Below are 115,343 nucleotides of genomic sequence, written 5' to 3' on the forward strand. Positions count from 1 at the left end.
GGGGAACGGGCGATCATGAAACGGGTGGGGGAATGGGCGGCGGATACGCCGGAAGAACACTTGAATTTGCTGGAGCTGTCCCAGGTCGCCGGGGTGTCACTGCGCCAATTGCAACACGCCTTCAAAACCTACACCGGCATGGCGCCGACCCAATGGCTGCGTTTGCGTCGCCTCAACAGTGCCCGTCGTGAATTGCTCAGCAGCACACCGACGCAAACCACCGTCGCCGAGGTGGCGATGCATTGGTCGTTCTGGCATTTGGGGCGGTTTTCCAGCAGCTACCGCGCGCTGTTCAAGGAGTTGCCGAGCGACACCTTGAAACGCGTGAGCGCCGCGCAACCAAATGGCCGCGGGCGCCGTTAGAAGGTCGGCGGGGTAATCACCCAGATCACGACGGCATCGACATCGCCGGGGTTGCCGTAACGATGCGGCTCCTGGCTGGAAAAGCTGAAACTGTCGCCTTCGTTGAGCTGAAAGTAACGCTCGCCCACCCACAATTCGAAACTCCCTGAAAGCAGGTACCCGGCTTCTTCGCCTTCGTGGCTGTAGCTTTGCTGGCTGTAGGTGCCGGGCGGGAAACGCGAATGGAGCATTTCCAGCTGCTGGTTGGGTTGTGGGGTCAGCAACTGGTCGATGATGCCGTCTTCGTAATGCACGCTAAGACGACTGTTCTTGCGCACGACAATGCCGTCGTCTTCGGGAGCGGTGACCGCTTCGCTGGCGAAGAACCACTGGATGGTCACGCCGAGGCTGCGGGCGATGTTGAACAGCGCCGGAATCGACGGATAGGCGAGGTTGCGCTCCAGTTGGCTGATGTAGCCGGCGGTGAGTTCGCTCTGTTGCGCCAGTTCCGCCAGGGTCATGCCCCGGCGTTTGCGCAGGCCGCGTATCCGCGTGCCGAGAAAGTGCGGTTCGGCGGCGCCGGTTTTGGGCTGTGTCTTGCTGTTGTTGCTCATGGTCAGTTCCAAACCGGTGGCTGCGCTAAACCCCTGTAGGAGCTGCCGAAGGCTGCGATCTTTTGACCTGTTTTTAAAAAATCAAAATCAAAAGATCGCAGCCTGCGGCAGCTCCTACAGGGGGGATGTGAAGGCCCGGAGTATAAACAGGCTTAAAGCTCCCACGCGACTTTCAGTCCTTCATAAATCGCTTCTTCAGCGGTGCGCGGTGCCAGGCAATCGCCAATGCGCCGAAATTCCACCAGACCTTGCAACTCAGCGCCCAGGGTATCCACCGGCTGATGCCCCTGACACAACACCAGCGTATCGATATTTTCCAGCAGCATCGGCTCGCCGCTGGCAGTGTGTTGCAGGTAGACCGTGTTGTCGTCGCAACCGTACAACCGCGCGTAAGGCGTGATCGCAATGGCGAGTTTGTGCAGCTCGCCAGCCAGTTGATCGCGCACGTACAGCGGCAGGTTTTCCCCGCAATGGGTGCCGTTGACCGCCAGTTGCACCTGATGCCCGGCGCGAGTCAGGCGTTCGGCGATACCGGGGCCGATCCAGTCGCAGCGCCAGTCGACCACCACCACTGAACGGCCGATCTGTACTTCATCGCGCAGGACTTGCCAGGCATCCACCACCTGCAATTCGCCACCGCGTTCGAAGTGCGGCCAGTAAGGTTCGGCACCCGTTGCGACGATCACCATGTCCGGTTTCTCCCGTTCGACCAGGGCGCGGTCGACTCGGGTATTGCGCACCACGCGCACGCCGGCCAATTCCATTTCCCGTTGCAGGTTGGTACTGGCGCCGCCGAATTCGCTACGGCGCGGCAGCAGTTGCGCCAGCTGCACCTGGCCGCCGAGTTGTGAGCTGGCTTCGTACAGCGTCACGTCGTGGCCACGTTGCGCGGCGACGGCAGCGGCTTTCATTCCCGCTGGGCCACCGCCGGCAATCATGATGCGCTTGCGATGGGTCGTCGGTTGACGCTCGCCGAAAGTCAGCTCACGACCGGTTTCCGGGTGCTGGATGCAGGAAATCGGCAAGCCTTTGTGGAAGTGCCCGATGCACGCCTGATTGCAGGCAATGCAGGCGCGCACGTCTTCGACTCGGCCGGTATCGGTCTTGTTGGGCATTTGCGGATCGCAGATCAAGGCGCGGGTCATGCCACACACATCGGCCTGACCTCGGGCGAGCATCAGTTCGGCTTCTTGCGGTTGGTTGATGCGTCCGGTGACAAACAATGGAATGTTCAAGCCGGCCTTGAAGGTGCCAGCCTCCTTGGCCAGATACGCCGCTTCGATCGCCATCGGCGGCACGATGTGCACGGCACCGCCGAGCGAGGCCGAGGTGCCGGCGACGATGTGCACGTAATCCAGGTGTGGTTGCAGCGATTGCACGGCGGCCAGGGACTCGTCTTCGGTCAGGCCTTCGGGATCGCGTTCATCGGCGGAAATGCGCAGGCCGATGATGAATTGCTCATCGGTCGCGTCCCGGATGGCGGCGATGATTTCACGCAGGAAACGCAAGCGCTGTTCCAGTTCGCCGTTGTAGCCATCGGTGCGGCGGTTGACCCTCGGATTGATGAATTGCGCCGGCAAGTAGCCGTGGCTGGCGACCACTTCGACGCCATCGATGCCGGCCTGATGCAAGCGTCGGGCGGCAGCGGCATAACCGCCAACGATCTCGTCGATCATCGCCTGATCCAGCGCGCGCGGCATCACCCGGAATCGCTCGTTGGGCACCGCCGACGCAGAGTAGGCCACCGCCAGCAGGCCATCGCTGGACTCCATGATTTCCCGCCCTGGATGGAACACTTGAGACAGCACGACGGTGCCGTGGGCATGACAGGTTTGCGCGATTTTACGGTAACCCTCGATGCAGGCGTCGTCGGTGGCCATCAGCACGTGGGAGGTATAACGCGCACTGTCATGCACGCCGGCCACTTGCAACACGATCAGCCCGACACCGCCTACGGCACGCGCCTGGTGATAGGCGATCAGTTGCTCGTTGACCAGGTTGTCGGTGGGCATCGAAGTGTCGTGACCGCTGGACATGATGCGGTTTTTCAGGCGCTTGCCACGGATCTGCAACGGTTCGAACAGGTGGGCAAAGGCTGGGGTCGGGCTCGGCATGGGACGGGTACTCCGGGCGGGCTGAAGCCGAAAGACCGGGTTTCGGCGTTGTTATTATTGTTCTATAGAAATTTACCTTCAGTAAAAAATCAACTTGTTTCTTTACTTCCGCTTGCGCTAGCGTGATTCGCTGGCTGGACGATTTGACGTGTCAGCCTTACTGTCTGCGCAGCCGATCAGCCTGGAGAATCACAACAATGAACGAGATCGCCACCCACCTGACTGCACGCAGCGCGGCAGAACAGCGTCTGCGTGAAGAACTGGCGGCCTGTTATCGCTTGATTGCGCATTTCCGTATGACCGATTTGATTTTTACCCACATCTCGGTGCGTATTCCGGGGCCGGAGCATCATTTCCTGATCAACCCTTACGGGCTGATGTTTGATGAAATAACCGCGTCCAATCTGGTCAAGATCGACCTCAATGGCCACGCCGTGGAGGCTTCACCATATCCGGTCAACCCGGCCGGTTTCGTGATTCACAGTGCTATTCACGGCGCCCGTGAAGACGCCCAATGCGTGTTGCACACCCACACCAAATCCGGTTGCGCGGTGGCGGCATTGAAGTGCGGGTTGTTGCCGGTGAATCAGATTTCCATGGAGTTCTACGGTCGGGTCGCTTACCACGACTATGAAGGCGTGGCGCTGGACATGAGCGAGCAACAGCGACTGGTCCGGGATTTGGGCGACAAACCGGTGCTGATGCTGCGCAATCATGGTTTGCTGACGGTTGGCGAAACCGTGAGCCAGGCGTTTTTGCGCATGTATTACCTGGAGAAGGCGTGTGAAATTCAACTGGCCGCGCAAGCTGCCGGGGAACTGGTGCTGCCATCGCATGAGGTGTGTGCGCATACCGAGCGCCAGTTCAACGATCCGGGGCGGCCGCTGGATGAGGGTGAGTTGAGCGACCCGGATGCCATGCAGTTGGCGTGGGCTGCGATGTTGCGATTGCTGGAGAGGGTGGCGCCGGGGTATCGGGACTGACTGTAGCCTTGCATTGAAGGGGCCGGCCCCATCGCTGGCAAGCCAGCTCCCACAAGGGGTGATGGGTGTACACAGACTCGGAGGACGACCGAAAATACTGTAGGAGCAAGCTTGCTCGCGATGGCGGTGTATCAGGCGCCAGGGATTTTGGATGTGACGACGCCATCGCTGGCAAGCCAGCTCCTACAGGGTTAGGTGGGTGTATGCGAGGTCTGCGAACGACCGAAAATACTGTAGGAGCAAGCTTGCTCGCGATGGCAGTGTGTCAGGCGACAGGGATGTTGGATGTGACGACGCCATCGCTGGCAAGCCAGCTCCTACAGGGTTAGGTGGGTGTATGCGAGGTCTGCGAACGACCGAAATACTGTAGGAGCTGGCTTGCTAGCGATAGCGGTGTATCAGGCGACAGGGATGTTGGATGTGACGACGCCATCGCTGGCAAGCCAGCTCCTACGGGGTTAGCGGATGTACGCGAATCCTGTGGGAGCGAGCCTGCTCGCGATGCAGGCGCCGCGGTTCTCAGGCTTACGCCTCGCCACGTTCTTGCTGTACAGTCGTTCAGCTCGCCGGCACAACGCGAGCCCCATGATCGAATCCAGGAGCGAGTCGCCGATGAATCAGGAAGCCCGTTTTTCCCGCATGGAACCGGAGTTGCGCAAGGCCAATCTGATCGAAGCGACGTTGGTGTGCCTCAAACGCCACGGTTTCCAGGGGGCGTCGATCCGCAAGATATCCGCCGAAGCCGGCGTTTCGGTGGGGCTGATCAGCCATCACTATTCCGGCAAGGACGAACTGGTCGCCGAGGCTTACATGGCAATCACCGGGCGGGTCATGACGCTGCTGCGCGACGCCATGGAACAAGCCGCACCGAACGCCCGGGAACGTCTTTCTGCGTTTTTCCGCGGTTCGTTCTCCGCCGAATTGCTCGATCCGCAACTGATCGATGCCTGGCTGGCGTTCTGGGGCGCGGTGAAAACTGCCGAGGCGATCAACCAGGCGCACGATCATTCCTATGGCGAGTACCGCGGCATCTTGCGCAAAGTGCTGACGGAACTGGCACAGGAGGAGGGCTGGGAAAACTTCGACGCCGATCTCGCCGCCATTAGCCTCAGCGCCTTGCTTGATGGTTTGTGGCTGGAGTCCGGACTCAACCCCGGCACATTCACTCCGGAACAGGGCATGCAGATTTGCGAGGCCTGGGTCGACGGTTTGCAGGCCGGTGGGCGGCAGCGCTTTTGCGTGCAGACGAGCAGCTGTTGATCACCCGTTCAACAGTGGCTACTCTCTGGCGCTGACGCAGCAAAACACTCTAATAAGAAATGCGCCTTCGGGCATTTGCAGGACTCCAAGTAATGACGCCTCGGGTACTGATCGTCGATGACGATCCGCTGATTCGTGAACTGTTGCAGGCCTATTTGTCCCAGGAAGGCTACGAGGTGCATTGTGCCGCCACGGCGGAACTGGCCGAAAGCTTCCTGGCGAGCCAGATTGTGGATCTGGTCATGCTCGATATCCGCTTGCCGGGCAAGGACGGCCTGACCCTTACTCGCGAACTGCGCGTTCGTTCCGAAGTCGGAATCATCCTGATCACCGGACGCAACGATGAAATCGACCGCATCGTCGGCCTCGAATGCGGCGCCGATGACTACGTGATCAAACCCCTCAACCCACGCGAACTGGTGTCCCGGGCGAAAAACCTGATCCGCCGGGTTCGTCACGCGCAGACACCGCAACCGGTCGCAGCTGTCTCCAAACCGGTCAAACAGTTTGCCGGTTGGGCGCTGGACACTGACCGTCGCCGCCTGATTGATCCCGACGGTAGCGAGACCCTGCTGACCCACGGCGAATACCAGTTGCTCAGCGTGTTCCTGCGCAACAGCGGCCACACCCTCAGTCGCGACCAGTTGATGGACCAGATCCGCAACCGCGAATGGGTGCCTAACGACCGCTCCATCGACGTCCTGGTGGGCCGCTTGCGCCGCAAGTTACACGACGACCCGGCCGAGCCGCAGTTGATCATCACCATTCACGGCGCCGGTTACCTGTTCACCGCCAGCCTGGCGGCGTGACGATTGTGGGGCGATGGCTCTGGCTGATGTTGGTGCTGCTGGCGGGCAGCACCTCGGCGGCAGAAAAGGTCCGCTATTGCGACTATCCGGTGTACCCACCGATATCCTGGAGCGACGGCAAGCAGGTGCGTGGCCTGGCGCCCAGTGTGGTGCAAAAACTGTTCGGCGAACTGGGCTACGACGTCGAGATCGTGGTGCTGGGCAACTGGAAGCGTTGCCTGCTTGACGCGGCCGAAGGTCGGGTCGATGTGGTGTTGGCCTACAGCAGCGCGCAACGGGAACAGAGCATGTTGTTTTCCACGGTGCCGGTCTTGCGCGAAGAGGTTGCGCTGTTCATCAATCGCCAGCATCCGGTGCAGTTCGAACGTCTTGAAGACCTGGCCAAGTACCGTGGTGGACTGCTGTTTGGGGAAAGCTATGGCGTGGAGTTCGATCGCATGGTCGCGCAACACAACAACATCGAATGGGTTTCCGACAGCCGCCAGAACTTCGGCAAGCTGATTCGCGGGCGCATCGATTTCATCACCCAGGAACGTCGCACAGGGCAGTTGTACATTGAAAGCCTGGCAGGCGCGCAAGACATCGTGGCGCTGCCCAAGGCATTGAGCGTGGACTATCTACGGGTGGCGGTGTCGCGCCTTTCGCCACTGGCCACCCGAATGCCGGAAATCAATGCGCAATTGCAGCGCATGGTCGATGCCGGCGACATCGAGCGCCTGCTCAATGAAAGCGAAGTCACCTACCGCGACATGATCAACCTGCCGGCGAACGCGCCATGATCCGCGCTCGCCCCGGTGGACTGTTGCGGCGTCTGCTGCTGTTCATTCTGTTGTTCAGCCTGTGCTTCACCGTGCTCGCCAGCACCGTGCAGTTGTACATCGAGTATCGTCGGGAAATGCGCGAGATCGATTCGCGCATGGAGCTGATCCGCGCCGGGTATCTGGCGAGCCTGGAGCGCAGTCTATGGGATCTGAACCAGGAGCAATTGAATGTTCAGTTGCGTGGTCTGGTGGATTTTTCCGACGTGGCGCGGGTGCACTTGACCAGCCCTGATTTTGACCTGCTGCAGGGTAATCCGGACCCGGTCGGCCCTTTACGCATCGAGCGATTCGCCTTGGACTACCAACCGCCGTCCGGTCCGTTGCGGCATCTGGGCGAGCTGGAAGTCAGCACCGATCTGGGCGCGGTGTATCAGCGCCTGTACACCACGGGGTTGACCAGCCTGCTGTGGATGAGCGTTTTCCTCTGTGGCCTGGCAGTGGCGCTCTCCGGGTTGTTTTACCGTTTGGTCACCCGTCACCTGCAAGTCATGGCCGACTTTGCCCGACGCATCGCCGCCGGTGAATGGCACGAGCCGTTGCGCCTGGAGAAGCGTCGTGGCGTCTTTCAGGACGAAATCGACACCGTGGCCCACGCCCTCGACGACATGCGTCGGGCGATCCTCAGCGATATCGACCGCCGGGAAACCGATCGCCTGGCCTTGCAGGACAACCGCGATGAATTGGTGCGCATGGTCGAGCGCCGCACCGCCAGCCTGATGCGCGCCAAGGATGAAGCGGAAGCGGCGAACCAGGCCAAGTCGCGGTTCTTGGCAACCATGAGCCATGAATTGCGCACGCCGCTCAATGGCATCCTCGGCATGGCCGAGTTATTGCGCGGTGCGAGCCTGGACCGACAAGACAGTAAACGCCTGGACGCCCTGCACAAGGCCGGCGAAGGCTTGCTCTCGATCCTCAATGAAGTGTTGTATTTCGCCAAACTGGAGGAGGGCGTCAGTCAGCCGGAGCCGGTTGATTTTTCGCTGCGTCAGTTGCTCGATGAGGTTCTCACGCTGCTGGAACCCAAGGCACTGGACAACGACACGATCCTGCTTTGTCGGGTCGATCAGCGAGTGGCCGGGCATCACCATGGCGCCGAGCAATTCTTGCGGCAGGTGTTGAGCAACCTATTGGCCAACGCGATCAAGTTCACCGAGGGCGGGGAAGTCAGCGTCGAAGTGGCACTGCTCACGCAGGAGGAAGTTCAGGACAGCCAATGTTTACGGGTGAGTATCACGGACAATGGCATCGGCATCGCGCCGGCCATGCAGGCAAAGATCTTCGAACGTTTTACCCAGGCCAGTGAAGAAGTCGCACAGCGCTTTGGCGGCACGGGTTTGGGTTTGGCGATCTGCAAGCATCTGGTGCAGAAGATGGGCGGCAGCATCGGCGTCAGCAGTGAAGTGGGGCGCGGCAGTTGTTTCTGGTTCGAACTGACGTTGCAGCCGGCCAGCGGCGCCGTTGAGGTGGCGCCGGTGCGTATGGCGGGGCCGGCGCTGGACATTCTGGTGGTTGAAGACGTGGCGCTCAATCGCGAAGTGGCCGAGGGCCTGCTACAACGGGACGGGCATCAGGTGTGGATGGTTGAAGACGCTGAACAAGCGTTGGCGCAATGCGCTGTGCGGGCCTTCGATCTGATTCTGCTGGATGTGCATTTGCCGGGCATGAGTGGCGTCGAGTTGTGCAAACACATCCGCAACCATGACGGGCCGAACCAGCAAACGCGGATCTTTGCCCTGACCGCCAGCGTGCAACCGGCGCTCGTGCGCGGGTATCTGGACGCGGGTATGGATGGCATCCTGGCCAAACCGCTGAAGCTGGAAAATCTGCGCCAAGTGCTGGCGGGGCAGGCGACTGCCGCCGAGTTGGAGCCGGGCGACGAAGCGGTGGACTGGCCGCTGCTGCAAACCCATCGCACCTTGCTTGGCGAGCAAAAAGTGCAGGGGCTGCTGGCGGTGTTGCGCGACTCGATCCTGCAACACCGTGACGCACTGAGCGAAGCCATTGAAGCCGACGATTACACTGAAGTCGCACAACTGGCGCATCGCTTGGCCGGCAGCAGCGATTCGCTGGGGTTTCGTGCATTGGCGTCGGTGTTGCGATCGGTGGAAGCGGCGGCGTTACTCAACGATGAATCGGCTATCCGCTCGTTGCTGCCGTCCGTTCAAGCGCAAATAAATCGCTCGCTGCACACCCTCAAAGGCCTGTTGCAGAGCTGACGTACAGTTTTGTTACGACTTTCTACAATTTCGATCTTTACGTACAACGTGACCTTACATGGCTTTCCAATAATCGACGCAACCGCCGCAACGCGGTCTTCGAAGCTTATTGGAGATAATAATAATGAATTGCCGTAAAGCTGATCCTTCCCTGCGCCGTGACGACCTGTCATGCGCTGCTCACCTCACCGACTGCTGAGGTGCCGACATGAGCGAAAACATCGACCGTAAAGGCATCCAACTGACCCGGGCCCTGAAGAGCCGGCACATTTTCATGCTGTCGCTGGGTGGGGTGATTGGTACTGGCCTGTTCATGGGCTCCGGCGTCACCATTAATCAGGGCGGTCCGGTGGGGGCGATTCTGGCCTATCTGGTGGCCGGGTTCCTGATGTACCTGGTAATGGTTTGCCTCGGCGAACTGTCGGTGCAAATGCCGGTGTCCGGTTCGTTCCAGACCCACGCCACCAAATTCATCGGCCCGGCCACTGGCTTCATGATTGGTTGGGTTTACTGGATGAGCTGGGCCACCACCGTGGGCCTGGAATTCACCGCCGCGGGCATGCTGATGACGCGTTGGTTTCCGGCGGTGCCAATCTGGTATTGGTCGGCGCTGTTCGTGGTGGTGCTGTTCGGCATCAACGCGATGGCGACCCGTGCTTTCGGTGAGGCGGAATACTGGTTTTCCGGGATCAAGGTTGCGGCGATTCTCGGGTTTATCGTGGTCGGTGTGCTGGTGATCTTCGGCGCAATCCCGCTGACCAGCGGCGCACCGGCGCCGATGATGACCAACCTGATCGGCGACTCGTTGTTCCCCAACGGCCTGTCCGCCGTGTTCGCGGTGATGATGACCGTGGTCTACGCCTTCCAGGGCTGCGAGATCATGGGCGTGGCGGCCGGCGAGACCGATCAACCGGAAAAAAGCATCCCGCGTGCCGTGCGCAACGTGGTGTTCCGCGTGCTGATTTTCTATGTGCTCGCGATCATCGTGCTGTCGGCCATCGTGCCGTGGCAGCAAGCGGGCCTGATGGAAAGTCCGTTCGTGCAGGTGTTCGACATGGTCGGCATCCCGTTTGCCGCTGACCTGATGAACTTTGTGATCCTCACGGCGATTCTGTCGGTGGGCAATTCCGGCCTGTACGCCTCGACCCGCATCCTCTGGGCGATGTCGAAAACCGGCATGGCGCCGAAGAGCCTTTCGCCACTGAGCAAGCGCGGCGTGCCGTTGCGCGCCTTGAGCATCACCTTGTGCTTCGCCTTGGTGTCGCTGATGACCAGTTTCGTCGCTGCGGACACCTTGTTCATGGTGCTGATGGCGGTGAGCGGCATGTCCGGCACGGTGACTTGGATTGTCATCGCATTGGCGCAGTACAAATTCCGCAAGGCCTACTTGCGCGATGGCGGCAAACTCAGCGATCTGAAATATCGCGCGCCGTGGTTCCCGGTGTTGCCGCTGATGTGCATCACCCTGTGCTGCTCGTTGTTCGTGTTCCTGGCGCTGGATGAAACCCAACGGCCATCGCTGTACTGGGGCTTCGGGTTTATTGCGCTGTGCTATGGCGCGTACTTCCTGTTCCATCGCAAGCGTGAGGTCGAGTTGGCGCCGAGCTTGCCGACTGCTTAAACGCCAATGCAAAGAGAAAACGCGGCAGGTGACTGTCGCGTTTTTTTATGCCTGCGAAAAATCGACAAGATCAAAAGATCGCAGCCTCTGTAGGAGCCGGCTTGCTGGCGATGGCGCCCGCGAGATCACTATCGCCAGCAAGCCGGCTCCTACGATTCGAATGTTGGCGTTTGTTCGAAGTTGTAACAGCCAATCCGTCGCCAAACCTAAATCAGTCAAATAATTCAATAAAACCAACGTGTTATCGAATTATGTAGCTTGTTACAGCTCATTTATTCCCCAATTGCCGCCTTACTGAACACTCGTTTAGTATGGCCGCAAGTCGCATCACCTCAAGACAACCAAAATAATTCGAGGACCCGCATGACTACTCACGATTCTCTGCTCAGCCAGGTCGAAGCAGGCGTTGCCTGGATCACCCTTAATCGCACCGCTCAGCGCAATGCGCTGGACATCCCGACGCTGAAAAATCTTCACGCCTTGCTCGACGCGTTCAACGCCGATCCTGCGGTGCGCGTGGTGGCGTTGACTGGCAGCGGCCGCAGCTTCTGCGCCGGTGCCGACCTGGCTGAATGGGCCGAAGCCGAAGCCCGTGGCGCACTGGAAACCTACGGCTGGACCGAAACCGCCCACGCCCTGATGACGCGCCTGCACGGCCTGGACAAACCGACCATCGCCGCCATCAACGGTACCGCTGTCGGCGCCGGGATGGACCTGACCCTGTGCTGCGACCTGCGCATCGCCGCGCAATCGGCGCGGTTCAAGGCCGGTTACACCAGCATGGCCTATTCGCCGGACGCCGGCGCCAGTTGGCATCTGCCACGGCTGATCGGCAGCGAACAAGCCAAGCGTCTGTTGTTCCTCGACGAATTGTGGGGCGCCGACCGCGCATTGGACGCCGGCCTGGTTGGCGACGTTTGCGCCGACGATCAATTGTTGAGTGTCGCCGGCGAACTCGCCGCACGCCTGGCCGCCGGCCCGACCTTTGCCTTTGCCCAGACCAAAAAACTCATGCGCGAAGGCGCAGACCGCAGCTTGCCCGAGCAACTGCAAGCGGAACTGGCCGCCGGCCTGTTGTGCGGTCGCAGCGAAGACGGCATCGAAGCCTTGCGCGCCGCCATGGAAAAACGCCCGGCACGTTTTATCGGTCGCTAAGCCCCGGCAAAACCTCTATCCGCACACGAACACAGGTAACACCCATGAATTTCCAACTGACCCAAGAACAAGAAATGTTGGTGGACTCGGTACGCAGCTTCGTCGAGAAGGAACTGCTGCCCTATGAAACCGAGGTCGATCGCGCCGACGAAGTCTCCCCGGAACTGGCCGCGCAGATTCGCGGCAAGGCAATTGCCGCCGGTTTCTATGCCTTCAACATGCCGGAAGAGGTGGGCGGTGGTGGCCTGGACTACTTGTCCCAGGCGCTGATCGAGCGTGAGTTGTCGAAAGTGTCATGGGCACTGCACGTGTTTGTCGCGCGGCCTTCGAAAATCCTCATGGCCTGCACCGGCGACCAGATCAACGACTACCTGTTGCCATGCATCCAGGGTGAAAAGATCGACTGCTTCGCGCTGACCGAACCGGGCGCCGGTTCCGATGCCAATGCGATCAAGACCCGCGCCGTACGTGAGGGCGATGACTTTGTGCTCAACGGCAGCAAGCACTTCATCAGCCACGCCGGTCACGCCGATTTCGCCATTGTCTTCGCCGTGACCGACACCTACGAACACAACGGCCGCAAACGTAACGCCGTGACTTCGTTCCTGGTCGACCGCAACACGCCGGGCATGACCATTCGCCGTGGGCCGAAGTGCGTGAGTAACCGTGGCTACCACACCTTCGAAATGTTTTTCGACGACTGCCGCGTCCCGGCCTCCAAAGTGCTCGGCGAAGTAGGCAAGGGTTGGGAAGTGGCCAACGCCTGGCTGACTGCCGGCCGAGTGATGGTCGCCGCCAACTGTGTCGGTCAGGCGCAACGCGCACTCGATTGCTCGCTGCAATGGGCGGCGGACCGCAAACAGTTTGGTCAGGCCATCGGCAACTTTCAGGGTGTGTCGTTCAAGCTCGCCGACATGGCCACGCAAATCCGCGCGGCGGAGCTGCTGACGCTGCACACCGCTTGGAAAATGGATCAGGGCACCATGACCGATGGCGAGGCCGGCATGGCCAAGCTGTTCGCCAGTGAAGTGTTGGGTAGAGCGGCGGACGAGGCCGTGCAGATCTTCGGCGGCATGGGCCTGATGGATGAAAGTCCGGTGGAACGCATCTGGCGTAACGCGCGGATCGAGCGGGTCTGGGAAGGCACCTCGGAAATCCAGCGTCACATCATTTCCCGTGAATTGCTGCGGCCGCTGTTGCGCTGATTGCCCGGAGAACTCCTATGTCGCAGTCGATTCGTGACAACCTCAAACGCATGCTCGCGCCACGCCACGTCGCGTTTGTCGGTGGCCGCAGCATGGCCCGCGCGCTCAAGCGCTGTGCCGAGGGCGGTTACCTTGGACAAATGTGGCTGGTCAATCCGCAGCACGACAGCCTTGAAGGCGTGCCCTGCGTACGCAGCATTGCCGAACTGCCGTGCGGGCCGGACGCGGTGTTCATCGCGACCAACCGTGACCTGACCCTGACCTGTGTCGCCGAACTCGCTGCCATCGGCACCGGCGGCGCCATTTGCTACGCCTCGGGGTTCGCTGAAACCGGCGCCGAAGGCCAGGCCCTGCAACAGCAACTGCTTGAAGTGGCCGGCGACATGGCGCTGCTCGGCCCCAACTGTTATGGCCTGCTCGACTACCTGCACAGCTCCGCGCTGTGGCCGGTGGCCCACGGCGGCAAAGCGGTGGAGAAGGGCGTCGCGGTGCTGACCCAGAGCGGCAACTTCGCCTACAACCTGTCCATGAGCGACCGCTCGCTGCCGGTGGCCTACATGGCTTCGGTGGGCAATCAGGCGCAACTGGGCGTGGCCGAATTGATGGACGTGTTGCTCGACGAGCCACGGGTTACCGCCATCGGCCTGCACCTTGAAGGCCTGAAAAATGTCCCGGGTTTCGCCCGAGCCGCACACAAGGCGCTGGAGAAGGGCATTCCGATCATTGCCCTGAAAACCGGCGTGTCGCAGATCGGCGCTGAACTGGCGTTGAGTCACACCAGCTCGCTGTCCGGTTCCGATGCGTTGTACGACGCGTTGTTTGATCGGCTCGGTGTAATTCGCGTCAGTGGCCCGGTGAGCTTTGTCGAAACCTTGAAAGCCGCGGCGTGTGGAAATCTTCCAGCCGGCAACAGCTTGATCGCACTGGCCTGTTCCGGTGGTGATGCCGGGTTGATTGCCGACTACGCCGAACGCAATGACTTGAGCCTGCCAAAGCTCGACGATGGACAAGTCGGCGAACTGGCCCAGGTGCTGCCGAGCTACGCCAACCTGGTCAATCCGCTGGATTTCACCACCGCGATTTGGGGCGACGCTGAAGCCTTGGACCGCATGCTCGACAGCGCCCTGCGCACTGAAGCCGATGCGGCGATGCTGGTACTCGATTACCCGGCGGAATTCACCGGCGAGCGCAAGGAATGCGACCTGCTGCTGGACCTGTACTGCAAGGCGCTGGAGCGTCATGGCAAGACCGGCTTCGTCACGTCAGCGTTCCCGGAACTGTTGCCGGCCCACGCCCGTGAGCGTCTGCATGCTCAAGGCGTGGCGGCCTTGCAAGGCGTCGAAGACGGTTTGGCGGCCTGGGGCCGCATTGCCGATTATCAGCGCAACCGTCAGGCCTTGTTGGCGCTGGGCGAATCGGCCTTGGTGCCGCTGTGCCCGCAAGCGCTCGAAGGTGAAGGTCAGTTGCTCAACGAATGGGATTCCAAGCAGGCCTTGCGTGCGTTTGGCCTGCCAACCCCCAACGGCAAACTGAGTACGCCGGACAACGCGCTGCAGGATGCTCAAGCACTGGGTTATCCGCTGGTCCTCAAAGCCGTCAGCGCGCAACTGCCACACAAGACTGAAGCGGGCGCCGTGGCCCTGAACCTCAAGAACGGCGCGGCACTCAGTGCTGCCCTGGAAAAAATGCGCACGAGCATTGCCGCGTATGCGCCCGACGTGTCTTTCGATCAATTGCTGCTGGAACCGATGGCCAAGCCACCGCTGGCCGAACTGATTGTCGGCATCAAGCGCGAAAACGATTTCGGCCTGGCCCTGGTGATTGGTGCGGGCGGCATTCTGGTCGAGTTGCTCAAGGACAGTCGCAGCCTGCTGCTGCCGACCACCGACGGCGCCATTCGCAACGCGCTGCTGAGCCTGCGCAGCGCTCCGTTATTGCAAGGTTTTCGCGGTCGCGAGGCGGCGGATCTGGATGCGTTGGTAGCGGCAATCCGCGCCGTGGCCGACTACGCCTGCGAAAACGCCGCGCAGTTGCTCGAACTCGATGTGAACCCATTGTTGGTCGGTGCCAATGGCACGACGGCGGTCGATGCGTTGATTCGCCTCGGCCATGAATGAGGAACTGAACATGCAAAGTAAACCCTTGACCGGTGGCCAGGCGCTGGTGCGCCTGCTGGCCAATTACGGCGTCGATACCGTGTTCGGCATTCCCGGCGTGCACACCCTTGAGTTGTATCGCGGCTTGCCCGGCAGCGGTATCCGCCACGTGCTGACCCGTCATGAGCAGGGCGCCAGTTTCATGGCCGACGGTTATGCGCGGGTCAGCGGCAAACCCGGCGTGTGCTTCGTCATCACCGGCCCCGGCGTGACCAACGCCGCCACGGGTATTGGCCAGGCTTACGCTGACTCGATTCCGATGCTGGTGATTTCCAGCGTCAACCACACGGCCAGCCTCGGCAAGGGTTGGGGCATCCTCCACGAGTGCCAGGATCAGCGCGCCATGACCGCGCCGATCACCGCGTTCTCGGCCGTGGCCCTGACCGCTGAAGACCTGCCGGAACTGATCGCCCGTGCCTACGCGGTGTTCGACAGTGAGCGCCCGCGCCCGGTGCACATCTCGGTGCCGCTGGACGTGCTGTCGGCACCGATCGCCCGCGACTGGAGCAACGACGTGGTGCGCCGGCCCGGTCGCGGCACGCCTGCTGTCAGCGAGTTGGATCAGGCAGTCGCCAAGCTGCACGGCGCCAAACGGCCAATGATCATTGCTGGCGGCGGCGCACTTAATGCCGCTTCAGAGCTGCAAGAACTCAGTACTCGACTCGCAGCGCCCCTGTTCACCAGCGTCGCCGGCAAAGGCTTGCTACCACCGGACGCACCGCTGAACGCCGGTTCGTCGCTATGCGTGGAGCCGGGCTGGAACCTGATCGCCGAAGCCGACGTGGTACTGGCGGTCGGCACCGAAATGGCCGACACCGATTTCTGGCGCGAGCGTTTGCCGCTCAACGCCGAGCTGCTACGGGTGGACATCGATCCGCGCAAGTTCAACGACTTCTACCCGTGCGCCGTGGCGTTGCACGGTGACGCGCAGCAGACGCTGGCGGCCTTGCTGGATCGCCTGTCATCGGATGTGCGTGACGCCAGCGCCGCCATCGGCAAAGTGGCCGCATTGCATGACGCCATTCAGTCGGGCCATGGTCCGTTGCAGTCGATTCATCAAGCGATTCTGCAACGCATCGCCGCCGAACTGCCGGCCGACGCATTCATCAGCACCGACATGACCCAACTGGCCTACACCGGCAACTATGCCTTCGCCAGCCAGGCCACCCGCAGCTGGTTGCACCCGACCGGCTACGGCACTTTGGGCTACGGCTTGCCGGCCGGGATCGGCGCCAAGTTCGGCGCGCCGCAACGGCCGGGCCTGGTGTTGGTGGGCGATGGCGGTTTCCTCTACACCGCGCAGGAACTGGCGACGGCGGTCGAGGAACTGGACAGTCCGCTGGTGGTGTTGCTGTGGAACAACGACGCCTTGGGGCAGATTCGCGACGACATGATCGGCCTGGATATAGAGCCCATTGGCGTGCTGCCGCGCAATCCGGATTTCGCTGCACTGGGTCGCGCCTTCGGTTGCACCGTGACGCAGCCACAGAACCTCGCGGAACTGCAAACCGACCTGCGCCACGGGTTCAATCGCAACGGCGTCACCCTGATCGAACTCAAGCATGCCTGCGTTCGCTGACGTTCAACCTTCATTACAGGGGATAGGGCCATGCGCTTTTCCGATCTGACTCAACGTATTGCCGGTGACGGCGCTGCCGCCTGGGATATTCACTACCGCGCGTTGGCCTTGCGCGAGCAGGGCCACGACATTTTGCTGCTGTCGGTGGGCGACCCGGACTTCGACACGCCGCAACCGATCATCCAGGGTGCCATCGACAGCCTGTTGAGCGGCAACACTCACTACGCCGAAGTGCGCGGCAAGCGTGCCCTGCGTGAAGCCATCGCCAAGCGCCACCGCCAACGCAGTGGTCAATTGGTTTCGGCCGATCAGGTCACGGTGCTGGCTGGTGCGCAATGCGCGCTGTTCAGCGTGGCGCAATGCGTGCTCAATCCGGGCGATGAAGTGATCGTCGCCGAACCGATGTACGTCACCTACGAAGCGGTATTCGGCGCGTGCGGCGCCAAAGTGGTGCCAGTGCCGGTGCGTTCGGAAAACGGCTTTCGCGTACTGCCCGAAGACGTGGCTGCGCGCATCACCCCGCGTACCCGCGCACTGGCACTGAACAGTCCGCACAACCCGTCGGGTGCGAGCCTGTCGCGCAGCACCTGGGAAGCCTTGGCCGAACTGTGCATCGCCCAGGACCTGTGGCTGATTTCCGACGAGGTCTACAGCGAACTGCTGTTTGACGGCGAACACGTCAGCCCGGCGAGTTTGCCGGGCATGGCTGAACGCACCGCGACGCTCAACAGCCTGTCGAAATCCCACGCCATGACCGGTTGGCGCGTCGGTTGGGTGGTGGCGCCGCCATCACTGTCCGCGCACCTGGAAAACCTCGCGCTGTGCATGTTGTACGGCTCGCCGGATTTTATTCAGGACGCCGCCGTGGTGGCGCTGGAAAGCAATTTGCCGGAACTGGAAGCCATGCGCGAAGCCTATCGCCAACGCCGAGACCTGGTGTGCGAGAGCCTGGCGGATATCCCCGGCGTACGTGCGTTGAAGCCCGATGGCGGCATGTTCGTGATGGTCGATATCCGCGAAACCGGGCTCAGCGCCCAGGCGTTTGCCGATCGGTTGCTTGATCGCCACGGCGTCTCGGTATTGGCCGGTGAGGCCTTTGGTCCGAGCGCGGCTGGGCACATTCGCCTCGGGTTGGTGGTGGGGGCTGCGCCGCTGCGTGACGCCTGCCAGCGCATCGCCCGTTGCGCCGAAGAATTGATGGAGGCTCAGGTACATGCTTAATCACACCGCACTGTTTATTGATGGCCGCTGGCAAGTCCCGTCGGGGAGGGGCATCGCTGAGGTGATCAACCCGGCCACCGAAGAAGTGGCCGGCAGCGTGCCGTTGGGCGATGAGCGCGATGTCGACAACGCGGTGGCCGCGGCGCGCAGGGCTTTTGCTTCATGGTCACGCACGCCATCCAGCGTGCGCGCCGGTTTCATCCGCGCGTTGGCCGAACAACTGAAATCCCGAGCCGATGAAATGGCCACCGTGATCACCACCGAACTGGGCATGCCGGTGCAGTGGTGCCGTTCGGTGCAAGTGGACGGGCCGATCATAGGCCTGGAGCAGTACGTCGAACTCGCCGGTTTGATGGACGAAGTGCGTGAAGTCGGCAACTCGCTGGTGATCCGCGAGGCCGTCGGTGTCTGTGCCTTCATCAACCCGTGGAACTACCCGTTGCATCAGTTGATCGGCAAACTCGCTCCAGCCTTGGCGGCGGGTTGCACGGTGGTGGTCAAGCCGAGTCAGGAAACGCCACTGCATGCGTTCCTGTTGGCCGAAATGATCGAAGCGATCGGCTTGCCGGCCGGGGTCTTCAACCTGGTCAGCGGGCCGGGCTCGAAGGTCGGCGAAGCGCTGGCCAGGCACCCGGACGTGGACATGGTGTCGTTCACCGGTTCCACCGGCGCCGGGGTGCGCGTCGCCCAAGCGGCGGCTCCGTCAGTGAAACGCGTGTGCCTGGAACTGGGCGGCAAGTCGCCGCTGCTGATTGCCGAAGACGCGGATCTGGCGGCCGCTGTGCGTTATGGCGTGCAGGACGTGATGATCAACTCCGGGCAGACCTGCACCGCGTTGACCCGCATGTTGCTGCCGGCCAGCCGTTATGCCGAAGCACTGGATATCGCACTGGAAGAAACCCTGAGCCTGCGCATGGGCGATCCGCTCGATCCGCAAAGCTTCCTTGGCCCGATGTGTTCGGTGGGGCAACGCCGCACGGTAGAGGATTACATTCGTGTGGGTCAGTCCGAAGGCGCACGCCTGCTGTGCGGCGGCGATTCGGCGCTGGCTTTCGAACGCGGCTTTTACGTCAGCCCGACGCTGTTCGCCGACGTCGACAACCGTATGCGCATCGCCCAGGAAGAAATCTTCGGCCCGGTGCTGTGCCTGATTCCCTATGACGATGAGGCGCAAGCGATCCAGATCGCCAATGACTCGCCATTCGGCCTGTCCAGCGGTGTCTGGGCCGGCAATTCCGAGCGCGCCTTGCAACTGGGGCGACAACTGCGCGCGGGCCAATGCTTCCTCAACGGCGCGGCGTTCAATTATCAGGCGCCGTTCGGCGGCTACAAACAATCCGGCAATGGACGTGAATGGGGGGAAGAGGGGCTCAGCGAATTCGTCGAAGTGAAGGCGATCCAGGTGTGACGGTTAACGCTTCAAAGGTTGTTCGCACCGGGCCATGGTCCGGTGTCTTGCGTGGTTTTGAACGGGTATTTCCTTAGGTTTTCACAGGGGCAATGCAATGAGCGATAACAAAAACAAAATTACTCAAGCGAACCATGAATTCAGCTTTCCGCGTCGCGACTTCTTGAAGTACAGCGCAGCGGCAGCAGCGGTGGCAGGCGCGTTTTCCATGGGCCTGCCCTTCGGCGCCATGGCTGCCGAAGCGACGCCGAAACCCGGCGGCGTGCTGCGTTTGGGCCTGGCCGGCGGCAGCACCACCGACTCGAAAGACCCCGGTTCCTGGGTCGATACCTTCACCTTCGTCGGCTTCTCGGCGATCTATAACACCCTGACCGAAATTGCCGTCGACGGCACGGCGATCCCCGAACTGGCTGAAAGCTGGACCTCGACCCCGGACGCGCGCGTCTGGACCTTCAAATTGCGCCAGGGCGTGACCTTCCACAACGGTAAGACCCTGACCGCCGACGATGTGGTCGCCTCGATCCAGCATCACCTTGGCGATAAATCCAGCTCGGCGGCCAAAACCGTATTGGGCGATGTGGCCAAGGTCAGCGCCAACGGCAGCGACAGCGTGGTGTTCGAGCTGAAATCGGGCAACGCCGATTTCACCTACGTGGTCGCCGATTATCATCTGGTGATCATGCCGAGCAAGGACGGCGTACCGGACTGGCAGGCTGGTGTCGGTACAGGCGGCTATCGCCTCAAGGACTTCGAGCCGGGTGTGCGCATGACCCTGGAACGCAGTCCGGATTACTGGAAAGCGGGGCGGGCGCACTTCGCCGGCGCCGAGCTGATCGCCATTGGCGACGGTGCTGCACGAATCAACGCGTTGGTCACCGGGCAGGTGGACGTGATCAACAAGGTCGACCTGAAAACCGTGGCACTGCTCAAGCGCAATCCAAACCTGGTCATCGAAGAAACCAAGGGCGCGCAGCACTACACCTTCCCGATGCTCACCGACAGCCAGGTGTTCCAGAACAACGACGTGCGCCTGGCAATGAAGCACGCGATCAACCGTGAAACCCTGTTGGCTTCGGTGCTATATGGCTATGGCCTGGTGGGTAACGATCATCCGATTCAGCCGGGCAGCCGTTTCATCAACACCGCCCTTGAACAACGTACCTACGATCCGGACAAGTCGCGCTTCCACCTGAAAAAGGCTGGCCTGGATTCGCTCAAGGTGCGCCTGCAAGCCTCCGATGCGGCGTACAGCGGCGCGGTGGATGCGTCGGTGCTGTTCAAGGAACAGGCGCGAGCGGCGGGGATCGACATCGATGTGGTGCGTGAACCGGCCGACGGTTTCTTCACCAACGTCTGGATGAAGCAACCCTTCACCACGTCGTTCTGGTACAGCAGCCTGACCGCCGACCGCATGTTCAGCATCGGCTACGCCAAAGGCGCCGCATGGAACGAAACCCACTGGGACAACCCGCGCTTCAATCAACTGCTCAACGCCGCCCGAGGTGAGATGAACGACCCGCTGCGCCGCGAGATGTACAACGAAATGCAGTCGCTGTGCCGCGATGACGGCGGGGCGATCGTGCCGTTGTTTGCCAGTTCGGTGGCGGCGCGTTCCAACAAGGTCGCTCACGGTGGGCAAACCGCGCCGTATGGCGAACTGGATGGATTGCGGGTGATTGAGCGGTGGTGGCAGGCCTGACACCGGGATCTATCAAACAATGAAGACCCACTGTAGGAGCGAGCCTGCTCGCGATGGCGGCGGCACAGTCAAAATTGATGTTGGCTGATCCACCGCCATCGCGAGCAGGCTCACTCCTACAGGAGTAGTACGCAGTCTTCAAAGGCGTGCCTAATTCAAGGAACTGCACGATGAGAAGTATTTTCAAGCTGTTGGGGCAGCGTCTGGCCCTGGGCCTGCTGTCCCTGTTCGCCGTTTCAGTGATCATCTTCCTCGCGGTCGGCCTGCTCCCGGGCGATATCGCCCAGGCCATGCTCGGCCAGTCCGCCACCCCGGAAACCGTGGCGGCCTATCGCGCTCAACTGGGCCTGGACTTGCCGCCGCTCACCCGTTTCGGGCACTGGATCTGGAACCTGCTGCAAGGCGACCTCGGTGTGTCGCTGGCCAACCAGCGGCCGATTTCCAATCTGGTCGGCGCGCGACTGGGCAACACCTTCAGCCTGGCGCTGCTGGCGGCACTGGTGTCGGTTCCTTTGGCATTGTTGCTGGGGATGCTCGCCGCGTTGTACCGCAATAGCTGGTTCGACCGCTTGCTCAACACCTCGGCGCTGAGTGCGGTGTCGTTCCCGGAGTTTTTCGTCGCCTACATCCTGATCCTGGTGTACGCGGTGAAGCTCAACTGGTTCCCGAGCATCTCCAATCTTTCACCGAACGCCACGCTGGGCGAGGTACTGGAACGCTCGGTGCTGCCGGTGGCGACCCTGAGCCTGGTGGTGATCGCGCAGATGATGCGCATGACTCGTGCCTCGCTGATCAACTTGCTGGCCAGCCCCTACATCGAAATGGCCCGGCTTAAAGGCATCAGCCAGTCGCGGATCATCTTCCGTCACGCCTTACCCAATGCGCTTGCACCGATCGTCAACGTGGTGGCGCTGAACCTCGCGTACCTGGTGGTGGGCGTGGTGGTGGTCGAAGTGGTGTTCGTCTATCCGGGCCTCGGTCAGTTGCTGGTGGACTCGGTGGCCAAGCGCGATATCCCGGTGGTGCAGGCTTGCAGCCTGATCTTCGCCGCGACCTACATCCTGCTCAATACCAGCGCCGATGTGCTGTCGATTGCCAGCAACCCACGCCTGATGCATCCAAAGGGGTAGACCATGAGCCTGCTTAAACAATTGCTCCGGGCACCGCTGAGTGCCAAGTTCGGATTGCTGGTGATCGTTGCGTACATTTTGGTGGCGCTGTTCGCCCCGGTGTTGGCACCGTTCGGCGAAACCCAAGTGGTGGGCGAGGGTTTCGCGCCGTGGGGCGGGCAGTTCCTGTTGGGCACCGATAACCTCGGGCGTGACATGTTCAGCCGTCTCGTTTACGGCGCGCGCAATACGCTGGGCATTGCCTTCCTGACCACGGTATTGGCATTTTTGCTTGGCGGACTGAGCGGTCTGGTCGCAGCGATCAAGGGCGGTTGGGTCGATCAGGGTTTGTCGCGGGTGGTGGACATCCTGATGGCGATTCCGCAATTGATCTTTGCCTTGCTGATTCTCAGCGTGGTCGGCACTACTGCCACTTCGCTGGTGTTGGTGATCGCGCTGTTGGACGCGACTCGGGTGTTTCGCCTGTCTCGGGCGGTGGCGATGAACGTCGTGGTGCAGGACTTCGTCGAAGCGGCGCGCCTGCGCGGTGAAGGCCTGTGGTGGCTGGTGACCCGCGAAGTGTTGCCGAATGCGGCAGCGCCGTTGATTGCCGAGTTCGGCCTGCGGTTCTGCTTCGTGTTCCTGTTCATCAGTGCGCTGTCGTTCCTCGGCCTGGGCATCCAGCCGCCCACCGCCGATTGGGGCAGCATGGTGCGCGATAACGCCGTACTGATCACCTTTGGCGACATCAGCCCGTTGCTGCCCGCGCTGGCCGTGGCGTTGATCACGGTCAGCGTCAACTTCGTCGTCGACTGGATGCTGCACAAATCCAGCGGCCTCAAGGAATGCTGAACATGACGACCTCCAAACCTTTACTTGAAATCCGTGATCTGCACATCGAAGGTCACTACGAAGACGCGTGGCATCCGCTGATCAAGGGCATCGACCTGACGCTGCAACGCGGTGAGGTGCTGGGGCTGATCGGTGAGTCCGGCGCGGGCAAATCGACCCTCGGTTTGTCCGCCATGGGCTACACCCGTGACGGCTGCAAAATCACCGGTGGCTCGGTGCATTTTGACGGGATCGACTTGCTGAACGCCAAACCTGAAGCCCTGCGCAAGTTGCGTGGCTTGCGAATTGCCTACGTGGCGCAAAGTGCGGCAGCTTCGTTCAACCCGGCCCATCGGCTGATCGATCAGCACGTGGAAACGGCAGTGAAAAACGGCGGCATGAGCCGCGCCCAGGCCATGGCCGAAGCGGTGGAGTTGTATCGCGTTTTGCGCCTGCCCAATCCCGAGCAGATCGGCCAGCGGTACCCGCACCAGGTCTCCGGTGGCCAGTTGCAACGGGTCATGACTGCCATGGCCATGGCCTGTCATCCGGACCTGATTATCTTCGACGAACCGACCACCGCCCTCGATGTCACCACCCAGATCGAAGTGCTGGCGGCGATTCGCGATGCGGTGAAGACCTACGGCAGCGCGGCGATCTACATCAGCCACGACCTGGCGGTGGTGGCGCAAATGGCCGACCGGATCATGGTGCTGCGCCACGGCAAACTGGTGGAAGAAGCCGAGACCCGCAAGATGCTCGGCGATCCGCAGGAGGAATACACCAAGTCGTTGTGGGCGGTGCGCAGTTTCCGCACCGAGCCCAAGGCATGTCCGCAGCAGGAACAGCCACTGCTTGAACTGCGCAAGAGCTGCGCCAGTTACGGTCAGCAACCGGTGCTGCATGACGTTTCGCTGAAGTTGTATCGCGGCCAGACCTTGGCGGTGATCGGCGAATCGGGGAGTGGCAAAAGCTCCACGGCGCGGCTGATCACCGGGTTGCTGCCGCCGACTTATGGTGAGGTGCTGTACGACGGCCAGCCACTGCCGGCGGACTTTCGTCAACGCAGCAAGGAGCAACTGCGGCGCATTCAGATGATCTACCAGATCCCCGACACGGCGCTGAACCCGCGCCAGCGCATCGTCGATATCATTGGTCGACCGCTAACGTTTTATCTGGGGCTCAAGGGCAAGGCCATGCGCGCGCGGGTGGCCGAATTGCTGGAGATGATCGAGCTCGACCCGGCGACGTTCATGGAGCGTCAGCCGCGGGAATTGTCCGGTGGGCAGAAACAGCGGGTTTGCATCGCGCGGGCGTTGGCCGCCGACCCGCAGTTGATCATCTGCGACGAAGTCACCTCGGCCCTCGATCAACTGGTGGCCGAAGGCGTGCTCAAGTTGCTCAACCGTATTCAGCAACAACTCGGCGTCGCCTACCTGTTCATTACACACGACGTTGCCACGGTGCGGGCGATCGCCGACGAAGTGTTGGTGATGCAACGGGGCAGGGTGGTCGACCATGGCTCGCGCAGCGCCATTTTCACCCCGCCGCACCAGGATTACACCGGACTGCTGTTCTCCTCCGAACCGCAAATGGACCCGGACTGGCTCGACCGCTTGCTGGCGAGCCGCGCCATCCCGAATTCAAACCCTACGCTGGAAAAAGTCTAAGGAATCACCATGAAAGTATTGATCGTCCACGCTCATCCAGAGCCACAATCCTTCACCGCTGCCTTGCGTGATCAGGCGATTGCGACGCTTGAAGCACAGGGTCACGAAGTCCAGGTCAGCGACCTGTACAAAATGAACTGGAACCCGGTGGCCAGCGCTGATGACTTCTCTTCGCGGGAAAACCCCGAGTATCTGGTCTATGCACTGGAACAACGTTTGGGTGTGAAAAGCCAGTCGCTGGCAGCGGATATCCAGACTGAACTGGACAAACTGCTGTGGGCCGACCTACTGATCCTCAACTTCCCGATCTTCTGGTTCTCGGCACCGGCGATGCTCAAGGGCTGGATTGATCGGGTGCTGGTGTCTGGAATCTGCTATGGCGGCAAGCGTTTCTATGATCAGGGTGGTTTGGCCGGCAAAAAGGCATTGGTGACCGTGACGTTGGGCGGGCGTGAACACATGTTTGGCGAGGGTGCGATTCATGGCCCGTTAGAGGACATGTTGCGGCCGATATTGCGTGGGACGTTGGCGTATGTTGGCTTCGACGTGCTGGAGCCGTTTGTGGCGTGGCATGTGCCGTATATCAGTGATGAAGCGCGCAAAGGGTTCCTGGAAGACTACCGCCAGCGCTTGCAACATCTGAGCGACGACCAGCCAATGGTTTTTCCAAAGCTGTCGCAGTTCGACGAACAACTCTATCCGCTGCCTACGTATGCCTGATTACTACCACAAAACCTGTAGGAGCAAGCTTGCTCGCGATGAGGCCAACACATTCAACATTGATGTTGCCTGACCAACCGCATTCGCGGGCAAGCCACGCTCCTACAGGGGATTGGGGCATACCCGCCAATAGCGAACCAGCACAAAAATCCTGTAGGAGCTGGCTTGCTAGCGATTCGGCCTGCACATTCAACATCAATGTTGCCTGATCCGACGCTATCGCGAGCAGGCTCGCTCCTACAGTTTGGACTCCAACACATTCGAATCCCCGCGACATTGTTCTGAATGCGCAAACACGGAAATCGCTGAGGGTAGAAAACTGTCTGGTGATGGAAGTGGACGAGTAGGGCTGATCTACACTCTTTCAGGGTGAACCACGCCCATCAGGAGGTCATCATGAAAAGGTTGTCGCCCATCGGGCTGTGCGTCGCATTGTCGGTTGTCAGTGTCCAGGGATGGGCGCAAACCGTGGTGCCGATGAAAGGCCAGACTTCGCAACAGACTCAACTCGACATCAACGAATGCAACAGCATCGCCGCCAGCAGTGCATCGACCAGCTCGACGCCGTCGGGCGGACGGGTGAAGGGCGCCGCCGTGGGTGCGGCTGCCGGTGCGGCCGGGGCCCAGGTGCGCGGGCGCCAGCACGACGAGTTTTACGATCGCGCCGACGAAGATAACAAACAGGACTACCGCCAGGACCGCGCCAAAGAAACCGCTGCGGTGGGCGTCGTGGTGGGCGGCTCGCGCCAGCGTCAGGATCGACGCGAACAGGAGAAAACCAACGCCTCGACCACTTCGACGGCGTATACCAGTTGCTTGCAGGGCAAGGGATATCAGGTCAATCCATAAACCCATCACGCAACCCTTTGTGGCGAGGGAGCTTGCTCCCGCTGGACTGCGCAGCAGTCCCTTTAAAGAAGGGGACCGCTTCGCGACCCAGCGGGAGCAAGCTCCCTCGCCACGGGTTATTCGGTGATCACAGTGGATCGTGCCGATTGCCGCTGCTCAAGGAGATAAACCATCAGGCAGGCATACAACGTCACTGCAATGAACAGCCCCATGCGTACCGCAAACGCGGTGTAGACGTCTTTGCCCGCCAGACTGTCCTGGACCGATTGGCCCAACAGGATAATCAGCGTGACCAGGGTGTTGAGCCAAAAACCAGGGCTGAACCGGCCTGGGCTCAGGCCATAGAGCTTGCGTGCAATGATCAGGGTAAACAGCAGCATCCACAGGAAGAACATCCACAGGTGCACAAACAACGTCAGGGCAGTCCAGAACAGGATCGCCAACAAACCGCCGAGCAAGGTCGAGCCAATCAACTCGCGGGCGGCATCACGCGCGTTAGTGGTGGAGCTCTGTTGGCCGAGGCTCACGGCTTTTAGCACGATGGGCATGTAGCTGGCCGGATCGATCAGTGCCAACAGAAACGTCGGCATCACGATCAGGGTTGCCCGTAGCGCCACCCGGTCGACGTTTTCCGCCGATAATGCCGGGGCGGGCGGAGGCGTCGGCGCATCGTCCGGCTCCGGGAACAGCCAGTGACTCAACCTGCCGATCAGGATTGCCAGCAGCAACCCGCTGGTCAACGCCTTGATCACCGTCGCCGCCAGACCGAAGTCGGCAACCCCGGCGGCCGGGATCATGGTCAGTCCGATCACCAGAAAGGTGACGACCAGGTTGTTGCCGCCACGCTGGCCGTATCGAAAAACCATCAGCAGGCAGAGGCCGATCAAGAGCACGCCGCTGAAAGCGTAGTAACGCAGAAACGGGATCAGCAGCAGGCCGATGCCAGTGGTGAGCATCGCGGTCAGTGCCAGCACCAGGGTGGCCTTGAATGGCAACGGACGATTTACGCTGATCAGCAACAACGCACCCAGCACCGGTGCCAAAAACGGGATCGGCATCCCCATCCCGAAACTGGCGGCCAGGCACAGCGCCGTGCCGCTGGCCAGACGCAGTGCGCGCTGTACCCTCGGCGAGCGCTTAGTAGGCATACGACAGCCAGCTCATCAGCCACAAAAATAGCCGGCCCAGCGGGTTCAGCACGTTGCCTTCGGAAGGGAAGGCCATGACTTCGGCCTGGCCACCGGAACGGATGGCGCGGTTATCCTTGAGGATGGACACGGACTCCGGCGAGAACTCGATGATTACCGGAAAGCGTTGCGCCGGACGCAGCCAGTCGCGGCTGTTCTGCACTGTAGGCAGGCTGCCGGGAGCGGCGGGTTGGCCGACGCTGACACCGTAGCCGACACTGCGCACGCGTCCTTGGAACACTTCGCCGGGCAGCGCATCGAGGGCAATGGACACCGGGGTTTCGGGTTTGACCAAGGCGAGGTTGTTCTCGGTCATGTCGGCGCTGATCCACACATCGTGGATCGCAATCAGGGTCATGACCGGGTTGCCGGCCGCGGCGAATTGGCCAACATCCGTACGCAAGTCGGTGATAAGACCGGCAGAGCGTGCGCGGACCTGCGTGTTGGAAAGATCCAGCTCGGCTTTCGACAACGCTGTGGCAGCGCTGCGCAGCAGGGCGTTGTCTTCCTCTTTGCCACCTTCCTGCTCCTTCGCACGCTGAACTTCGGCACGGGCTGCGGCGACCTGGCTGATGGCCGCATCGCGGCTGGCGCGGGAAACCTCCAGCAGGCGTACGGAAACGGTTCCAGGGTCTTCGCGGTACAAACCTTCAAGCCGCTGATTGTCCTGCCGCGCCTTGAGTTCGTTGGCTTGCGCCGCGCGTAAACTGGCTTGCGCCGATGCGATACCGGCGGTGCTGGCGCCGATCTGCCGGCGGGTGGACTCCAGGTCGGCTCGCGCCCGGTCAACCGCGATCTGGTAGGGCTGCGGGTCGACTTCGAAAATCACCTCGCCGGCCTTCACATCCTGGTTGTTGCGCACGTTGACGCGGATCACCCGGCCCGCCACTTCCGCGGCCACCGGAATCACAAACGCACCCACGCGTGCCTGTTGGGTGTACGGGGTAAAACGGTCAGCCAACAGGTACCAGGCCAGGCTGAACACAATCAACACTAAAACCCACGTGATGCCTTTTTTCGCTGGATCGGCGGCAGGCTGCGCTGGCTGAGGGGAGGGCGCGGCTTCAGTCATGGTTTTTTCACCTGATTGGGCAATGGGGAGGCGGGCTGCTCAGCGGTCGGGTCGTTGAGCAGGTCGCCCCAGTCAGTCCGTTGTTCCATCTGCTGGCGCGTGGCGGAATCAACCTTGGGCTGGGCGCTGTACCAACCGCCACCCAACGCCTTGTAAAGAGCAATCACATTGCTCACCGCGTCGCCACGGCTGAGCAGGTAACTGTCCTGAAGTTCGAGCAGCGCTCGCTGGGCATCCAGCACCCGCTGGAAGTCTGAATAACCTTCGCGGTAGAGCGTGTTGGCCAGCGCCAGCGAGCGTTTCGCGGCGTTTTCGGCCTCGCGCAGGATGCGTTCCCGTTGCAAGGAGCGGGTCAGGCCGTTGGCGGCGTCATCTGCCTCGCGTGCCGCTTGGCGCACTTTGTCCCGATAGGCTTCGATCAATTGCTGCAAGCGCGCGTCCTGCACGCGCACGTTGTTGCTGATGCGGCCATAGTCGAACACGTTCCAGCGCAGGCTCGGACCACCGATCAGGTCGAGGCTGCGGGAGGTTCCGCTCAAGGAATCGGTGGACCAGACAATGCTGCCCAGCAACGTCAACGCCGGGTAAAAATCGGTTTCGGCGACGCCGACCAATGCCCCCTGCGCCGCGACATTCAACTCCGCAGCACGAACATCCGGCCGGCGCAGCAAAAGATTGGCCGGAACATCCTGCAGCACGGCGCGATCCACCAGCGGGATCAATGCGGTGTTGTCGACCACCAGTGGCAGCGCACCGGGTGGCTGGCCGATCAACACGGCTATCGCATTGCGGGTGCGAGACAGCTGGTCTTCCAGGCCGGGGATGGTGCTCAACGTGCCCAGGTATTGAGTCTTGGCTTGTTGCAGGTCGAGTTCGGCGGTCTGGCCACTGTTGAACAGCTTCTCGGTGATCTCGTAGTTGCGATATTGCTGCTTGGCGTTTTCATTGGCGACGCGCAGACGCGCCTCGGTGGTGCGCAGGAAAAAATAGCTGTCGGCGACTTGGGCCCGCAGCAGCACCAGCACGTCGTCATAGTTGGCTTCAGAGGCGAAATAACTCGCATCGGCAGCCTCGATGGCACGGCTGAAACGGCCCCAGAAGTCCAGTTCCCAGCCGATATCGAACCCGGCGCTGTGTTGCCACAAATGGCTGTCCACCGGGTTGTCCCCGCCGGATTGATGGCGGTCGATGTACACACTGTCAGCGGCGATCTGTTGCAGCTGCGGGTAGCGCCCGCTCTCGGCGATGCCCAATTGCGCGCGGGCTTCCATGACGCGCAGGCCGGCGATCTTCAGGCTGGAGTTGTGCGCGTCCGACTCGGCGATTAACCGGTCGAGCACCGGGTCATTGAAGATTTGCCACCACTGGCGAATATCCGGGTACTGCGCTCGCTGACTGGCGTGTTCGAGAGCGGGGGTGTTCCAGTGGTCGATCCAGGGCTCAGCGGGCGGCTGAAAGTCCGGCCCGAGCCGTACACAACCGCCGAGGACCACTGCGCCGAGCAGCAGTATCCGGTTGCACCGCATCCGTGTGGATGTACCTGATTGCATTGGGCGCGTTCCAACCAAAAGGACATCACAGCAGCATAGCCGTCCGTATGCCTTCTGCATGGTCTGGCGTAGCAAAACGCAAAAACGCCGCGACTGTCGTAAAAACGACCTGTTTACGCTGAACACGCACCTTCATCAGTTTTCTGTTGAACGAGTGTTCAGCTTGGATTATGTTTCGTTCCACCTTCTCTCCCGGCTGGTTGCGGGCTTGCGTTTCTTCATTTCGAACGAGGCACTGGCATGCGGTTTTCACCCTTTGTTGAGCGGATCTCAGGTCAAGGCGTTGCGGCTTGGGATATTCACAATGCGGCGTTTGAAGCGAGGCGCGGTGGCGAGGATGTGATCATTCTCAGCGTTGGCGATCCGGATTTTCCAACGCCCGACTTCATCACCGACGCCGCCATCGAGGCGCTGCGCGAAGGGGATACCCACTACACCGAGATCGCCGGTCGTCTGGCACTGCGCGAAGCCATCGCCGCGCGCTACGCCAAATTGTTCGTTCGCCAGTTGCAAGCCTCCAATGTGATCACCGTTGCCGGCGCGCAGAACGCGCTGTTCGTCACTTCGATGTGCCTGCTCAGCGCGGGCGACGAAGTGATTGCCCTTGATCCGATGTACGTCACCTATGAGGCAACGCTAAAGGCCTCCGGCGCCACGCTGGTACGAGTGCCGTGCTCGGCGGACGATGATTTTCGCGTCGACGCAGCGGTGCTGGCGAAAGCTATTACCCCGCGCACCAAAGCGATTTTCCTCTCCAACCCCAACAATCCAACCGGCGTGGTGCTCAACCGTGAAGAGTTGCAAGCCATCGCCGACCTCGCCATCGCCCATGACCTGTGGGTGGTGGTGGACGAAGTCTATGAAAGCCTGGCGTTCGAACGCGAGCACCTGAGCCTGGCGGCATTGCCTGGCATGGCCGAGCGTTGCGTGGTGATCGGCAGTCTGTCGAAATCCCATGCCATGACCGGTTGGCGCATCGGCTGGATCGTCGCCGACCCGACGTTGGTAGCGCATGCCGAAACCCTGGTGCTGAGCATGCTTTACGGCTTGCCGGGGTTTGTCATGGAAGCCGCACTGAAAGCGGTGGAAGCCCACGACGAAGTCACCCACGGCATGCGCGATATTTATCGTCGTCGGCGTGATCTGGTGGTGGCGGGGCTGTCGGACTGTGCGGGGATTTCAGTGCTCAAACCCGACGCCGGCATGTTCGTGCTGGTGGACGTGCGCGGCACTGGCCTGACGTCGCTGGAGTTCGCCTGGCGGTTGTTGCGCGAAGCGCGGGTATCGGTGCTGGATGCCGCCGCATTCGGTGAACCGGCCCAGGGTTTTGTGCGGCTGTCGTTCACCCTCGGTGAAGAGCGGTTGGCCGAAGCGTGTCAGCGGATTCGCGATTTTGTTTTGGTGCTGAAAGGCGAAGCACCACGGCCTGTGATCAGCCGCGTCACCAGCGAAGCGACGGTTCAGCCGAATGCCGCCCGGACCATGATCGAAGTCGATCGCCTGCACAAACGCTTCGGCAATATAGAAGTGCTCAAAGGCGTGTCCCTGACCGCCCGCGAAGGCGAGGTGATCTCGCTGATCGGTGCCAGCGGCTCAGGTAAAAGTACGCTGCTGCGTTGCATCAACATGCTCGAAGTGCCGGACCAGGGGCGGATTCTGGTGGACGGCGAAAGCATCCACCTGAACCACACCCGACCCGGCGCGCCGCTGGTGTCCGATGCCAAGCAGCTGGTGCGCATCCGTTCGAGCCTGGGCATGGTGTTCCAGAACTTCAATCTCTGGCCCCATCGCACGGTGCTGGAAAACCTCATCGAAGCGCCGACCCAGGTCCTGCGCGAGAGCAAAGCGGAGGCCACTGAACGGGCCGAAGCGTTGCTCGAACGCGTAGGGCTGGCGGCCAAGCGCAACGAATACCCGGCGTTTCTTTCCGGGGGACAGCAACAACGGGTGGCCATCGCCCGGGCTTTGGCCATGCGGCCCAAAGTCATGCTGTTCGATGAACCCACCTCGGCACTCGACCCGGAACTGGTCGGGGAAGTGCTGCGGGTGATCCGCTCTCTCGCCGAAGAAGGCCGGACCATGATCCTGGTGACCCATGAAATGGCTTTCGCACGTGATGTCTCTTCCAAAGTCGCCTTCCTGCATCAAGGCCTGATCGAGGAAACCGGTTCGCCGGACGAAGTGTTCGTACACCCACGCAGCGAGCGTTGCCGGCAATTCGTCAACGCTCATCAAACTCGCTAACACCAATAAAAAGACGGGAAAACAACATGGGAAATCGACGTTTTGCACACTGGTTGACTGGCGCCGCTTGCGTATTGCTGGCTGGCATGAGCGCGGCACAAGCGCAGCCAATCCGTTTCGCGGTCGCCGCGGAACCCTATCCGCCGTATACCGAGAAACAGGCCGACGGTGAGTGGAAGGGTTTTGAAGTCGACCTGATCCACAAGCTGTGCAGCGAAATGAAAGCCGAATGCGAGATCAAGGAAGTGGCGTGGGACGGGATCATTCCGTCGTTGCTGGCGAAGAAGATCGACGTGATTTTTTCCTCGATGTCGGTGACTGAAGAACGGGAAAAACAGATCGCCTTCAGCAAGGCTTACTACGATTCGGTGATTGCGATTGTCGGCCCCAAAGGCACTTCCGTGACCAAATATCCGGATGATCTCAAGGGCAAAACCATCGGCGTGCAGAACTCGACGGTGAGCGCAAGCTACCTGAAGACCTACTACGAGAAAATTGCCGACGTTAAGTATTACGACACCCAGGACTCGGCCAACGCCGACCTGATTGCCGGCCGTATCGACCTGATGATGGCGGATGGCACGGCCATGGCGGCCTTCGTCAAAACCCCGGATGCTACCAACAGCAACCTGGAATACCTCGGCGCCGTGCCGTACGACCCGATCTTCGGCAAGGGTGTGGGCGCGGGCATGCGCAAGGGCGACACCGAACTCAAGGCCAAACTCGACAAGGCGATCCAGGAACTGCTGGCGAGCAAGGACTATGACGACCTCTCCCAGAGCTATTTCGGAACCAGCGTGAAACCGGCGTTCTGAGTAGGAGCCAGCTCCTACAAGGTGAGACGGTGTTTTCACAAAATGTAGGAGCCGGCTTGCTGGCGATGGCCACGACGCGGTGCGTCTGACACACCGCGATCGCTAGCAAGCCAGCGCCTACAGGGGATCGCGTTTGCCAACCGGAGATTCAAATGCCAGCAATGTTCGATTTGATCAATTTCAGCGAACAAGGGTGGGGCGGGGCGCTGTTGAAAGGGCTCTTGATGACCCTGCAGATATCGGCCGGGGCCTTTGTGGTCGGGTTGGCCATTGGATTGGTGGTGGCCTGTCTCAAACTGAGTGCACCGAAACCGATTGCGGCCGTGGCCCGTGGTTACACCACACTGTTTCGCGCCGTACCGGAGCTGCTGCTGATCCTGCTGCTTTATTACGTCGGCTCCATGCTGCTCAACTCGTTCATGGCCTGGCTCGGTTACGACACGATCAATGTCAGCGGCCCACTGGCGGCGATCGTGGTGCTCGGCCTGGTGCAGGGCGCCTACGCCTCGGAGATTTTCCGCGCGGCGATCCAGGCGATTCCCTACGGCCAGATCGAAGCGGCCAAGGCTTTCGGCCTGCACGGTTTCGGCCTGTTTCGCCGCGTTACGCTGCCGATCATGGCGCCTTACGCGATCGCGGGGATGGCCAACCTGTGGATCAACCTGATCAAGGACAGTGCGTTGATCAGTGTGGTCGGCACCAACGAGCTGTTGTACACCGCCAAGCAAGGCGCGGGTTCGACGCGTCATTATCTGTTGTTCTACCTCACGGCCGCCGCGCTGTATTACGCGGTGACGTTGGCGTCGAACTATCTGTCGGGACGGCTTGAGCGACGCATTCGTCGCTGGATGCCTTTGGCTGAGTGAACGAAATGATTCCAGCGTGGATAGTTGAATATGCGTCGCTGTTGGGCCGAGGGTTGCAGACCACCGTCGTCATTCTGTTGATTTCCAGCGTCTTCGGTTTTGCATTGGCGGTGTTGGTGGCGTTGGCGCGTATCTCCAAGAACAAGGTGATCGCCAAGGTCAGCCTGTTCTACACCAGCGTGACCCGTGGCACGCCGCTGCTGATCCAGATCTACATTTTCTACTACGGCCTCGGCAGCCTGTTTGCGCAGTTCCCGCTGATCCGTGGCAGTTTCCTCTGGCCGTATCTGCGCGACGGTTATTGGTACATCGTCTTCGCCCTGGTGGTGTCTGTGGGCGCCTATGTCGGCGAAGTGATTCGCGGTGGCCTGCTGGCGGTGCCCAAAGGTGAAATGGAAGCGGCCTCGGCGTTCGGCATGACTGCGCGCCAATCACTGTTGCGAGTGAGATTGCCCCGGGCGTTGCGATTGCTGCTACCGACCTTGGCCGGGGAGACCGTAATGCTGCTCAAGTCCACGGCACTGGCTTCGACCATCGCCGTGATCGACTTGCTGGGCGCGGCCAACGTCGTTCGGGCCCAGACCCTGCAAGTCTATGAGCCGTTGCTGCTGGTGGCGGGTGTGTATGTGTGTCTGACATTCCTGATCGAGGCGCTGTTTGCCTTCTTCGAACGGCGCGGCACGCCTGTGCGCAGGTCGGCGTAATGAGCACGCCACGGACGGTTGACCGCTCGTTGCAAGGCATTGGTCTGTGCACTTTGGGATACGCGTTCCTGTCTTTGCAGGACGCGGGGATCAAGTGGCTGGTGGCGGATTATTCGGTTTTCACCATCCTGTTCTGGCGCGCGCTCGTGGTGGTGGTCGTGTGTTTGCTGGTGGGACGTTTGCAACTGGTGCAGCGCGCCTGGCGTTCGTCCAGTCGGCGTTTGTTGGTAGTGCGCGGCTTGCTGTCGATTGCCGCGTGGCTGCTGTACTACACCGCGGCCCGGGACCTGACCTTGGCGGAAATGACGACGCTTTATTTCTCAGCGCCGATCATGGTCACGGTGTTGGCGACGGTCATTCTCAAGGAACAGGTCAGCGGTTGGCAGTGGTTGGCCTTGATCATCGGTTTTGTCGGCGTGGTGATTGCCTGCCGGCCCGACAACATGAGCGATCCGCTGCCGATTGCGCTGACGCTGTTAGCCGCGATGTGCTGGGCGTTCACCTACATCCAGTTGCGCCAGGTCGATAACCAGACCTCGGTGCTGGAGCAAATGCTGATTAGCAACGTGGTGTTTGTCATCTGCATGATGGTGGCGCTGCCCTGGACCCACACGCCGGCACCCACGCCTGCCTGGCTGGGGATGCTCGTCGCCGGGCTGATGGGCGGCGCTGGTCAGTTCCTGTTGTTCGCCAGTTTCCAGCGCGCCACGGCCACGGTGCTGGCGCCGTTCGAATACACGGGATTGATCTGGGCGTTCCTGCTGTCGAGCCTGATCTGGGGCACGCTGATGGATGTGTCGTTGATGATCGGTGCCGGTTTGATCGCGGTCAGCGGCACCCTGGCGATGATCTTCGGTCGGCATCCGTCACAGGACGTCGTGGGTGCTGAATGCTCCGTGTCGCAATCCCTTTACCCAGCAACGGCAGATATGGAGCCCGTTGGCGGGGCTGAAGGTCTCGGGGTTGAGGCACCACTCGATCCAGAGTCCGTCGAGCATCGCCGATAAGCCGATGGCGGCGAGCCGGGTGTCGTGGATCACGAAGTCTTCGCTGGCCGCCAGGTCATCGAGTAACTGACGCAGCAGATCGAGGTAGGCGCCGTAGCTTTTTTCATGGGACTGGCTGACGTGTTCGGAATGGCGGATCAGGCTCCAGAACACCACCCAGGCACCGAGCAATTGCGGATCCATGACCCGCGGCGAAAAAGAACCAACCAGAAATGCATCCATTTTTTCCGCTGGTGTGCCGACCTGCTGGATTTCGTGGAGGAGGGCAGTGGTGAGTTCGCTGGCGAGCTTTTGGTACGTGTCGGCGATCAAGGCATCGATGCTGCCGAAATGATGATTGAGCAGGCCTACCGAAACCCCGGCTTCGGTGGCGATGCGCCGCACGGAAATACCGGCATGGCCGTCACGGACCAGGCAACGCAGCGTCGCGGCAACCAGCAGTTCGCGGCGCTCATCCGGTTCGGCGCGGCGGTTTTTCGGGGCGGTGGTGGTCACAAAGAATTCCTTGGCGGTGGTCCACGTTGGCGAGCTTAGTTGAACGTGTGTTCAATCTCCACATCGGCGCTTCGGTTATTTACGTTCATGACGGAAGGACAATGGTATGGCGCAGGATATTTCGTTCGACGTTCGCAACAACAATGGCGATGCAGTGCAGGTGAGCGCCTGGCGTTTCGAAGGCACCAGCGGGGGGCCGAAGGTGCACCTGCAGGCCGGGGTGCATGCCGATGAAATTGCCGGGATGCTGGTCCTGCATTTATTGATGCAACGTCTTGCGGTGGCCGAGGCTGAGGGCCGGCTGAACGGCAGCGTGACTGTGGTGCCACAGGCCAACCCGTTGGGCATCGGCCAGTTTCGCCAAGGCCGGATTCTGGGACGCTTCCACGATGCCACCGGCCATAACTTCAATCGGGGCTTTGATCAGTCGGCGGCGATGGAACAGCCGTCCACCAATGTCCAGGAATGGCAAAAGAAATTGGTGCAACTGGCCGCACCGGCAGACGTCATGCTCGACCTGCACACCGATGACGAAGCGCTTCCTTATATGTACGTACACCGTAGCTTCTGGCCCCAAGGCCACGAACTGGCGGGGGCAATGAAGATGGACGTGGCGATCATCTGGGACGATGGCGGCGATGGCTCATTCGAGGAAACCATCATCGCGCCGTGGTTGCGCGACGGCACCACGCAGGGCCGCATGGCTGCAACCCTGGAACTGCGAGGGCAGGGCGACGTCAACGACCGTTACGCCACGCAAGATGCAGAAGGACTGTATGCCTGGCTGTGTGGTTTCGGGATCATCGATGAGGCGGCCTCACGCAGCGAGTGGCCTGTCGAGGTCAAGGACATGGCGCAGATGGAGACCATTCTCGCGCCGCAACCTGGTGTGCTGATCTTTGAGAAAGAATTGGGTGATGTCGTGGAGCAAGGCCAGCGTTTTGCGCGAATTCTGCGCCGTGCGGGCGATCCGTCTTCGGAAGTGGTGCTGGTGGCCGAACAAACCGGGCGCATGGTCACGCGTTATCGCGATCGATTGATCTCGCAGGGCGTAGTGGTGGCGAAATTCACCGGCAGCAATGTGTCGCGTCACTGGAGTGGTGGGTTGCTGGACCCAAATTGATGTTTGAGTGCTCTTTGAATGTTGGTTGGCTGGCGACGGCGAAACGCTGTCGTCAGCATTGCCCGAGGTTTTTTTAAATCTGGGGGCGTTGCCCACCGACCCTCAGTTTAGTAACAAAGCGGTCGCCATTCGGTTGGGAATCCAGTACTGCATAAGGCAGATTTTCTGGTTTTCGCGGCGTCGATATCGTTACGTCCTGACCTTGTGAGTGTTCAAGCTTGACGTCGGTGACACCTTGCTGGAGAAGATGGAACTCGATTTCACTAAACCTATCCAGACGGTGTTTTTCCCCTTGCTGTTGAATGTGTTGCCATTCCGTTGCCCTGCGGTTTTTTTGCTCTCGATAGGCGGACTTGGTATGGATTTGCTCCAGCAACTCACTGGCTTTAACGTCGACGTACAGGGCTTTTTGATCATCCATGAACACCACAGCGTTTTTCATATCCAGCCTGTTGTTGGGGCTCATGCCGATGTTGTCTTGGTTATTTATGTTCACCTTTCCGTAAGGAGGCATGCCGGTAATCTGCTCCAGCGTTTGTAGTTCATCAGGGAATTTTTCGATGGCGTTGTCTTCATGCCGGACTTTTCCCAAGGGAGAGTGCCCATTCCCTCCATCCATAAATTGATCTGGAAAAAGTATTGAAAGATTTTGTCCGCCCATTCCCAATAATATTTTTTGGCTACCCGGGTTACTCTCCAGCAAGCTTTTGGCAAACAATTCAAGCGTCTGCCTCAATACACTGGTTTTGACCGCTTCTTGATTAATGGCCAACGTTCCGAGCAGGATGTTGCCTTCTACATCTTTCCACGCATTGACATGCCCCACGTAATGCGCGGCGCGGGTGATCTTGCAAGAAATACCGTCGGCTGACAGATACTCCGCTAAAGGATAATTGCCACCGAACCCGCCAATGAAATCACAATGCCGGGTCTCACAACTCAGCAAGAAAGGTAAGCCGCTCTTGTAGTCTGATGGGGTCAACGGCTCAATTTGCATGTCATGAAAGCTGACCGCGGGCACCGAAAAACTTACCGATTTCTCGGCCAGGTGATCGTTGAGTATGGACATGAGTGCATTGGTTTTTACGGGATCGACCGTATAAGTGATGTCGGTCCTCAGATCGGTAAATTTATATTCCCCGCGTTGTAACGTCTCAACGTTGCAGCAGGCACTGATTGTGGTGAGGTCGCTGACTTGATTGTGCAGAGACCGTGTTTCTTTGCTGAGCAATGTTTCAAGCGAGGGTTTTGTTGTGGTGATGTTGTTGGCGTGCAGGGTTTCGATCAGATTCTTGATGTTCGTTATTGATTCAGCGTTGTGATTGATTGCTGATTGTGGCTCTGGACGTAGGTCAAATGAAGAGGAGGGCAAGGATGTGCGGTTTATATCCATATATTATTGGCCTTTGTATTGATATCTGCGTCGATGGCAAGAATGCAAAATCAGATCGGTTCAGAACCTGATCTCCCTGCGCTGGCAATGAGCAAGTGTCTTGCTCATGCCGATACATGCTTGGTCATCCGCAAACAGCAAACTTTCACAAACCGCTCAAATACACGCGCCCGACTTGGCTTGTTGCAAGTAAAGCGCGTTTGGAATACACGCGAAAATAGTTAATGATCAACGAAAACACGAATCGCTGACTGATGGGATGAAGGACGTCCAGAACCTGTATTTGGCGAATAAATTATAACTACGCTAAATGCCTGTTTAGTCGAGTTATTCGCCAAACGTCGGCTAACAGTAGCGAAATGCAATCTAAATACAAAAAAAGAAGATTGCATGAACAGGACAACACCAGAAGCTACTGAGCAATTAATCGCCACACTTTATCGGGTCCCACACCAGGAAGGCGGATACTACTGCCGAACGTTTCAGTCCGATGATCAATCCATGCTGATCACCGCGGCCGGCCCACGATTCCGCGTGACGTCTATTTATTACTTGCTGACCAGGATTCGCCCACAGGACATTTCCACCTCAATAAATCAGACATCGTGCATCACGACTAGGTGATGCGATCGAATACACGCTGATTTTTCCAGACGGCACATTGAAAACGATTGTGATGGGCAGCGATGTCATCGCCGTAAAAAGTCTGCAGCTGCACGTACCGGGCGGTATCTGGAAAGCATCACGGCTGATGACGGGGGCTGCGGGATTCGGCGTAATCAGCGAAGCGGTTTGATTTTGCGGATATGGAAATGGGGAACCGACAGAAACTCAGTGAACAGTTTCCAGAGTATTTGAGATTCATTGATGAGCTGACAGAACGATGAGGTTTCAGAGAGGTGGTTTGAGCCTTCAAATCTGTGTGCAACGAGCCTGATCCTGTAATACCACGATACGCATAATGTATATTATGTTAAACGAAGTGTGTAAAAGCTGTTTAGCTGTTCTTGTGCGACTCTCGTGCGCGTTTCGAGCTGCTGAGATTTTTTGCCAGGTGCGTTCTCGTCAATGTCCATGCTGACTCCCCAATCGTTTCGATCCTGCTAACGATCGTTATCTACGGCAATCTCACTGCATCTAGACCTGCGCAGCGGGATTCGCCTACGTGGCATCAAAGGACCCTATGGATATCCGAAACTACCTGCATCGTGGCGTCTTCGATCGTTCCTTCATTACGACATAAAACCCAGCCGTTATCTGAAATCGCTTGTTCGAACGCCTGGGTACACGCGACATGTTCCTCCAGCTTATGCATCACCGTGCTGCTCAGCCCACGCCGTCGTGCCGCTGCCCTCGCCCATGAAATTTCAGGGGCGGTAACAACCCCGACATGCAGGTCTGGCACGCGCACGTTTCGATCAATGTTCAATTGTAGAATTTCTGCAAACGGGACTATCCGGCGAAACGCGGCATCAGACGGGTACCAGCGATCTATCAGGATGATGCTGCCCGGTGGCTGTTTAGGCAGCGCGTGCCGGGAAATCCAGCTACGGCTATCAGCGAGGCGCTGACAAACGGCCCACTCCAGATCCCGGGTGGGATTTCTGACGAGTTTGTTTACGAGGCTCATTGTTTCACCCCGATAGGGATCGCTTTTTCTCTCGCAAAGCCGGATTACCATGTTGTTGTCGGCCCTTAGCGCTTTGGTAATGGCCTCCAACAGTGTGGTTTTGCCGGCGCCCTTGGGCCCATCCAGAGAAACAAACAGCGGACGATTCATTTTTCACATAACGATAGATATACGGTTGTTTTTGCCCGGATCGTTCGCTGAAACCGCTTGGCGCAACTCCGCGAATCGAGTGGCGGGAGCTTATGAGCAGACATTGATGACCACTTTAACCCGCTTTCTGGCTCACGGGTCTCAACACTACACCGTCGTTGGTCGGCGTCCCGCAATGGCAAGCCGCGATCTATACCTGTCACAAATCCGCCAATCCCTGACAAAAAAGAGCCTTTTGCTAACCTTTCAACGATCCCGCCAATCCCTGAGGCGCGCTGGTCTTCGATCAGGCGCGCAATTGAGCAGCGATCTACGCTTGAATCAGAATTTATGATTTAACTAGGTAGTTAGCTATCTATATAATGCGCAAATCATTTCAACGGGACATTTAACGTGAAGCAGAGTCAACGCCTCTCGGGCATATCAAAATTCATTCTGGTCGGGTTGGGCGTGATCATCACCCTCCTCGGCTTGGCACTTGCTGCTGGGGGCATGAAATTGGTCAGCCTGGGAGGGTCCTGGTACTTCCTGGTGGGTGGGCTGGTGATGGCCGTTTCCGGTCTGCTGATCGCGCGCTTCAAAACGGCCGGTGCCTGGTTGTTCGCTGCGTTTCTGGTGGGCACGGCGATCTGGGCTGTGAGCGATGCCGGGCTGGTTTTCTGGCCGGTATTCTCGCGCCTGTTCATGTTCAGCGCCGTTGGCCTGGCGGTCACGCTGGTCTACCCGCTGCTCAAGCGTGCCAATGGTGGCGTCCCGGGTCGCGGTGCCTATGGCATCGCTGCGGTGTTGGCGATTGCGCTGGCGGTGGCCGTTGGCAACATGTTTGTTGCGCACCCGACTGTCGCCGCCACGGGCACTGGCCCGGGTCTAACGCCCGTCGAGCCAGCCAACGCGCAAAAGGACTGGGCTCACTATGGTAATACCGAGGGCGGTAGCCGTTTTGCTGCGCTGGATCAGATCAACCGCAATAACGTCGACAAATTGAAGGTCGCGTGGACGTATCACACCGGTGACGTCGCCGAGAGCGATGGCAATGGCGCCGAAGACCAGCTCACCCCGCTGCAGATCGGCAACAAGGTGTTCATCTGCACGCCGCACAACAACCTGATCGCACTGGATGCGGACACCGGTAAGGAACTCTGGAAAAACGCGATCAATGCGAAGTCGAAAGTCTGGCAGCGTTGCCGTGGCATGGCTTATTTCGATGCAACAAAGACCATCGCTCAGCCAAGCAACTCGAGCATCATCGAAGCCACACCTGCCCCGGCAGCCAATTGCCAGCGCCGTTTGCTGACCAACACCATTGATGCCCGCCTGATTGCGGTCGATGCCGACACCGGCGAGTTCTGCCAGGGCTTCGGCAACAACGGTCAGGTTGATCTGAAGGCAGGCCTGGGTGATGTTCCGGACAGCTATTATCAGTTGTCTTCCGCACCGCTGATGGCGGGCACCACCGTGGTGGTTGGCGCTCGCGTGGCCGATAACGTGCAAACCGACATGCCGGGTGGCGTGATCCGTGGCTTTGACGTGATCACCGGCGCCATGCGTTGGGCATTCGACCCGGGCAACCCGCAGGATCGCAACGCGCCGGCCGACGGCAGTACTTATGTGCGCAGCACGCCGAACAGCTGGGCGCCGATGTCCTACGACCCGGCGACCAACACCGTGTTCCTGCCGATGGGCAGTTCCTCCACCGACATCTATGGTGTCGAGCGCAGCAAACTTGATCACACCTACGGCGCCTCGATCCTGGCGCTGGACGCCACCAGCGGTGAAGAACGCTGGGTTTTCCAGACCGTTCACAACGACCTCTGGGACTTCGACCTGCCGATGCAGCCGAGCCTGATCGACTTCACCAAGGACGGCAAAACCGTACCGGCGCTGGTCATCGGCACCAAGGCCGGGCAGATCTACGTGCTCGATCGTGCCACCGGCAAGCCGCTGACCGACGTTAAAGAAGTGCCGGTCAAAGCCGCAAACATCCCCAACGAACCGTACTCGCCAACCCAGCCGAAATCGGTGGGCATGCCGCAGATCGGTGCTCAGCACCTGACCGAAGCCGACATGTGGGGCGCGACGCCGTACGATCAGTTGCTCTGCCGTATCGACTTCAAGAGCATGCGTTACGACGGCTTGTACACTGCGCCGGGCCTGGACAAATCGCTGAGTTTCCCAGGTTCGCTGGGCGGCATGAACTGGGGCAGCATCTCCACTGACCCGGTGCACGGTTTCATCTTCGTCAACGACATGCGTCTGGGTCTGTGGATTCAGATGATCCCGTCGCAGAACAAAGGTCAGGCCACTTCCGGTGGCGAAGCGTTGAACACTGGCATGGGCGCCGTTCCACTCAAAGGCACGCCTTACGCAGTGAACAAGAACCGCTTCCTGTCGGTGGCCGGCATTCCTTGCCAGGCGCCACCGTTCGGCACGCTGACTGCCATCGATATGAAGACGCAAAAAGTCGCCTGGCAAGTTCCGGTCGGCACCGTTGAAGACACCGGTCCACTGGGCATCCGCATGCACCTGCCGATCAAGATCGGTCTGCCGACCCTCGGCGGCACCCTGTCGACTCAAGGTGGCTTGATCTTTATCGCCGGCACTCAGGACTTCTACCTGCGCGCGTTCAACAGCGGCAACGGTGAGGAAGTGTGGAAATCGCGTCTGCCGGTCGGTAGCCAAGGTGGCCCGATGACCTACGTTTCGCCGAAAACCGGCAAGCAATACATCGTCATCACCGCCGGTGGTGCGCGCCAGTCGACCGATCGCGGCGACTACGTGATGGCTTACGCCCTGCCGTAAGCCGCAGTGCCCGCCTCACTGGCGGGCAATCTCTCTGAGCGCGGCACCTGCGGGTGCCGCGCCGCTTTGCGAAATCATTCAAGATTCCCCCAGGAAGATTCACATGTTTTTGGCTGTCCGCTTTTCTCATGCAGGCTGGCTCAACGGCTTGCTACTGGGCCTGACCTGCAGCGCCACCCTTCCCGCCTTCGCCGATACCGATTCGAACCTTTTGACCCGCAACACCCTGACCGGTGATTGGGGTGGTCTGCGCCAGCAGATGGATCAGGACGGCATCAAATTCACCGGCGATTACAGCGGCGAAACCGCTTACAACGCCGATGGCGGCCTGCACCGTTCGGCCCGTTACTCGCAGAACATCAAGCTCGGCGCGCAGTTCGACCTGAGCAAACTGTATGGCGTGGATAACGTCGGCAAGATCCAGCTGACCATCAACGACCGACGCGGCAATAGCGCCTCCGAGGATCTGGTCGGCAACCGTCTGCCCATCCAGGAAAACTACGGCGGTCTCTACACGCGCCTGACTGAACTGAGTTATGAGCGCAGCCTGTTCACCCCGGCGCTCAACGTGAAGCTCGGTTACATGGCCATGGGCAACGATCTCGGTGGCCTGGACAGTGGCATTCTCTGCAACTTTATGAACGCTGGTTTCTGCGGCCATCCGCTGAACATGTCTGGCGGTAGTGGCTGGACCAACTACCCCAACGCCCACTTGGGCGTGCGCGTGAAGTACGACCTGTCGTCGTCCTGGCAGCTGCGTGTGGCAGCCTTTAATGTCGATCCTGAAAGCAACGGCAATTCCAGTCGTGCCTGGCATCTGGGCCCGAAACATACGACCGGCACCGTGGTGCCGATCGAACTGGTGTACAAGCACGCGGGTGAGTTGCCCGGCGAGTACAAGGTTGGCTACTACTACGACAGTTCTGACGTGACACGCATCGGCAGCGATAAAGAAGTGTCCGGCCGCAGCGGTCATTACCTGCTGATTGATCAGGCCGTGTGGAGCTCGCAAACGTCCGAGGGCCGCAGTCTGCACGCCTTCGGCCAATACTCGGCAGCCAGCGAAGCGGCTTCACCGTTCAGCAAGTGGTACGGCACCGGCGTGGTTCTGTACAAACCGTTCGAAGGTCGCCCGCGCGACACCGTCGCTCTGGGCTATGGCCGTGCGGTGCCCAATCCACGCAGCCGCGATGTGCAGCAGGACGCCTCGCTCGCCAATGGCACAACGTACCCGAATCTGGACAGTGCCGAACAACTGATCGAGCTTGGCTATGGCTACCAAGCCACTCCTTGGCTGACGCTGCGCCCGAATGTGCAATACATCATCGAACCGGGCGCGTTTTCCGGGCAAGACATTGACAATGCGCTGGTGCTCGGTTTGCAGGTCAAAGCTACGCTCTGAGCTCTCGATCAGGTGAGTTTCAAAGAAACAGGAAAACCGGCGCAAGGCCGGTTTTTTTGTCGTTCGATTAGTTGTGTTGCTCGCGAAGAATGTCATGTATGCGCTTATGTGGCGGCCAAAGTCTTTCATTCATGAACGTTCAACTACTCACGGTTTCGTTCGCTAATCGCACGACATCGCGTGTCGGGACACCCTCCTTCACTCATTGTTTGGCACGCTATGCACTACGCAATAACCGCGATTCATGCGGTTTGCAGTCGGATCATTCTGTTCGGCCAAATAAAAACAGGAGTACGCCTTGATCAACAAAACATTCGAATCCGTCGCTGCTGCACTGGACGGCATCGCCGATGGTTCGGTCATTATGGTCGGTGGCTTCGGCACCGCCGGGATGCCGTCGGAATTGGTAGATGGCGTCATAGCGTCGGGCGCTCGCGAGCTGACCATCATCAGCAACAATGCCGGCAATGGTGAAATCGGCCTGGCCGCATTGCTCAAAGCCGGGCGCGTTGCCAAGGTCATCTGCTCGTTTCCACGCCAATCCGATTCCTATGTCTTCGACGAACTCTACCTGGCAGGAAAGGTGCAGCTTGAGGTCGTGCCACAAGGCAACCTGGCCGAACGTATCCGCGCGGCAGGCTCTGGAATCGGTGCGTTTTATTCGCCGACCGGATATGGCACGTTGCTCGCCGAAGGCAAGGAAACCCGGGTGATTGACGGTCGCAACTATGTGCTGGAAATGCCGTTGCACGCCGATGTCGCTCTGATCAAGGCCGAGAAAGGCGATCGCTGGGGCAATCTCACCTATCGCAAAGCCGCGCGTAACTTTGGACCGATCATGGCAATGGCCGCGAAAACCACAATCGCCCAGGTCAAGCGGATCGTCGAGTTGGGAGAGCTGGACCCCGAACACATCATCACGCCGGGGATCTTCGTTCAGCGCGTGGTCGCCGTGCCGCAAGCCCCTATCTCGAAAGCCAACGTCAACTGAGGCCTGCCATGACTGTTATGAAAAAACTCTCGCGTAGCGAAATGGCCCAACGCGTGGCCGACGATATTCTCGAAGGCTCCTACGTGAACCTGGGCATTGGCGTGCCCACGCTGGTGGCCAACTACCTGGGTGACAAGGAAGTGTTCCTGCACAGCGAAAACGGTGTTCTGGGCATGGGCCCGAGTCCTGCGCCGGGTGAGGAAGACGATGACCTGATCAACGCGGGCAAACAGCATGTGACGCTGCTGTCTGGTGGTGCCTATTTTCACCACGCCGATTCGTTCTCGATGATGCGCGGCGGCCACATCGATATTGCCGTGCTGGGCGCCTTCCAGGTCGCAGTCAACGGCGACCTCGCCAACTGGCACACCGGCGCCGAAGGTTCCATTCCGGCGGTGGGTGGCGCGATGGACCTCGCGACAGGCGCACGTCAGGTGTTTGTCATGATGGATCACCTGACCAAGACGGGCGAAAGCAAATTGGTGCCGCAATGCACTTACCCGCTGACCGGCATTGGCTGCGTGACTCGGATTTATACCGACCTGGCTATTCTGGACGTTACTGCGGATGGCTTGAAGGTCCGGGAGATTGTCGCTGATATCAGTTTTGAGGACTTGCAAACGCTCAGTGGCGTGCCGTTGATTCGATAACGGATCGAGTTAGCGTGGTCACACCGCAATGTGCCGGACGGTTTCAAGCCTGTCCGGCAACGGATATTCACGGCTCCAGGGCTCAAGCTAAAGCGCGGGTTCGAGCCATTGGCCACCGGATCCACACCAAAGAAAGTGCCGCAGTTATCAGTGACGGTCTTGTCCCATTCCTGCAAATAAAACCCCTCGGCAACGAAGTTCTCTGACAGGTTCTGCGCGAGGTAAATCATGTCGTTGAAGACCTGCTCACGGCCTGCCAGATCCCGTGAAGGCGCCCGCTAGTTAACCCGCCCTCCTCCAAACGACCACTCCTCGCTGGCCGTAGTGGTGATCACCACCATGACATCCTCTGTTTGCTTGAGCTGAACGACAGCACTTTCCAGACCCTGCGTGAAAGCCAGGCCGCGGGGACCATGCGCCTCGGCCTTCAAGAGGACTTTGGGGTGCACTTCCTGAGTAAAATTCTGCGACTGGAATCGAACAGTGGATCCTTTGTCGAGGAATAACCGTCAACGACCGATAATCGAACGCTTTATTTATAGCCATAACTGATTGATATTAAACGATTAAAACTATTAAACAGAAAACTCAACGGTAAATAATCAATTAACGCACTTTTCAATGGATCCATAAATTGATTGACTGGCACTGCACGGTGTCAGGTACAGCACCTGCCCGCTCATAAAAATAACAAGGGTGTCAGGATGAATGAGTTCTCAATCGGGTTCGAGCTTCGGCTTGCACCCAGCTTCGTATGCCTTCCTCGCTTTGCCGCTATGCAGCCTCTTCTCGAGGGGCAGCCATGAGTGTCGATCTGAAGAGCGTGGTAGATGAGCGTGCCATGGCGCGCTTCCAATGGCTGGCCGTGGGCATCTGCATTGTCCTGAACATGATCGATGGCTTCGACGTGCTGGTGATGGCCTTCACGGCTTCCTCGGTGTCTGCCGAATGGGGCTTGAATGGCGCGCAGATCGGATTGCTGTTGAGTGCCGGATTGTTTGGCATGGCGGCAGGCTCGCTGTTCATTGCGCCGTGGGCGGATCGTTATGGACGTCGGCCATTGATCCTGTTTTGCCTGCTGCTTTCGGGGATCGGCATGCTGTTGTCGGCCCTGAGTCAGACGCCGCTCCAACTGGCGCTGCTGCGTGGCTTTACCGGCCTGGGTATCGGCGGAATCCTGGCCAGCAGCAACGTGATTGCCAGCGAGTATGCCAACAAGCGCTGGCGCGGGCTGGCGGTGAGCCTGCAGTCCACCGGTTATGCCTTGGGCGCGACCCTTGGCGGGCTATTGTCGGTGTGGCTGCTGACGCACTTTGGCTGGCGTTCGGTGTTCATCTTCGGCGGCGCCGTGACCCTGGCGGTGATTCCCCTGGTGTTGCTGTACCTGCCTGAATCGCTGGACTTCCTGATCGCCCGTCGTCCCGCAAATGCCTTGGCACGCATCAATCGCCTGGCCGCACGTCTTGGCCAGCCGGAACTGCGTGAACTGCCCGTCGCCACATCAGCGCCGATTTCAGGCCGTGGCCGCCTGGCGCAGTTGCTCTCGCCGGATTCGCGACGCACCACCCTGCTGATCTGGCTGCTGTTTTTCCTGGTGATGTTCGGCTTCTACTTCGTGATGAGCTGGACGCCGAAGCTGCTGGTCTCGGCCGGGCTATCGGCACAGCAAGGCATCAGCGGCGGCGTGCTGCTGAGCGTCGGCGGCATCTTCGGCGCCGCGCTGATTGGCGGCCTGGCCTCGCGCTGGCGCCTGACCCGGGTGCTGTCGCTGTTCATGCTGATTACCGCGGGCCTGCTGGTGCTGTTCGTCGGCTCTGCATCATCGGTGTCGATGGCACTCGGCCTGGGCCTGCTGATCGGCTTGTTCGCCAACGGTTGCGTGGCTGGCTTGTACGCGCTGTCGCCGATTGTCTATGACGCTTCAGTGCGCACAACAGGGGTCGGTTGGGGCATCGGTATCGGGCGCATCGGCGCGATCCTGTCGCCCACCGTTGCCGGTCTGTTGCTCGACAGCGGTTGGCAGCCACTGCACCTGTATGGGGTGTTCGCCGTGGTCTTCGTGATTGCCGCTGCCGTGTTGCTGCAACTGCGGCCCAAGGCCCAAACACAACCAGGTGCCGAGCCTATCCAGGCCTGAGCCGCGCAAACAGTAGCGAGGTCCCGCCCTCGCTACTGACAACATCCTCCAGGAAAACAACAATAATGACTTACTTTCCTCTCCCTCCCCGAGCCCTGCTCGGCGGTGCCATAGCGCTTGCCCTGATGCCTTCGGCGCACGCTGAAAGCAACGGTTTTTTCGAAGATTCCAAGACCAGCCTGACCCTGCGAAACTACTATTTCAATCGTGACTTCAACGATCCCGGCGCCAGCAAGAGCAAGATAGAAGAATGGGCTCAGGGCGCGATCCTCAAGTTCAGCAGCGGTTATACCCCGGGCGTTGTCGGCTTCGGCCTTGACGGTATCGCGATGCTGGGCGTCAAGCTCGACAGCGGCCCGCAACGCAGCGGTTCGGAGCTGCTGCCGGTGCACGACGATGGTCGCGCCGCCGACGACTACGGACGCGCGGGGCTGGCGGCAAAAATGCGTATTTCCGACACCGAGATGATGCTCGGCGAGCTCATGCCGGATATTCCGCTGCTGCGCTACGACGACGGACGCCTGCTGCCGCAGACCTTCCAGGGCGCCATGCTGGTGTCCCGGGAGCTTCCCGGCCTGAGCCTGCAGGGCGGTCAATACACCTCGGTGAGCCTGCGCAACTCCTCGGACATGCAAGACCTCTCGGCCTGGGCTGCGCCCACCGTCATGTCGGACGGCTTCAACTATGCGGGTGCCGAATACCGCTTCAACGAGCAACAAACCCTGATCGGCGCCTGGCACTCGCAGCTCGAAGACATCTATCAGCAAAGCTATCTGAACCTGCTGCATAAACAGAAAGTCGGTGACTGGACCCTGGGCGCAAACCTGGGCTACTTCATCGACAAGGATGACGGCAGCGCCCTGATCGGCAACGTGCAAAGCCATACCGCCTACGGGCTGTTCTCGGCCAACCTGGGTGGCCATACCCTGTACCTGGGGCTGCAAAAGGTCAGCGGCGATACCGGCTGGATGTCGGTGTATGGCAGCAGCGGGCGGACCCTGGGCAACGACATGTTCAACGGCAACTTCAGCAACGCCGACGAGCGTTCCTGGCAGGCGCGTTATGACTACAACTTCGTCGCCGTCGGCATTCCCGGCCTGCTGCTGATGACCCGCTACGGTCACGGCGAAAACGCAACCACCAAGGCCGGCAGCAACGGCAAGGAATGGGAACGTGACACCGAGGTCAGCTACACCCTGCAAAGCGGCCCACTAAAAAACCTCAGCGTGCGGGTCAACAACGCCACCAACCGTCGTAGCTTCAACAGCGACTTCGATCAGACCCGGGTGATCGTCAGCTACCCACTGTCACTCTGATCCTCCCCGCCAGGGGCGCTTGTCGCCCCTGCATCTCCTCACTCCTTGCGGTACTATGGCGCCCTCCCCTCTGGAAGTCGCCTGCATGAGCAAACCGGGTCAAATGGTGCTGGTCGCACTGCGCAAAATGATTGCCTCGGGCGAACTGGCGGCCGGCGAACGACTGATGGAGATTCCGACGGCGGAACGCTTCGGCGTCTCGCGCATGCCGGTGCGCATGGCCTTCCTCACCCTGGAACAGGAAGGTTTGCTGGTGCGCCATGGTGGCCGGGGCTATCAGGTGCGCTCGGTGAGTGCCGACGATATCGCTGGCGCCGTGGAGGTACGCGGGGTGCTGGAGGGTCTGGCGGCGCGGCAGAGCGCCGAACGCGGCTTGAGTGAGCAGGCGCAGGCGGCGCTGCGCGAATGCCTGGTGCAAGGCGATGCACTGTTCGACAAAGGCTACGTGACGGAAGAAGACCTCGAGGCGTTCCATGACCTCAACATGCGCTTTCATCAGGTGATCGTCGAAAGCAGCGCCAATCCGGCGATTGCCGAAGCCCTGGCGCGCAACGACCATCGCCCCTTCGCTTCCGTCTCGGCACTCGCGATCGATCGCCAGGACATGGCCCGCGAATACCGGCGCTTTAACTTCGCTCACATGCAACACCACTCGGTCTTCGACGCGCTGGTCAGCCGCCAGGGCGCACGCGCTGAAGCCATCATGCGTGAACACGCCAATGCGACACTGCGCTACGCCGAAGTCTTCGGTGCGATCAGCAACAGCGACCGGATGAAAGTGATCGCACGCGGCGAGTGACCGACGGGTTCAGAGGTCCAGCACCAACAGCTTGGACTTGGCCCTTGAGCAGCAAGGCGTGAACTGGTCATTGGCCGCTTGCTCTTCTTCAGTGAGGAACAGGTCACGGTGCTCCGGCACCCCTTCCAGCACACGGGTCAGGCACGTGCCGCAGATGCCCTGCTCACAGGAAAGCGCAATCTCGACGCCGTGGCTTTCCAGCACCTGGACCACCGTCTTGTCGGCCGGTATGTCGAACACCTGCCCGCTGCTGCCCAGCTTGACCTGGAACGACCCGTCGGCACTGGTATCCACCGGCGCCGCGGCGAAGTATTCACGGTGCAAGTACTCGTCGCTCCAGCCCTGGGCCTTGGCGCTGTCGAGCACATGCTGCATGAAACCTGAAGGACCGCAGACATACAGGTGCACGTCAGGCTGCGGATTGGCCAGGACCTCGGCGGCATCCAGGCGCGAATCGGTCTCTTCATCGAAATGCAGGTGCACGCGATCGGCAAAGGATGCCCCTTTGAGTCGCTCGACAAACGCTGCGCGCTCACTGGAACGAGCGCAGTAGTGCAGCTCGAAATCGGCTCCATTGTGGGCCAGGTGCTCGGCCATGCACAGGATCGGGGTGATGCCGATGCCACCGGCGAACAACAGGCTGCGCCGCCCCTCGGCCACCAGCGGGAACAGGTTGCGCGGCTCACTGATGAACAGCCGATCGCCGCTGTTGATCTGCTCATGCAGGCTCTGGGAACCACCGCGCGAGGCGACATCCTTGAGTACGCCGATCAGGTAACGATGGCGTTCTTGCGGGTGATTGCACAGCGAGTACTGGCGGATCAGCCCGCCGGGCAGGTGCACGTCGATATGGGCACCGGCACTGAAGCCGGGCAACTCCCCTCCTTGTGCACAGGCCAACTCGTAGCTGCAAATATCCAACGCTTCGTTGTTGCGGGATGTCACGACGACTTCAATCATGGCGCACCTTCAAGACCGGCCACCGCAGTGGCCGGGAACAGTATCAATGGGAGTGGATGGCGTAGCGCTCGAGCTAGTTTGCCGTGGCGATCAGCTCGACAGCCGGCGCGCGCTCACGGGCGATGATTCGCTCCAGCACGCGCCTGGACTGCACACCACCAGCATCGATATTGAGCTTGAGCAAGTTGCGCTCGGGATTGGCCAGCAGGTTTTTCTGCTGCTGTTCGAGCATGTCGAGGTCTTCGCTGAAGATCTTGCCCTGGCCCTCGCGGATGCTGGCGGTGAGTTCTTCGTCGTGGGGATTGAAATTGCGCGCCATGCCCCAGAAGTACCAGATCGATGTTTCGGTCTCCGGGGTAATGAAGTCGACCACGATGCTCGCGGCCTTGTGTTGCGGCTCGGCGTCGTAACCGCCCTTGCCAGCGTGGGCCACGCCCACCTCGATCAACACGTGGCTGGGCGGACTGAAGCGGCAGATCTGCCAGCGGTCTACCGGCACGTCGTCGGCCAGGTTGTTGCCACGCAGGGCCATGCGCCAGAACGGTGGCGCCATGATGTTTTCCATGTGTCGCGCGGTGACCACCTCGTCACCCTCGACGGTGGTGACCGGCGCCGCTTCATCGATCTCTTTCTGGCCGATGCTCGAGGCGTGCACGTAGGTTTCGTGGGTGAGGTCCATCAGGTTATCGATCATCAATCGATAGTCGCAGTTGATGTGGAACAGCCCCCCGCCATACGCCCACTCATCGCTGACCGCCCACTCCAGATGATGGATCAGTGCAGGGTCAGCCTTGTCCTGCTCCCCGGGCCAGACCCAGATGAAACCGTAACGCTCTTCAACGGCGTAAGTCTTGTTGCACGGAAAGCCCCGTACGCGCTGACCGGGCATTTCGACGGTCTTGCCGTCACAGCCCATGACCAGGCCGTGGTAGCCGCAGACCAGGTTGCCGTTTTCAACATAACCCAGTGAAAGGGGGGCACCGCGGTGTGGGCAAAAATCTTCGACGGCGGCAACGCGCCCTTCTTGTCCACGATAGAAAACGATTTTCTCACCGCATATCTGCCGCCCCAGTGGCTTGGAAGCAATCTCGTCAGGGGTGCAGGCGACATACCAGGTGTTTTTCGGATACATAGGATTCTCCGGACAGGCTTGTTTTTATGGATCCAGTAAATCGGATCAACCCAATACAAGTCAAGTTTTCTCCGAAATAATAAGATTAATGGATCCATTAAAGCCTAAACAGTGACTCCAACATTTTGAACACCTGATGCATGCATAGTCAGTCCTGACTAACTCGATAAAACTTTTAAAGCGAGCCGCTTCAGCGCCTGCCTCGATAATTAGTAGCTTACTGACGAACTGTCGAGGTCAAGCCTGACGAGCAAAACTACGGATTAAGTCAGCCCGAAACACTGAGAAGAGTGATAGTGGCCGCCGGCGGAAACCTTTGGGCGCAGCGAATCAGCGACAGGGAATCGGTGCCGTGACCCCGATCGCAGCGCTGCCCTGGATGACGCGCAGGCGCAGGGCAAAGGTGCAGGCGTGAGCGCTGCGGCGTGTAGCACCAGCTGCCTGCGGTGAATGGCGGACAATCTGCGCGCCTGCTCCCGGTCCGATAAGGGAGAAATCATACGGAGATCTGATTACCGAGATGCCAAGCGTGCTGCACTCACCAAGCCGTCCAGCCAGTCCTGGTGGCCGTTGATCATCGGATTGGGCTTGGCCTTGGCCAGATCCTCAGCAGGCTTACCCTTTTGTGTTTCCTGAGTGAGGATGCGAACGCGTCCTCCGGATAGATCTTCAATCAGCCAGGCATGGTGAACATCCAGCCGCGTATCAGCCTCACCCGCCCATCCATGCCATGCAATTCGGCCCGGGGAGGTGGGGGTTGGAGGCACGTACTCATTGCATCGGGCCTCGACCGGAAAGCCGAAGGTTTCGAAGTAAAAACACACGCCGTCTTGCAGATCCGGCCCGCTGTAATCATGAAATTGAATGTTTGCCGAGTTGGCGTAGTACGTGGGCCACTTGTGCGCCTGACTCAGCAGCGGCCAGATCTGCGCTGCACTCAAACCCGCGATAATGACTTCGTTAGAGACAAAGTTTTCGGTAAACCCTGGCAGGTAGCCTTGGGGCCAAATGATCTCGTTCATGGAAAATTCAACGCTCGATTGATGGGTTGGCGCCATGATGGGTGTAGGCTTGAAATAAGACCAATCGCCATATTTTATCTAGAGCATCATGAATCCTGATATCCGAAAACTCGATCTCAACCTGCTCAAGGCACTGGATGCATTGCTTGATGAGCGCAGTGTGACGCGAGCCGCGGATCGCCTGTCGCTCACGCAACCTGCCGTGAGCGGCATGCTCAACAGGCTCCGAGAAAGCTTCGATGATCCTCTTTTCGTGCGCGCCCAGCGGGGTATCGTGCCGACCTTGCGCGCCGAACAACTTGCAACGCCGGTCAAGCAATTGCTGGCCGATATAGAAGGCATGCTTCAACCGCAAAACTTTGATCCGCTGACGGCAAGCATGACGATCAGAATTGCTTCGACCGACTATGCACTGCGCGCCGTAGTCGTGCCCTTCCTGAGCGCCTTAAGGAAGAAAGCGCCAAACATTCGCGTTAGCGTCCAACCCGTCGACCATCAAGAACTTCAGAGTCAGCTGGATCGAGGTGAAATCGACCTCGCGTTGGTTACCCCTGAAGCCATAACACCAGGACTGCATTCGATAGCACTTTTTGATGAAAGCTATGTGTGCGTGATGCGTGCTGATCATCCAGATGCCCTGGATAACACCCTTTCACTGGATCGATTCTGCGCATTGGATCACGCTTTAGTCTCGCCCTCCGGAGGCGGGTTTCACGGGGTGACGGATGAGGCACTGGAAAAGCTTGGGAGATTACGGCGGGTCACGGTATCGGTGAGCAGCTTTCTGGTACTCCCTGAGATTTTGTTGTACAGCGATCTGATTGCTGTCGTCCCGCGCCGATTGGCCATACACAACGTTGGGCTGACGACGCTGGAGCCGCCTGTGGAAATACCAGGATTCAGGAAAACCTTGACCTGGCACGAACGGACGCATCGTGATGCTGCTCATCGCTGGGTGCGTTCGCTCATGGTTGAAACCGTTCGGACGGGCGGCGTATTCCGGTCAGGAATACGCCCATGAAAATCATGAATTTTATTTATCGCTGTGGATCTCGTAGCGTGCCTCCTTCTGCATAAGGAGATGACCCGGTGAATAGTTCCCGCCTGCGCTTGTACGTTGACTCTCAATTTTCCAGCCCCTATGCCATGTCGGCTTTCGTGGTACTGCGCGAAAAGGGCATCGAATTTGAAATGATCCCGCTAGACCTCGACGCATCCGAAAACCAGTCAGAGGTCTATGCCAGCCTCTCGCAGACCCAGCGGGTACCCACGCTTGTGCACGGCGACTTCGCCTTATCAGAATCGTCGGCGATCACTGAGTACCTGGAAGACGTTTTCCCCCAGGCGCCGGTTTACCCACGAGACCTGATGCAGCATGCAAAGGCACGACAAGTCCAGGCATGGGTGCGAAGTGACCTGCTGCCCATTCGGCAGGAACGATCCACATTGGTTGTGTTTTATGGACTCAAATCAAACCCCTTGTCGCCAACTGCCGAGTCGGCAGCGCACAAGCTGTTCGGTGCCGCACTAACGCTACTGGCCGACAGCCCCGAGTACCTGTTCGGCCAATGGTCGATCGCCGATGTGGATCTGGCCTTGATGCTCAACCGGCTGATATTCAATGGTGACTTCGTACCACCCGCGCTGGTGGAGTACGCGCAGCGCCAATGGCAACGACCAACCGTACAGGAGTGGGTCAAATTGCAACGTCCTCCGCTGTAGTCGGCACACGTATCATTTTATGGAGAGCGGCTTATTTTTAGAGAGAGGGTTTCGGGCTCGTTTCAGAAACCAGGCCTGGGACCCATTCTCGATGGCCGGATGTAACGCAGGCAGCTTCGGGAATAGGTAAAGGGTACCCATCGAAAAACGCTTTCGATCAGCGGCGGCGATTGTAATCGGAGTGGACATCGCGTTTCTGAGTAAACTCCAAGTTCGCCGACTGACCGACGGCTGGCCATCGTTCCTTTGGTTGCAGCATTCAGCGCCCGTTACCCGAACATCGTCGTCGACCTCACCCTCGGCGACGAAGTGGTCGACATTCTCGGCGGGCAGGCCGACGTCGCAGTCCGCTTTGGCTATCTTCCCGACAGCCCGCTGACCGCGCGCAGGATCGGCGACACCGGCCAGGTAGTGGTGGCATCGCCCGAGTATCTGCAGCGCCACGGCATCCCCCAGGAACCAGAAGACCTGCTACGGCACAACTGCCTGCGTGCCGAACCCAACTGGCCGTTCATCCGCGATGGAAAAGAGTTTTCCCTGAAGGTCAGCGGCAACATCGAATGCATTGGAACACCACAGGATGTAAGCGGTGGCGTGACTTGATCCTTGCGGGTGCTCGTGGTGGTGTTTGCGTCAAGCGAGTTGGCTGGGATCCGTCTGCGAGCGTTTAACACTGTCGTTGCGAGCAGCCCATCGACTGCTCAAGGTCGCGCGCCTGTTGGCGGACCTTGAACAAGCCGACGGGATCAGACGCGAACTTTTTGCCGAGGCGCCGCACTATCGGCAGACCATGCTCCAGCCGGTGTCACCCCTTGGTCAGATCAACCAACGGCGTCTGCCGCACCTCAGTCTTCCGCCCATCCTGAATCTCGCTCACCTGCTTCAAGGCCTTATCCACCGCCGCCTTATCCGCCAACAAGCTGTAGCTGATGCGGAACTGCTTGTGTTCCTGTGGCCCAATTGTCGGTACCAGGTTCAGTGGTCGCTGATAACGGCGGTTGTAGGAAAAACTTGTCCCCGGCTCCAGCCCCGTGACATAGCCCTGACCTTGGGTATCGGTGTTTTTCCACAGGGAAAACACAGGCAGTGTCTGGGTATTGAAGCCGACCGAAACGCCCAGGCTGCCGGCCTTGTTATGCAACACGGTCAACGTATCGCCCTTGGCATCGGCGTACGGCACCACGTTGTAAACCGTTTCGTCGTAGTCCCTGGTCGGTGCGCGGTAGGTTTGCCAGTCGGGCAGATCGCCCCTGGCCTTGTCGTTGAACGGCGACACCTGTTTCACCGGCGCGGCGAAACGAGCGCCCTCCTCCAAGAACGGGGTACTGAAGTTACTGTGATACAGCGCCTGGTATTCCTTCGGATAGTCGCCGTTGTTGGTCAGGGTATCGTTTAGGGCGAACTCTACGCTGCCGGGTTCGGTGACCAGTTCGGTCGCGACGGAGAAGTCGACCTTCTTGAATGCCTGCTCTTTCAGTTCGCCGCGCAGGGTGATGGCGTACGGTGGTTTTTCATCGATGTGCAGGGTGACTTTGTTCGCAGGAATGTTGGCGGCCCGACCGTGCAGGGTCAGCAGTTCGCCGTTGTCGACGCCGGGGTGGCCGACCCATTCGTATCCGCAGCGGGTGACCAGTTCATTGAAACCTTCCAACCAACCCAGACCACCGCGGCCATTGAGTTCGATGAAGGACGGATTGACCACTTCCTTGACCGGCGAATCCCAGCCCATGCGCACATTGCCGACCGAGGCCTGCAAGACGTTCATTCCGCGAGTCGGCACTACCGAGAGTTTCATCGTGCCGTTATCGATGTCGACGATGCTGACCCCCTCCTGCCGACCGCCGTGCAAAGTGCGCAGGGCAACGCTGAAGGGTTTGTCGGTTTTTATGCCGAGTTGCTGGCTGGTGACCTGCCAGTTCTGGGCGGCTTTGTCGGTGTCGAGCAGAACGTAATCCCAGGCCATGGCGTGGGAGGCAGCGGACAGTGCGCTGAGAGTCACAAAGAGTTTGAGCGGGGTCATGGCAACAGCCTTTCTTGGAGTTGTGCGATTTTTATAAACTCGATGAAACGTTTCAGCAAGCTAAAAAAGCCGAACAACGCAGGTAAATGCCAAGAAAGATTTGGGACAAATCAAAAATAGAGTCGATGCCATCGGGGTAGCTGTCGTTGGCTGCCATTTCCCATCCAGTGCTCCCAGACAGAACCTGACCCAGCTATTTCAACGGGGCATAACTGATCAACGTCTTCGGTTCCAGATACGCGCTCATCCCCCACCTGCCCATTTCGCGCCCAAGACCTGAATGCTTGAATCCACCAAAGGGGGCACGCGGTTCGTGGGCCAGGGTGTTGATGAGCACGCGTCCGGAATCGATCTGACGAGCGACGTTCATACAACGTTCGGCGCTTTTTCCCAGCACCAGGGCGCTCAGCCCGTAGTCCGTATCGTTGGCAATGCTGATCGCATCGGCATCATCCTCGTAGGGAATGATCGTCAGCACGGGGCCGAAAATTTCCTCACGCGCGATGCGCATCCGGTTGTTGGCATCCGTGAAGATCGTGGGCTTCACGAACCATCCGGCGTGCAAGCCTTCCGGACGACCTTCGCCACCCGCCAGCAGCCTCGCGCCCTCCTCCTGGCCGATACGGATATCGCGCTGCACCCGTTCCCATTGTTTCAGGCTCACCATCGGGCCGATATCGGTGTCGGCGTTGCGTGGATCGCCCGATTGAATCCGTGATACCCCCTCCTTCGCAATCCGCTCGAACTCTGCCAGCCGGCTGCGCGGTACGAGGATACGAGTGCCCGCGATGCAAGCCTGGCCGCTGTTGAGAAATCCGGCCTGCAGCACCAACGGCATGACCGCCTGGAAATCAGCATCCTCAAGCACCACGGTGGGCGACTTGCCGCCCAGTTCGAGCGTCACGCGCTTCATCGTGTCGGCACCGGTTCTTACCAGATGCTGACCGACAGCGGACGAACCCGTGAACGAGATCTTGGCAACGTCGGGATGACGGGCGATCTCCTCGCCAACCACCTCGCCCCGTCCGTTGACGACATTGAATACACCCGGTGGCAGACCCGCCTCGTGCAACGCCCTGACCACGACCTGCGTCTGCAACGCGCTCATCTCGCTGGGCTTGATGACGGCGGTGCAGCCTGTCGCCAGCGCGGTGGCCAGCTTGTTGCAGATGAAGCCCGCATTGCTGTTCCAGGGCGTGATCAGACCAGTCACGCCTACGGGCGTCAGAATGACCCTGGCCATGCCGACCTGTTCCTCGAATTCGAACGCCTCCAGTGCATCGATTGCTTGCGCAATCACATCGACCGGATAAGTCGCCATCCAGCGCCCGCGAACCGCAGGCGCGCCGTATTCCACGAGAATGGCTTCCAGCAGCTCCTCCTCCCTTGCCGCCATGGCCCGGTGCATGCGTTGCAGTGCCGCAATGCGCTCCTCTCGGCTAGTGCGAGCCCACGCCGGGAACGCAACCTTCGCGGCTGCAATCGCACGCTGTGCGTCCAGTGCATCGCCCAGCCGAACCTGACCGATGACTTCCTCGGTGCTCGGGTTATGAAGGTCGAACCATTCCAGGCCGTGTGGAATGACGAACTCGCCGTTGATGTAGATATGTTCAATGCGTTGCATGGCGACTCCTCGCTCAAATGACTCGCCTGAATCGAGCCTCTGTGATGAAGTCTAAGAAAGGTTCATTATTCCGATAAGCCATCCTTTGGCTTATGACGCATCCTTGTATTCAGGACAATCCATGCACAGAACAGGAATGACCGAGCTGGAAGTGGTTCTGGCCGTTGCGCGCCGCAGCAGTTTTCGCGGCGCAGCACAGGAGTTGGGCATGTCCACTACCGCCGTAAGCAGCGCGGTGGCCGGCCTGGAAGCACGCCTGAAAGTGCGCCTGTTCAATCGTTCCACGCGCAGCGTTGCCCTCACTGATATCGGGCAACGCTATGTGGCACGCATCGCACCTGCGTTGGCACAGATCAAAAGTGCCGGCGAAGAAGCTAGCGTCGGCCCCGATGAACCCAGCGGCACATTGCGCATCAATGCACCGCATGGCGCGGCCTACCTGCTGCTCGATCCGCTATTGAAGCAGTACGCTCAACGCTATCCAGAAGTACGCATCGACATCGTTAGCGAATCAAGCATGGTCGACATCATCGCCAGTGGCTTCGACGCCGGGATTCGCCTGGCAGAGTCTGTACCGCAAGACATGATTGCCGTGGCACTGTCAGGTGACATCCGGATGCTCGTGGTAGCAACGCCCGAGTACCTCGAACGCCACGGCGTGCCTGAGCATCCGCGAGATCTACTCACCCACCGGAGCATCGGCATGCGCATGGCCCATGGTGGCCTCTACCACTGGGAGTTGGAACGCGATGGCCAAAAGCTGCAGATGGATCTGCCGGTAAGCTTCGCCTCCAACGAGTTGCTGGCCATCAAACAGGCCGTGTTGTTGGGCCTTGGCATTGGTTTCATTTCGGAGTGGTTCATCCTGGAAGAACTGGCAAGCGGCACCCTGGTGCCGGTGTTGATGCCGTGGTGCCCGTCGTTTGGCGGGTTGAGGCTCTACTACTCGGGCCATCGCTTCGTGCCGGCGCGATTGCGTGCCCTGATTGAATTGGCGCAAGAGTTGCGGCCCGCTGTGGTTTGATGTTTCGCCGTTTTTTGATCGTCCAATGGAATACCCCATGAAAACCCGCCACCCGCATCGCTTGCGGGGGCAGTACCGTTGCAGCGTTCATTCGACCCGATTTTATGGTTGTCATGCACAGGGCGCTTTCGAAACTGCCGGTCTACTCGCGTACTGGTCTATAAACCACGTTGGTATGAAATCCAGGATCAGTGGCCACAGTCTCGATGACAGCTTCGGGTCAGCTGCTTACCAGTCCTCGACAAAGCGCACGCGTTCAACGGTCAACCCAAACCTGCGACAATGCTGCCTCTTCGGGCTTCGTAACTTGCGTGGCAAACGTTCAGATATTCGAATAACAAATTCGCGGGGAGCAGCCACATTGGAATTGAGACAACTGCGCTATTTCGTAAAAATCATCGAGCTTGGCAGCCTGGGGCGTGCGGCACTTGAATTGGACGTTGGTGTGTCAGCCCTCAGTCAGCAAATCTCCAAGCTGGAAAGCGAACTGTGCACCCGCCTCCTGAATCGAACCTCCACCGGCGTGACGCCCACTAGCGCCGGATTTGCGTTTTTACACCATGCCCAACTGACGCTACGCCAGGCGGAAAACGCAATCATGGCCGCCCATCGCGGGCGAATGAGCGGTTATGTCAGCGTCGGCTTACCACCGACTACCGCGACGGTGCTCGCGTTGCCGTTGATCAACGCAATGCGTGCGCGTTATCCGGACATACAACTGCATTTGGTGGAAATGCTTTCCGGCCACTTGGCGGGGCAGCTCAACGCACGGCAAATTGACCTGGCCATCCTGTTCCAGCTCGAAGGGGGTAAACGCTGGAGCGTGACTCCGCTGCTGGATGAAAAGCTGTTTGTCATTGCCTCGCCCAGCCTGCCTCAAGCGCCTTCTGGTGACAGCGTGCAGTTAGCCGACCTCGGCGGCCTGCCGTTGGTGATGCCCAGCGCACAACATGGATTGCGCTCGGCATTGATGAGCGCGTTCGAGCGGGTCGGGCTAACACCCAATGTCATTATGGAAGTCGACGGTCTCGCTGTTTTGATGAACGCCGTTCGGGCCGGTCATGCGGCAACGATACAACCCGGGGCCGCCGCTGCATTGAAAGACGGGTCCGGACTTTCACTGATCAGGATTGCCGATCCCCATGTGGGCCGGCGTAATCTTTTGGCGACGCTGGCTGACGACGAACTCTCTCCTGCGGCTCTGGCAACGCGGTTGGTCATCGTCGATGTGGCGCGACAGCTGGTCGTCGACAAACAGTGGCCTGGAGCTACGTGGATAGAAGGAGTAGAAGCGTAATCTTCCTTCAACCCCGGACACTAAGTCTCTCCTGACGACCAGGCCTTTAGAAAAACTAAACACCCCGCGTCAAAAGCAGCCTTTCGGCCACTCCTTCCCCGCCCTATCGTTCTCCCCACTCGCAAGGAGCACTTCGTTCCCGCTTCCTTGCAAATTGAGGAGCGATAATGATCGATGTCTTAATCATAGGGGGTGGCAACGCTGCCTTGTGCGCCGCTCTGATGGCGCGAGAAGCGGGCGCCAGCGTGATGCTGCTGGAAGCCTCTGCGAAAATCTGGCGCGGTGGCAACTCCCAACACACCCGAAACCTGCGGTGCATGCACGACGAACCGCAGGACGTGCTGATCGATGCCTATCCGGAAGAAGAATACTGGCAAGACCTATTGAAGGTCACCGGTGGCCTCACGGATGAAAAGCTTGCACGCATTGCCATTCGGGCATCGTCTTCGTGCCGCGACTGGATGCGTTCACACGGCGTGCATTTTCAGCCACCGCTGTCCGGCGCGCTGCATGTGGCGCGGACCAATGCGTTTTTTATGGGCGGCGGCAAAGCGCTGGTCAATGCGTATTTCCGCAGCGCCGAGCGCCTGGGTGTAAAAGTTCGCTACAACACGCAAGTGACCGACATCGAGTTGGATGAGGGGAAATTCGTCGCCGCCCATGTGGGCGAACATGAGGTCGATGGTCAGCGTTTCGCCGCCGAGCGCATCGAAGCCCGGGCCTGCGTTTTGGCGGCCGGCGGCTTCGAATCCAACCGTGAATGGCTGCGCGAAGCCTGGGGTCAGAACGAACGCGGTGAATGGCCATCGGACAATTTCCTGATCCGGGGCACCCGATTCAACACCGGCATTTTGCTACGGCGCATGCTCGACCTTGGCGCAGATGTGATCGGCGATCCGACGCAAGCACACATGGTCGCGATTGATGCCCGTGCGCCACTCTACGACGGCGGCATCTGCACCCGAATCGACTGCGTATCGCTGGGTGTGGTGGTCAATCGTGATGGCGAACGCTTCTACGACGAAGGTGAGGATTTCTGGCCAAAACGTTATGCGATCTGGGGGCGTCTGGTGGCCGGACAACCCGGTCAGCAGGCCTATTCGATCATCGATCAACAAGCCATCGGCCGCTTCATGCCGCCGGTCTTTCCCGGCACCACCGCCAATACCCTGCAAGACCTTGCCCGCCAGTTGAAGCTGCCTCAGGAAAAATTCGTCAAGACGGTCGAGGACTACAACAGCGCCTGCCGCGTTGGCACGTTCGATCACACGGCGTTGGACGACTGCCACACCCAAGGACTGATGCCCGCCAAAACCCATTGGGCGCGGCCATTGGTGAAACCACCTTTCTACGCCTACCCGCTTAAACCGGGTGTCACGTTCACCTACCTCGGCCTCGCCACCGACGAAACCGCTGCCGTGCATTTCAACGGCAAAGCGAGCCCCAACCTGTTCGTCGCTGGAGAAATGATGGCCGGCAATGTGCTGGGCAAGGGCTACACCGCCGGCATCGGCATGGCCATCGGTACCGCGTTTGGTCGCATCGCCGGTGTGCAGGCGGCCGCTTCGGTGGGCTTTGGCGTTTCATCTGCAAACACGGAGTCTCGACATGCAACTGTTTGATCCCCAAGCGTCGGGCGGGTTGATCCCGGTGTTGAATCTTGATGAAAGTGAAGTCCAGCGGCAGATGACCATCTGCAATGCCTGCCGTTATTGCGAAGGCTTTTGCGCGGTATTTCCGGCGATGACCCGGCGCTTGGAATTCACTCAGGCCGACATCCATTACCTGGCGAACTTGTGCCATAACTGCGGCGCGTGCCTGCACGCCTGTCAGTACGCCGCGCCACACGAATTCGACGTCAACATACCCAAAGCCATGGCCAAAGTGCGCCTGGATACTTACGCCGAATACGCCTGGCCGCAAGTGATGGGCAGGTTGTATCAGCGCAACGGACTGACCCTGGCACTGGCCTCCGGTGGGGGACTGGCGTTGTTTTTATGCCTGACCCTGATGCTCATGGGCAACCTGTTCACGGCCATTCCCGGGGGCAACTTCTACAGGATTTTCCCGCATAACACCCTGGCGTTGATGTTCGGATCAGTGTTCGGCTTTGCGGTACTTGCCCTGACCATGGGTGTACGACGCTTCTGGCACAACGTTTCACCGGTCGCAGCGCCACTGCCGCTGAAAACGTCCGCTGCACTGGAGGCTACGGCCAACGTCGCGAAGCTCAAATACCTGGACGGCGGCCATGGCGAAGGCTGCAACAACGCCGACGATCAATTCACCTTGTGGCGACGTCGATTCCACCACCTCACCTTCTACGGCTTCATGCTGTGCTTCGCCGCCACCGGTGTCGCCACGCTCTTTCACTATCTGCTGAAGTGGTCGGCGCCTTATCCGATCTTCAGCTTGCCGGTGATGTTGGGTATTGCCGGTGGCATCGGCCTGCTGATCGGCCCGGCGGGTCTTCTTTGGCTGAACCTGCGTCGCAACCCTGCGCACGGCGATGAGAACCAAAAACCCATGGATCGCGGCTTCATCGCGCTTCTGTTTCTGGTCAGCGCAAGCGGCCTGGCACTACTGGCTTTGCGTGAAACCAGCGCCCTGGGCTTGATGTTGGCGATTCATCTCGGCCTGGTCATGGCGTTTTTCTTGACCATGCCCTACAGCAAATTCGCCCATGGAATATTCCGTAGCGCAGCGCTGCTCAAACACGCCATCGAGAAGCGTCAACCCAACCCGATCAACGCCGGCAGCGACTGACGGCTAAAGCACTCATTCCAAAAACAATAGTGAGCATAACGGTAGCCATGATGAAAACAAAAACGGCAACAACCCGAGCCAAGGGGTCCAAATTGGGCGCCATTTTGCGGGTCACCAGCGGTAACTTTCTCGAGCAGTTCGACTTCTTTCTGTTCGGGTTCTATGCGACCTACATCTCCCAGACCTTCTTTCCAGCCACCAGCGAGTTTGCCTCGCTGATGATGACCTTCGCGGTTTTCGGCTCCGGATTCCTGATGCGTCCGTTAGGCGCCATTGTGCTGGGGGCGTACATCGACAAGGTGGGCCGTCGCAAGGGGCTGATCGTGACGCTGTCGATCATGGCCGCCGGTACCGTATTGATCGCCCTGGTGCCGGGCTATGCCACCATCGGCGTGGCGGCACCGATTCTGGTGTTGTTGGGCAGGCTGCTCCAGGGCTTCTCCGCCGGCGCGGAAATGGGTGGTGTTTCCGTGTATCTGGCGGAAATTTCCACCCCCGGTCACACCGGTTTCTACACCAGTTGGCAATCGGCCAGCCAACAGGTGGCGATCGTCGTCGCGGCCGCGTTGGGCTACACGATCAATGCCACGATGCAAGCCGCTGAAATCGCCGATTGGGGCTGGCGTATTCCGTTCTTCATTGGCTGCGTGATCATCCCGTTCATTTTCATTATTCGCCGCTCACTGGAAGAAACCGCTGCCTTCACTGCTCGCAGCCATCGCCCAACCACTCGCGAAGTTTTTCGCTCGATGCGTGACAACTGGCGCACCGTCCTGGCGGGCGGCTTGCTGGCGTCCATGACCACCACCACGTTCTACCTGATTACGGTCTACACACCGACGTTTGGCAGGACAGTACTGAACCTGAGCACCACCGACAGTCTGGCAGTCACACTGCTGGTCGGCATCAGCAACTTTATCTGGTTGCCTATCGGCGGCGCCCTCTCCGACCGCATTGGCCGTCGGCCACTGTTGCTGGCGATATCGTTGCTGTGCATCTTCACCGCCTATCCCGCCATGCACTGGCTGGCAGAGGCGGCGAGTTTCGAACGACTGCTCGCTGTTCTGCTGTACTTCTCGTTCTTCTTTGGCATTTACAACGGCGCCATGGTCGCGGCACTGACCGAAGTCATGCCACAGAACGTGCGGGTAGTCGGGTTTTCACTGGCCTTCAGTTTGGCCACCGCGGTGTTTGGCGGGTTTACCCCGGCAATCTCGACGCTGCTTGTCCAGGCCACGGGTGACAAGGCATCACCTGCCTACTGGCTGATGTTCGCGGCGGTGTGCGGGTTCACGGCGACGACGATTCTGTATCGTCGGCAAAAATCTTTGGCAGTCAGAACCGTTTAGTTCCTCGATCGCCGCTTACCACGCGTCAATCCACGGCGGGAACCGAATTAGAGTGGCATGAGGTCGATTACAGTCTTTCGTCAGGGCAGTAATCGGCCTAAAGAGCCCATTCAATGGGCATAGACAGATTTTTCGAATGATTTCTCAATACGTGGCCCACGATTCCACTCGATCAAGGGCCGGAAGCAGGGATGCGGCTTTTCCAAAAGCGCAAGAGACGGTCGATTTAACATCATCGTAGTACGAGATCTAACTTGCGCTTATTCGTATGGCCCACGACCGGCTGCTATTAAAGTCTGTCGGGGACATGCCAAGCTATTGGTTAAAAATAGTTTTCCAATGCTCCGACACTTAGGTTGTGCACATCAACCCTGTGCAAGTTGCTCAGCCGAGCAGCCGAGAATTGGGCCTGGGAGGACGCGAAACAAAACACGTCCCTGGCTCTGGTTTCGCTGATGAGCCTACCTTCAGGCTGCCACGCTGAGAGTCCGGGGCCGTAATACAGCCAACAGAACAACACACGATGACCACTACACAGATTCCCGGCGCGCCGAAAATCAGAAAGCCCAAAATAGTGGTTACGCAGCCATTGTCGGTTAATATTTTCTGAGTGTTCGGCGCGTATTTTAAGAAAATCTTGGCTCGGTTAAAAAAATCTAGCCAACGACAGGGGGAAAAATGGGAAATCTAGTGGGTTACGCCCATTTGATCAATGCGATGGGGCTGAAGGCTATCGGGGTAAAGACGCCGGCACTCGTTCAACCCGTCACCCGCATTGAGCGGATCAACGGCGCGCTTGCAGTGCCGCAAGCGGTTGCACCGGAGGCTGGGGATTTTCTCGCCCACATCATCTTTGCGCTCAAACATGAGGGCGTCAATCTCTCTATTTTGGCGCAGGCTCTGCCTCGCATTGAAGGTCAACTCCTTGTCGAGGCCATAACCCAATCTCCCAGCAGTGGCTATATGCGCAAAGTCTGCTTCCTCTGGGAAGTCTACTCCGGCGCTTTACTGGACTACACGGACAAGCCTCGGGGCCCCGGCGTCCTCCTTTTTGATCCAGAGCGGTACATCACTGGCCCATCGGTGCGAAACAACCGCTGGCGCGTGGACTTCAATGGGCTGGGGACACTCCAGTATTGCGCGACGGTAGAGCGCACGCCTGAGGTCCAAGCCCTGCTTGAATACGACATTCTAGGGCGTTCGAAAGAGTTCATTGCTTCCTTGCCTAAGGAAATGATGGATCGCGCCATCAACTGGGCGTACCTGAGCGAGACAGATTCCTCATTTGCGATTGAAAAGGAAGCACCAAGCCAGCAGAAGTCAGAGCGTTTCGTTCAGTTGCTGCGCCAGGCACATGACCGCCAGCCGCTTACCGAAGACTACTTGGTCTCTCTGCAAAACAATGCAATTTCCCAACCGCTTGAATGGGCGGTGGCCTTCCGGCATGAACAAAACCACCTGACCAACTCCTTTCGAGGAGCGGCAGGGGTCACCTATATCCCCCCACCTCCAGACCTTTGCCGGGATCTGATGTTCGAACTCATGGCCTTCGCAAACCGTGCACCGTTGGAGCTTGACCCGCTGGTGGCCGCCGGCATTGCCTCATTCGGGTTCGTGTTCTTGCATCCCTTCATGGATGGGAATGGCCGACTGTCGCGCTTCTTGATACACCAGGCATTGTGCTGCAGCGGTGCGCTGGAGAACGGTTTGTTACTCCCTGTCTCCGTTGCCATGAAGCGAGAGGAGCAACGCTACCTTGAAGCTCTGCAGACCTTCTCGAAACCTGCCCGGCAATTCTGGGACGTTCGTTGGATCGATGCCGACAACATGTCGCTTAACTTCACCGGCGACCCAAGTCTCTATCGCTACTGGGATGCGACTGAATGTGTGGCCTTCACGCTGGAAATGGCCAAGCGGGCATTGGAAATTGAACTGAGGGAAGAAACCGAGTATCTGCAACGATACGACACGTTGCTCAAGGTGGTTAATGACAACTACGACGTGCGCGGCAGCCTCTTGAGCAAGCTGATAATGCAGTGCTTAGACCAGAATGGGGTCGTATCAAAGGGCCGGCGGAAGCAATACAACGGGTATATCCAAGAGGAGGTTTTCGACTTCCTAGAAGGTCACGCCCAGGCCCTTCTGGCAGAAGCCTACGCAGAGCCCGACGACTAATAGTCTAGCGACCGGGGCGGTTGAATGACCGGTGGCAGATCCCTTGGGTGAAGCCATGTCCATCTCAGTCCCGCCATCTCCACTAGCTATCAGGCGGCCCAACCTTTCAAGCTCCTCAGCTTTGAAAGGGCCCAAAGCGTGCGGTCGTTCACCCACGTGGCCATCACTGGAATACCTCAAGTCTGTAACAGGCGCTGATCAAAGCAATCAGCAGCCTGCGACAGACTCCATTTATTCCCGACAGACTTTATTTCATAGCTCAAGCAGGCTAGGCAGGAGATCTACTTTTTCAACAGAATCGGCCGATTTCTGCCTGTCGCAAAGGGCTGCAAACGACCCAAACTGCTTGGTCATTGACTGGTGAAAACGCCTTTTTTGCACGCTGCTTAAGGCGCAAACCGGCCCGCCATCGCCCATGGTGCCGGGAATGCGAACCTCGATGATTGCCTCAGCCGTAGTGGCGGCAGCTTCGACGATTGAGTGCGGAATGGAGGCCAGTTTCAGCTTTGCACGACGTGACCAGCAGGACTCGGTTTGGCCTGCAAGGGTGCCTGAGTTGACGTAGACGAAGCGATCCGAGGGCGAGCCCTGCGCAAACTCACCAAGTAAATTGGGACCTTCCGGTAGAGGTGATCCCAAGCGAAGCGAGAAGTCGAATTGAATAGCATCGACATGCTCAGCGGACGGTTCAAGTAGCTCCGACCTACCTCGTTGAACAGCGAATCGGACGCCAGGTGGCGGCGCGACAACAATGACCCTCATGCGAACGGCCTGAGTTGGCTTGTCTTTGCTCAAGATGGACCTCTGTTGGGTAACTATTATTAGGTGACATTGCTGTCGCATAACATCCCGAAGGGTGTCGGATACCCATTCAGCTGACCTTGCTGCGATACCAGACGGCAGTACGTTCATTATCAGCTTGGGATTTTCGTATTTCGAACTGTCGTGAATCGTTTAGCACATGCCTCCAGCTGCGGCTGGGGAAGGGTTATCTATCGCAGCGGCAAACAGGACGGCGATCGCAAGAACGCCTTGGGCAACACCCCCAAGTACAACTACGACCTGACCGCCTTTCAGGTCGGCACCGACCTCTACCGTAAAGTCAGGGCCGATGGCAGTCATGAGCAGGCCGGTGTGTCGCTATCGGCCGGCACCATCGGCGCTGGCGTCAGCCACTACACCCGCCGTCCCGCCGGTGAGGACACCTTGCGCGCTTACGGTGTGGGCGCGTACTGGACGCACTTCGGCCCTTCCGGCTGGTATCTGGACGGCGTGCTGCAGGTCAACCGCTTCGATATCGAGGCCAAGCCCAACGACCTGGCCAAACTGAAAACCCGCGGTTGGGGCTACACCGCCTCTCTGGAAAACGGCTACCCCTACGAGTTCGACAAGGACTGGTACGTCGAACCTCAGTTGCAGGCCATCTACAGCTACGTCGACCTGGACAGCAGTGACGACGTCGGCGCCAACATTCGTTTCAAGGATGTGGAATCGCTGATCGGACGGCTCGGCGTGCGCATCGCCAAAGACTGGGAAACCGAGGGCGTCGACAAGAGCGAACGGCGCACCAACGCATGGGTTCGTCCCAGTGTCTGGCATGAGTTCAAAGGGCAACCGAAGACCGAGTTTTCCTCTGAGTCGGGTTACGTCCCGTTTGAAGCCGACATCCAGGGCACCTGGGGCGAGGTGAATGTTGGGGTGGATTACCAGGCCAACCGTCGCACCACGTTTACCGCTTCGGCGGGTTATCGCCAGGGGTTCGACGGGGATAGCCATGGGTACGACGCGATGCTGGGCTTCAAAATCAACTTTTAGAGGCCGTGCATTCGGGTGTTGATGCAATAGCTTGATCAGCAGAGTCAGCTCTTGGCCAAAGGGGGCATCTCGGATGTCCTCTTTTGGCGGTGGATTCAACCGGTCGGCGGCAAACGATCAACCCGCAACGCATCAACTACCAGCGAAAACGCCTGGGAGGGTTGTCGGCGGCTGGGGTAATACAGATGAAAACCGCCGAAGGGTTCACACCAGTCCTCCAGTACCCGGATAAGCCGCCCGTCGGCGAGTTCCGGGGCAAACTCGTCCTCGGGCAGATACGCGATGCCCAGGCCACCGACCGCAGCATCGGCGATATGGGTGGTGGAGTTGAATACCAACTGGCCGTCTACACGAACTTTAACCTTCTTGCCCAGACGTTCGAATTCCCAGGCATCCACGCCGTCATAGGTGGGAAAACGGATATCGATACAGCGGTGTGCTGCCAGATCGCGAGGGTGTTCCGGGGCGGGGTTTTTCGCGAAATAGCCTGGCGCAGCAACGACGGCCATTCGTATAGGCGGGCCAATGGGCACGGCGATCATGTCCTGGGCGACCGTGTCGCTGAAGCGAACGCCGGCATCGAAGCGGTCGGCGACGATATCGCGAAAGCCATAGTTGATATCGAATTCCAGCTTGATATCCGGGTACATCTGCAACAGCGGTGTCAACTTGGGCAGTAGCGTTGTCTTGATGACATTGTCGCCGCAGGTGATGCGTACCGTCCCGGCCGGTTTATCGCGCAGCTCGGTCAACGCTTCCACTTCGGCCTCGATTTCATCGAAGCGACGGCCCACCGCTTCCAGCAATCGCTCGCCCGCCGCCGTCAGCGATACGCTGCGCGTGGTGCGGGTGAGCAAGCGAATTTTCAAACGAGCTTCCAGCGCGGACACCACCTGGCTGACTGCCGATTGCGTCACCCCAAGCTGTACCGCCGCGCGGGTAAAGCTGCCCACCCGCGCCACGGTCACGAAAGCCAGCAAATCATTGAAATTGGGTTTGGCCATAGCGAGCACGCTCGATTGATTGATTAGCTAGGGTTATATCCGCATTAAGCATTCATTAGCTAATCAAAATCTCGTTATTGCGTAACACTACCCCGCATCCCAGTCTCTCGCCATGAAGAGAGACGATCTTCGCGCTAACTGCCTGCGTCACCTCTAGCTTTCCCAAAACAGGACGCCCCATGAAAAAACTTCTAGTAATGCTCGGATTTCTATTCAGTTCATTCACCGTGTCAGGCGCCGATATGTCGAACGGTGCAGGCCATGTCGATTTGTACGATCGCGTCGACCTGATTCCTTTCGCCAAGCTGACCCGGTTCTTTCAGGAACACCTGCAATGACCGCTGAAATCCACCTGCGAGCCAGCGCCTTGAGCGAGACAGCTACGCCTACCGGTCATTGGGGAGGTGTTTATGCGATGACCCTTTGCGTATTCGCGCTGATTGCCTCGGAGTTCATGCCAGTCAGCCTGCTGACTCCATTGGCAAACGACCTGCAGGTCAGCCAAGGCATGGCGGGCCAGGGCCTGGCCATATCTGGCGCATTTGCGGTGTTGGCCAGCCTGTCGATCAGCTGGATCGCCGGCACCCTGGACAGAAAAACCCTGTTGCTGGCCCTGACCGGTTTGATGGCCGTATCGGGCACCATTGTGGCGCTTGCCCCGAACTACCTGATCTACATGGCTGGGCGGGCTCTGATCGGCGTAGTGATTGGCGGATTTTGGTCGATGTCGGCAGCCACAGCGATGCGCCTGGTACCTGCTGCACAGGTGCCAAGGGCGCTGGCCGTTTTTAACGGCGGCAACGCCCTGGCGACGGTGGTGGCAGCGCCGCTGGGCAGTTATCTGGGCTCAGTTGTGGGGTGGCGCGGTGCGTTCCTGTGCCTGGTTCCGGTGGCGCTAATTGCGCTGGTTTGGCAATGGATTACCTTGCCAAGCATGGCAACGCAGAAGCGTTCGCCGGGTGCTGGCAATGTTTTCAAACTGCTGAAAAATCGCACAGTGGCGCTAGGCATGGCCGCCGCTGGCTTGTTTTTCATGGGCCAATTTGCGCTGTTTACCTACCTGCGCCCGTTCCTGGAAACCGTCACCCAGGTCAACGTGCCGATTCTTTCCCTGCTGCTATTGGTCATAGGCGTAGCTGGCTTTTGCGGCACAACGCTGATCGGTTTAGTCCTCAAGCGCAGCCTCTACGGCACCTTGAGTACCATCTCGCTGCTGATGGCGGTTATTGCGTTAGCGCTGATTCCTGCTGGCACATGGGTTATCCCTGTCGCGGTATTACTCGGACTATGGGGCTTTATTGCGACCGCAGCGCCCGTGGGCTGGTGGAGTTGGATTGCACACGCCTTGCCGGATCACGCCGAGGCAGGCGGCGGCCTGATGGTGGCGATTGTTCAATTGGCTATCGCAGTGGGCTCCACCGTCGGTGGCGTACTGTTTGACGCTCTCGGCTACCAGAGCACCTTTATCGCCAGCGCCGCGATGCTGATGCTCGCCGCTCTGCTGACCTTTCTGACCTCACGTTCGTCGGTGCCGCACTCCCAGTGAACCCCGCTATTCCAAGGAGCAATGCGATGGTTATTGATCATTCCCCAGGATGGAAGGGCCTCTGGTTAGCGGCCTGGATGCCATTTGCCCTACCGGCTGTCCACCTCGCCGATGCGACTGATGTGACGTTTTCAGCGGACGGGTTACGTGCTCACGTATCGAGTGCCAGTACCACACACAATTCGGAGACAACGAGAGTGACTGAACAAACCCTGACTGCAAAACAACTGACTGTCGCCCCTATCGGCGCCAGCATGGCGACCGGCGATATGCCCCGTTTGCGCGATGCGCTCAATCGCGGTCTCGATGCCGGTCTGACGATTAGTGAGTGCAAGGAAATCCTCGTTCAGCTCTATGCGTATGCCGGCTTCCCGCGCAGCCTCAATGCACTTGCGCTACTGATGAGCGTGTTGCAAGAGCGCGAAGCACGCGGCGCTCACGACGAACCGGGACGCGAACCCGGCCCTGTGCCGTCGGGCCATGCTTTGCTCGAGCTGGGCACCGACAATCAAACCCGTCTGGTGGGTGCGCCGGTCTCAGGGCCGCTGTTTGAGTTCGCCCCTGCGATTGACCAGTTTCTGAAGGTTCATCTGTTCGGCGATATCTTCGCCCGAGACAACCTCGATTGGGCTGCTCGTGAATTGGCCACCGTTGGGGCACTTGCCGCGATGCCAGGGTTAGCGCCGCAGCTGGAGTCGCACCTGAAGATCAGCATGAATGTTGGTCTCACGGCGCAGCAGTTGAACCAAGTGGCCAGCGAATTCAAACACCGTGGTGACCAAGAGGCGGCTGAGCGCATTGTTTCGGCCTTGGAAAAAATCAGAGGCTGACCAGCCAACGGTGGCGACGGGATATCGACGAGTTCAGATAAAAACGGGCTGAGACCATTAACCAACGCTCAGTTATCGAAACGTTTGAGCGAGGTGTACGGATCAAAGGGAACATAGCGTGATTGCCGGTCACGCATGACTTTGACCATGGCGATGTCCGGGTCCAGGGAAAAGAACAAGCGCCCACGCATCGCCACCAGATGATCGAGCAGGCGCTCCTTGTCCCCGGCCACGCATTCGGGATTGCGATCATAGGCGCTGTTGACGTTCAAGCTCAGCCAGTGCGTTCCCGGGATCAGGTCGCCGACAAACACCACAGGCCCGCCGGGCAGCAGGATTTCCGGCAACAGTTGCCCCGGTGTATAGCCGTCGCTGAAATGAAAATGCCAGCCGTTTCCGAGACGGTCGCAGCTATGGCCATCGATCAGGATCAGGCGCCCGCTGTTTTCCAGGCGATGCAAAAGGGGCGAGATGAACAGCTCTCGATCACTTGGGTGCGGGTGGCGTGCTCGCACCCAGTGACGTTCGCCCACCAGGTAATGCGCTTTGCGAAACAGTAGCCGTGGCATCTCCCCTTCCCTGACCCGTTCAAGCAACTCCTCGGACAGCGGTGCATGCAGATGGGTCAGCACCACCGCATCGATATCGTCTTCGCCCAAGCCATGCTGTGCCATGCTGTGCCAGGCTTTCCAGCAACCCTGAAACGGATGGCTGGCAGCGGCAGGCACGGGGTATCGGCGCCAGCAGCGCATCGGCACCGGCCAGCACGAGGATGTTTTTTCCATCCTGTTGCACCAGCAATGCCCGTGACGCAATGTCGACCCGGTTGTCCAGGTCCGGCGTCATCCACGCCGCCGTCCAGTTTGCGGCGGGTTCCTGCCAGAGTGGAAATGGTACGACTCACGACGCTTAACCCCTTGCTCCTGACGGCCCCGCACACTGTGCACGAGGCCTCGAATCAGGGTTTCAGGTTAAGCCATGGCCACCCGTCATTAACCCACCCGCGTGGAGTGGGCCGGATCATCCACGTTTCGGAGTTGCAATGACAACAATCGATGTGAAATCCCGATTCGAAGCAAAGCTTCTCCGTCCGGCAAAGCCTGGTAATGATACGTCCTGGGCGTTCCTGGTACTGCCAGGAGACGCGAGTGAACGGCTTCCGAGGCGAGGCAGGACGACCGTTGAAGGCACAATCAATGCGCATCACTTCCAGGCAACCCTTGAGCCGGATGGTCAGCTGAGCCACTGGCTGCGGGTCAGCAGAGAGATGCTCGAAGCCGCAGGCGCGGCTGTTGGCGACATCGTTACACTGGAGCTAGCCCCTGTGAAGAAGGAACCCGAGCCTGAAATCCCGGCAGATTTTCAGGAGGCACTGGCAGCCACTCCTGAGGCACGTAAAGTCTGGAACAATACGACGACCATCGCACGAATAGACTGGATTCACTGGATTACTTCAGCCAAGCAACTCGAGACCCGCGCAAAACGCATCGGTGATGCCTGCCAGATGCTCGCATCCGGCAAGAAGCACGTTTGCTGTTTCGACCAGTCCGGTTACTACAGTAAGGCCTTCCGTGCGCCCGAGACGGATAACTCTTAGATAGTGCATCAGGTTCAAATCGTTCGGCTCGTTCACCCGGACCCACCAAGCCGGCCTTTTAACTTGATTGTTCGAGGCGTAAAAAAGCCCGCGTTGCGCGGGCATCGGAAATCATCCGAACTCATTCAGGCACCTGATTCAGGGTCACTCGCGGGCATCCCGCGAGCCTCCTTATCGTTTTCGTCCTGGTCGTTCATCTGTGGGTCGTTGTCCGGGTTATCGACGTGGCTGTTCGTACCAGTTTTTGGATGCTCACTCGATACCGAATCAGTAGCAGCCACATCAGCCATATCTTCATCGACAGGCGCTTCATCGTCGGTCGGTAACGGAACTTCGTACTGGTTCCAGCTCGGGTCGTGGCCAGTTTCGTTGTCCGTGGTGCGTGTTTCGCGCTGCTGCGACTTATTGCCTGGTGCGTTCTCGTCAATTTCCATGGTGGCTCTCCGATCTAATGCGCGGGTTTTCCGTGCTTAAACATGAGAAACGGTCGTGCGCTGCAAGTGCCTGCCATTGGACAAACGGCGGACACAAAAAACCCGGCTTGCTGGCCGGGCTTTCTCTCCTATCGCATATCGTCTGATAGCGGCGTTATTTCATCTGCCTCTGGTGTAGTCCTCTCACCCGGTTCTTTCCAGTCTTCTGGACGATCATCGCTTGGGTTTTTCAACGGATCGTATTTATTCGGATCGTCTGGATCCAGCGTCGGCTCATCTGAATCAGGCTCAGGCTTGGATGGAACAGAACCTTGTGTTTGGTCTTGAAAACTCGAATCGGTAGACATACCCACCTCACCAATGAGGTCCAGCTTTTCTGGGCCGTATCAGTTTGAAATTGGCAGGTGAAAAGTGTGCGACCGAGCAGATGAGCGGGCGGTAAATAGCGAACGCTCGGACCAAGTCTGCATCCTGTCAGAGCCCGAAACTCGTCAACCTGGCTCGCAGTCATCAGGAGGTTGGTAAGGATTGTTTTTTGTAACGCAAAGCATCCACCAGCAACGCAAACGCGGGCGACGCCTGGCGCCGACTCGGGTAGTAAAGATGAAAACCGGAAAACCAGGGCGACCAGTCTTCCAGCACTTGAATCAGGCGTCCGGCTTTGAGGTGAGGCTCGACAAGGTCATGGGGCACGTAGCTCAACCCGAAACCGTCCAGTGCCGCTTCTAATAACTGATACACGCCGTTATAGGTGACTTGGCCAGTCACGCGAACCTTGAGACGTTCGCCATCCTTGGCGAACTCCCAGGCGTACAAACCACCATTCGTTGGCAACCGCAGGTTGTTGCACAAGTGAGCCGTGAGCGCCCGAGGGGTCGCGGGTATTTCACGTTCGGCAAAGTAGCCAGGAGATCCAACCACTGCCATTCGCATATCCGGCCCGATGCGCGTGGCAATCATGCCCTCCCCCACGTCCTCGCCTAACCTGACCCCGGCATCAAAGCCCTGTGCGGCGATGTCGACGAAGCTGTAGTCGCAACAGACTTCCACCGAGATGTCGGGATATTTGGGAAGGAAGTCTTTGAGCACGGGCCGAATGATCTGATCCAGCACATGGTCCATCGCGTTGATACGAATATTGCCAGCGGGGGTATCGCGCAGATCACTCAGGCCAGCCAGCTCTATTTCGATTTCTTCGAAGTGGGGGCCCACTCGTCTCATCAGGCGCTCGCCTGCCTCGGTGGGCGAAACGCTGCGCGTTGTACGCGTCAACAAACGCAGTCCAAGCCGCGCTTCCAAGCCTCGAATCGTATGGCTCAGCGCTGATTGGGACACCCCGAGTCTGGCGGCGGCCTTGGTAAAGCTTCGCTCCTTGGCGACGGCGAGGAAGGCAAGCAGATCACTGGCATTTTCCCTAAGCATTAATGAATTCCCCACATATGTATTTTCTGATTCTAGCGCCTAATCATATTAATGAGGAGCTGATAGATTTCAGATCTCGCTTCCCGCGAGTCATCTTTTCGCTCCACCATTAATCGATTTCAAGTCGTCAGAGACGGCTATTGCCCTGAGGGAACCGTCATGAAAAATCTCGCGTGCGCAGCGTTGTCGCTGTCATTGCTCGCTTTTGATGCAACCGCAGAGGGGGACAAATCCATGCTCGTCATTAACCCGAACGGCTCGCAACCCTCTGCCAAGGGACCAGCCGATTACTTCACTGGCACTGCTCGTGTCGACGCGCCCTTCAAGGGGACAAAAGAGGCTCGTGTCAGCGGTGCCACCGTGACCTTTGAACCGGGTGCTCGCACGGCCTGGCATACCCATCCGCTAGGTCAGACCTTGATCGTCACGGCAGGATCCGGCCTGGTACAAGAGCTGGGGCAACCGGTTCGTTCAATCAAACCGGGGGACACCGTATGGATCCCACCTAATGTCAAACACTGGCATGGCGCAACCGCCACCACTGCTATGACTCATATCGCCATTGCCGAAGTGCTGGACGGCAAAGTGGTCGACTGGATGGAACAGGTCAGCGACGAACAATACGCCCCAGGGTTTTAATCGAGTTCAAACGAGGTCTTCATGCAAAGCACCAGCAAAGTCACGGTCGTCATAGGGGCGGGTTCAATTGGTCAGGCGATTGCCCGCCGTGTCAGCGCGGGTAAGCATGTCGTGCTGGCCGACCTGCGCCAGGAGAACGCCAATTCAGCGGCCAAGGTGCTGCTCGACGCAGGCTTCGAAGTCACCACAGCCGTGGTCGACGTTTCTTCGCGCGAATCGGTATAGCGTGACGGATGGCATTGGCGTGCGCCTGTCCGGCGCGCCGATGGCCTACACGGTATGGATGTGCGCCCTGTGGGGGATCTTGATGCCGTTGGTGTATGTCGGCGTGCGCGACGCGAAGAGTTTATTCACCTTCCGGCCCGGGTTCATGACGGCCTGCATCGGCGGGCTGGTTTCACTCCTGGCCTATGGCATCGTCATCTATGCCATGTCCGCCGCGCCCATGGGCGCGGTATCGGCATTGCGCGAAACCAGCGTGTTGTTCGCCGCATTGATCGGATACTTCTTCCTGGGCGAGACACTGACTGTCCGAAAGGTACTGGCATGCGCGGTGATTGCCATCGGTACGATCATCATTGGTTGACGGCAGGAGCGCAAAGCCGATGGTCAGGGCCAATGAATCATGCGCCGAGCCGCGGCACCTGCAGGCAACCGGGTATATCAGGTGCGGGTCGGGTAATCGGTGTATCCCGCCGCGCCTCCACCGTAAAAGGTATTGCGGTCCGGTTCCGTGAGCCGCGCATCGAGCTTCAGCCGCTCCACCAGATCCGGATTACTGATGAAGGGGCGCCCGAAAGCCACCATGTCGGCGTGGCCTGAGGCAACGGCGTCGAGGGCCATCTGCCGGTCGTAGCTGTTGTTGGCGATGTAGCGACCGCCATAAGCCGCATGCAGCGCTTTGAAGTCAAAGGCGTCGGCCTCATTGTCGCTTTGAGTCTGACCTTCCACGCAATGCAGATACGCCAGCCCCAGTCGCCCGACCTGCTTGGCAAAGTAGCCATAAGTCCCCTGCGGATCACTGTCCAGTGGCGTATCGCCGACCGCGCGGGTGATGGGCGACAGTCTCACGCCAACTCGATCTGCACCCCAGATCTCCGATACCGCCTGCACCACTTCCAGCGGGAAACGAATGCGGTTTTCCACCGAACCGCCGTACTGGTCGGTACGCAAGTTGGTGCTGTCGCGAATGAACTGCTCCAGCAGGTAGCAGTTGGCCGAATGCACCTCGACGCCATCGAATCCGGCCTCCAGGGCACAGCGAGCGGCGCGTTTGTAATCCTCCAGAATCAACGGGATTTCCTCGGTGCCCAGTGCACGGGGCATCGAAGGCGCATCCAGGGTTTGCGATTCGAGAAAAACCACTTCCCCGGCCTGGATGGCCGAGGGCGCCACAGGCGCGCCGCCGTTCTCTTGCAGGCTCACATGAGACATCCGGCCGACGTGCCACAGTTGACACACGATCTTGCCGCCCGCCTCGTGCACCGCATCGGTGACTTGACGCCAGGCTGCCACGTGCTCCGGTGTGTAGATGCTCGGCGTAAAGGCATAGCCGCGGCCCTGCCGTGAGATATTGGTGGCCTCCGAGATGATGAGCCCCGCACTCGCCCGCTGCCGGTAGTACTCGACTGCCAGCGGCGTGTGCACGCCATCCATGTTCGCGCGAGAACGTGTCAACGGGGCCATGGCAATGCGGTTGGCGACTTTGATTGCGCCGATCGTGAGTGGCGCGAACAGATCGGATCGTTGGTTATCGGACATGGTTTTGACTCCAGGTAATCGGGTATCGATGGCGTCGGGAAGCCGGTTTCACAACTGTTTGGGTGTAGTGGAAATCGACTTCAACAGCCAGTTCGAGGGGATAAAACCGGATCAATGGCGTGGCTGTTTGTGCTGTGCAGGAGCTGTCGAGTGCAACGAGGTTGCGATCTTTTAAAGGCAGATCAAAAGATCGCAGCCTGCGGCAGCTCCTACGTTGGATGGGGACGCCCTGGAATACATCAAAAAATCCAGATGTCAGCCTAAGAACATATGAATTTTCTTTGATGTTTGGCCGATTTAAGCTCCTGCCGTCTTCTTTCCTGAAGGAATTTGAGCACTGACTATCTCGCTGGCCGTTGAATGGGCGCGCTACGACGCGTTTAAAAGACGCTCATTCAAAGGCCTGGGTTGTTGCACGTCAATTATTAGCCTCTTTAGATAGCGCAAATGTACGCTCATGGTTGTTTCACGACTTGTGCAAAACCTTTTTTCCCCATAGATCTTCACGGAGTAATCGCCACCTTCATCACCCCATCCCGTTGGTGTGCAAACAGTTCATACGCCGCTTCGATGTCATCGAGCTTGTAGCGATGAGTGACCAGCGGCGACAGGTCGACCCTGCCACTTGCCACCACCGCCATCAAACGTCGCATGCGTTCTTTGCCACCGGGACACAAGGTCGTGATGATGCTGTAATCCCCAAGGCCAGCAGCGAAAGCATCGAGCGGGATTCGCAGGTCACTGGAGTAAACCCCCAGGCTGGAAAGTCGACCGCCCGGACGCAGAACCCGCAGCGCCGATTCAAAGGTCCCCTGAGTGCCCAATGCTTCAATGGACACATCGACACCACGCCCATCAGTCAGGGCCATGATCTGCTCAACCACATCGCCGTGCTTGAAATTGACTACATGGGTTGCGCCCAGTTGTTTGGCGACGCTCATGCGTTCGGCGACTGCATCGACGCCGATAATCGTGGTGGCGCCTTTAAGCCGTGCACCGGCCACCGCGCAAAGCCCGATCGGCCCCAGGGCAAACACCACGACGGTATCGCCAATCTCCACCGCGCCTCGCTCCGCCCCTGAGAATCCAGTGGACATGATGTCCGGGCACATCAGCACCTGTTCGTCGCTGAGACCATCCGGTATCGGACACAGGTTAGCCAGCGCATCGGGCACCAATACGTATTCGGCCTGGCAACCATCAATGATATTGCCGAACTTCCAGCCACCGGTGGCGCGAAAGCCGTGCCGGGTATCCGGGCCATCCTGTGAACCGCAGCCGCACAGGCAAGCGTAACTTTGCCCACTGGGGGTAATCGCGCCCGCGATCACCCGTTCGCCTTCGACAAAACCGCGCACCTGCGAGCCGAGCCGCTCGATGATGCCAACCGGTTCATGACCGACTGTCAGGCCCTTGGCCACAGGGTATTCGCCACGCAGAATATGCACGTCGGTGCCGCAGATCGTAGTGGTCGTGATGCGAACCAGGGCATCGAGTGGCCCGACTTCGGGGATGGGTTTGTCGTCGAGCACAATCCGGTTTTTTTCGACGAATATTGCGGCTTTCATGGTGGCCATGGTGATCCCTCCTGATCAGTGCTGCGATTGAGTTCAGCACGAAATCAGGACACTGCCGGATGGCCTGATCAAAGGTTGCTGGCACGAATGCCTTCAGGTTCACCGCGTTATCGTTCATCGCTGGCAAGCCAGCTCCCACAGAAATCGATGGCGAACACAATCTTCGTGCATGCCATACCCCCCTGTAGGAGCTGGCTTGCCAGCGATGGCGTCGGTACATTCAGCAATGCAATATCAGCTGTCATGCCACAACAGCGTCTCCTGCGCGGGCGCTCGGGTGGTGTGGAAGCCATTGGCAGGTGAGTCGGGGTCGGCATGGCCAAAGGAAGCACCGCATACCACGAGGCGATCCTCGTCGATTCCGAAATGTCGATGGACAAACGCAGCGTGGCTGGCCAGTGCGGCCTGGGCAATGATCCCCAGGCCAAGTGCCTCGGCTGCCAGCAGCAAGTTGGCAACGTAGCCGCCGCAGTCGACCGCACCATAGGTGCCTAGCGTGCGATCACTGGTAATAATCGCGACATGCGGCGCGTCAAAAAGTGAAAAATTGCGCAGGGTTTGCTGCTGGCTGGCGATGCGGTCTCCCGGTGCGATGCCGATGCTTTCGTACAGTTGTCGTGCACATTCACGGCGACGCTGCTGATACACGCCCCGGTATTCACCGGGGAACGGCAAGTCAGGCGCCGGCGACCCGTTCTGCAGCTCGTTGATGTACGCGGCGCGGAAGCGCTCGGTGGCGGCGCCACGGGTCACGATCACCTGCCAGGGCTGCGTGTTGCACCATGACGCAGTACGTTGCGCCAGGGCGAACAGGCGAGTGATCAGTGCGGGGTCAACAGGTTGCGCAAGAAATGCGCGGCAGCTGCGGCGCCGCTGCAGCAACCGTTCAAGCGCCTCAAATTCGGTCGGATTCAAGATCCGGTCTCCGTTGATGAAAGCAGATACCAGGCAACGTTCTGAAACCTGATGTTTTCATCTTTCGCCTGCGGTGATACCCCCCATGGCTGGTGGTATAGAGGGGGTATTAGCTATCGCGCCTGAACAACCTTAACGACCGGCCAGCGCAGTCGCCAACAACATCTCCAACCCCATCGGCTTGGCAAAGTAATAACCTTGAGCCTGCCCGGCGCCCATTTCTCGCAGCAACACCAACGTCGCTTCATCCTCGACGCCTTCAGCCACCACGCTCAGGTCCAGCGATTCCGCCATGCGCACAATCGCGCGGACGATCGCGCGACTGCGAGCGCTGGTGGTCAGTTCGAAGATGAACGACTTGTCGATCTTCAAGCCGCTGAAACGGTACTGATGCACATAACTTAGGGACGAAAATCCGGCACCGAAGTCATCGAGCACCACCGACATACCGTTGTCGGCCAGTTGCTGCATGGTCTGACGAGCAATCGCCGGCTCGGCCACCAGTGCACCTTCGGTCAACTCCAGGCAGATCCGCGACGGGGCGACGCCGTGCTGGGCCAACAGTGCCAGCACATCAGTGGCGAAATCCGGGCGCGTCATGCTGTAGCTGGAGCAATTGACGTGCACCGGCGGCCAATTGGCGTGCTGGGGTTGGGCGAGGATCACGGCAATGCTGTTCAGCATGTACAGGTCCAGCCGACCGATCAGGCGCAAACCCTCGACATCCGGCAAGAACTCGCCCGGCGCGATGATCCGACCGCCCGGCTGATGCCAGCGGATCAGCGCTTCAAGGGCCAACAATTCACCGGTTTCGACGCTGACAATCGGCTGGAAATACGGCAGCAGTTCGTCAGTACGTTTGAGCGCGTTGCGCAACGCCCCTTCTCGCTCAACCTGGTCCGAGACTTCACGGCGCACTTCCTGGTTGAACACCGCGTAGCTGTCACGCCCGGCGCTCTTTACCCGGTACATCGCCGCATCGGCATCGCGCAACAAGTCGGCTGGTTCGTGATGGAACTGACTGTCGGCGCTGACAATGCCGATACTGCAGGACGAAAACACTTCATAGCCATTGATGAAAAACGGCAGGTCAAACGCCACCAGGATCCGTTCGGCGATTTCGATCACCACGTCCAGCGGCGCCTCGGGCGCGAGCACCGAGAATTCATCGCCGCCCAGGCGCGCCAGCATGTCGGTCTCGCGCAGGCAACCGCGCAAACGGTGTGCGGCCTGCATCAACAGCAGGTCGCCAAAATGGTGGCCGAGGCTGTCGTTGACCATCTTGAAACGGTCGAGGTCGATGAACATCACCGCCAAGTGCCCTCCTACGCTGCCGAACTGCGACCACGCCAGGTTCAGGCGCTGTTGCAGGTAGGTACGATTCGGCAGCCCGGTCAGCGCATCGTGGGAGTTTTCGTGTTGCAACTTGGCGTTGGCGTGGTCGAGTTCGCGGGTGCGGTTTTGCACCCGGGCTTCCAGTTTTAGGTTGGCGGCGTGGATCGCTTCAGCGGCCGTGCGACGGGACAACGCGGTGTCGATGTGTCGCGACACAAACGTCAACAGTTCCTGGTCACGCTGGGTATAACGCACCTGTGAGGTATAGCTTTGCACCGCCAGCACGCCACGCACCACATCGCCATCGAACAATGGAATGCCCAGCCAGGAGTAGGATCGGACAGACTCATTGGCCAGTTCGATTTCACCGTGCGCAGCCAATCGCTCAGCCTCGCCAACGTCAATCAGGCAAGGCCCGCGCTGACGAATAACGTACTCGGTCAAGCCCCGGCACCCACGCCTGGCCGGCGGGCAAATCGTCTGCCGCTCATCGACATAATAAGGAAAGGTCACTTCACTGGTCGCGTCGTCGAACAGCGCAATGTAGAAGTTCTGCGCAAACAGCAGATCACCGACAATGCCATGCAAGGTCTGAAACAGCTCAGACATGTCGCCGGGTCGGCTCGACAATTCGGCAATCTGGAACAAAGCGCTCTGTAGATGTTCGGCGCGTTGTCGCTCTGCCACTTCCTGCCTCAATGCGTCGTTGAGTGCAGAAAGCTCCAGGGTGCGACGCATCACCGTCGCTTCCAGATCCTCCCGGTGCAGAATCCGGTCCAGGGCCATGGCCACGTGGCGAGCCACCACCAGAAACAGCGCGCGATCTTCGGCGCTGTAGGTTCGGGAAACCTCGTAGACCTGCATGGCCAGCATGCCAAACACTTCATCCGAAGCGTTTTTCAGCGGAGCGCCCATCCAGAACTCTGGACGATCACCCACGCAGTAGAAACGGTCTTCGGCCTGCGCCGCGAGAATGCCGGCGGCGTCGATCAGCAACGGCTGGCCGGTGGTCAACACCTGGCCGGTCAACGACAGGTGCGATGGGTCAAGGTATTCGTAGTGCGACGACTCCACGGCATCCACGTCGATGATGTCGACGTAATACGGGTAGTCGATCTTGCCCGTGTGCGGGTCATACAGCGCGAGATAGAAGTTCTCGGCGTCGATCAGGCTGGCCAGCAGTTGGTGAACCCCCACCAGAAACACCGAGCGGTCGCGGGTCGAACTGGCGAGATAGGTAATTTCATACAGCACGCGCTGCGTAATTTGCGCACGGGCAAGCGTATCGGCCTGTATTTGAATGCCCAGGCGCTGGGCGAAGTCGGCCAGCGCCGGCTCCGTGGCATCACTGGCTGGCGCGAGTAACCATCCGAGCACACTTTCGCCTTTGCCGGTCGGCCAGCGTTGCAAACGCCGGGTCAGGCAAAAGGCTTCAAACTCATCATTGGCGATACTTGACGGCCACTGCACCCGAGGATCGCCCTGCCCGACCCGATGCAGTTGCTCACCGGCACGGTAAACCACCCACGCGGTTGAATGACTCCAGTTGCGCGCAGTGGCCAGTAATTGCTCGATCGTATCCGCGTTGCTTGCGTAGGCCATGCCGACAGCACCCGAATTCCCTTTTGGTTGAGATGCGACGACGTCGCAGTCGTTCGATTGCTGCGGGGAGTCGATCAATGGACGAATACGCATCACCTCTCCCTGGGTCAAAACTGCCGGTCTCACTTACTGATTACTAGCAATGTGCCATTTAGCAACCCGTTTAAAGCTTATGAGAATTTTTTTCAATCGTTTTATTCGCTTTAGTGCCAACAAAAGGACAGACAAGGAGTTAAACGCGAGTTCTTCAACAAGACAACCGTTTCCACGCTGCTACGCTTGAAACAGTAGCTTTAGTGCTTTCCAGCCAACCGGCGCACGTGCCTTCTGCGGGCTGATGGAACAGTCGAATCAACAGATCCTGTGCCCAGGCGAGTCAGACGTCGTTGAGCAAAGGAGTAGACATGTCCCCCCACAAAAACAGGCCTGCCAACAACATAGCAGGGCAAAAGAAAGACAACGGGGACGAGCCAGTCTTTCACTCGCGCAAGGAACGACTGTACGAAGGTGAGCGATTACGCGAACGTCTTCCGCACGCGCTTCACGCTGAATGGAAACCGACCGGCAAGCACCGTGACTCGATCAAACTGCTTGAGGAGTCCAACCGCTATCGACTGCCCGAACTGGTGCCTGTTCGCTACGGCCGCATGTTGCGCACACCGTTCACGTTCCTGCGGGGCTCTGCCGGGTTAATGGCTCATGACCTGGCGACAACCCCGACCACCGGCATTCAGGTGCAGGCCTGTGGGGATTGTCACCTGATGAACTTCGGGTTGTTCGCGACACCTGAGCGCAATCTGATATTCGACATAAACGATTTCGACGAAACGCTCCCGGCGTCCTGGGAGTGGGATGTAAAACGTCTGGCGATCAGTTTTGCCGTGGCCGCGCGTGATAATCGCCTCAGCGATAAATGGGCGCGGGCCGCCGCGGCCGAATGCGTCCGTGCTTATCGCGAACGCCTGCGCAAGTTTTCCAAAATGAGCCCGATGGAGGTCTGGTATGACCGCCTCGATGCCCAGGCGATCATCGACATGGCACCCAACGCCGAGATCAAGAAAATCCGCGAACAATTGGTCGCAAAGGCCAGGATGCGTGTAGGCGATTATCTGTTTCCCAAGATCAGCGGCGAAGTCGGAGGGCGCCGTCGCCTGATCGATCAACCCCCGATACTGTTTCATGTGTACGAAAAGAGCTTCGTGAAGAACGTCCAGTTGGCTTTGCAAGATTATCGATTGTCACTGCCCCACGAGCGGCGCGTATTGTTCGATCGCTACCGTCTTGAAGACATTGCCGTCAAAGCGGTCGGGATCGGCAGCGTCGGTACCTATTGTTTTGTCGGCCTGTTCTTTTCCGCAGAAAATCACCCGCTGCTTCTGCAATTCAAGGAAGCCACTCCCTCAGTGCTGGCGCCCTATGCAGGCAAGAGCAATTACGAAAACCAGGGGCAGCGTGTCGTCACGGGGCAGCGTCTGATGCAGTCGTCCAGCGACATCTTTTTGGGCTGGACACGCAGCCAGAACGGCCGGCACTTCTTTGTCCGTCAGTTGCGCGACATGAAAATGTCAGCGCCCATCGAAGGCATATCCGGCCCTCGATTGAAGATGTACGCCGAATGGTGCGGTCTTACCCTGGCGCGTGCCCATGCCAAATCGGGGGATGCGGCGCTCATCAGTGGCTACCTGGGCAAGACCGACTCCTTCGACCAGGCCATCGGAAAATTCGCCATTGCCTATGCCGATCAAAATGCAAAAGACCATGGTGCGCTGGTGGAGGCAGAAAAATCCGGGCGGATCATTGCGTTGAGAGAGGATGAGTGACCCTCAAGCCAGGAACGCGACTATTGGGCAATACCCGCTAATCTCCCATGACAGACAATCAATATGGGAGATGTGCAATGACGTTCCGAGACTCAGTTGCAGCTCTATTGGTCACCGCGAGCCTGTTCGGTTGTAGCACTACATCTGAACACGGGGTGACCATGCCTTTGACCGCCACCCGACACAATGCCGGGCAGATCGCCAATGCCACGTTGACCAGCTGGGACAAACAAATCACCGGATTCAGTTTCTTCATCAGTGGTGTTCCAACCGGAAGCTCACTGCCTTTGCGTGTCTACACCTTCATCTACAAAGGCAGCTGTCAGCAACCCGGGCCGGTCGCCTACGAAATGAATGATCAAGTCACCACCGAGCGTGTCGCCACCAGCGGTTGGACATTTGAGAGAAGCGCTCCGGTCGCAATGTCCATTCTTCTATCTGGCGGGTACTCGATCGTCGTGCGATCTGTACCCGAAGATGGCAACGCCGATCTTTTTTGTGGGGACATCAAGGCACAAGAACCAACGAAGTAGACAAGAACACCGCGCCCATATGGACTAAAACTGGATATTCGGCAGGGAAGCCCGCCGATCATCCATTAGCCAGTGGGTGAGATAAGGCTTAGTCTCTGACCAAATCCCTTTGAACCGCCGACTGATGACCCACGCAGATTTTTCACTCGATATCGAAGCCGTCCGCAACATTGAGGCTGTGCCGGTCATCCTGAGCATGGTCAGGCACCTTACCGGTATGCGATTTGCCGCGGTGGCGAGAGTCACCGAACAAAACTGGGTGGCCTGCGCGGTGGACGACGCCATCGATTTCGGATTGAAACCGGGTGGTGAGTTGGTTCTCGAGTCGACCATCTGCCATGAAATCCGCCAACACCGACAACCGGTGATTTTCGGCCATGCCAGTTCACACCCTGTTTTTTCGATCCACCACACGCCTCGCACGTACGGTCTGGAGAGCTATATCTCCATCCCTATCATCAAAGCCAATGGTGAGTTTTTCGGCACGTTGTGCGCGATCGATTCCGTACCGGCGAATCTTGACGAGCCAGCCATCGCCAAGACACTCACCCTCTTCGCCCAACTGATCGCCATGAGCCTCGACACTCAGAACCACCTGGAAAAAACCAAAGCGGCCCTGTTGGATGCCAATGAAAGTGGCCGTCTTCGCGAGCAATTCATTGCCGTGCTGGGCCATGATTTGCGCACGCCGCTCAGTGCCATTCGGATGAGCGCCGATCTGCTGGAAACCAAAACCGAGGACAAACGCTCTCTCAACCTGATTTCCGCCATCCGCAACAGCTCCACTCGTATGGGTCATCTGATTGAAAACGTTCTGGACTTTGCGCGGGGGCGATTGGGCAGTGGGATTCCGATCAAGCGTCAACTGGTCGATGACCTGGGGCGAGTACTGCGTTTGACTGTGGACGAGGTGCAGGCCTCGCATCCACGCGTGTCCCTCGAACATGCGCTGGCGTTGCCGACCGGCGTCTATTGCGACCCGCTACGTCTCAGCCAATTGTTGTCCAACCTGCTGGGAAATGCTGTCACGCACGGATCAAAAGAGGCCTGCATCAGCGTCCGGGCCTACACCGAAGCAGATGAAATTGTCATATCGGTCACGAATCAAGGTGCCCCGATTCCGGCTGAACTGATGCCCTTGCTGTTCCAGCCGTTCACCCGATCGGAAGCCGGGCAGCGCGGCGAAGGTCTTGGGTTGGGGCTTTACATCGCTTCGCAGATCACCGCCGCCCATAACGGGGCGTTGAGCGTTACTTCGACGCTGGAATCAGGCACCTGTTTTGTCGCCAGGTTTCCCGCCCGATTCAAGTGGGTTTGAATGGGAGCAATTTCTCAACTTGGGATATCGGGCGTAAAGAAGTAGGCCAGTCCGAGGATCAGATACACAGCAAGTAACTGAACGCCTTTGAGCCAGTCCGATCGCCCGTCACCGGCTACCTGGCCGGTAATAAGAACCGCCAACAACACGGTTAGAACCAGGCCGCCAGAGAACGCCAGGTCCATCGCTGCCGAGCCAATGGCATAACTGGCCAATACCAGAACGGGCGCCACGAAGAGCGCAACTTGCACACTTGAACCAATCGCAATAGAGAGCGAAAGGTCCATTCGATTTTTCATCGCAGCGGAAATCGCTGAGGAATGCTCAGCCGCGTTGCCCAGTATCGCGACAATGAAAACGCCGACAAATAGATTGCTCAAACCGAGTTGGTGGGCGCTGGGTTCAATGGCGGCCACCAGAATTTCGCTGATCCAGGCGATCATCAGTGTCGCCACGGCCAGCACCAACACAGCCTTGCGAGTCGGCCAAATTGCCGTCGGGTGTGCCTCGCGCGCCAGGTTGGGGTCCCCTGCAAACAGGCTCTTGTGGGTGATCAGCGAATACACCAGAAACAATGCGTAGACCACCAGCAATACCAGCGAGATATACAAGCTCAGCACCTGAAGGCCATGGGGTGCACGCGGCGAGACAACGGCGTTATAGGCTGCGGGCAGGATCAGTGCGATGGTCGCCAGCGTCAGTAACGTGGCCTGAGAACGTGCGGCCGAAGCGTTGTAATGCTGTTCCTTCTGACGCAGCCCCCCGGCCAGCATGGATGCGCCCAGCACCAGCAGGATATTGCCGACGATTGAGCCAACCAGGGAGGCTTTGACCACATCGTGCAGACCGGCACGCAAAGCGCTCAGGGCGATGATCAGTTCAGTGGCATTGCCGAAGGTGGCATTGAGAAATCCGCCGACGCCCTCCCCGGACCTCTCCGCCAGTTGTTCCGTGGCACGCCCCAACCACCCCGCCAATGGCACGATAGCCAATGCGGCGGCCAGGAAAATAAGCAAGTGCTGCTGGGGGACCATGAACTCCAGAACGATGGCGATTGGAACGAAGACCAGCATCCATAAGAGCATGACTGTACCCGCACAAAAGCATTGATGAAGTAACACTCGGAAATTGCGCTAAGAATGGCCCACATTCCCAACTTCGTCGAACAACGGTCTTCAATAACACTACGTGTCAGTCGCTATTTGCATGCACTAGCAAATTCAATGAATTCGTCGAACGACTGGGTACCTATAAAATCGCGGAAAAAAAGTTCATTAAAATTTTCAACGGCTAAAAAATGATCTATACCCAAAAGGGCAATCAGTACGGACCTCGGAAACAAGCCTGTTTACAGGCGTTTGTCCGGTAACTCAACGTCAAGAACGACTGAGAGACTCTGGTTATGAATGTTTTGAAAGTCGCCGCAAGCGATGCCGTTCGTGACTGTTTCCACACTTCCCGCCCGATTGTTGCCCTTGATCAGACTGACTTTACCGATGTCGCCGTTGCGGTGCTGACGGTTGACGATGTCATGGGCGGCGTACTGGATTCCATTCAACGAACAGGCTTCGACATCCCGCTTTTCCTGGTAGTACCGCGTGGCGGTGCCGGCAATCGTGCACTGGATATCTACAAGCGTTTGCACGAAGTGATTCTGCTGGTCAACGGGGTGTTCGACCTCGCCACCAACAACGCCGAGTACTACGGCAACCAATTGGAGACAGCCGCCAAGGCCTATGAAGAAGGTCTGCTGCCGCCCTTCTTTGACGCGCTCAAGCATTACACCGAAGCCGCCAATGCTACGTTCGCCTGCCCCGGTCACCAGGGTGGTCAATTCTTTCGCAAGCACCCTGCCGGTCGCCAGTTCTTCGATTTCTTCGGCGAAACCCTGTTCCGCGCCGACATGTGCAACGCCGACGTCAAACTCGGCGACTTGCTGATCCACGAAGGCCCGGCCCTGCTAGCGCAAAAGCATGCCGCCCAGGTGTTCAACGCCGACAAGACTTACTTCGTGCTCAATGGCACATCGGCTTCGAACAAGGTGGTCACCAACGCGCTGCTGACGCCTGGCGACCTGGTGCTCTTCGACCGCAACAACCATAAATCCAATCATCAGGGTGCATTGCTCCAGGCCGGCGCCACGCCGGTGTACCTGGAAACTGCGCGCAACCCATACGGCTTCATCGGCGGCATCGACGCCCATTGTTTTGAAGAAGACTACCTGCGTGAGCTGATCAAGGAAGTCGCCCCGGACAAGGCTGAGTTACCACGCCCATTTCGCCTGGCGATCATCCAGTTGGGCACTTATGACGGCACCATCTACAACGCTCGCCAGGTGGTCGACCGCATCGGCAAGCTGTGCGACTACATTCTGTTCGACTCGGCGTGGGTCGGTTACGAGCAGTTCATCCCGATGATGAAGGATTGCTCGCCGATGTTGCTCGACCTGGGTGAAAACGACCCCGGAATTTTCGTCACCCAATCGGTGCACAAACAACAGGCCGGCTTCTCCCAGGCCTCGCAGATCCACAAGAAAGACCGCCACATCAAGGGCCAGCCGCGTTATTGCAATCACGCGCGGTTGAACAACGCCTTCATGGCCCAGGCCTCCACCAGCCCGTTCTATCCGCTGTTCGCCTCGCTGGATGTGAATGCGCGTATCCACGCCGGTCGCAGTGGCTTGCGCCTGTGGGAAGACTGCGTGAAGTTCGGCATCAACGCGCGCAAGCTGATCCTGGAAGCCTGCACCCTGATCCGCCCATTCGTGCCGGAAACCATCGACGGGCGCCCATGGCAGGACCATCCCACCGACGCGATCGCCAGCAACCTGCGTTTTTTCGAGTTTCACCCCAAGGATCGCTGGCACGCCTTCCCCGGCTATGCCGAAAAGCAGTACTTCATCGACCCCTGCAAGCTGCTGTTCACCACCCCTGGCATCGACCCGATCGATGGCAGTTACAGCGACTTCGGTATCCATGCCGGCATTCTGGCCAACTTCCTGCGCCAGAACGGCATCGTCCCGGAGAAGTGCGACCTCAACTCGATTCTGTTCCTGCTCACGCCCGCCGAAGACTGGGCGAAGATGAGTCATCTGGCTGCGCAACTGGCGCGCTTCGAGCAGTTCCTTGCCGATGATGCGCCCATGAGCCGGGTACTGCCGGCGATCTACGCGCGCTACGAAGCACGCTACCGCAACTACACCATCCGCCAGCTCTGCCAGGAAATGCACGACCTGTACCGCAGCCATAACGTGCAGCAACTGCAAAAGGACATGTTCCGCAAGGCGCACTTCCCGAAAAAAGCCATGAACCCGCAGCAAGCGCAGATCGAATACATCCGCGGCAATGTCGAGCTCGTCGCCCTGAGCGATGCCGATGGCCGTATTGCCGCCGAAGGCGCTTTGCCCTACCCGCCCGGCGTGTTGTGCGTGGTGCCGGGTGAGATCTGGGGCGGCGCGGTATTGAAATACTTCCTGGCGCTGGAAGAAGGCATCAACGCGTTGCCCGGGTTCACGCCGGAACTTCAAGGCGTGTACCTGAAAGAAGAAGGTGGCCGTATTCGCGCCTATGGCTACGTACTCAAGACCTGATCCTCGCCCCGCTCAAGGAGCAGCGTTTGCACCACCTTACAAGGTTTATCTGATCAAGCAGCAAGGCTTGCCCCCTACCTGGCGATTGGCAGTGCGTCGCCAGGCGGAGGGTCAACATTTGAACAGGGCAAGGAGTACGCGATGGCTGATTCAAGCAAGAAAATGGGCCTGATGGGGCTCACCACGCTGGTCACGGTCAACATGATGGGGTCAGGCATCATCATGCTGCCCACCAACATGGCCCAACTGGGTGCAGTCTCGCTGTTGTCATGGATTTTCACGGCGATCGGCTCGATGGCCATTGCCTATTGTTTCGCCCAGTGCGGGGTGTTCTGCTCGCGTTCCGGCGGCTTGTCCGCGTACACCGAAGAAGCCCATGCGAAGTCGGGGTTCTTCCTCTGCTCCTACCTGTACTTCCTGTCCCTGGCCATCGCCAACGTCGCAGTCGCGATCTCGGCGGTAGGCTACATGAGCACCTTCCTGCCGTGGCTGAGCAGTGGCGCCATCCCGCTATTCGTCGGCACGGTCGGGCTGATCTGGATCACCATCATCGCCAACTTCGGCGGCCCGAGCATCACCGGCAAGATCGGTGCATTCACCGTGTGGGGCGTGATCATTCCGGTGGCAGGCCTGAGCATCATCGGCTGGTTCTGGTTCGACTCCAAAGTGCTGGAAGCCGCGTGGAACCCCAACAACCTGGCCATCTCCGAAGCCATCGGCAAGGCGATTCCCCTGACCCTGTGGGCCTTCCTCGGCATGGAGTCAGCGGCCCAGGCCACCGATGCGGTGGAAAATCCCAAGCGCAACGTACCGCTGGCCTGCCTGTTCGGCACCCTGGGCGCAGCCGCGGTGTACGTACTGTCGACCACCGTTATCCAAGGCATCATTCCCAACGCCGAACTGGCCACTTCCTCGGCACCTTTCGCGTTGGTTTACGCCAAGATATTCAGCCCGATGGTGGGTAACATCGTCATGGCGCTGGCGGTCATGGCTTGCATCGGCTCGCTGCTGGGCTGGCAGTTCACCCTGGCCCAAACCGCCAAGATGACCGCCGACCAGAACCTGTTCCTCAAATTGTTCAGCAAGGTCAACGCCAGCGATGCGCCCGTCATCGGCATGATCGTCTGCGGTGTGTTGCAGACCGTCATGGCCTTGTCGACCATCTCGCCCGATGCCGCTGCGCAGTTCAGCAAACTGGTGAGCCTGGCGGCAGTGACCAACCTGATCCCTTACATCACAGCGCTGACCGGCCTGCTGGTGATCATGCACAAGGCCCAGGTGAGTCCTGGCGTGTACACACGCAACCTGGTGGTTTTACTGATTGCGGTGGCTTACTCGTTGTATGCCCTGTTTGCCTGCGGCAAGGATGCGGTGATGGGCGGCACACTGGTGCTTGCCTTTGGTTACCTGCTCTACGGCTTCCTCGCCAAGCGTTTCGTCGACGTACCGCCCGCCGCTCAAGCCAGGACCGGCAATGTTTAGGCATGGCAATCACGACTGCACAGACCTCTGTACACGGGGAAACCGGATATGAACGCACCCTTCGCAAAAACCACTCGCCTGCTGTTCGCCTTGGTGTTCACCGCGCTGCCGATCGTGGCGAGTGCCAACACCCTGGAGCGCGTACGCACCAGCAATACTTTCACCCTGGGTTACGTGCCGGACCTGGCGCCCTTCAGCGTTCAGCAAGGCGACAAAGCCAGCGGTTATGGCATCGACCTGTGCCTGAAGATCGCCGACAAACTCAAGACTGAACTCAACCTGCCCAACCTGCAGGTGCGTTACCAACCCGTGACGGTTTCCGAAGAAACCAGCGCGGTGAAACTGGGCACGGTCGACATCCTCTGCACGCCGACCCCGCCCACCCTCGAACGGCGCAAAACCATCAGCTACTCGATTCCGGTGTATACCGCCGGCCTCTCGGTTCTGGTGCGCAAGGATGCCGCCGAACCCCTGCTCAATGCACTGAACGGCAAAGAGGCCAATCCAGGCCCGACCTGGCGCGCAACGATCAACCGAGGCCTGTCCAACCAGACCTACGCCACCATCGAGGGCGGCGTGACCGAGGACTGGATTCGCGAACGGATGCGCATGCTCGGCGTGATCGCTTCCCTGGTGACCGTCGCCAACACCGACGAAGGCGCCAAACTGGTGGCCGCGCGCAAGGCTGATGCCTTCTTTGCCGAGCGCATGTTGCTGAAAAACCAGGTCGCCAAAGGCGATGCCAACAACGACCTGATGGTCCTGGACCGCATCTTCGAGTACACCCCGGTGGCGATGATCGTCGAGCGTGGAGACGAAGACTTCCGCCTCCTGGTCGACATGGCCCTGAGCGAGGCTTATCACTCCGGCGCCATCGAGCAGGAGTACGACAAGTACCTGGGCGGGATCAACGAAACCATGAAAAAGCTGTTCCGGGCCTACGCATTGCCTTGAGGATCAAGGGCTACAGAAATCCTGCGTGAAGCTGGCACACGGATGTGCCAGGCGACGTTTGATGGACGCTTCACTCGCTCAAGGATCCTTCGGTTCTTGCGCCCGCGCTGTAAACCATTTGTCCCTGGGCACCCACTTCTCTGCTGGCGGATCACTCAGATAGTGAGGCGACATGATCTGCACGCCGTACTCGTTGAACACCTCCTGAATGTTCGCGTGCAGCATGCTGAGCAGCACTGCACGCGGGCGTGGCCGACTCGGAATGCCCTGCGCCACCAGCCGATACTCGGGATAGAAGTCCGACAGCAAGGTCCGGGTGTACGTCAGGATCAATCCCGCCGCCGCTTGCCCGACCACACTCGAAACGCCCGGTGAAATCATCCCACCGATCAACACCGAACAACCGTTAAATGCATCTGTGCCTCGCCCCCGGCAGATAGGGGGTAAGCCATCGCCAACGCAAACAGCCAGATCGCCAGGGAGTTGTCAGATATCGAGGTTGCGGGCTACACGTCGATGACCCGCGACAGCCGGTTGAAAAAGACCGACTGCGCGGGAGATCTGAAGATGGGGGTCAGAAGTTGGTGTCGCGGCCCTTCCCTGTTGCCTGGAAGTGGCGCGGGCCGAAGGACCGCGACGACTGGAGCGGGGTCTTTAATACTCGTCTTCCACTGGCGGCCGATCTTCCACCCACTGCCAGAACAGCTGATAACCGACCGCAAGCACCACAGGCCCGATGAACAAACCGAGGATGCCACTGGTGACCATGCCGCCCAGCGCACCGATCAGCACCACCGGCATCGGCACATCCACGCCACGGCCCAATAGCAACGGTTTGAGCACGTTGTCCACCAACCCGGCAACGAAGACGAACACCGAGAAAATGATGGTTGTGGTATTGGCGCCTTCGGTGGCGAGCACATAGGCAATCACCGGCACCGTAATCAAAGTCGCCGGCAGCTGCATGATGCCCAGCAGCAACACCGCCAATGCCAGCAGCCCGGCACCTGGCACGCCCTTGAAGACAAAGCCCAGGCCCACCAACAGCATCTGAATGAACGCGATACCGACCACGCCAAGTGCCACCGCACGAATCGTTGCGGTACACAACGTGGCGATTTGCGGGCCTTTATCCGGACCGCTGATTCGCGACGCAATCCGCACGGCAGCATTACTGCCGGCCTTGCCATAGGCCATGAAGATCCCGGCGATGATCAGCGCAATGATAAACATGAGAAAACCCATGCCGACGCCGGCCAGTTTGCCCAGCAGGCCCAGGCTCACGTCCTTGATTTGCGGTATGTACTTGGCAGTCAGGCCTGGAAGGTCAGTCGACGCCTGAAGCCACAGGGCTGAAAGCGGTTTGCCTATCAATGGCCATTGCGCGACGGCGTCGCTGGGTGGAGGAATCTGGATGCCTTCACTCTTGACGGCCGCCATGGCGCTTTCGACCGAATCGGCAATCGAGACCCCGAGCAAGTAGATCGGCACCATGAGGATCGCAATCGCCACCAGCACGATCACCGTGGCGGCGCGTCCTTCTTTTTGCCCCAGCGGCCCCATGAGCCGTTCTTGCAAAGGGTAAAGGGTAATTGCGAGGATAACCGACCACAGCATAAGGTCGCGGAAGGGGCGGAAGATCTCGAAGCAGAACAGCACCAGAACCACAATCAGTCCGGCACGGATCAGCACATCAAGCATCCCGCGGGACAACGCTTTCAGTGAGAGCGAAGTGGGCACCATGGAAGTCTCCTGACTTAACGCTGTGGGTTTGAGGAATCCGTTAGCCCAGCATAGACGCTCATTACACAACGTAAAGGATCAACGCAGCTTCTGTGGATCCACCGTAATGGCCGGTCGAACCCGCGCGTTTCCCTGTAGGGGCTGTCGAGTGCAACGAGCTGCGATCTTTTGATTCTGGCTTGCCCCTATATCAAGGAAAATGGCGGAAGGTAGCCGGAGTCGAACCTGCCCGGGAACGGATGCCGTCCCCAACCGGGTTTGAAGCCCGGCCGCGCCACCGGGCGCGATTACCTTCCTTGAATCAGTGTCCGGCTTCCCGGGCCAGGGCATTGTCCGGGCGGATCTGGCGTCGATCGCCAAAACGCCGGGTCAGGCCGAGCCGGTCGAAGTATTCAAGTATCTGGATGCTGCGCTTGCGCCCCAGGCCCACCGCGTCGCGAAATGCCGAAACCTGGATCACCGGGTTGTCCTCGGCCAGTTGCAACAGCATAGCCGCCAAACGCCGGATCATCGCGTCGGTGTAAAACAGGTCGCGGACCACTTGATGCAACAGCCCCAACCGGGCCATTTTGCGCAGCAGCAAGCGAACCCTGGTTTCGTCATGGCCCAGTTCGCGCACCCACGGTGGATCGAAACCGGCCCCGTCGAACAATGGCTGCAACTGTTGCCAGAGCGTTTCATCTTCTTCACTCAAGCGCACTTGATGGTCAGGCAGATGCAGCCACGGTCCGCTGCTGGTGATGCTGCGGTCGGCCAGCAGTTCGTCGAGCAGACTGACGAAGGTCGGGCGGTCGAGGGCGGTGCCGGTGAAGCGACGCAGACGATCACGGTCCGGGCCCATTTGGTCCGGCTCCAGTTCATGAAAGCGTGCAAGGTGTTCGAGCAAATCCGTTTTCAGGGCCTGCCATCGGGCCTCACTGAACAACAACGGTCCTTGCCGCGTCTCGATCCATCGCACGTCATCGGGCAAGGTCCAGAGGGCGCGCGGGCGGTTGAACTGGCGCTCAAGCCGTTGGGGATCGAGGCCTGTATCGCTGTTGACCAGCAACACTGGCAGTACGTCTTCCAGGCAATCGCGCGTCGCCAACGCTTGTAGCTGCGCCAATCGCTCGGGGCTGCGTCGCTGGCGGGACGGTGCGAACGGGTCGAGCACCCGTCCACCACCGAGGGTGCGTTGTGCGCTCTGGTCACGCAGGATCAGCGGATCACCCTTCACTGCCTGCACCGGTGCATTCAGCAAGATCTGAGCGAACATCCTCTCACCCGGCGCGAGGCTGGAGCCCTCCAGCAAGGCCACGCGTCCGGTCAGGTCTTGCGTGCCAATATGCACATGCACCGGTTGGAAATGCTCGAAGGCGCGTTGCTCGCCGCTCAGCAAACGCAGATCAATGTCCAGACGCTGGGTCGGTGCATACAACCACTGCGCCGACAGCCACTGACCGCGATGAATCTGCTCCAGTGCCAAGCGTTCGGCACTGATGTTCAACGCAACGCGCTGCCCGGCCATGGCGACCTCGGCGGCTTGATTCTGCGCGTGCAGACCCCGCACCCTTACGGGTTTGCCGAGGGGACCGAGCATCAACGTATCGCCCACCGCCACTTGACCGGACAACGCCGTACCGGTGACCACAATACCCGCTCCCGCCACGCTGAACGCCCGATCAATCGCCAGGCGAAAACCACCGTCGAGGCTGCGTTGAGCGACGTCGCGCTGCGCGGTGATCAAGGTCTGGCGCAGGGTGTCGATGCCCTGCCCGGTGACGCTCGACAGCGCAATCAACGGCGCATCGGCATACGGTCCGGGCGCCAACAAGGATTCGATTTGCTCGCGCACCCGTTGCACCCGGCTCGCTTCGACCCGGTCGCACTTGCTGATTGCCACCAGTGCCCGAGGGATACCCAGCAGTTCGACAATGGCCAGGTGTTCGCGGGTCTGCGGCATCACGCCGTCATCGGCGGCCACCACCAGCAGCACCAGATCAATGCCCTGTGCCCCGGCGAGCATGTTGTGGGTGAAGCGCTCGTGGCCGGGCACGTCGATAAAACCAGTGAGGCCCGCGCCCGGTTCCAGCTCGGCATAAAGGTAACCGAGGTCGATGGTCATGCCCCGTTCGCGCTCTTCCCGGCGCCGATCACCGGCCTGACCGGTCAAGGCCTGGAGCAACGCGGTCTTGCCGTGGTCGATGTGCCCTGCGGTGCCGACGATCACCCTAAATCTCCAATTGATCGAGTTGCGCCAGCCACGCGGGCTCATCGTCCAGTTGCCGCAAGTCTAGCCACAAGGCGTCGTCATCGATGCGCCCGAGCACTGCAATCGGCAAGGCACGCAATGCTTCTTCGAGCCCGTGCAAACATCTTCCGCGCAAGCGTTTGGACGTTTGCGGCCGCAGGCATAACGCGGCACTGGGCAAACGCGCCACCGGTTGGCTGCCGCTTCCGATCATGCCCAGCGCCGGTTCCGCGCTGACGCCCCAGGCGTCGCCCAGCACCCGCGCCAGTGACGGTTGCAGGCGCTCAGCCTGGGCCAGGATATCCGCTTGAGGCCGGGTCAGCAGACGCAAACTGGGCAGACGTTCTGCCAGGCGATCGGGGTTGCGGTAAAGACCAAGTACGGCTTCGAGGGCGGCCAACGTCAGTTTGTCGACCCGCAGTGCGCGTTTAAGCGGGTTCTTCTTGATCCGTGTGATCAAGTCTTTGCGACCGACAATCAGCCCGGCCTGCGGGCCACCGAGCAGTTTGTCGCCGCTGAAGGTGACGATGTCGGCGCCATCGAGCAGTGCCTGGCGCACCGTCGGTTCGGCCGGCAACCCCCAGCGAGTGAGGTCCAACAGACTGCCGCTGCCGAGGTCTTCCAGCAGCGGCAAGCCATGCTGGTGCGCCAGTTGCGCCAGCTCTGCGGTAGGCACGCTGGTGGTGAAGCCCTGAATGTTGTAGTTGCTCGCATGCACGCGCATGAGCAAACCACTGCGCGGCCCGATGGCGGCTTCGTAGTCGCGGGCGTGGGTGCGGTTGGTGGTGCCGACTTCGTGCAGCTTTACCCCGGCGCGGGCCATGATGTCGGGAATGCGAAACGCACCGCCGATTTCGATCAGCTCGCCCCGGGAAATGATGCCTTCCTTGCGCGCGCCGAGGCTGTTGAGGGTCAGCAACACGGCGGCGGCATTGTTGTTGACCACGGTCACCGCTTCGGCGCCGGTCAGCTCGCGGATCAGCCCCTCGATCAGATCGTCGCGGTCACCACGCTTGCCGCTGTGCAGGTCGAATTCCAGATTCAGCGGATAGCGCGCGGCCATTTGCACCGCTTCAATCGCTTCCTCAGGCAACAGCGCCCGCCCAAGATTGGTGTGCAGCACGGTACCGGTGAGGTTGAACACCCGGCGTACGTGACTGCGATGTTGGGTGGAGAGGCGTTCCCCCGCCCTGCCCGCCAACACTTCCGGGGCGAGTTCAACGGCGTTGAGTTGCCCGGCCTGAACCGGTTCGCGCAAGTCATCGAGCAACTGCCGCAGGCTGGCAAGTAAGGCATCGCGCCCATAGCGTTCGGCCAGCGGTTGGCAGGCCGGGTGGCGCAGCAAACTATCGATGGAGGGCAGACGCAAGTTTTCACTGGTGGATCGGGCGGACATCAGGCGCTCCCGCAAAGGTTGACCGCCTGAGTGTAGACGTTCGCGTCAGTCGCCCCCGGGTGCCAGCAACAGATTGGGCGCCGGGCGCTGAAAGCCTTCCTGCTCCAGCCGCATGTCGAGCATCAGGCTGCTCAGGTCGGCGGACAACGCTTCGCCCTCGGCGTCGCACTCCAGGTAAATCTGCTTCAGATAACTCATGCAGCCCGGACAGGTTTCCGCGCGCAATGGTGCCTTGTCGGCCGCATGACGGTCGCTGTCGAAGCTGACGTATTGCAGGCCTTTGCTCTGCTCGCAATACACGCACTTGACCCGCACCACATGCCATTCGCAGGCACACAGGGAACAGACCAGATAGCGCAAGCCGTTGTACTTGCCGCGATGGCGAATGACACCGGCCATGGCGGGTGATCCGCAAGCCGGGCATTGATGGAGGCTGTTGCCGGGTTTCAAGGCCAGGTTCGGCGTACTCAATAACCAATGGCTCCAGGCTGTCTGTAACGCAGCGCCGAGAAACGGCACCAGCGCCGGCGGCAGCAAGGCGTATTGACCGCTGACCAGCGCCAGTGCCCAGGTTTTGGCCTGCCCGTCGCTGGCACTGCGCAACGTCGCGACAGCCTTCTCTACGGCAGGTTGTGGAGGTAACCGAAAGTTTGGCAACAGCGCATGCAGAAACGCCAACCAGCCGTCCTCACGCACCAGGCTGTCGGCGGCAAAGGGTGGCAAACCGTGATCGAGGCACAATTGGATGCGTTGCGGGTCCGGTGCAGCGGCGGGCGGCGGATCGTCGAGCAAACGCTGTTGCGCGTGGCACAACCCGGCGACCAGCTGCAGGTAATCGGCCAAGGGATGCCCTTCGGCCAAGCGTTCCAAACGCAGCGCCCGCAGAGTGAACAGGTTGTGCGGCGCAAGGTGCAGAAACGGCGGTGAAGTCGCCGCCGCTTCGATCTGTCCTGGCTCCAGAATGGTGGCCAAATCGTTATCCTTTTTTGCTCAACGGAGGGTCGCGACGCGGACGCTCGTCGCGCGTCACCTCGCGGTACCACAGTTCATGGTGTTTCTTCGCCCAGGCGCGGCTGACCCAGCCATGCATCATTGCGCTGACTGAACCCTTGATCCAGATACCAGCATAGATGTGCACGATGATGCTCAGGATCAGCACAAAACCGGCCAGCGCATGCAGCAACATCGCCCAGCGGATCGTGGTGATGCCGAAGTAGTCGCTGAAATACGCACGCCAGATCACCAGACCGGTGAACAGCAGCCCCAGCATGCACAGCAGTAAAGTCCAGAACAGCAACTTCTGCCCCGGGTTGTACTTGCCAACCGGTGGCACCCCCTCCTCCTGGTTTTTCATCACCCGGTCGATACGCCGCAGCCACAAGCGATCATTGGCGATGAAGTAGTTGGCGCGCCAGAAACGGAACACCAGCCCGAGGAAAAACACGAACATCAGTACGCCCATGAACGGGTGCAGGATGCGCGTCCAAGGCCCGCCGCCGAACAGGTTGCTCAGCCAGAACAGCGCCGGATGAAACAGCGCCAATCCGGACAGCCCCGCCATGAAAAACAGGATCGCCACCAGCCAGTGATTGGTGCGCTGGTTGGCGGTGTAGCGAAGGATCTGTTTACGGATCATGGCCTGTCCTCCCGCTTCGGATCATAGGTGTGCACCGACGGATCGACTTCATGCACCGATGGATCGTTGAGCGGTGGCAGTTCATCCTCCTCGACGATCTGCGGCCCGACGCGCACGTAGTGGAAGAATCCGGCCAGCACCGCCAGGCCCATGGCCAACAAGCCCAAGGGTTTGCTCACGCCTTTCCACAGTTCAACCAGCGGGCTGATGGTCGGGTCGATCGGCAATCCGGCGTACAGCTTCGGCGTATCGGCATGGTGCAGCACGTACATCACGTGGGTGCCGCCGACGCCAGCGGGGTCATACAAACCGGCATTGTCGAAGCCACGGCTTTTGAGGTCGACGATGCGTTCGGCGGCGTGTTCCTTCATGTCTTCCTTGGAGCCAAACACGATCGCCCCGGTCGGACAGGTTTTCACGCAGGCCGGTTCCAGCCCCACCGCCACCCGGTCCGAACACAGCGTGCACTTGTAGGCCTTGTGATCCTTCTGCGAAATGCGCGGAATGTTGAACGGGCAACCGGTGATGCAGTAACCGCAGCCGATGCAGTGGTCCTGGTTGAAATCGACGATGCCGTTGGCGTGCTTGATGATCGCGCCGGGGCTGGGGCACGCCGCCAGACATCCGGGCTCGGCGCAGTGCATGCAGCCGTCCTTGCGGATCAGCCATTCCAAGTTGCCGGCATCGGTTTCATGCTCGGTGAAGCGCATCAGGGTCCAGGTTTCGGCCGTGAGGTCTTGCGGGTTGTCGTAGGTGCCGTGGTTGTGGCCGACCTCGTCGCGCAGCTCGTTCCATTCCGAGCAGGCGACCTGGCAGGCCTTGCAACCAATGCATTTGGTGGTGTCGATCAGCTTGGCGACTTCCTCCTGATTACGCACCGAGGACGGCACGGTGGTGGTGGCCGAGCGGGCAATGATGTCTTGGCTGGCCATTTAGATTTTCTCCACGTTGACCAGGAATGACTTGGATTCCGGGGTCTGTGTGTTGCCATCGCCGAGGAACGGCACCAGGGTGTTGGTCAGGTAACCGTGACGCGTGAGACCGGTGAAGCCCCAGTGCAACGGGATGCCGATCTGGTGCACCACCTGATTGTTGACCTGCAACGGCCGAATCCGCTTGGTCACCACCGCCACCGCTTCGATATGCCCGCGCTTGCAACTGACGCGCACACGGTCACCGGCGACGATGCCTTTTTCCCTGGCCAGCACTTCGCCGATCTCGACGAATTGCTCGGGTTGGGTGATCGCGTTGAGCTTGCAGTGCTTGCTCCAGAAGTGGAAATGCTCGGTCAGCCGGTAGCTGGTGGCGGCATACGGGTAGTCCTTGGCCACGCCGAGGGTATCCCACACCGAATCAAAGATCCGCGCCGCCGGGTTGCTGGTGGCTTTCTTGTTGTCCGGGTGCAGCGGGTTGATGCCGATGGGCGTCTCGAACGGCTCGTAGTGTTCGGGGAACGGGCCTTCGTTCATCTTGTCGACGGCGAAGAACCGCGCCACGCCTTCGGGGTTCATGATGAACGGATTCATCCCGGCTTCCGGCGGCACGTCGGCCTTATAGTCGGGCACATCGGTGCCGCCCCAGGCTTTGCCGTTCCACCACACCAGGCGTTTTTTCTCGTCCCACGGTTTGCCTTGCGGGTCGGCCGAGGCGCGGTTGTAGAGAATCCGCCGGTTCGCCGGCCACGCCCAGGCCCAGCCCTGATGCTGGTGCATGCCAAACGGATCGTTGTTGTCGCGGCGGGCCATCTGATTGCCGACTTCGGTCCAGCTACCGCAGAAAATCCAGCAACCGGAAGCCGTGCTGCCGTCGTCCTTGAGCTGACCGAACCCGGCCAGTTGCGCATTGGCCTTGATCAGCGCGCCGGTGGCGTCGGTGAAGTCGGCGGTGGCGTTGCCGTTGATTTCCTTGGCCAGCTCTTCCGGTGAAGGTTCATCGGCGATTTTGTACGGCCACGACAGTTTGAGGAGCGGTTCTGCATAGGCGCCGCCGTTGGCCTGATAGCGTTGGCGCAGGCGCAGGAACAGTTCGCTCATGATCCGCACGTCAGTGCGCGCTTCACCAGGACCGTCGGCGCCTTTCCAGTGCCATTGCAGCCAGCGACTGCTGTTGACCAGCGAACCGTCCTCTTCGGCGAAACACGTGGTGGGCAGGCGAATGACTTCGGTCTGGATATCAGCGCTGTTGACGTCGTTGTACGGCCCGACCTTTTGCCAGAACTCCGAGGTCTCGGTGGCCAGCGGGTCCATCACCACCAGCCATTTGAGCTTGGCCAGCGCCGCCATCACCCGGTTCTTGTCAGGCAACGCGGCGATCGGATTGAAGCCTTGGCACATGTAGCCGTTGACCTTGCCCTGGCCCATCAGGTCGAACACTTTGAGGATGTCGTAGTTAGGAATGTCGAGTTTTGGCAAATGGTCGTAGCACCAATTGTTCTCGACCGTGGCATTGGCCCCGTACCAGGCTTTCATCAGGCTGACGTGGAATTTGCTGTAGTTCTGCCAATAGGAAAGCTGCCCCGGACGCAGCGGTTTCTGCGTGCGTTTGACGATGTAGGCGTTGTAATCCTGCTCGGCATCGCCCGGTAGCGTCAGATAGCCCGGCAATGAGTTGGACAACAGACCCAAGTCGGTCAGCCCCTGGATGTTGGAGTGCCCGCGCAAGGCGTTAACGCCGCCGCCGGGCATGCCGACGTTGCCCAGCAACAGTTGCACCATCGCCGCACTGCGGATGATTTGCGAACCAATCGAGTGCTGGGTCCAACCGAGGGCATAGAGAATCGTCATGGTCTTGCCCGGAACCGAGCAGGTGGCGATTTCGTCCCAGATTTTCTGCATGGCATCGACCGGCATGCCGCAAATCTGGCTGGCCAGTTCGATGTTGTAGCGGCTGTAATGCTGCTTCATCAATTGATAGACGCAGCGCGGATCTTGCAGGCTCGGGTCGGTTTTGACGAAACCGTCCTCGCCCATTTCATAACCCCAGCCGGACTTGTCGGTATACGCGCGTTTGGCCACGTCGTAGCCGCTGAAGATCCCGTCCTCGAAGCCATAGCCGGCTTTGACGATGAAGGACACGTCGGTGTAGTTGCGCACGTATTCGTGCTGGATCTTGTCTTGGGTCAGCAGGTAATTGATCAGCCCGCCCATGAAGGCGATGTCGGTGCCGGTGCGAATCGGTGCGTAGTAGTCGGCCACCGAAGCGGTCCGGGTAAAACGCGGGTCGACCACGATCAGGCGCGCCTTGTTGTGCGCCTTGGCTTCGGTCACCCATTTGAAGCCGCACGGGTGCGCTTCTGCTGCGTTGCCGCCCATCACCAGAACCAGATTCGCGTTGGCGATATCGGTCCAGTGGTTGGTCATGGCACCACGGCCGTACGTCGGGGCAAGACTTGCCACCGTCGGGCCGTGTCAGACACGCGCCTGGTTATCAAACCCCAGCATGCCGAGACTGCGAATGACCTTGTGGGTGATGTAACCCGCTTCGTTGGACGCCGCCGATGCCGCGAGGAAACCGGTGGTCAGCCAGCGGTTCACCGTTTGGCCCTGTGCGTTTTTCTCTATGAAGTTGGCGTCGCGGTCGGCCTTCATCAGGTCGGCGATGCGATCCAGCGCTTCATCCCAGGAAACACGCGTCCATTCGGTACTGCCGGGCTTGCGTACCTGCGGGTATTGCAGGCGGCCGGGGCTGTGAATGAAGTCCAGCAGGCCCGCGCCTTTGGGGCAAAGGGTGCCGCGGTTGACCGGGTGGTCGGCGTCACCTTCGATGTGGATGATGCTTTGCGCAACGTTCTTCGCTGTGTCGCCCTGGCTGTACATGATCAACCCACAGCCGACCGAGCAGTACGGGCAGGTGTTGCGGGTTTCATGGGTGTGGGCAAGCTTGAAGTGGCGCACCTGCTCGGCGAAGGCTGGCGTCGGGGCCATGCCCAACGCGCCCAGGCTAGAGCCTGCAAGGCCGATACCAGCGACCTTGAAGAACTGACGACGGTTGAGGTCCATCGTTCACTCCTGATCAGGTGGAAACCCGGTACTTTTGCCGGATTTTCTGGACAGTCACGGTGGCGGCAGACGGGCTGCCGACACTTCAACTCTAGTCAAGGCTGTCGAAACCGCGATGAAACCCGACCGTCGGGCATTCACGAGACCTGTAGGAGCTGCCGCAGGCTGCGATCTTTTGATCTTGCGTTTTTTAAGATCAAAAGATCGCAGCCTCGTTTCACTCGACAGCTCCTACAGGTCCTAAAAGTGTTTCGTAAACCCGGCTCGCTCCCACAGGTTCTGGGGATTATCATGGCCGGCATGATTAACCCGACTTCAAGAGACCGCGCATGACTTTCGATTTTGATCAGGTGTTCGATCGCCACAACACCGGCAGCACCAAATGGAGCCGCTACCCGGCCGATGTGTTGCCGATGTGGGTCGCCGACATGGATTTCGCCGCGCCACCGATGATCATCCAGGCGCTGCAAAAACGCCTGGAACACCCTATGGTCGGCTACAGCGTGGCCCCGGACGATCTGCGCGAGGCCATCGTCGCCGACCTGTGGAACAAGTACGCCTGGCGTGTCGAACCGCAAGAGCTGATCTTCCTGCCGGGGGTCGAGTCAGGTTTCAACATGGCCCTCAAAGCGCTGGTACAGCCACAACAGAATGTCGTGGTCCAGGTGCCGAACTACCCGCCGTTGCGCCATGCGCCGGGCCACTGGGGGCTGAACAAGGTTGAACTGAGTTTTGACGCTCAAGCGGACGGCACTTACGCCACCCCATTGGCGACCTTGAGCCAGTCGCTGCAAGGTGGCGGTGCCCTGCTATTGAGCAACCCGCACAACCCGTTGGGCAAAACGTTCCCGCGCGAAGAGCTGCAAGCCATCGCCGACATCTGCGTGGAGCATGACGCCTGGATCATCTCCGACGAAATCCATGCCGAATTGTGCTTTGACGGTCGCCAGCACATTCCGATGGCCACCCTGAGCCCACAAGTCGCCCAGCGCACCATCACGCTGATGTCGGCCAGCAAGGCCTACAACATCGCCGGGCTGAAAACCTCGTTCATGATCATTCAGGACCGCCACCTGCGCGAGCGGGTCAACCACGCCCGTTGCGGCATGGTCGACAGCGTCAACCCGCTGGGCTTGGAAGCCACCCGCGTTGCCTACAGTGAGGCGGCGCCGTGGCTGAACGAGCTCAAGGCCTACCTGCAAGGCAACCGTGATTACTTGGTCGATGCGGTGCGCAACCGCTTGCCGGGTATCACCATGAACGTGCCGCAAAGCACCTACCTGGCGTGGCTCGATTGCTCGGCGTTGGGGCTGGACAACCCGCAGCAGTTCTTCCTGGAACAAGCCAAAGTCGGGTTGAGCGCGGGCCTGGATTTCGGCGATGAGTGCCGCCAATTCGTACGCCTGAACTTCGGCTGCCCGCGTTCGTTGCTGGAAGAAGGGATTGCGCGGATGGAGCGCAGTTTGCGTCACCTCAAAGCCTGACACCGCTCCCCCTGTAGGAGCTGGCTTGCTAGCGATGGCGATCATTGGGTCGACATTGATTTTGCCTGAGCGGGCGCTATCGCTGGCAAGCCAGCTCACAGGGATTGTGTGAACTCCAGCCAAACCCCCACAGTCAACCCCGAACACGCCCCTGTTCGGAGACTGATGATGAACTACCCCAAGCCCCCCTTCCCCAAACAACACCAACCCGTCCCCGGCTCCCAGCGCAAAATGGACCCTTACCCGGACTGCGGCGAGCAAAGCTATAAAGGCTCGGGCCGTCTGGAGGGCAAGATCGCCCTGATCACCGGTGGTGACAGCGGCATCGGTCGTGCCGTGGCGATCGCCTTCGCCCGTGAAGGTGCGGACGTGGCCATTGCTTATCTTGATGAGCAGGAAGATGCGCAGGAAACTGCGCGCTGGGTCGAACAGGCCGGTCGTCAATGCCTGTTGCTGCCCGGCGACCTGGCGCACAAGGTGCATTGCCAGGCACTGGTGGAAAAAACCGTCGAACGCTTTGGCCGCATCGATGTGCTGGTCAATAACGCCGCGTTCCAGATGACCCACGAAACCCTCGAAGACATTCCGGACGAAGAATGGGTGATGACTTTCGACGTCAACATCACCGCCATCTTCAGGATTTGTCAGGCCGCGCTGAAACACATGAAACCCGGCAGTTCGATCATCAACACCAGCTCCGTCAATTCGGACATGCCCAACCCCACCCTGCTCGCTTACGCCACGACCAAAGGCGCTATCGCCAACTTCAGCGCCGGTCTGGCGCAAATGCTCGGGCCGAAAAATATCCGGGTCAACAGCGTGGCCCCCGGGCCGATCTGGACACCGCTGATCGTATCGACGATGCCTGAAGAAACCGTGCAGAACTTCGGCGCCAACACCCCGCTTGGTCGCCCGGGCCAGCCCGTGGAAGTGGCGCCGATTTATGTGCTGCTGGCTTCGGACGAAGGCAGCTATATCACTGGTCAGCGCTTTGGTGTGACCGGTGGTAAACCGATTCTTTGAGGTGACGCTGAAAAATTGAACCCGTGGACATTTCCGCTGCTCAACACTTTATCGGGCCTCAACGGTTTAAGGCTGTTCACTGATCTTGAGACAAGCGCTCCCCAGTGGCGAGGGAGCTTGCTCCCGCTGGGTCGCGAAGCGCCCCCTCTTCCCCCAAAAGAAGGGGCCTGCTGCGCAGTCCAGCGGGAGCAAGCGCCCTCGCCACAGATACAGGGTTGCCTTCAAGTGAACAGCATTCTTCCACGACAGGCCTTTGGATATCTGGAGGTCGCCATGTCCGCACCTATCGTCAAGCTGTTTACCCAACCGAACTTCGCGTGGACGGATATCCGCAAGGAAGAGGAAGCGCATCCGCGCCACTATCTTGCTCATTTGCTACTGCTCGCCTTGATCCCGCCGGTGTGCCTGTTTTTCGGGACCACCTACGTAGGCTGGAGTCTGGCGGAAAACGAAACGGTCAAGCTCAGTGCCGCCAGTGCGCTGCAACTCTGCGTGCTGCTATACGTCAGTATCCTGGCTGGCGTCGCGTTGATGGGGCTGTTCATTCGGTGGATGTCGCGCACCTTTGATTCCCGCCCGACCGTCAATCAATGCATCGGTTTTGCCGCCTATACCGTCACCCCGTTTTTCCTCGCCGGCATCGCTGGCCTGTATCCGAGTCGTTGGCTGGCCATCCTGGTGTTAGGCGCAGCGTCGGCGTATTCGACCTTCCTGCTGTTCGTCGGTTTGCCGACGTTCATGCATGAGCGCAAGGAACAAGGCCTGCTCAACGCCACTTGCGTCTGGGGTGTCGGGCTGCTGGTGTTGGTTACGATTCTGGTGGAAATGATCCTGGTGTGGTTCAACGTGTTGACGCCCGAGTATCTGCGCGCCACGGTCGGTTGATGCCCGCCGCGATGAGTTTCATCGCCTGGGTCGCCGTGCTGGGTGCCGTGCTGCTGACGCTGGCCCTCACCTCGTCGTACCTGCGCTGGATGCCAGTGACCACCTCGGCCGTGTGCCTGGTCCTGGGTGTGGCCATCGGGCCGGCGGGGCTCGGCTGGCTCAGGCTGGATATAAAGGACGCGTCGTTCTGGATGGAGCACCTGACGGAAGTTGCGGTGCTCTTTTCTTTGTTCGTCTGCGGCCTCAAGTTGCGCCTACCGCTCAAGGATCGCAAATGGCGCGTGGCGTATGGGCTGGCGGGGCCGGTCATGCTCCTGAGCATCACCGGCGTCTGCCTGTTGCTGCATTTTGCTTTTGACCTTGCGTGGGGGCCGTCGCTGCTGATCGGCGCGATATTGGCGCCCACCGACCCGGTATTGGCCTCACTGGTCCAGGTCAACGATGCCAAGGACGACGACCCGGTGCGCTTCGGGCTCTCTGGCGAAGCCGGTCTGAACGATGGGATCGCTTTTCCGTTTGTGATCCTCGGTCTACTGTTCTTGCAACAGGGCGATTCCTTTTCAACAACCTGGCTTGATGACTGGGCACTCAAACGCCTGCTGTGGGCCGTGCCCGCGGGTTTATTGATCGGCTATTGCATGGGCCGTGGCATTGGGCGTTTGACCTTGTCGATGCGCATCCGGAACGCCGACAGCACGCTCTCCCCCAATGATTACCTGACCTTCGCGCTGATCGCTCTGGCCTATGTCGCCGCCGAATCCGTTCACGGCTATGGGTTTCTGTCGGTATTCGCCGCAGGCCTTGGTTTGCGTGGCGCCGAGGTCAAGTCCACGGGTGATTCACAGCCACCTGCCGAGCATTTGGTTCAGGCGGTGGTCGGCCACCAGAACGTCGAGCCCGATGCTGCCGTGCATGGCGATGTGGAGCATCTGCAAGACACACAAGTCGCGGCCGGGATCATGATCGGCGACATGCTGTCCTTTGGCAGCCTGGTGGAACGGGCAATGGAAGTCTTTTTGGTGACGTTGCTCGGCGTCGTGCTGATGGCCCACTGGGACTGGCGCGCCCTGGCCATCGGTGGCGTGTTGTTTTGCCTGATTCGCCCCTTAAGCGTCGCGCTCATACCCTGGGGCAACTTGCTGGACGGTCGACAGCGGTTATTGATCGGCTGGTTCGGCATTCGCGGGATTGGCAGCTTCTATTACCTGTTCTATGTCCTGAACCATGGATTGAATCCGTCAGTCGCAACGCTTTGTACCGACCTGACGTTGTCCGTGGTCGCGCTGAGCATTTTGATCCACGGCATCAGCACGCAACCGGTCCTCGCGCGCTATGAGCAAACCAAGAAGCCCATCGTTGAACCGCGAACTGCATGAGGCTAGTGCCGAACTCATGCAGCCTGCATGACCTCTATTCGCCAGCACGCAATTTATCTCATTGATTTGGCGAGGTTTATCCAGCCGTCGAAAGCGGCACGACAAATGCTCCAGTCCCATGAGCGACTTTCGGCATCGAGACCGTTCGCGCCCATCCATCCGTGACGACTTGAGAGACCTTCACCATGAACGCCATAGACCTGTTAAAAGCCGACCATGAACGCGTAAAAGGCATCTTGAGCCAATTGAGCGAATCCACTGAGCGCGGCGTTAAAAAGCGCACGGAATTGCTCGCCAAGCTGGAAATGGAGATTTCCATCCACACCCGACTGGAAGAAGAAGTCCTGTATCCGGCGTACAAAAAAGCCGGCGGCAAAGAGCAGGACGTCATGTACTACGAAGCCAAGGAAGAACACCGCACCGTCGATTCTCTGGTACTGCCGGATTTGAAAGTCACTGACCCGTCGACACCTGAGTTCGCCGGTCGAGTCAAAGTGGTCAAGGAGTTGCTGGAACACCACATTGAAGAGGAAGAAACAGAAATGTTTCCTCAAGCCAAGAAACTGCTCGGTAAAGCAGAGCTGGAAGAATTGGGGGCGCAGATGGAATCGCTGAAGGCTCAACTGAAGAAAGAGATGGGTGCGCCTAATATGGCGGCTTGATTACACATTCACAGGAAAACTTGCTCCCGCTGGGTTGCGAAGCGACTCCCTTTTCTCCCAGAAGAAGGGGCCTGCTGCGCAGTCCAGCGGGAGCAAGCTCCCTCGTCACAGATAGAGGCAACTACTTCATCGCAGATGCAATGATTTCCACCAGATTGAGCTGGGTAAAAGGTTTCGGCAACCTGGGCAGCCTGGCCGCAAAACCTTCCAGCCGTTCGGCATAACCTGTGGCAAGTACAATCGGCATATCTGACTTCAATGTTCGGATAGCATCAGCCAGTTGCGCCCCACTCATTTGCGGCATCGCCATGTCGGTGATTACCAAGTCAATTGTTTGATCACGCTCGAACAATTCCAACGCCTGAACGCCAGACGTCGCAGCGATCACCCGATGACCAAGATCCTCAAGCAACAGACAAGTACTGGTCAGGACCAGGCTGTCGTCATCCACCACCAACACGCACAGCCGGGACACTTCCGGCGTGGCCGGCTCATCGATAACAGACGCCTGTTGTGCAGCGCTGGCAGCAACGGGCAACCATAGTTCTGCGGTAGTACCTTGATCTTTCTTGCTCTTGAGAACGAATCGTCCGCCGAGCTGTTCGATAAAACCGTGGACCATCGACAATCCCAGCCCGGTGCCTTTACCCAGCCCTTTTGTGGTGAAAAACGGGTCCATCGCCGAGGCCAGCGTCGCCTCATCCATGCCCTCTCCGGTATCAGTGACACTCAGGCACACATATCGCCCGGCCACCATGTGCGGGCGAAATTCATCACGGACTTGTTCGGTGCGGGTGCTGATGACGATTTTTCCGCCATTGGGCATCGCATCACGGGCGTTGGTAGCCAGGTTCAACACAGCGAGTTCAAGCTGATTGACGTCGGCCATCACGGGTTCAAGTTGCGGTGGAAAATGGGTTTCCAGAACGACTGAAGGACCCAGCGAGCTGCGCAACAACCCGGAGATTCCTTGCACCAGAGCCGGTATCTCAACGGGTTCGGATTTGAGTTCCTGGCGCCTGGCAAAGGCCAGCATGCGCTGGGTCAGCGACACACCCCGCAGTGCTCCCTGAGTGGCGTTGTCGATCAGTCGGGTAATTTTCGGGTCGTCCGCAATTCGTTTGCGGACAATTTCCAGATTGCCAAGGATGACGGTCAGCAGGTTGTTGAAGTCGTGGGCGATACCTCCGCTGAGCTGGCCGATAGCCTGCATTTTCTGCGCCTGGAACAGCGCTTCACGGGTTTTCTCAAGGGCTTGCTGCGCTTGTGTCACCTCGGTGATATCGCGGGTGATCTTGGCAAACCCGAGCAAAGTGCCGGTCTCGCCCCAGATCGGATCAACCACAACATGGGCGAAGAATCGGGTGCCGTCCTTGCGTACACGCCAGCCTTTGTTTTCAAACCTGCCCTCACGAACTGCGATTTCCAGGGTTCGTTTCGGTTCACCCGCCGCGCGATCTTCGGGGGTGTAAAACATCGAAAAATGCTGGCCGATGACTTCTTCGGGTGCATAACCCTTGATGCGCTGAGCGCCCAGGTTCCAGTTGGTCAGGCGTCCATCCGGAGCAAGCATGTAGATTGCGTAGTCGGTGACGCTTTGCACCAGCAGGCGGAATTGTTGCTCGCTTTGCTTGAGCACTTCCTCGGCCATTTTTCGGTCGGTCAGATCCCGTGTGATCTTGGCAAACCCCAGTAACTGTCCCGACGCGTCGTAAATCGGGTCGATCACCACGTGGGACCAGAAATGCGTGCCGTCCTTGCGCACGCGCCAGCCTTCCCCTTCAAAACGTCCTTCGCGAATCGCCGTGTCCAGAGCCATTTGAGGCTTACCGATACGGCGATCTTCATCGGTGTAGAAGCGCGAGAAATGCTGACCGAGAATTTCGGCCTCTTCATAGCCTTTGAAACGCCGCGCGCCAGCGTTCCAACTGATGATGATGCCGTCGGGATCAATCATGTAAATCGCGTAGTCAATCACCGCATCGATCAACAAGCGAAAACGCTTGTCCTCGAAGGCGGCGGCCTTGGTTTGATCTTCGCTCATTGATCCCTCTGCACTGTTGTATCCGAGCAGTATGCGACAAACCACCAAATTGGAAAGCCGTAAAAACAACGGGTACGAGGTTATCGGTAAACGTACTTCACGATGTAGGCGTACAGGTCGTTATAGACGAAATCAGGCACCTGTTTGGCGAATGTTCCAGCCTTCAGCAAAGCCAGGTGACATTCCTTCACCATCTCGTCGCGCTCCTGATGGGTGTAGACATGTTTGTTGATGATGGTGGCGTAGGCGCTGTAGCTATATTTGGTGGATGTCGAGGTGATAGTCAGCTCACCTTTGGAGTCTTGGCTGTACGTGCTATGCGCCCGCAACGTACGCTCTTTCAGTGCACCGAGTCCGCGTTCATACAAATAAATCTGTGACCCGCTTTCGGTTTTGGCAAGGTTTTCGAACGCGAGAATGATGGCCTGGGCATTACTCATGCTCGTTTCCAGGGCCGAATAGCTGACAAACCGTTCCAGCTCCTTGTTTTCCAGGCTCTTGAGCGCCCGTTTGATACTCGATACGTGAGCGAAGGGCTGGTTGCAGGCCACGATATGCACTTCTATTTGATAACCGGGTGCGAAAGTTGCGATGCCGGCAAAATCGATGCTGTCGAAGGCGCATTCCATGATGATGTTGTATTGTCGTTTGAGCACCTCAGTGAAGATTTTCGTGCCAAGTTCACGGACAAAGGCCTCGGTATGCTCGTAGGCGTGCAGCACGCCAAGCTTGATTATCTCAGCGTACTGCGGGTGTTTTTCCCGGTACTCCGGCAAGTACAACCGAACATAATTGGCGTAACGCCCAGACGGTATCAGGCTCTTTTCCAGTAGATAGGTTTTACCGGAACCCTGCAGGCCGGCGGTGACCAACAGCTTGGGTGGGGTTTCGGCAGTTTTCTCGGCGAACAGTGTGGTCGTGATTTCATCGAACGCCTTGGTCACGTCCTCGGGGGTGTAGGTGTATTTCTCTGCATCTGACATACCTTGATTTCCTTATCAAAGAGTTAGGTAAAAGTGATAACCAGCTCATTGAATAAAGTGTGCTTTCGGCAATTGTTCAAATGGCTGTTTGCATCAAGGTATGTCGATGTTTTCTAAGGTAAAAAATCCTACTACGCCGAGTTAAAAATCGTCGGCGCAATCGCCCACCAACGCGGGAGTAACTGCTTGACCTTGCTCTCGCCAAACCGGTCATCGATCAACATCACTACCCCTTGGTCCTGTTGGGTGCGAATCACCCGCCCAGCGGCTTGCACCACTTTCTGCACACCCGGAAACAAGTACGTGTAGTCGTAGCCAGCGCCGAAAATCGCCGCCATGCGCAGCTTCAGTTGTTCGTTGACCGGGTTGAGTTGCGCCAGCCCCAAGGTGGCAATGAACGCGCCAATCAGCCGTGCGCCGGGCAAGTCGATGCCTTCGCCAAACGCCCCACCCAGTACCGCGAAACCGACGCCCTGGCTCTCGGCGGTGAATTGGTCGAGAAACTGCTGACGCTGCTCCTCTGCCATCCCTCGGGATTGCGACCATAGATTGATCTGCGGATACCGCTCGGCCAGCAACTGTGCGACTTGCTGCAAGTAATCGAAACTGCTGAAGAACGCGAGGTAATTACCGGGACGTTGGCTGAACTGTTGCGCGATCAGCTCGACAATCGGTAACAGTGACGCCTGACGATGAACGAAGCGTGTGGAGATCTGGTTGACGATGTGCACTTGCAATTGATCAGCGTGAAACGGCGATTCGACGTCGATACACACGGTGTTGGCCGGCGTGCCGAGCAAATCAGCGTAATAGTGCCGAGGGCTGAGCGTGGCGGAAAACAGCACGGTGCTGCGCGCTGCCGTCAAGCGCGGACCAATAAAACCGGCAGGCACCACATTGCGCAGGCATAACTGCGACAGGCTTTTCTTGCGGTCGAGGTCGCGTTTGCTGATATCGAACAGGAACTGCTCGTCGAAGAGTTCCGCTACCCGGCAAAACTGCAGCATGTCGAAGTAGAAGCTCTGTAGCGCACTGTCCAGCCCTTGCGGGTGATCGTTCAGGTAGTCGCCGATGCTGGCGCTGCATGATGACAACGCCTGGAGCAGTTTTTCCGGTGGTTTGTCATAGGCCTGATAGGCGCCCGGTTGCTGATTGTGCAGGGCATTCCATTCGCGGTTGACCCGTTGCAAAGGCTTTTTCAACGCCTCCGGGGCGGTTTTTCGCACGCCATTGAGGGACGATTGATCGAGGCTGGCGCTGTACATCTGGCGACCGCGTTCCACCAGATTGTGGGCTTCGTCCACCAGCGCCGCGACTTTCCAGTTATTCGCCTGGGCCAGGCCGAACAACAAGGCGCTGAAGTCGAAGTAATAGTTGTAGTCGGCCACCACCACGTCTGCCCAGCGGGCCATTTCCTGGCTGAGGTAGTAAGGACAAACCGTGTGTTCCAGTGCGATCTGACGCAATGCACTCTGGTTTAACAGACTGACTGCGCTGGCAGCCTGACGCGCCGCCGGCAAGCGATCGTAGAAACCCTGGGCCAGCGGGCAGGATTCGCCGTGGCAAGCCTTGTCCGGATGTTCGCAGGCCTTGTCCCGGGCAATCATCTCCAGAACCCGCAATGGCGGCGCATCGGCGCTGTCGAGAATCACCTGCGCAGCGTCCAGAGCCAGTTTGCGTCCCGGGGTTTTCGCGGTGAGGAAAAACACCTTGTCCAGCTGCTGCGGCGCCAGGGCTTTGAGCATCGGAAACAAGGTGCCGACGGTCTTGCCAATTCCGGTCGGCGCCTGGGCCATCAGGCAACGACCGGTACTGACGGCCTTGAACACTGACTCGGCCAAATGACGTTGGCCCGGTCGAAAACCGGCATGGGGAAACGCCAGTTGCTGCGCGGCCCGATTTCGCCC

90 protein-coding genes, 1 tRNA gene and 9 pseudogenes (1 of these 100 running past the window's edge) are annotated in these 115,343 nt (G+C 59.2%); 63 read left to right on the forward strand and 37 right to left on the reverse strand.

Annotation, left to right across the window (positions count from 1 at the left end; genetic code table 11):
• Positions 1–363: helix-turn-helix domain-containing protein (locus tag KGB21_RS09735; RefSeq protein ID WP_223504956.1), on the forward strand; the 363-nt coding region annotated here is incomplete at its 5' end.
• Here KGB21_RS09735 and KGB21_RS09740 read toward each other — a convergent pair.
• Together KGB21_RS09740 and KGB21_RS09745 are read right to left on the reverse strand one after the other, a co-directional pair.
• Positions 360–956 carry a cupin domain-containing protein gene (locus KGB21_RS09740; RefSeq protein WP_223504958.1) on the reverse strand — a complete coding sequence of 199 codons (597 nt, stop codon included), beginning with the start codon at positions 954–956 and terminating at the stop codon, positions 360–362. The genes KGB21_RS09735 and KGB21_RS09740 overlap by 4 nt on opposite strands.
• A gap of 152 nt (positions 957–1,108) precedes the next feature.
• Positions 1,109–3,070, reverse strand: a complete 1,962-nt coding sequence (locus KGB21_RS09745; RefSeq protein WP_223504960.1) for an FAD-dependent oxidoreductase — start codon at positions 3,068–3,070, stop codon at positions 1,109–1,111.
• 197 nt (positions 3,071–3,267) lie between these two features.
• Here KGB21_RS09745 and KGB21_RS09750 point away from each other — a divergent pair, with 197 nt between their 5' ends.
• The 18 genes from KGB21_RS09750 to KGB21_RS09835 all read left to right on the forward strand — a co-directional run bounded on the left by KGB21_RS09750 (position 3,268) and on the right by KGB21_RS09835 (position 26,382).
• Positions 3,268–4,053: a class II aldolase/adducin family protein gene (locus KGB21_RS09750; protein WP_034146415.1), complete on the forward strand. Its 786-nt coding sequence runs from the start codon at positions 3,268–3,270 to the stop codon at positions 4,051–4,053.
• Positions 4,054–4,665: 612 nt separating this feature from the next.
• The gene (locus KGB21_RS09755) at positions 4,666–5,313 is read left to right on the forward strand and encodes a TetR family transcriptional regulator C-terminal domain-containing protein (protein ID WP_034151160.1); all 648 of its coding nucleotides are present in this window, start codon (positions 4,666–4,668) and stop codon (positions 5,311–5,313) included.
• Positions 5,314–5,405: 92 nt separating this feature from the next.
• Positions 5,406–6,122, forward strand: coding sequence for a response regulator (locus KGB21_RS09760; RefSeq protein WP_223504962.1), 717 nt, complete (start codon positions 5,406–5,408; stop codon positions 6,120–6,122).
• Positions 6,123–6,127: 5 nt separating this feature from the next.
• Positions 6,128–6,901, forward strand: coding sequence for a substrate-binding periplasmic protein (locus tag KGB21_RS09765; protein ID WP_223504964.1), 774 nt, complete (start codon positions 6,128–6,130; stop codon positions 6,899–6,901).
• Entirely contained in the window at positions 6,898–9,159 is a 2,262-nt protein-coding gene (locus KGB21_RS09770; protein WP_223504965.1) for an ATP-binding protein, read from the forward strand. The genes KGB21_RS09765 and KGB21_RS09770 overlap by 4 nt, the downstream gene beginning before the upstream one ends.
• Positions 9,160–9,367: 208 nt before the next feature.
• The gene (locus tag KGB21_RS09775; protein WP_223504967.1) at positions 9,368–10,780 is read left to right on the forward strand and encodes an amino acid permease; all 1,413 of its coding nucleotides are present in this window, start codon (positions 9,368–9,370) and stop codon (positions 10,778–10,780) included.
• 363 nt (positions 10,781–11,143) lie between these two features.
• On the forward strand, positions 11,144–11,935 hold the full coding sequence (locus KGB21_RS09780; RefSeq protein WP_223504968.1) for an enoyl-CoA hydratase/isomerase family protein: 792 nt from the start codon (positions 11,144–11,146) through the stop codon (positions 11,933–11,935).
• Positions 11,936–11,979: 44 nt separating this feature from the next.
• Positions 11,980–13,140 (forward strand): acyl-CoA dehydrogenase family protein, encoded by a 1,161-nt coding sequence (locus KGB21_RS09785; protein WP_223504970.1) that lies wholly within the window; start codon positions 11,980–11,982, stop codon positions 13,138–13,140.
• Between the two features lie 17 nt (positions 13,141–13,157).
• Positions 13,158–15,257: an acetate--CoA ligase family protein gene (locus KGB21_RS09790; protein ID WP_223504972.1), complete on the forward strand. Its 2,100-nt coding sequence runs from the start codon at positions 13,158–13,160 to the stop codon at positions 15,255–15,257.
• Positions 15,258–15,267: 10 nt separating this feature from the next.
• Positions 15,268–16,875: a 5-guanidino-2-oxopentanoate decarboxylase gene (locus KGB21_RS09795; RefSeq protein ID WP_223504974.1), complete on the forward strand. Its 1,608-nt coding sequence runs from the start codon at positions 15,268–15,270 to the stop codon at positions 16,873–16,875.
• A gap of 30 nt (positions 16,876–16,905) precedes the next feature.
• Entirely contained in the window at positions 16,906–18,096 is a 1,191-nt protein-coding gene (locus tag KGB21_RS09800) for a pyridoxal phosphate-dependent aminotransferase (RefSeq protein ID WP_223504976.1), read from the forward strand.
• Positions 18,089–19,504 carry an aldehyde dehydrogenase family protein gene (locus KGB21_RS09805; protein ID WP_223504978.1) on the forward strand — a complete coding sequence of 472 codons (1,416 nt, stop codon included), beginning with the start codon at positions 18,089–18,091 and terminating at the stop codon, positions 19,502–19,504. Before KGB21_RS09800 ends, KGB21_RS09805 begins: the two co-directional genes overlap by 8 nt.
• 97 nt (positions 19,505–19,601) lie before the next feature.
• Positions 19,602–21,203: an ABC transporter substrate-binding protein gene (locus KGB21_RS09810; protein WP_223504980.1), complete on the forward strand. Its 1,602-nt coding sequence runs from the start codon at positions 19,602–19,604 to the stop codon at positions 21,201–21,203.
• A gap of 170 nt (positions 21,204–21,373) precedes the next feature.
• Positions 21,374–22,333, forward strand: coding sequence for an ABC transporter permease (locus tag KGB21_RS09815; protein WP_223504981.1), 960 nt, complete (start codon positions 21,374–21,376; stop codon positions 22,331–22,333).
• A 3-nt stretch (positions 22,334–22,336) separates the two neighbouring features.
• Positions 22,337–23,164 (forward strand): ABC transporter permease, encoded by an 828-nt coding sequence (locus KGB21_RS09820; RefSeq protein WP_034151148.1) that lies wholly within the window; start codon positions 22,337–22,339, stop codon positions 23,162–23,164.
• A 2-nt stretch (positions 23,165–23,166) separates the two neighbouring features.
• Positions 23,167–24,813, forward strand: coding sequence for an ABC transporter ATP-binding protein (locus KGB21_RS09825; protein WP_223504982.1), 1,647 nt, complete (start codon positions 23,167–23,169; stop codon positions 24,811–24,813).
• Positions 24,814–24,822: 9 nt separating this feature from the next.
• Positions 24,823–25,533, forward strand: a complete 711-nt coding sequence (locus KGB21_RS09830; protein WP_223504983.1) for an NAD(P)H-dependent oxidoreductase — start codon at positions 24,823–24,825, stop codon at positions 25,531–25,533.
• Between the two features lie 396 nt (positions 25,534–25,929).
• Entirely contained in the window at positions 25,930–26,382 is a 453-nt protein-coding gene (locus KGB21_RS09835; protein ID WP_223504984.1) for a YMGG-like glycine zipper-containing protein, read from the forward strand.
• A 116-nt stretch (positions 26,383–26,498) separates the two neighbouring features.
• Here KGB21_RS09835 and KGB21_RS09840 read toward each other — a convergent pair whose 3' ends face one another.
• The 3 genes from KGB21_RS09840 to KGB21_RS09850 are packed head-to-tail and all read right to left on the reverse strand — an operon-like array spanning position 26,499 to position 30,167.
• Positions 26,499–27,530, reverse strand: a complete 1,032-nt coding sequence (locus tag KGB21_RS09840) for a DUF2955 domain-containing protein (RefSeq protein ID WP_223504985.1) — start codon at positions 27,528–27,530, stop codon at positions 26,499–26,501.
• Complete coding sequence (locus tag KGB21_RS09845; protein WP_034151143.1) at positions 27,520–28,641, reverse strand: HlyD family secretion protein; 1,122 nt, start codon at positions 28,639–28,641, stop codon at positions 27,520–27,522. The genes KGB21_RS09840 and KGB21_RS09845 overlap by 11 nt, the downstream gene beginning before the upstream one ends.
• Entirely contained in the window at positions 28,638–30,167 is a 1,530-nt protein-coding gene (locus KGB21_RS09850) for an efflux transporter outer membrane subunit (RefSeq protein WP_223504986.1), read from the reverse strand. The genes KGB21_RS09845 and KGB21_RS09850 overlap by 4 nt, the downstream gene beginning before the upstream one ends.
• Positions 30,168–30,431: 264 nt before the next feature.
• Here KGB21_RS09850 and KGB21_RS29445 point away from each other — a divergent pair, with 264 nt between their 5' ends.
• The 5 genes from KGB21_RS29445 to KGB21_RS09880 all read left to right on the forward strand — a co-directional run bounded on the left by KGB21_RS29445 (position 30,432) and on the right by KGB21_RS09880 (position 35,827).
• Complete coding sequence (locus tag KGB21_RS29445; RefSeq protein WP_317846721.1) at positions 30,432–32,435, forward strand: aminotransferase class I/II-fold pyridoxal phosphate-dependent enzyme; 2,004 nt, start codon at positions 30,432–30,434, stop codon at positions 32,433–32,435.
• Between the two features lie 26 nt (positions 32,436–32,461).
• On the forward strand, positions 32,462–33,250 hold the full coding sequence (locus KGB21_RS09865) for a transporter substrate-binding domain-containing protein (RefSeq protein ID WP_223504987.1): 789 nt from the start codon (positions 32,462–32,464) through the stop codon (positions 33,248–33,250).
• A 152-nt stretch (positions 33,251–33,402) separates the two neighbouring features.
• Positions 33,403–34,116, forward strand: a complete 714-nt coding sequence (locus tag KGB21_RS09870; protein ID WP_034151139.1) for an ABC transporter permease — start codon at positions 33,403–33,405, stop codon at positions 34,114–34,116.
• A gap of 5 nt (positions 34,117–34,121) precedes the next feature.
• Positions 34,122–34,820 carry an ABC transporter permease subunit gene (locus KGB21_RS09875; protein WP_223505080.1) on the forward strand — a complete coding sequence of 233 codons (699 nt, stop codon included), beginning with the start codon at positions 34,122–34,124 and terminating at the stop codon, positions 34,818–34,820.
• Positions 34,820–35,827 (forward strand): DMT family transporter, encoded by a 1,008-nt coding sequence (locus tag KGB21_RS09880; RefSeq protein WP_223504988.1) that lies wholly within the window; start codon positions 34,820–34,822, stop codon positions 35,825–35,827. Before KGB21_RS09875 ends, KGB21_RS09880 begins: the two co-directional genes overlap by 1 nt.
• Here the strand turns inward: KGB21_RS09880 and KGB21_RS09885 are convergent.
• Positions 35,783–36,322 (reverse strand): annotated as a pseudogene (locus KGB21_RS09885) (TetR/AcrR family transcriptional regulator); the annotation flags it as partial. The gene KGB21_RS09880 and the pseudogene KGB21_RS09885 overlap by 45 nt on opposite strands.
• 106 nt (positions 36,323–36,428) lie before the next feature.
• On the opposite strand from KGB21_RS09885, the gene KGB21_RS09890 reads away from it, so the two are divergent.
• The gene (locus tag KGB21_RS09890; RefSeq protein WP_223504989.1) at positions 36,429–37,445 is read left to right on the forward strand and encodes a succinylglutamate desuccinylase/aspartoacylase family protein; all 1,017 of its coding nucleotides are present in this window, start codon (positions 36,429–36,431) and stop codon (positions 37,443–37,445) included.
• A gap of 73 nt (positions 37,446–37,518) precedes the next feature.
• Here KGB21_RS09890 and KGB21_RS09895 read toward each other — a convergent pair whose 3' ends face one another.
• Positions 37,519–38,838 (reverse strand): hypothetical protein, encoded by a 1,320-nt coding sequence (locus KGB21_RS09895; RefSeq protein ID WP_223504990.1) that lies wholly within the window; start codon positions 38,836–38,838, stop codon positions 37,519–37,521.
• Between the two features lie 390 nt (positions 38,839–39,228).
• Between KGB21_RS09895 and KGB21_RS09900 the strand changes: the two are divergent.
• Positions 39,229–39,725, forward strand: a pseudogene (locus tag KGB21_RS09900) (cupin domain-containing protein).
• A 284-nt stretch (positions 39,726–40,009) separates the two neighbouring features.
• Here KGB21_RS09900 and KGB21_RS09905 read toward each other — a convergent pair.
• A complete protein-coding gene (locus tag KGB21_RS09905; RefSeq protein ID WP_223504991.1) occupies positions 40,010–40,618 on the reverse strand; it encodes a dTMP kinase in 609 nt (202 codons plus the stop codon).
• Positions 40,619–41,011: 393 nt separating this feature from the next.
• Between KGB21_RS09905 and KGB21_RS09910 the strand changes: the two genes are divergently transcribed.
• The 4 genes from KGB21_RS09910 (at position 41,012) to KGB21_RS09925 (ending at position 46,460) form a co-directional block, all read left to right on the forward strand.
• Positions 41,012–43,417, forward strand: coding sequence for a glucose/quinate/shikimate family membrane-bound PQQ-dependent dehydrogenase (locus tag KGB21_RS09910; protein WP_223504992.1), 2,406 nt, complete (start codon positions 41,012–41,014; stop codon positions 43,415–43,417).
• A 103-nt stretch (positions 43,418–43,520) separates the two neighbouring features.
• A complete protein-coding gene (locus KGB21_RS09915) occupies positions 43,521–44,819 on the forward strand; it encodes a carbohydrate porin (protein WP_223504993.1) in 1,299 nt (432 codons plus the stop codon).
• Positions 44,820–45,117: 298 nt separating this feature from the next.
• The gene (locus KGB21_RS09920; protein WP_034148757.1) at positions 45,118–45,810 is read left to right on the forward strand and encodes a 3-oxoacid CoA-transferase subunit A; all 693 of its coding nucleotides are present in this window, start codon (positions 45,118–45,120) and stop codon (positions 45,808–45,810) included.
• A gap of 8 nt (positions 45,811–45,818) precedes the next feature.
• Entirely contained in the window at positions 45,819–46,460 is a 642-nt protein-coding gene (locus tag KGB21_RS09925) for a 3-oxoacid CoA-transferase subunit B (protein WP_223504994.1), read from the forward strand.
• Here KGB21_RS09925 and KGB21_RS09930 read toward each other — a convergent pair.
• The gene (locus tag KGB21_RS09930) at positions 46,343–46,690 is read right to left on the reverse strand and encodes a DUF1302 family protein (RefSeq protein ID WP_223504995.1); all 348 of its coding nucleotides are present in this window, start codon (positions 46,688–46,690) and stop codon (positions 46,343–46,345) included. The genes KGB21_RS09925 and KGB21_RS09930 overlap by 118 nt on opposite strands.
• Positions 46,691–46,813: 123 nt before the next feature.
• Here KGB21_RS09930 and KGB21_RS09935 point away from each other — a divergent pair.
• From KGB21_RS09935 to KGB21_RS09950, 4 genes and pseudogenes are all read left to right on the forward strand, one after another.
• Positions 46,814–46,930, forward strand: a pseudogene (locus tag KGB21_RS09935) (LysR family transcriptional regulator); the annotation flags it as partial.
• A gap of 332 nt (positions 46,931–47,262) precedes the next feature.
• Positions 47,263–48,597 carry an MFS transporter gene (locus tag KGB21_RS09940; RefSeq protein WP_223504996.1) on the forward strand — a complete coding sequence of 445 codons (1,335 nt, stop codon included), beginning with the start codon at positions 47,263–47,265 and terminating at the stop codon, positions 48,595–48,597.
• 125 nt (positions 48,598–48,722) lie between these two features.
• Positions 48,723–49,913: an OprD family porin gene (locus KGB21_RS09945; RefSeq protein ID WP_223505081.1), complete on the forward strand. Its 1,191-nt coding sequence runs from the start codon at positions 48,723–48,725 to the stop codon at positions 49,911–49,913.
• Between the two features lie 85 nt (positions 49,914–49,998).
• Entirely contained in the window at positions 49,999–50,712 is a 714-nt protein-coding gene (locus KGB21_RS09950; protein WP_034148764.1) for a GntR family transcriptional regulator, read from the forward strand.
• A 9-nt stretch (positions 50,713–50,721) separates the two neighbouring features.
• Here the strand turns inward: KGB21_RS09950 and KGB21_RS09955 are convergent, their stop codons facing one another.
• The 3 genes from KGB21_RS09955 to KGB21_RS09965 all read right to left on the reverse strand — a co-directional run bounded on the left by KGB21_RS09955 (position 50,722) and on the right by KGB21_RS09965 (position 53,826).
• Positions 50,722–51,672: a PDR/VanB family oxidoreductase gene (locus KGB21_RS09955; protein ID WP_223504997.1), complete on the reverse strand. Its 951-nt coding sequence runs from the start codon at positions 51,670–51,672 to the stop codon at positions 50,722–50,724.
• Positions 51,673–51,745: 73 nt separating this feature from the next.
• Entirely contained in the window at positions 51,746–52,804 is a 1,059-nt protein-coding gene (locus KGB21_RS09960; RefSeq protein WP_223504998.1) for an aromatic ring-hydroxylating oxygenase subunit alpha, read from the reverse strand.
• Positions 52,805–53,316: 512 nt separating this feature from the next.
• Positions 53,317–53,826 carry an SRPBCC domain-containing protein gene (locus KGB21_RS09965; RefSeq protein WP_223504999.1) on the reverse strand — a complete coding sequence of 170 codons (510 nt, stop codon included), beginning with the start codon at positions 53,824–53,826 and terminating at the stop codon, positions 53,317–53,319.
• An 88-nt stretch (positions 53,827–53,914) separates the two neighbouring features.
• On the opposite strand from KGB21_RS09965, the gene KGB21_RS09970 reads away from it, so the two are divergent.
• The 4 genes and pseudogenes from KGB21_RS09970 to KGB21_RS09985 form a co-directional block, all read left to right on the forward strand.
• Positions 53,915–54,847, forward strand: a complete 933-nt coding sequence (locus tag KGB21_RS09970; protein WP_223505000.1) for a LysR family transcriptional regulator — start codon at positions 53,915–53,917, stop codon at positions 54,845–54,847.
• A 68-nt stretch (positions 54,848–54,915) separates the two neighbouring features.
• Positions 54,916–55,548, forward strand: coding sequence for a glutathione transferase (gene yfcF, locus KGB21_RS09975; RefSeq protein WP_223505001.1), 633 nt, complete (start codon positions 54,916–54,918; stop codon positions 55,546–55,548).
• Between the two features lie 228 nt (positions 55,549–55,776).
• Positions 55,777–56,112: pseudogene (locus tag KGB21_RS09980) on the forward strand (LysR substrate-binding domain-containing protein); the annotation flags it as partial.
• A 76-nt stretch (positions 56,113–56,188) separates the two neighbouring features.
• Positions 56,189–56,338 (forward strand): annotated as a pseudogene (locus tag KGB21_RS09985) (magnesium chelatase); the annotation flags it as partial.
• 15 nt (positions 56,339–56,353) lie between these two features.
• Here the strand turns inward: KGB21_RS09985 and KGB21_RS09990 are convergent.
• Together KGB21_RS09990 and KGB21_RS09995 are read right to left on the reverse strand one after the other, a co-directional pair.
• The gene (locus tag KGB21_RS09990) at positions 56,354–57,568 is read right to left on the reverse strand and encodes an aldose 1-epimerase family protein (RefSeq protein WP_223505002.1); all 1,215 of its coding nucleotides are present in this window, start codon (positions 57,566–57,568) and stop codon (positions 56,354–56,356) included.
• 193 nt (positions 57,569–57,761) lie between these two features.
• A complete protein-coding gene (locus tag KGB21_RS09995; RefSeq protein WP_223505003.1) occupies positions 57,762–59,192 on the reverse strand; it encodes an aldehyde dehydrogenase family protein in 1,431 nt (476 codons plus the stop codon).
• Positions 59,193–59,313: 121 nt separating this feature from the next.
• Between KGB21_RS09995 and KGB21_RS10000 the strand changes: the two genes are divergently transcribed.
• The 6 genes from KGB21_RS10000 to KGB21_RS10025 all read left to right on the forward strand — a co-directional run bounded on the left by KGB21_RS10000 (position 59,314) and on the right by KGB21_RS10025 (position 67,803).
• Positions 59,314–60,216 (forward strand): LysR family transcriptional regulator, encoded by a 903-nt coding sequence (locus KGB21_RS10000; protein ID WP_223505004.1) that lies wholly within the window; start codon positions 59,314–59,316, stop codon positions 60,214–60,216.
• Between the two features lie 361 nt (positions 60,217–60,577).
• On the forward strand, positions 60,578–61,513 hold the full coding sequence (locus KGB21_RS10005) for a LysR substrate-binding domain-containing protein (protein WP_223505082.1): 936 nt from the start codon (positions 60,578–60,580) through the stop codon (positions 61,511–61,513).
• Positions 61,514–61,680: 167 nt separating this feature from the next.
• A complete protein-coding gene (gene tcuA / locus KGB21_RS10010) occupies positions 61,681–63,135 on the forward strand; it encodes an FAD-dependent tricarballylate dehydrogenase TcuA (RefSeq protein ID WP_223505005.1) in 1,455 nt (484 codons plus the stop codon).
• Complete coding sequence (tcuB, locus tag KGB21_RS10015) at positions 63,122–64,279, forward strand: tricarballylate utilization 4Fe-4S protein TcuB (RefSeq protein ID WP_223505006.1); 1,158 nt, start codon at positions 63,122–63,124, stop codon at positions 64,277–64,279. Before tcuA ends, tcuB begins: the two co-directional genes overlap by 14 nt.
• Positions 64,280–64,326: 47 nt before the next feature.
• Positions 64,327–65,628, forward strand: a complete 1,302-nt coding sequence (locus KGB21_RS10020) for an MFS transporter (protein WP_223505007.1) — start codon at positions 64,327–64,329, stop codon at positions 65,626–65,628.
• A gap of 678 nt (positions 65,629–66,306) precedes the next feature.
• Positions 66,307–67,803, forward strand: coding sequence for a Fic family protein (locus tag KGB21_RS10025; protein ID WP_034148776.1), 1,497 nt, complete (start codon positions 66,307–66,309; stop codon positions 67,801–67,803).
• A gap of 252 nt (positions 67,804–68,055) precedes the next feature.
• On the opposite strand, the gene KGB21_RS10030 is transcribed toward KGB21_RS10025, so the two are convergent.
• Positions 68,056–68,598: a DUF5990 family protein gene (locus tag KGB21_RS10030; RefSeq protein ID WP_223505008.1), complete on the reverse strand. Its 543-nt coding sequence runs from the start codon at positions 68,596–68,598 to the stop codon at positions 68,056–68,058.
• 150 nt (positions 68,599–68,748) lie between these two features.
• Between KGB21_RS10030 and KGB21_RS10035 the strand changes: the two genes are divergently transcribed.
• A complete protein-coding gene (locus tag KGB21_RS10035) occupies positions 68,749–69,618 on the forward strand; it encodes an autotransporter domain-containing protein (protein WP_223505009.1) in 870 nt (289 codons plus the stop codon).
• A gap of 95 nt (positions 69,619–69,713) precedes the next feature.
• On the opposite strand, the gene KGB21_RS10040 is transcribed toward KGB21_RS10035, so the two are convergent.
• Positions 69,714–70,622, reverse strand: a complete 909-nt coding sequence (locus KGB21_RS10040) for a LysR family transcriptional regulator (RefSeq protein WP_223505010.1) — start codon at positions 70,620–70,622, stop codon at positions 69,714–69,716.
• Positions 70,623–70,801: 179 nt separating this feature from the next.
• Here KGB21_RS10040 and KGB21_RS10045 point away from each other — a divergent pair, with 179 nt between their 5' ends.
• From KGB21_RS10045 to KGB21_RS10055, 3 genes are all read left to right on the forward strand, one after another.
• Positions 70,802–70,960 carry a hypothetical protein gene (locus KGB21_RS10045; protein ID WP_155292758.1) on the forward strand — a complete coding sequence of 53 codons (159 nt, stop codon included), beginning with the start codon at positions 70,802–70,804 and terminating at the stop codon, positions 70,958–70,960.
• Positions 70,957–72,168 carry an MFS transporter gene (locus KGB21_RS10050; RefSeq protein ID WP_223505011.1) on the forward strand — a complete coding sequence of 404 codons (1,212 nt, stop codon included), beginning with the start codon at positions 70,957–70,959 and terminating at the stop codon, positions 72,166–72,168. Before KGB21_RS10045 ends, KGB21_RS10050 begins: the two co-directional genes overlap by 4 nt.
• Positions 72,169–72,365: 197 nt before the next feature.
• Positions 72,366–72,998 (forward strand): carboxymuconolactone decarboxylase family protein, encoded by a 633-nt coding sequence (locus KGB21_RS10055; RefSeq protein WP_223505012.1) that lies wholly within the window; start codon positions 72,366–72,368, stop codon positions 72,996–72,998.
• A 68-nt stretch (positions 72,999–73,066) separates the two neighbouring features.
• Here the strand turns inward: KGB21_RS10055 and KGB21_RS10060 are convergent.
• Positions 73,067–73,902, reverse strand: a pseudogene (locus KGB21_RS10060) (MBL fold metallo-hydrolase).
• Between the two features lie 138 nt (positions 73,903–74,040).
• Here KGB21_RS10060 and KGB21_RS10065 point away from each other — a divergent pair.
• Positions 74,041–74,595, forward strand: coding sequence for a YdeI/OmpD-associated family protein (locus tag KGB21_RS10065; RefSeq protein ID WP_223505013.1), 555 nt, complete (start codon positions 74,041–74,043; stop codon positions 74,593–74,595).
• Positions 74,596–74,720: 125 nt separating this feature from the next.
• On the opposite strand, the gene KGB21_RS29585 is transcribed toward KGB21_RS10065, so the two are convergent.
• From KGB21_RS29585 to KGB21_RS10080, 3 genes are all read right to left on the reverse strand, one after another.
• On the reverse strand, positions 74,721–75,029 hold the full coding sequence (locus tag KGB21_RS29585) for a hypothetical protein (protein ID WP_223505014.1): 309 nt from the start codon (positions 75,027–75,029) through the stop codon (positions 74,721–74,723).
• Positions 75,030–75,157: 128 nt separating this feature from the next.
• A complete protein-coding gene (locus tag KGB21_RS10075; RefSeq protein WP_223505015.1) occupies positions 75,158–75,376 on the reverse strand; it encodes a hypothetical protein in 219 nt (72 codons plus the stop codon).
• Between the two features lie 163 nt (positions 75,377–75,539).
• Complete coding sequence (locus KGB21_RS10080; RefSeq protein ID WP_223505083.1) at positions 75,540–76,451, reverse strand: LysR family transcriptional regulator; 912 nt, start codon at positions 76,449–76,451, stop codon at positions 75,540–75,542.
• A 234-nt stretch (positions 76,452–76,685) separates the two neighbouring features.
• Here KGB21_RS10080 and KGB21_RS10085 point away from each other — a divergent pair, with 234 nt between their 5' ends.
• The 3 genes and pseudogenes from KGB21_RS10085 to KGB21_RS10095 all read left to right on the forward strand — a co-directional run.
• Positions 76,686–77,090: a cupin domain-containing protein gene (locus KGB21_RS10085; protein WP_223505084.1), complete on the forward strand. Its 405-nt coding sequence runs from the start codon at positions 76,686–76,688 to the stop codon at positions 77,088–77,090.
• A 21-nt stretch (positions 77,091–77,111) separates the two neighbouring features.
• Positions 77,112–77,312 (forward strand): annotated as a pseudogene (locus KGB21_RS10090) (SDR family NAD(P)-dependent oxidoreductase); the annotation flags it as partial.
• Positions 77,311–77,676, forward strand: a pseudogene (locus KGB21_RS10095) (EamA family transporter); the annotation flags it as partial. The pseudogenes KGB21_RS10090 and KGB21_RS10095, both read left to right, overlap by 2 nt.
• A 77-nt stretch (positions 77,677–77,753) precedes the next feature.
• Here the strand turns inward: KGB21_RS10095 and KGB21_RS10100 are convergent.
• From KGB21_RS10100 to KGB21_RS10115, 4 genes are all read right to left on the reverse strand, one after another.
• Positions 77,754–78,851, reverse strand: coding sequence for an alkene reductase (locus tag KGB21_RS10100; RefSeq protein ID WP_223505016.1), 1,098 nt, complete (start codon positions 78,849–78,851; stop codon positions 77,754–77,756).
• Positions 78,852–79,354: 503 nt separating this feature from the next.
• Positions 79,355–80,428: an NAD(P)-dependent alcohol dehydrogenase gene (locus tag KGB21_RS10105; protein WP_223505017.1), complete on the reverse strand. Its 1,074-nt coding sequence runs from the start codon at positions 80,426–80,428 to the stop codon at positions 79,355–79,357.
• A gap of 234 nt (positions 80,429–80,662) precedes the next feature.
• On the reverse strand, positions 80,663–81,343 hold the full coding sequence (locus tag KGB21_RS10110; protein ID WP_223505018.1) for a nitroreductase family protein: 681 nt from the start codon (positions 81,341–81,343) through the stop codon (positions 80,663–80,665).
• Between the two features lie 132 nt (positions 81,344–81,475).
• Entirely contained in the window at positions 81,476–84,373 is a 2,898-nt protein-coding gene (locus tag KGB21_RS10115) for an EAL domain-containing protein (RefSeq protein ID WP_223505019.1), read from the reverse strand.
• 554 nt (positions 84,374–84,927) lie between these two features.
• Here KGB21_RS10115 and KGB21_RS10120 point away from each other — a divergent pair.
• The 3 genes from KGB21_RS10120 to KGB21_RS10130 all read left to right on the forward strand — a co-directional run bounded on the left by KGB21_RS10120 (position 84,928) and on the right by KGB21_RS10130 (position 87,951).
• Positions 84,928–86,100, forward strand: coding sequence for a DUF2252 domain-containing protein (locus KGB21_RS10120; protein ID WP_411741352.1), 1,173 nt, complete (start codon positions 84,928–84,930; stop codon positions 86,098–86,100).
• Between the two features lie 77 nt (positions 86,101–86,177).
• Positions 86,178–86,633 (forward strand): hypothetical protein, encoded by a 456-nt coding sequence (locus KGB21_RS10125; protein WP_223505021.1) that lies wholly within the window; start codon positions 86,178–86,180, stop codon positions 86,631–86,633.
• Between the two features lie 124 nt (positions 86,634–86,757).
• Complete coding sequence (locus KGB21_RS10130; protein ID WP_263386177.1) at positions 86,758–87,951, forward strand: GAF domain-containing sensor histidine kinase; 1,194 nt, start codon at positions 86,758–86,760, stop codon at positions 87,949–87,951.
• Positions 87,952–87,965: 14 nt separating this feature from the next.
• Here the strand turns inward: KGB21_RS10130 and cax are convergent, their stop codons facing one another.
• A complete protein-coding gene (gene cax / locus KGB21_RS10135) occupies positions 87,966–89,036 on the reverse strand; it encodes a calcium/proton exchanger (protein ID WP_223505023.1) in 1,071 nt (356 codons plus the stop codon).
• 317 nt (positions 89,037–89,353) lie between these two features.
• Between cax and speF the strand changes: the two genes are divergently transcribed.
• From speF to KGB21_RS10150, 3 genes are all read left to right on the forward strand, one after another.
• Positions 89,354–91,540 (forward strand): ornithine decarboxylase SpeF, encoded by a 2,187-nt coding sequence (gene speF / locus KGB21_RS10140; RefSeq protein WP_223505024.1) that lies wholly within the window; start codon positions 89,354–89,356, stop codon positions 91,538–91,540.
• Between the two features lie 141 nt (positions 91,541–91,681).
• A complete protein-coding gene (potE, locus tag KGB21_RS10145) occupies positions 91,682–93,022 on the forward strand; it encodes a putrescine-ornithine antiporter (RefSeq protein WP_223505025.1) in 1,341 nt (446 codons plus the stop codon).
• A 48-nt stretch (positions 93,023–93,070) separates the two neighbouring features.
• Positions 93,071–93,976, forward strand: coding sequence for an amino acid ABC transporter substrate-binding protein (locus KGB21_RS10150; protein WP_223505026.1), 906 nt, complete (start codon positions 93,071–93,073; stop codon positions 93,974–93,976).
• 78 nt (positions 93,977–94,054) lie between these two features.
• Here KGB21_RS10150 and KGB21_RS10155 read toward each other — a convergent pair.
• From KGB21_RS10155 to fdnG, 9 genes and pseudogenes are all read right to left on the reverse strand, one after another.
• Positions 94,055–94,458 (reverse strand): annotated as a pseudogene (locus tag KGB21_RS10155) (hypothetical protein); the annotation flags it as partial.
• Positions 94,459–94,630: 172 nt separating this feature from the next.
• A complete protein-coding gene (locus KGB21_RS10160; RefSeq protein ID WP_223505027.1) occupies positions 94,631–95,719 on the reverse strand; it encodes an AI-2E family transporter in 1,089 nt (362 codons plus the stop codon).
• 200 nt (positions 95,720–95,919) lie between these two features.
• Positions 95,920–96,015: transfer RNA gene (locus KGB21_RS10165), tRNA-Sec, on the reverse strand.
• 5 nt (positions 96,016–96,020) lie between these two features.
• Positions 96,021–97,928 carry a selenocysteine-specific translation elongation factor gene (gene selB / locus KGB21_RS10170; protein WP_223505028.1) on the reverse strand — a complete coding sequence of 636 codons (1,908 nt, stop codon included), beginning with the start codon at positions 97,926–97,928 and terminating at the stop codon, positions 96,021–96,023.
• Between the two features lies 1 nt (position 97,929).
• Complete coding sequence (selA, locus tag KGB21_RS10175; protein ID WP_223505029.1) at positions 97,930–99,345, reverse strand: L-seryl-tRNA(Sec) selenium transferase; 1,416 nt, start codon at positions 99,343–99,345, stop codon at positions 97,930–97,932.
• Between the two features lie 45 nt (positions 99,346–99,390).
• On the reverse strand, positions 99,391–100,317 hold the full coding sequence (gene fdhE / locus KGB21_RS10180; RefSeq protein ID WP_034148802.1) for a formate dehydrogenase accessory protein FdhE: 927 nt from the start codon (positions 100,315–100,317) through the stop codon (positions 99,391–99,393).
• Positions 100,318–100,321: 4 nt separating this feature from the next.
• A complete protein-coding gene (locus KGB21_RS10185; RefSeq protein WP_223505030.1) occupies positions 100,322–100,981 on the reverse strand; it encodes a formate dehydrogenase subunit gamma in 660 nt (219 codons plus the stop codon).
• Positions 100,978–101,913: a formate dehydrogenase subunit beta gene (fdxH, locus tag KGB21_RS10190; RefSeq protein ID WP_034148804.1), complete on the reverse strand. Its 936-nt coding sequence runs from the start codon at positions 101,911–101,913 to the stop codon at positions 100,978–100,980. The genes KGB21_RS10185 and fdxH overlap by 4 nt, the downstream gene beginning before the upstream one ends.
• A complete protein-coding gene (gene fdnG, locus KGB21_RS10195; protein ID WP_223505031.1) occupies positions 101,914–104,979 on the reverse strand; it encodes a formate dehydrogenase-N subunit alpha in 3,066 nt (1,021 codons plus the stop codon).
• Between the two features lie 329 nt (positions 104,980–105,308).
• Here fdnG and KGB21_RS10200 point away from each other — a divergent pair, with 329 nt between their 5' ends.
• The 5 genes from KGB21_RS10200 (at position 105,309) to KGB21_RS10220 (ending at position 110,409) form a co-directional block, all read left to right on the forward strand.
• On the forward strand, positions 105,309–106,463 hold the full coding sequence (locus KGB21_RS10200) for a MalY/PatB family protein (RefSeq protein ID WP_223505032.1): 1,155 nt from the start codon (positions 105,309–105,311) through the stop codon (positions 106,461–106,463).
• A gap of 165 nt (positions 106,464–106,628) precedes the next feature.
• Positions 106,629–107,486: an SDR family oxidoreductase gene (locus tag KGB21_RS10205; RefSeq protein WP_223505033.1), complete on the forward strand. Its 858-nt coding sequence runs from the start codon at positions 106,629–106,631 to the stop codon at positions 107,484–107,486.
• A gap of 273 nt (positions 107,487–107,759) precedes the next feature.
• The gene (locus KGB21_RS10210) at positions 107,760–108,371 is read left to right on the forward strand and encodes a Yip1 family protein (RefSeq protein ID WP_034148809.1); all 612 of its coding nucleotides are present in this window, start codon (positions 107,760–107,762) and stop codon (positions 108,369–108,371) included.
• Between the two features lie 11 nt (positions 108,372–108,382).
• Positions 108,383–109,747: a cation:proton antiporter gene (locus KGB21_RS10215; protein ID WP_223505085.1), complete on the forward strand. Its 1,365-nt coding sequence runs from the start codon at positions 108,383–108,385 to the stop codon at positions 109,745–109,747.
• A 185-nt stretch (positions 109,748–109,932) separates the two neighbouring features.
• A complete protein-coding gene (locus KGB21_RS10220) occupies positions 109,933–110,409 on the forward strand; it encodes a hemerythrin domain-containing protein (protein WP_223505034.1) in 477 nt (158 codons plus the stop codon).
• Between the two features lie 121 nt (positions 110,410–110,530).
• On the opposite strand, the gene KGB21_RS10225 is transcribed toward KGB21_RS10220, so the two are convergent.
• From KGB21_RS10225 to KGB21_RS10235, 3 genes are all read right to left on the reverse strand, one after another.
• The gene (locus KGB21_RS10225; RefSeq protein ID WP_223505035.1) at positions 110,531–112,453 is read right to left on the reverse strand and encodes a PAS domain-containing sensor histidine kinase; all 1,923 of its coding nucleotides are present in this window, start codon (positions 112,451–112,453) and stop codon (positions 110,531–110,533) included.
• Positions 112,454–112,533: 80 nt separating this feature from the next.
• Entirely contained in the window at positions 112,534–113,436 is a 903-nt protein-coding gene (locus tag KGB21_RS10230; RefSeq protein WP_223505036.1) for a zeta toxin family protein, read from the reverse strand.
• Between the two features lie 131 nt (positions 113,437–113,567).
• Positions 113,568–115,343: the 3' portion of an ATP-dependent DNA helicase gene (locus tag KGB21_RS10235; RefSeq protein ID WP_223505037.1), read on the reverse strand. The gene runs 501 nt beyond the window's last position; only the last 1,776 of its 2,277 coding nucleotides appear in the window; its start codon lies off the right edge, out of view; it ends in the stop codon at positions 113,568–113,570.

Source organism: Pseudomonas sp. GL-RE-29, assembly GCF_019947275.1.
Classification (GTDB): domain Bacteria; phylum Pseudomonadota; class Gammaproteobacteria; order Pseudomonadales; family Pseudomonadaceae; genus Aquipseudomonas; species Aquipseudomonas fluorescens_A.

Excerpts from the sequence above, each read along its gene's own strand:
- KGB21_RS10045 (WP_155292758.1), top strand. The coding sequence starts at position 70,802 with ATGAAAAAACTTCTAGTAATGCTCGGATTTCTATTCAGTTCATTCACC.
- KGB21_RS10160 (WP_223505027.1), bottom strand. The coding sequence starts at position 95,719 with ATGGTGCCCACTTCGCTCTCACTGAAAGCGTTGTCCCGCGGGATGCTT.
- KGB21_RS09790 (WP_223504972.1), top strand. The coding sequence starts at position 13,158 with ATGTCGCAGTCGATTCGTGACAACCTCAAACGCATGCTCGCGCCACGC.
- KGB21_RS09940 (WP_223504996.1), top strand. The coding sequence starts at position 47,263 with ATGAGTGTCGATCTGAAGAGCGTGGTAGATGAGCGTGCCATGGCGCGC.
- KGB21_RS09755 (WP_034151160.1), top strand. The coding sequence starts at position 4,666 with ATGAATCAGGAAGCCCGTTTTTCCCGCATGGAACCGGAGTTGCGCAAG.
- KGB21_RS10130 (WP_263386177.1), top strand. The coding sequence starts at position 86,758 with ATGACCCACGCAGATTTTTCACTCGATATCGAAGCCGTCCGCAACATT.
- KGB21_RS09865 (WP_223504987.1), top strand. The coding sequence starts at position 32,462 with ATGGGAAATCGACGTTTTGCACACTGGTTGACTGGCGCCGCTTGCGTA.
- KGB21_RS10220 (WP_223505034.1), top strand. The coding sequence starts at position 109,933 with ATGAACGCCATAGACCTGTTAAAAGCCGACCATGAACGCGTAAAAGGC.
- KGB21_RS09925 (WP_223504994.1), top strand. The coding sequence starts at position 45,819 with ATGACTGTTATGAAAAAACTCTCGCGTAGCGAAATGGCCCAACGCGTG.
- KGB21_RS10100 (WP_223505016.1), bottom strand. The coding sequence starts at position 78,851 with ATGTCCGATAACCAACGATCCGATCTGTTCGCGCCACTCACGATCGGC.
- KGB21_RS09870 (WP_034151139.1), top strand. The coding sequence starts at position 33,403 with ATGCCAGCAATGTTCGATTTGATCAATTTCAGCGAACAAGGGTGGGGC.
- KGB21_RS10085 (WP_223505084.1), top strand. The coding sequence starts at position 76,686 with ATGCTCGTCATTAACCCGAACGGCTCGCAACCCTCTGCCAAGGGACCA.
- KGB21_RS09795 (WP_223504974.1), top strand. The coding sequence starts at position 15,268 with ATGCAAAGTAAACCCTTGACCGGTGGCCAGGCGCTGGTGCGCCTGCTG.
- KGB21_RS09950 (WP_034148764.1), top strand. The coding sequence starts at position 49,999 with ATGAGCAAACCGGGTCAAATGGTGCTGGTCGCACTGCGCAAAATGATT.
- KGB21_RS10120 (WP_411741352.1), top strand. The coding sequence starts at position 84,928 with ATGTTGCGCACACCGTTCACGTTCCTGCGGGGCTCTGCCGGGTTAATG.
- KGB21_RS09995 (WP_223505003.1), bottom strand. The coding sequence starts at position 59,192 with ATGCAACGCATTGAACATATCTACATCAACGGCGAGTTCGTCATTCCA.
- KGB21_RS10215 (WP_223505085.1), top strand. The coding sequence starts at position 108,383 with ATGAGTTTCATCGCCTGGGTCGCCGTGCTGGGTGCCGTGCTGCTGACG.
- KGB21_RS09915 (WP_223504993.1), top strand. The coding sequence starts at position 43,521 with ATGTTTTTGGCTGTCCGCTTTTCTCATGCAGGCTGGCTCAACGGCTTG.
- KGB21_RS10020 (WP_223505007.1), top strand. The coding sequence starts at position 64,327 with ATGATGAAAACAAAAACGGCAACAACCCGAGCCAAGGGGTCCAAATTG.
- KGB21_RS09815 (WP_223504981.1), top strand. The coding sequence starts at position 21,374 with ATGAGAAGTATTTTCAAGCTGTTGGGGCAGCGTCTGGCCCTGGGCCTG.
- KGB21_RS09800 (WP_223504976.1), top strand. The coding sequence starts at position 16,906 with ATGCGCTTTTCCGATCTGACTCAACGTATTGCCGGTGACGGCGCTGCC.
- fdxH (WP_034148804.1), bottom strand. The coding sequence starts at position 101,913 with ATGGCCAGCCAAGACATCATTGCCCGCTCGGCCACCACCACCGTGCCG.
- potE (WP_223505025.1), top strand. The coding sequence starts at position 91,682 with ATGGCTGATTCAAGCAAGAAAATGGGCCTGATGGGGCTCACCACGCTG.
- KGB21_RS29445 (WP_317846721.1), top strand. The coding sequence starts at position 30,432 with ATGCGGTTTTCACCCTTTGTTGAGCGGATCTCAGGTCAAGGCGTTGCG.
- KGB21_RS10115 (WP_223505019.1), bottom strand. The coding sequence starts at position 84,373 with ATGCGTATTCGTCCATTGATCGACTCCCCGCAGCAATCGAACGACTGC.
- KGB21_RS09875 (WP_223505080.1), top strand. The coding sequence starts at position 34,122 with ATGATTCCAGCGTGGATAGTTGAATATGCGTCGCTGTTGGGCCGAGGG.
- KGB21_RS09905 (WP_223504991.1), bottom strand. The coding sequence starts at position 40,618 with ATGAATCGTCCGCTGTTTGTTTCTCTGGATGGGCCCAAGGGCGCCGGC.
- KGB21_RS09760 (WP_223504962.1), top strand. The coding sequence starts at position 5,406 with ATGACGCCTCGGGTACTGATCGTCGATGACGATCCGCTGATTCGTGAA.
- KGB21_RS10210 (WP_034148809.1), top strand. The coding sequence starts at position 107,760 with ATGTCCGCACCTATCGTCAAGCTGTTTACCCAACCGAACTTCGCGTGG.
- KGB21_RS10075 (WP_223505015.1), bottom strand. The coding sequence starts at position 75,376 with ATGTCTACCGATTCGAGTTTTCAAGACCAAACACAAGGTTCTGTTCCA.
- tcuA (WP_223505005.1), top strand. The coding sequence starts at position 61,681 with ATGATCGATGTCTTAATCATAGGGGGTGGCAACGCTGCCTTGTGCGCC.
- KGB21_RS09945 (WP_223505081.1), top strand. The coding sequence starts at position 48,723 with ATGCCTTCGGCGCACGCTGAAAGCAACGGTTTTTTCGAAGATTCCAAG.
- KGB21_RS10125 (WP_223505021.1), top strand. The coding sequence starts at position 86,178 with ATGACGTTCCGAGACTCAGTTGCAGCTCTATTGGTCACCGCGAGCCTG.
- KGB21_RS09830 (WP_223504983.1), top strand. The coding sequence starts at position 24,823 with ATGAAAGTATTGATCGTCCACGCTCATCCAGAGCCACAATCCTTCACC.
- KGB21_RS09850 (WP_223504986.1), bottom strand. The coding sequence starts at position 30,167 with ATGCGGTGCAACCGGATACTGCTGCTCGGCGCAGTGGTCCTCGGCGGT.
- KGB21_RS10225 (WP_223505035.1), bottom strand. The coding sequence starts at position 112,453 with ATGAGCGAAGATCAAACCAAGGCCGCCGCCTTCGAGGACAAGCGTTTT.
- KGB21_RS09825 (WP_223504982.1), top strand. The coding sequence starts at position 23,167 with ATGACGACCTCCAAACCTTTACTTGAAATCCGTGATCTGCACATCGAA.
- KGB21_RS09770 (WP_223504965.1), top strand. The coding sequence starts at position 6,898 with ATGATCCGCGCTCGCCCCGGTGGACTGTTGCGGCGTCTGCTGCTGTTC.
- KGB21_RS09895 (WP_223504990.1), bottom strand. The coding sequence starts at position 38,838 with ATGGATATAAACCGCACATCCTTGCCCTCCTCTTCATTTGACCTACGT.
- KGB21_RS09960 (WP_223504998.1), bottom strand. The coding sequence starts at position 52,804 with ATGTATCCGAAAAACACCTGGTATGTCGCCTGCACCCCTGACGAGATT.
- KGB21_RS09775 (WP_223504967.1), top strand. The coding sequence starts at position 9,368 with ATGAGCGAAAACATCGACCGTAAAGGCATCCAACTGACCCGGGCCCTG.
- KGB21_RS10040 (WP_223505010.1), bottom strand. The coding sequence starts at position 70,622 with ATGGCCAAACCCAATTTCAATGATTTGCTGGCTTTCGTGACCGTGGCG.
- KGB21_RS09970 (WP_223505000.1), top strand. The coding sequence starts at position 53,915 with ATGAATCCTGATATCCGAAAACTCGATCTCAACCTGCTCAAGGCACTG.
- KGB21_RS10185 (WP_223505030.1), bottom strand. The coding sequence starts at position 100,981 with ATGATCCGTAAACAGATCCTTCGCTACACCGCCAACCAGCGCACCAAT.
- KGB21_RS10200 (WP_223505032.1), top strand. The coding sequence starts at position 105,309 with ATGACTTTCGATTTTGATCAGGTGTTCGATCGCCACAACACCGGCAGC.
- KGB21_RS10000 (WP_223505004.1), top strand. The coding sequence starts at position 59,314 with ATGCACAGAACAGGAATGACCGAGCTGGAAGTGGTTCTGGCCGTTGCG.
- selA (WP_223505029.1), bottom strand. The coding sequence starts at position 99,345 with ATGTCCGCCCGATCCACCAGTGAAAACTTGCGTCTGCCCTCCATCGAT.
- KGB21_RS09890 (WP_223504989.1), top strand. The coding sequence starts at position 36,429 with ATGGCGCAGGATATTTCGTTCGACGTTCGCAACAACAATGGCGATGCA.
- KGB21_RS09835 (WP_223504984.1), top strand. The coding sequence starts at position 25,930 with ATGAAAAGGTTGTCGCCCATCGGGCTGTGCGTCGCATTGTCGGTTGTC.
- KGB21_RS09990 (WP_223505002.1), bottom strand. The coding sequence starts at position 57,568 with ATGACCCCGCTCAAACTCTTTGTGACTCTCAGCGCACTGTCCGCTGCC.
- speF (WP_223505024.1), top strand. The coding sequence starts at position 89,354 with ATGAATGTTTTGAAAGTCGCCGCAAGCGATGCCGTTCGTGACTGTTTC.
- KGB21_RS10205 (WP_223505033.1), top strand. The coding sequence starts at position 106,629 with ATGATGAACTACCCCAAGCCCCCCTTCCCCAAACAACACCAACCCGTC.
- KGB21_RS09780 (WP_223504968.1), top strand. The coding sequence starts at position 11,144 with ATGACTACTCACGATTCTCTGCTCAGCCAGGTCGAAGCAGGCGTTGCC.
- KGB21_RS10065 (WP_223505013.1), top strand. The coding sequence starts at position 74,041 with ATGACAACAATCGATGTGAAATCCCGATTCGAAGCAAAGCTTCTCCGT.
- KGB21_RS29585 (WP_223505014.1), bottom strand. The coding sequence starts at position 75,029 with ATGGAAATTGACGAGAACGCACCAGGCAATAAGTCGCAGCAGCGCGAA.
- KGB21_RS10150 (WP_223505026.1), top strand. The coding sequence starts at position 93,071 with ATGAACGCACCCTTCGCAAAAACCACTCGCCTGCTGTTCGCCTTGGTG.
- cax (WP_223505023.1), bottom strand. The coding sequence starts at position 89,036 with ATGCTCTTATGGATGCTGGTCTTCGTTCCAATCGCCATCGTTCTGGAG.
- KGB21_RS09965 (WP_223504999.1), bottom strand. The coding sequence starts at position 53,826 with ATGAACGAGATCATTTGGCCCCAAGGCTACCTGCCAGGGTTTACCGAA.
- KGB21_RS09820 (WP_034151148.1), top strand. The coding sequence starts at position 22,337 with ATGAGCCTGCTTAAACAATTGCTCCGGGCACCGCTGAGTGCCAAGTTC.
- KGB21_RS09880 (WP_223504988.1), top strand. The coding sequence starts at position 34,820 with ATGAGCACGCCACGGACGGTTGACCGCTCGTTGCAAGGCATTGGTCTG.
- KGB21_RS09840 (WP_223504985.1), bottom strand. The coding sequence starts at position 27,530 with ATGCCTACTAAGCGCTCGCCGAGGGTACAGCGCGCACTGCGTCTGGCC.
- KGB21_RS10080 (WP_223505083.1), bottom strand. The coding sequence starts at position 76,451 with ATGCTTAGGGAAAATGCCAGTGATCTGCTTGCCTTCCTCGCCGTCGCC.
- KGB21_RS09750 (WP_034146415.1), top strand. The coding sequence starts at position 3,268 with ATGAACGAGATCGCCACCCACCTGACTGCACGCAGCGCGGCAGAACAG.
- KGB21_RS10050 (WP_223505011.1), top strand. The coding sequence starts at position 70,957 with ATGACCGCTGAAATCCACCTGCGAGCCAGCGCCTTGAGCGAGACAGCT.
- KGB21_RS09810 (WP_223504980.1), top strand. The coding sequence starts at position 19,602 with ATGAGCGATAACAAAAACAAAATTACTCAAGCGAACCATGAATTCAGC.
- KGB21_RS09740 (WP_223504958.1), bottom strand. The coding sequence starts at position 956 with ATGAGCAACAACAGCAAGACACAGCCCAAAACCGGCGCCGCCGAACCG.
- KGB21_RS09805 (WP_223504978.1), top strand. The coding sequence starts at position 18,089 with ATGCTTAATCACACCGCACTGTTTATTGATGGCCGCTGGCAAGTCCCG.
- KGB21_RS10025 (WP_034148776.1), top strand. The coding sequence starts at position 66,307 with ATGGGAAATCTAGTGGGTTACGCCCATTTGATCAATGCGATGGGGCTG.
- KGB21_RS09930 (WP_223504995.1), bottom strand. The coding sequence starts at position 46,690 with ATGATTTACCTCGCGCAGAACCTGTCAGAGAACTTCGTTGCCGAGGGG.
- tcuB (WP_223505006.1), top strand. The coding sequence starts at position 63,122 with ATGCAACTGTTTGATCCCCAAGCGTCGGGCGGGTTGATCCCGGTGTTG.
- KGB21_RS09955 (WP_223504997.1), bottom strand. The coding sequence starts at position 51,672 with ATGATTGAAGTCGTCGTGACATCCCGCAACAACGAAGCGTTGGATATT.
- KGB21_RS10105 (WP_223505017.1), bottom strand. The coding sequence starts at position 80,428 with ATGGCCACCATGAAAGCCGCAATATTCGTCGAAAAAAACCGGATTGTG.
- KGB21_RS10230 (WP_223505036.1), bottom strand. The coding sequence starts at position 113,436 with ATGTCAGATGCAGAGAAATACACCTACACCCCCGAGGACGTGACCAAG.
- KGB21_RS09745 (WP_223504960.1), bottom strand. The coding sequence starts at position 3,070 with ATGCCGAGCCCGACCCCAGCCTTTGCCCACCTGTTCGAACCGTTGCAG.
- KGB21_RS09845 (WP_034151143.1), bottom strand. The coding sequence starts at position 28,641 with ATGACTGAAGCCGCGCCCTCCCCTCAGCCAGCGCAGCCTGCCGCCGAT.
- KGB21_RS09785 (WP_223504970.1), top strand. The coding sequence starts at position 11,980 with ATGAATTTCCAACTGACCCAAGAACAAGAAATGTTGGTGGACTCGGTA.